Below are 115,343 nucleotides of genomic sequence, written 5' to 3'. Positions count from 1 at the left end.
TGCTTATCTTTTATTGTATAAGCATGTGTCCTTTGTACCGTGTCGTCTGAATCATCCTCATCTTCTTCTGATTCTTCTTCATCCGAATCATTACTGCTCTGTACTTTTACTGTTCTTCCTTTTATCTTGCTCTTATTCTTAGATTCCATCTGATTCTTATATGTATATTTCATTTTTCCCATTTCTGTGCTACATACAGCCGTTTTCTTTTTCACAGAAATAGATCCATTTTTCACAGAAGCTCTGCTTTTTGCAGTATTTGTAATGGCTTCACTTCCATCATTCAGTGTCAGATCTTTCGTTTCTTTACAAACATAAGTGTCCCCACTCTTCTTAAAATGATAGATACTTCCGTCACTGTCCAGATAGTACATCGTGCCATCTTCGCCTTTGATCAGTTCTTTATGCAGGGTATCACTCCATCCAGTTCCTAACATTCCAGTAAGAAGTGACTGGCTGTTATAAGTTCTCGCCATCTCAAATGTCAACTGACTTGCCGGAAGTGTTGCATCTTCCTGACTGTAAGTAAGGTTTCCGCTCTGGTCTTCCACGGTTCCGTTTCCGGTCGGTGTCTGGAAACTCTGGTATCCCAGATAATCCTGGCTTCCGGTATGTTTCTCAAACTCTTCCGGTGCGGTTCCTGTTCCACTCAATACCGTATCAACCAGTTCCTGCTCTTCGATCTCACCGGAGGAATCTGCACGGACAGCTTCTACTTTATAATACCATTTCTCATCCTTTGCACTTTCCAGATCGATCCAGTAACCTTTGAACACTTTCTTGCAGACCATGTTTTCTTCACTCGGTGTGAAGTCTTTCTCTGTTCCCCTGTAGATCCGATAATACACGGTATCATTTAACACTTTATCGGTCTCCCAGGAGATCAGGTTCTTGCCATAGTCTTTCCGCAGGGTGAGGGTTCCGTCTTTTGGAAGATAACCGTCAAATCCGACCGTATTATCTTTGTAATAATAATCCAACACTTCTTCTTTGACATTGCCTGCTTTGTCCACTGCACGGACTGCAATCTTATGCTGTCCATTTCCGGTGATCGTGCCTGCCGGAAGTTCCACACTTCCACTGGTTCCGGTTCCCAGCTTCTTCCATGCGCCATCGTCGATCTTGTATTCCATCTGTTTGAGGTTCGCATCGGATACACCCGACCACTGGATTGTCGGGTTCTGCACATCGGTCGGTTCTTCTTTTGTTGTTGCCGGTGTCAGTACCGGTTTTGCCATTGTCGGCGCCGTTCCATCGATCACAAATCTTGCGCCTGCTCCAGGTCCTGCAAGGTTTCCTTTGTCCACACCACGGATACCGATCTTATAGCTGCCCTCTTTCCATCCGGTACTCGCTGCAATCGTTGCGGAGCCGCTTCCGCTGGTTCCCAGTTTTGTACCGGAAGAATACGGAACTAATTCTCCGATATCTTCTAAGGTTGTCGGGTTTAATTTCACAATCTTGTACTGGACATAGGATAATCCTTTGGACGTGATCCCTGCCCAGTTTGCTTTGATCGCTGTTCCCGGCTTCACGTAAGACGGTGTTACGGATATGGAAGTTGCCTTGGTCGGTTTATCATAATAAGTAACAACCAATTTCGGACGCAAGCTGGTCGTGCTGTTTCTGGAACCTACAAACTCCGCATACTTTCCGGTTTCATCTGCACCTTTTAACATCACGCCGTAGTTGACAATGGAATCATTAGCAAGCCCTCTGGCAAAAGAAGTCAGATCTAACGTTCTGGTGGTCTTTGCTTTTCCGGTTGTCTTCACCGTGCTGTATAAAGTATTGTATCCCGGACGTTTGTTCCAGGTCACTTTGGAACGCTCCCATGCTTCCTTTACCCGGTATGCCTGTACCGTCTGCCCTTTCGTACTGTTTGCTGTCTCATACATCGTCAGGATGGCACTGTCTACATAGTTGCCTTTGATCTTGGACTTCATATCTTTGAAAGCAAGATAAGTCCGGTAGATTCCTTTGGATGCCTTTCCTGCATTCATCACCGTTACACCGCTGGTGTAAAAGTTATAATCTTTATAGGTAGAACCGCTTAAGATATACACATCCCCAAGATCGGTGTTGCCTGTCCACTTGATCGTCGGATCGATCACGACCGGATACTGGCGGTCTTTGTCTTTCAGATAAGACCAGTCTACGGTCACGGTTACACGGTAGGTGTCCTCCCCTGCTTCCTCTACTTTGGTTGTCAGTTCTTCGCTGTATGCCTTCCCACCAGCATCGTTCATGTTCGGAGCACCGACCGAACCTACGATCTCATCGCTTTCTTTATCATAGAGAGTCAGCCCTTCATCCACTGGATTTTTTCTAAGCTTCAATCCTTTTAATTTCAGCGTATAAGAAAACGTATTTTCTTTCGGACACTCTGCAAGCCGGATCTCTTCCTTGATCCCGGACTCCCCGGAAGTGTACGCATAAGTGACCGGATCTGAAGTATCATAAGCTGCTGTCAGTGGGACTTCTTCTGTCTCTTCATATCCGTTCGTGAAGTCCTCCTTCTCTACTTCAACAGCCTTACTTTTCATGTCCGGACTGAGCGCAACACTGTAGCCGTCCTTTTCCATCAAAAGTGGTGTCGTATCCGACAGCTTCTCCGGAAAGTACTGTTTGGCATCCCCTTCTTCGTTCTCGTATGCATAACCTTTCAGACTTTCCTTGTTCTCACTTTTCGAACTGTCCACTTTTACCAGTGACGGATCATAATCAATGAGCTTCCCCGACTCATCTTTATACCGCACCGGTTCCTGATAGAATACGGATACTTTCTTACCATTCCCGATCTGGAATGTGGTGGAAGTTTCGGTATTCTCTTTCTTCACAGCGTCCTCTTCTGTCACACCTTTTAGCTCTTTTGGACGCTCCACGCTGTCATCCGCATCGGAAGCTGCTTCGGTCTTCGCCTGATTCTCCGCTGTCTGTGCCGGTTCAGCCGCCAGTGAATCTAATGATACAGATGTGACGGATAGTGCCGCTATTAATGTCGTTGCAGTGATTCGTTTCCAATTCAAATAATATTTTTCTTTATGCTTTTTTCTTTTTTTCATAAGCTTTTTATCTCCTTACCTTTTTGAAGAACTGCTGTTTTTAGTAACGGTTTCATTTCCAACTTTAAATGTTGTTCTCACTCGATATGTTCCAGTTGCAATTGTGTAATTTTTGTTCAAACTATAATTTTGACCGGTTGTTGATCCATTCCACTCTTTTAATGTTTTCCATTCCCCGTCTAATTTTTTTTGCAATTTCATAACTACTTTTATTACTTGTGATTTTGAACTTCTAGTTCTTACAAAACTTTTGCATGTAGCTTCCTTGCCTGTAATTGATAAATTACAAGTACACACATCAACATTTTCATACGCAAGCTCTATATCCTCCTCTCCATTCACTTGCGTTTCTGCTGCATAGGACACTGGCGTAGTCACAATCAATCCTGTGCTCAAAATTAATCCTCCGAGTAACATTTTCATTCTTTGGTACATAAAAAAGTACCTCCTTTCTGCTTTTACTATAAGTAACAATTGAAAGAGGTACTTCGTGACACTTTTTATTTAATTTTTTTATTTTTTTCTAAAATATTTATGAGATTCTCAATGTTTTCATGCCCAGACAGCATATACACATACCCATCTTTTACATATAAGAGCTTATTCCAGCCATTCGTATCTTTCACCCAATATCCTTGTTTATTCTTTACATCTACTTTTTCTATTCTTTCTCCATTAGATGAAACCTTAAAATCAAAGTACTCAATTCCCATTTGAATGTAATAAAGCGGGTAATCGTCTGCCCCATTATAATCAGCCGAATACATTAAAAATGTTTCATCCGTCTCCTCATTCTCCAGCACATACCCTTCCGGCACATACTCCAGCTTCTGTGGCTTAAATTCTTTGATTTCTTCTTCCTGCCCCTTGATCTCGCTTTGCACTTTCTCGAAGCTGATGTCTGTATGATCCGAAAAACATTTTTCAATCAACTGGTAGATGCCCTCACGAATCGGCTCTATTGCAAATACTGTCATACTCATACTGATCATTAGAAGTATAACTATCAGTAAAAATTTTGGATGCAGCCGTGTCACACGGTATGAAGTAAATTGCTTTTTTCCAGCATCTGCTTCCTGTCTCGGATATGTATATACCCTATATCTGTCCACAAGTTCTTCTGCCTTTTTTCTCTTCATCTTCCTGTATAAACGCCGCATGCGTATCTGATGACGGATCGAGAAATGATGCTTCGCATCTTTTGTAAATTCTTCGTAATAAGTGCCTTCCCGCTCGCATGCCTGCTTTACTGCTTCTCGTAACAGTTCGTCACTGATTCTGTTCATTTCCATCTGTGATTTCCCTTTCGCGCAATTGTTTTTCCAGTTTTTGTCTGGAACGGGCAGCGATCTGGCGCACATTTTCTTCGGACAACTCCACGATCTTTGCAATCTCCACAAACGTCATATCCATATAATAGTGTAAATAAAGAATCTGACGCTTCGGATAAGGCAGTTCCAGAATCAGCTCCTGCAATATGGTCGTTACATCTTTATAAAGATATGCGTCTTCCGGACTTTCCTGCTGTTCACATGGATAATTCCTGTAGTCCTGCTCCCGGGCTTCCCGTTCAGAACGTTTTCCTTTTCTTTGATAGATGTTAAATGCTCTGCTCTTAACTATAGTAACAATGTAACTCCATGTTTCGTGACAGTTTATTTTCTTAATTTTTTCTAAATTATCTATGATAGCAATAACACTGTCGTGTACTGCGTCTTCTGCGTCGTGTCTGTTGTGCAGGATCTGATATGCAACTTTGTACATCTTGTCCTTGTACAGAGCATATAATTGTTCAAATTTTTCTTTGTCTTCCTGCGTATCAAGCAGATTTAAGTATACTTGTAGCATGCGCTTCTCTTCCCCCTCTTGATCATACCGCTTGCATGCAATGTCGCTATCTTACAATTTCAATTCTTTTTCTTATATCTTCTTCTAACTTCAACTTACCAATCTCTTGCCCTTTTGAAAGGTATGTACATTTATTATAACATTTCTCTTTATAGCTTTTTGAAAAAATTGCAAGAACTTTATTTGTTGGGTTAGACAATCGTTTTACATCTTCATTGTATAATGTTACTGGATAATCCACACGATTTCCATTACGAAAACCAACACTTAATATCGCTTTTGTATCACCAACAAAATAATCTGCCCGAATATATACCCCACTATTAATAAATTCTCCAACTAGACAATGATGAGACATAAGCTTAGAAAGACATGGTAATACCATTAATTTCTGTTGCACCTTCCCTTTATTATCAATTTCAAAATCTCTTTCTGCTAATTTAGACTCCAAACATGCCGCATAAAATTGTTGTGCAGATAACTTAGTCTTTACTCCTGTTAAATGTAAAAAGTTCATATCACGAAAACCGATTTCTACTGTTTTAGTAAGTGATTTTTTCTGATAAACAATCAAAAAGTGCTTATTATTCAATTTTTCTTCATATTCTTTTGCTGCATGTACAATAATTTTTATTGCTGATTTTTTATCATATTTTTTCATTTGTATTCCCCACTATACAAAAAAGGTTGCCCTCTCGGACAACCTTTTCTAATTCTGATATTGCTGATTTTACTGTTGTCTGCCAACATTCCGCCCCACTATGTGCGGTTTAACTGTAGAGTTTTTCTGTTGCTCTCCAACCTGCCAGCCAACGAACTGGCTAAAATGTCAGATTTTTAAGGTGTCAGCTCACCCAGACAGACGCATCTGTCTTTACAATATTATTATACGAATCAATAATTTTAATGTCAAGTATATGACTAATTTTAAACTTTTTTCTCTTACACGATTCCCTGAGCGGTCATAGCGTCTACAACCTTCTCGAATCCTGCGATGTTAGCGCCTGCTACATAGTTACCTTCCATTCCGTAACGTTTTGCAGCTTCGTCCATGTTATGGCAGATATTTACCATGATGTCTTTTAATTTGGCATCTACTTCTTCGAATGTCCAGCTTAATCTCTCGCTGTTCTGTGACATCTCCAGTGCAGATGTTGCAACTCCACCGGCGTTGGCAGCTTTACCAGGTGCGAAGATCACTCCGTTCTCCTGCAGATACTGTGTTGCTTCGTATGTAGTAGGCATGTTCGCACCTTCGCATACAGCTACGCATCCGTTAGCTACTAACTGTTTTGCATCTTCCAGATGTAATTCGTTCTGTGTTGCGCAAGGAAGAGCCAGGTCAACTTTTACTGACCATACGCCGCGTCCTTCATGATATTCTGAGTTCGGACGATATTTCTTATACTCTGTCAGTCTTGCACGGTTTACTTCTTTGATCTCTTTTAATGCAGCTACATCGATTCCTTCCGGATCGTATACCCATCCTGTAGAATCGCTGACTGTTACAACTTTTGCTCCAAGCTGCTGTGCTTTCTCTGTTGCGTAGATTGCTACGTTACCGGATCCGGATACTGCTGCTGTCATTCCCTTTAAGTCTTTTCCGTTAATCTTCAGAAGTTCTTCTGTTAAATAAAGAAGACCATATCCTGTAGCTTCTGTTCTTGCTAAAGATCCGCCATAGCTTAATCCCTTACCTGTAAGAACGCCTTCATACAGTCCGCGGATTTTCTTGTACTGTCCGAACATGTAACCGATCTCTCTTGCTCCTGTTCCGATATCTCCGGCAGGAACATCTGTGTCTGCTCCAATATATTTGCAAAGTTCTGTCATAAAGCTCTGGCAGAATGCCATAACTTCTCTGTCTGATTTGCCCTTCGGATCGAAATCAGAACCACCTTTACCTCCGCCGATCGGGAGTCCTGTCAGGGAGTTCTTGAAGATCTGCTCAAATCCGAGGAACTTGATGATTCCAAGATTTACAGATGGGTGAAGACGTAAGCCTCCTTTGTATGGTCCGATCGCACTGTTGAACTGTACACGGTATCCTGTATTCACCTGTACCTGTCCTTTGTCGTCTACCCACGGTACGCGGAACTTAAACTGTCTCTCTGGTTCTACAAGTCTCTCCAGTAAGGCGTCTTTTCTGAACTTCTCTTCATTCGCCTCAACTACCACTCTCAATGATTCTAATACTTCTTTTACTGCCTGGTGGAATTCTGGTTCAGCAGGGTTCTTAGCTACTACTCTTTCCAGTACTTCATCAACATATGACATAACCTTGTTACCTCCTAAATCTTTCTGTCTCAAAAAAACATCCTTTTAAAAAGAAAACGGATGGACAAATCCACCCGTTTTTCTCTGACGTCTTTGTCCTTTATCATTGTAAAGGAAAAGAGTGCATATGGCAAGTATTTTTTTTACAAATTTTGCTATTTTTTGCAACATTTATTTGTACTACTTGCAAAAATATTGATTTTATTTCATTTTAGTTGATTCTTTTTCGCTTTTAGTGAAACAGATTGCACTCTAAGTTTCACTTTTATTTAAAGTATGCAACACCGGATTCGAAGATCTTCAGATCCTGTTCTCCGTAAATATTCATAGCTACACTTCTGTCACGTCTCTCGGAATGTGCCATCTTACCGAATACACGTCCGTCCGGACTTGTGATACCTTCGATCGCGCAGTAAGAACCGTTGACATTCCATTCTTCATTCATCGTAACATTTCCTTCCGGATCACAGTACTGTGTTGCTACCTGTCCGTTTGCAAAGAGTTTCTTAAGCCACTCTTCATTTGCTACGAATCGTCCCTCTCCGTGGGATGCCGGGTTCGTGTATACACCGCCAAGCTCTGCCTGTGCAAGCCATGGGGATTTGTTGGATACAACTTTTGTATACACCATCTTGGAGATATGACGTCCGATCGTATTGTAAGTCAGTGTCGGTGCATCTGTATTCTGTCCGGTAACTGCTCCGTTCGGAACCAGTCCCAGTTTGACAAGTGCCTGGAATCCGTTGCACACACCGAGTACCAGTCCGTCTCTTTCATTTAACAGCTTCTCTACTGCTTCTTTCATCTTCGCATTCTGGAAAGCAGTTGCGAAGAATTTAGCGGAACCGTCCGGCTCATCTCCTGCACTGAATCCACCCGGGAACATGATGATCTGGGACTGTGCGATTGCTTTTTCAAATACATCTACAGAATCTACGATGTCGGCTGCATTCTGGTTGCGGAAGACTTTGACGATCGTCTTCGCTCCTGCACGCTCAAATGCTTTCGCGCTGTCGAACTCGCAGTTTGTTCCAGGGAATACCGGGATAAATACAGTCGGCTGTGCAATCTTGTGTGTGCAGATGTGGATATCGGATGCTTTGTATACATCACTCTTCACTGCTTCTTCCTGTCCTTCTGCTCCGGAGTTGGTTGGGAATACTTTCTCCAGTGGTTCTTTCCATGCTGCTTCTGCATCTGCTTCTGTCAGTTTTACCTCTTTGTATGCGAATACGGCATCTGCATTTACTTCACCAATCACCGTGTACGGGATTGTCAGTGCGTCTACTTTATCTGCCGGTACTTCTGCGATAATATCACCAAATGCCGGTGCAAACAGGTCTTTTGCATCTACGCTGTCGCAGATGGTAACACCCATACGGTTACCGAATGCCATCTTGCTGACTGCGGATACGATTCCGTGTCTGTCTAATGCGTAAGCAGATACGATCTTGCCGCTTCTGATGTCGTCTGTGAATTTACCGTAAGCATCCATTACTTTTGCATATTCCGGTACGTCGTATTCATCTGTCGGAATCTGCATCCATACGAGTTTATTTCCTGCTGCTTTTAATTCCGGTGTGATGATGTCTTTTTCTGTTGCCACATCTACTGCGAAGGAAACCAGTGTCGGCGGTACATCGATATCTTCAAATGTTCCGGACATACTATCTTTTCCTCCGATAGATGGAAGTCCGAATCCGAGCTGTGCATTGTAAGCACCGAGCAGTGCTGCGAACGGTTGACTCCATCTGGTCGGATCTTCTGTCATTCTGCGGAAATACTCCTGGAATGTGAAACGGATCTTGCTATAATCTCCACCTGCTGCCACGATCTTCGCAACAGACTCTGTCACTGCGTAAATAGCTCCGTGATATGGACTCCATGTAGACAGATATGGATCAAATCCGTAACTCATCATTGTAACGGTATCGCAGTCTCCTGTCAGTACCGGAAGTTTTGCAACCATTGCCTGTGTCTCTGTCAGCTGGTATTTTCCACCGTGCGGCATGAATACGGAAGCTGCTCCGATAGAACCGTCGAACATCTCTACAAGACCTTTCTGCGAGCATACGTTCAGGTCTTTTAATGTCTCTAACCATTTTGCTTTGACATCTTTTACTTCTTCTCTTGTAAGAATCGTATCTTTGCGGCTTGGGATCTCTACAGTAACCGTTGTCTCCTGATGCGCTCCGTTTGTATCAAGGAAGGCACGGGATAAGTTGACGATCTCTTTTCCTCTCCAGGAAAGTACCAGTCTCGGCTCTTCTGTTACTACAGCTACCTTTGTTGCCTCTAAGTTTTCTTCTGCTGCATAGTTCATAAATGTATCGACATCTTTTGGATCTACGACAACAGCCATACGCTCCTGGGACTCGGAAATAGCGATCTCTGTTCCGTCAAGTCCGGCATATTTCTTCGGCACTTTGTCCAAATCGATCTGCAGTCCGTCTGCAAGTTCTCCGATGGCAACGGATACACCACCTGCACCGAAGTCGTTACATTTCTTGATTAATTTACTTACTTCTTCTCTGCGGAACATACGCTGGATCTTACGCTCTGTCGGTGCGTTACCTTTCTGTACTTCTGCACCGCATGTCTCGATGGACTCTTCGGTATGTACTTTGGAAGATCCGGTTGCTCCACCGCATCCGTCACGTCCGGTACGTCCGCCGAGGAGAATGATGATATCTCCCGGATCAGATGTTTCACGGATAACGGCACGTCTCGGTGCTGCTCCGAGAACGGCTCCGATCTCCATACGTTTTGCAACGTAGTTCGGATGATAGATCTCTTTGACTGCTCCGGTTGCAAGTCCGATCTGGTTTCCGTAAGAGCTGTATCCATGTGCTGCTTCACGAACCAGTTTCTTCTGCGGCAGCTTTCCTTTCATCGTATCTTTGACAGATACGGTCGGATCTGCTGCTCCGGTTACACGCATTGCCTGATATACATAAGTACGTCCTGACAGTGGATCACGGATAGCTCCTCCAAGGCAGGTCGCAGCTCCACCGAATGGCTCGATCTCTGTCGGGTGGTTGTGTGTCTCGTTTTTAAAGTTTACGAGCCACTCTTCTTCTACACCGTCCACTTTGATCGGTACTACGATACTGCATGCGTTGATCTCGTCAGATTCTTCCTGATCTTCAAGCTTGCCTTCTTTTTTCAGTTTACGCATTGCCATCAGCGCAAGATCCATCAGGCATACGAATTTATCTTCTCTGCCTTTGAAAATCTCACTGTGGTCTGCAAGATACTGTCTGTATGTCTCTTCCAGTGGTGTCTTATAGTCTCCGTCCTCGAACTTCACATCTGTAAGCTCGGTAGAGAATGTTGTATGACGGCAGTGATCGGACCAATAGGTGTCCAGAACACGGATCTCTGTCATGGATGGATCTCTGTCCTCTTCCTTTTTGAAATAATTCTGAATATGCTGGAAATCCTTGAATGTCATGGCAAGTCCAAGGGACGCATATAATTCTTTCAGTTCGGCTGCTGCCATATCTTTGAATCCGTCAAAGATCTTCACATCTGCCGGCTCTTCGAATTTTGTAACGAGTGTCTCCGGGATCTGCTCCTGTGCTTCTCTGGAATCTACCGGGTTGATGCAGTGTGCTTTTACTGCCTCGAACTCTTCCTCAGAGATCACGCCCTCTGCTCCAACGATCACGTAAGTTGTCGCTGTCTTGATCACCGGCTGCTCATCCTCTTTGATAAACTGGATACACTGTACTGCAGAGTCTGCTCTCTGGTCGAACTGTCCCGGCAGGAACTCTACGGAAAATACTTTTGCATTCTCTGTCTCCGGGAATGCATTATGATATAAGATATCTACCGGTGGTTCGGAAAAGATACCGTTGCATGCTTTTTCAAATGTATCATCGGAAATATTCTCCACGTCATAACGAATCAGAATCCGGACTTCTTTGATATCACGGATTCCAAGATAATTCTTGATCTCATGCTTAAGATCCTTTGCCTGTACTGCAAATTCAGGCTTTTTCTCCACGTAAACTCGTCTTACACTACTCATACAATTTCCTCCATTTGTACTCTTTTACTAGTCATTAGTTACATTGTAACACATTTTATTTTATTAATAAAATTAATATACATAAATATTTTTATTAGTATATCTTATTAATCTATCTTATAATCTATGTAATATGTGTGGCTATATCTTATTTTACAACTTATCTATTCTTAGCCATATACGAACTTTTCCGGTTGCACATACAGTTCCATATAAATAGCATAGCCCACAATATGATCACAGCCACGCCAAATGTAAGCAGGATCCGAAATGCCATGTCCGAGAAGAACCCTTCCGGCAGCATCCGGATCATATAATCCGTCCCCGCATCAAACAGCCACAGTTTATTTGTAAAAATCAATTCGTGAAATAAGGTAAATGTCGCCGAGAAATCTCTGACACATGCGGCGGCGATTACTGCTACGATTGCCGCAAAGATTCCAAGTGCTGTCGTATATCCTCGAAAAAGGATTGTACGCAACCGCCACTGTTTTGCCTGTACCCCTGCTGTCTGCCGATCTTTTATTTTCAGATATTTCTTACATACATATAATACTGCAAGCAAAAACGCTGCTACTGCTGTGGCAAATCTCCGTACGATTCTTCCTTTATGAAAGAGTACCTGTACATCTGCCATATGTTCCCGGTCCTGTCTGTTGAAGAAATCCTGCATTTTACCCTCCACCGGAACTTCCACAGAGAGTTTTTCTTCCTTTCCATCCAGATATGCCATCATATGTTCCGTAACTTCCATCAGATCAGATATTTTCATATCCAGTGCTTTCGCGACCGTATATTTCTCATATTCTTTTTGATAAAAATGATACTCCGAATCACCGTATATGGCAATTTGAATACTTGTCACCAGTATGATGATAAGCAGAGCAAACATAGACATTGCCGCTAATACAGTATATATCATATTTCGTTTCATATTTCTTGTTTTCTCCGTTTATTTTTTCGATTCTTCCTGCCTGATACCTGATTCTTCTAATAATCTGTATTTTCACACTCTATTCTTATTTTAGCATATCCATTCTTGTAATTCACTTGTTTTTCACTTATAATAATTCCAATATTTATAAGGAGGTCTTATAAAATCTATGAATAACAAAACAGATATTAATTTTGAGTTGTACAAAGTTTTTTATTATGTAGCGACTACCTTAAGCTTCTCCGAAGCTGCCGGTAAGCTTTTTATCTCCCAGTCTGCAGTCAGTCAGTCCATCAAGACACTGGAAAAGAAACTGAATCAGACGCTGTTTATTCGCAGTACAAAAAAAGTCCGTCTCACTCCGGAAGGGGAGATCCTCCTGCGCCACATTGAGCCTGCCGTACAGTTGATCGTGCGCGGAGAATCGCAATTATTGGAAGCCTCCTCCGGAATCGGTCAGCTCCGCATCGGCGCAAGCGATACGATCTGCCGGTATTTCCTCGTTCCTTATCTGGAACAGTTTCACAAGGCTTTTCCTGGGACGCACATCAAAGTTACCAATGCTACTTCCATCCGCTGTGTAGAACTTCTGCGGAGCGGGCAGGTCGATCTGATTGTAGTGAATTTTCCGAACAGTCATCTGGACTCTATGTTCACGTCCACAACCATACATGACTTTCAGGATGTATTTATTGCAGATGAAACTTTCAAGGAACTGCGCGGCCGGAAAATGTCCTATCAGGAACTGCTGAAGTATCCAATCCTCATGCTGGATAAGAACAGCACGACCAGCGAATATCTGCATGCATTGTTCCAGCAGCATCAACTGGATCTTGTTCCGGAAGTGGAATTAAGCAGCAACGACCTGCTCATCGACCTTGCCCGCATCGGTCTTGGGATTGCATTTATCCCGGATTACTGCCTGACCAAAATGCCGGAAGATCTCTTTCTTCTGGAAATGAAAGAGGACCTTCCAAAAAGAAAACTGGCACTGGCTTATAACAGCCATGTACCAGTCTCCAAAGCCGCAGTAGAATTTATACATCTGCTTCAGCCTGTATAAATGTTCTTATTTCGACTTCTTTTCCTTTCAGGGAACCCTGCGTCATCTCCGGTTTTCCGCCGCCTCTTCCCTGGAAGGAAGTATTAAGGTTCTTACTCATCGGACGGACATCCGTCTCCCTGCTTCCGATGACGTAACGATAACCGTCTGCATCATTTCCCGCAAATACCGCAACAATCTTCGCTCCTCTTTCCAGAAGCTGATTCATCAGCTCCCGCGGTTCATTACCTGAAAGATCGGCGTCAAATACTGTCACAATCGGTACATCCACCGGAATCTCTTTTGCACGGTAAGCAAGAAGTTTTCCTGACAGATCTGCCACTTTGCTTTTTAATGCTGTCTGCTCTTCCTTCATATGGTGGACTGCATCTGCAATCTCCAGTTCCTTCGCACAGAGCAGTGCGGAGATCTCTTTTCCATTTGCATCTTTTGCTTCGTAATCTTTCAGCGCACGCACGCCACATAACATTGTGATACGTTCGCCGCCTTTATAATTTACCATATTTACCAGCTTGAGCATCCCGATCTCGCCGGTCTTCTTTACGTGCGGAGCACAGCAGGCACATACATCATACCCCGGAACCGTTACGATCCTTACCCGTCCTTCAATCTCGATCTTGCTCCGATAATCCATATTTGCCAGCTCTTCTTTGGACGGATAGGTCACTACAATGTCTATGTTCTTCCAGACAGCCTGGTTTGCTGCCAGCTCAATCTCTCTTAATTGTTCTTTTGTCAGTGTTCCGTCAAAATCCATCGTGCAGTAATCACTCCCAAGATGAAATCCGACATTGTTATAACCGAATCTTTCATGCACCAGCCCGGATACGATATGTTCTCCGGTATGCTGCTGCATCTTCTCAAAACGTTCTTCCCAGTTGATCTTACCGGTTACAGTTTTCCCGGCTTCCAGTGCCTTCTCTGTCGTATGATAGATGATGCCTTCCTTCTCATGTACATCCAGCACACGTACATCATCCAGCATACCGGTGTCTGCATACTGACCGCCGCCTTCCGGGAAGAAGGCGGTGCGGTCTAATACAACCTTATACTGTTCTTTATATGGTTCGCAGGAGATAACTTTTGCTGTAAACTCCTTCAGATGACTGTCTTCGTAAAATAATTTCTCTGTCTCCATATTTTTCCTCACTTGTGTATTCAAGAATGCCCTCGGCATTCTTGCTGCGAGATGCACGTCATGCAACGCATGACATATTCTTCTGTGCATCTCTGCAATCCTGCCGGAGGCTATATCAGATGATTACATTCTCTCCGGTGCTTCAAATCCTAATACGTCAATGCATGCTTCCAGTACTTCTTTTGTAAGGATCAGAAGTGCGATGTAGCTTTCTTTCTTCTTCGCGTCTTCTTCTGCGAGGATCTTCGTTCCGTGATAGAAACGGTTAAATGCATTGGAAAGATCGTAAATATATGCACAAATCTTGTGCGGTGCCAGTTCTTCAAATGCATTCTCCAGCACTTCGTTGTATTTTGCGACTTCCAACATCAGTGCTTTCTCACTGTCTGATGTTGCCGGAAGAAGTGTAATATCTTCTACATTACCGCCCTGCTCTTTGTACTTGTTCAGGATAGACTTGATTCGCACGATCGTGTACAGAATGTACGGTCCTGTATTTCCTTCAAAGGAAGTGAAACGGTCTACATCGAATACATAGTCTTTGGCTGCCTGGTTGGACAGGTCTCCGTATTTGATCGCGGAAAGTCCGACAATCTTCGCTGTCTCTTTTGCTTCTTCTTCTGACACTGTACGATTATCTGTAATTTTCTTATACATCTCTTCATCGATCTCTGCGATCAGATTCTCCAGACGCATAACGCCACCTTCTCTTGTCTTAAACGGTTTACCGTCTTTGCCATTCATCGTTCCAAAACCTAAGAATGACAGTTTTGTCTCTTCCGGTACGATCCCTGTCTTCTTGGCAGCGCGGAATACCTGTACAAAGTGCAGTTCCTGACGTTTATCTACTACATAAACAACCTGATCCGGATGGTAATCCTGTGTTCTCTGTACTAATGTTGCAAGATCCGTTGTTCCATATAAAGAAGCGCCGTCTGATTTCTGGATCATACATGGTGGAATCTCTTTTGTATCGGACTCTTCCTGTACATCAATAACAAGTGCTCCGTCATCAATGTGGGCATATCCTTCTTTTTTCAGGCGCTCGATCATATCCGGGATGTATGCCTGTGCATCAGACTCGCCCTTCCAGAGATCAAATTCTACATTCAGATTCGCATAATTTTTCTTAAGGTCAGCTACAGAAATATGCATGATATGATTCCAGATTGCTGTATATCCGCGATGACCATTCTGTAATAAATATGTTGCATGCAATGCTTCTTCACGGTATGCATCATCTTCTTTGGCTTTACCGCTTGCAGTCGGATAAATCTCTTCCAGTTCTCCGATGGTAAATGGTGCTTCTTCCGGATACTCTCCTTTAAATGCATCATCAAAATATGGCAGATCCGGCTGTCTCTTGCGAAGCTCTGTGATAATCAGTCCCATCTGGTATCCCCAGTCGCCAAGATGAATATCTCCTAATACTTTATGTCCTGCTTTTCTTGCGATACGCTTCACACTCTCGCCGATAACTGCAGAACGAAGATGTCCGACATGTAACGGTTTCGCTACGTTCGGTCCGCCGTAATCGATTACGATCGTCTTTGGTTCCTTTGCCTGTTCCAGTCCAAGATTCTCATCTTTTTTCATATCATTTAAGTATGCAGCAACTGCATCTTCATTTAACTTAATATTGATAAATCCTGGTTTTACAACCTCGATCTCTCCAATATATGTTTTATCTGTTAAATTTGCAAGAACATCCTCTGCGATCATAAACGGTGCTTTTTTATATTTCTTCGCTCCAGCCATTGCTCCGTTACACTGATATTCACAGAGATCCGGACGGTTGGAAAGCGTTACTTTTGCCAGCGCACGATCATATCCTGCCTTGTCAAAGGCTGCGGCAATTTCCTGTTCCACAAGATTAATAATTTTATCCATGTTTTTCCTCCTACTCATTCTTCCTTGCCATTTCAGAAGTCTTCCTATTTTAATATATCTACGTCCAGACAGACTTCTGAACATAATATGTATTCTAACACAAGACAATCCCCTCAACAACCTCAATCCTCTCTCTTCTTGTAAAAAAATACAATTTGTGTTACGATATCAAGAATTTAATGCCAGGGTCAAAAAGCCTGAAATCACGATGTGCTTGCGCAGGAGTAGTTTTATGGCTTAATGGTCCTCAAATATAAATAAAAACAAAAGGAGTATGATTATGTTACTAGGTTCACATGTCGGCATGTCCGGCAAGGCAATGCTCTTAGGTTCTGCGAAAGAAGCAGTCTCCTACGGAGCGAATACATTTATGTTCTATACAGGTGCACCACAGAATACCCGCCGCAAAGATATTTCCGAATTAAATATTGATGCTGCATGGGAATATATGCATGCACAGGGCATTGAACAGATCGTTGTTCATGCACCATATATTATTAATCTTGGCAATTCCGTAAAGCCGGAAACTTTTGAACTGGCTGTCAATTTTCTACGGACAGAGATCGAACGGACGAGGGCCTGCAAAAGCCATGTGCTGATCCTGCATCCGGGCGCTCATGTCGGTGCCGGTACAGATGTCGGTATTTCACAGATTATCAAAGGATTAAATGAAGTACTTACACCTGACATGGATCTTCAGATCGCACTGGAAACAATGGCTGGAAAAGGATCTGAAATCGGCAGAAATTTTGAAGAGCTCGCACGTATTATCGATGGGGTTACTTACAATGAAAAATTAAGTGTATGTTTTGATACCTGTCACACGCACGACAGCGGTTATGATATCGCACATGATTTTGACGGTGTAATACAGAAATTTGACCATATTATCGGGAAAGAACGTATTGCCGTTTTTCATATTAACGACAGCAAAAATGTCTGCGGTGCTGCCAAAGACCGCCATGCTAATATCGGCTTCGGCGAGATTGGTTTTGATGCATTATCCTATATCGTGCATCATCCGGATTTTGCCGATGTTCCAAAGATACTGGAGACGCCTTATATCCCTTCACAGGTCAAGGAGAAGAAATCTTACGCACCGTACAAATATGAGATTGAGATGTTGAAAGAAAATCATTTCAACCCGGATGTACAGGAACAGATTCTGCGCGATGCGGAAAAATAACTGAAACGGGAGAACTGCCACTATGGAAACTACTATGAACGAAAACCTCAAAGAAACTGACGTCAAAATTGAAACCGCTTCCGAAGATGATGCAAAAGAACTTCTCGATATTTATGCACCATACATTCTGGAAACCGCAATTACTTTTGAATATACGATTCCTTCTGTAGACGAATTTCGTGAACGCATCCGAAATACGCTGACAAAATATCCGTATATCAAAGCTGTTCATAACGGCAGTATCGTAGGTTATGCATACGCTTCTGCTTTCCATCCGCGAGCTGCCTATGGCTGGGCAATTGAGACTTCTATCTATGTGAAGAAAGATGCCAGAAAGATGGGACTGGGCAAGAAATTATATGCCGTTCTGGAAAGCATTCTGAAAAAGCAGGGCTTTCTGAATCTGAATGCATGCATTGCCTGCCCGAAGATTGATGACGAATACTTAACCCGCAACAGCATCAATTTCCATGAACATCTAGGTTACCGTTTTGTCGGTGAATTTGAAAAATGCGGTTATAAATTTGGCCGCTGGTACAACATGGTCTGGATGGAGAAGCACATAGGCGAACACCTCACCGAACAGCCACCGGTTATTCCATTCCCGGAACTTAAAAATTTACCGGTACTTAAAGAATTATCGTAATTTACGATTCTCTCATAATTTCAGGATTTATCCCGGAAGTTTTCGAAGCTTCTCTCGCAGACCAAAAATTTTTCACATTTTCTGCGGCACTGTTCAGATTGCAGATTTGAAAGTCTTTCCATTCACGTGGGAAGACTTTTCTGTATCTGTAATCCAGAAAGCGATCATCTAACAGCAGGATGAGTCCTTCATCTTCCTCTGTCCGGATCACACGTCCCGCAGACTGCAGGACTTTATTCATCCCAGGATAGAGATACGCATAGTCATATCCTGAAATTCCCTGCCCGTCAAAATAAGCTCTTAAAAGTTCCCGCTCTCTGCACACCTGTGGAATTCCCGGTCCAGCAATCAGCACACCGATCAGGCGGTCCGCTGTCAGGTCAATTCCTTCCGAGAAAATTCCACCCATCACGCAGAAACCAACCAGACCTTCTTCTGTATTTTCTTCAAAATTTTCCAGAAAAATCTCCCGTTCTTCTTCTGACATATACGGCGCCTGCATAACTGCCGGTATCTGCTCTCCCGGTAATTTCATAAACGCATCACAGACATTTTCCATAAAACGATACGAAGGGAAAAATGCAATATAATTGCCACGCTTCGCCAGAGCGGTCTGCCGGATATATCTTGCGTAGCGCTCGTACATGTCTTCTCCACGCTTTGTGTATTTGGTACTTACATCATTTCCTATCAAAAGCAGCCGGTTCTTCGTATCAAACGGTGATTCTGCATAGACTGCATAGTCTTCTTTCCCTGTACTTAAGAGTTTCTTATAGTACTGGATGGGAAGCAGTGTAGCTGAGAAAAAAATCGTACTATTCCCCTTATCCAGATATTCTTTAAGATTTGCTGCCGGATTCACACAGAAGAGATGGATTCGGAATCTCCCATCATCCGTTATCTCCGAATAGATCAGGTAATTCTCATCCAGCCGGTCATGAATATAGAGAAACATCCGTACTTTAAAATAAAACTCCAATACTTCTTCCTTTAATGTTTCATCTTTGCAGTCTTCCAGAAAATGATCCATCTCTGTCACCAGGTTCAGTAACTTCAGATAAACGTGTGACACACTGTTCAGGATCTGGCAGTCTTCACATTCCCGTTTTAATGCAAGGAACTGCTTATTGCATTCTTCCAGCTTCTTTGCAAGCTTCGGTGCGGTATTCTTCACTTTCTTCTTCACTGCCAGAACATCTTCTTTGTATAGATCTGCGCTGTACATTGTCCTTGCACGCTCCACCAGATTATGTGCTTCATCGATCAGAAACAGATACTCTCCCGAATTGCCTTCTCCAAAAAAGCGGCGCAGATATGCATTCGGATCAAATGCATAATTATAGTCACAGATAATCGCATCCACCCAGTTTGATACATCCAGACTCATCTCATAAGGACAGACATTCCATTTTTTCGCCTGCTCTTCCAGAATCTCTCTGCTCATCTCATCGGAAGTTGTCAGAAGTTCATATACTGCATCATTTACCCGGTCAAAATGTCCTTTGGCGTATGGACATGCATCCGGATTGCACACAGTCTCTTCACAAAAACAGGTCTTCTCCTTCGCTGTAAGCACCAGCACTTTCATCCGCAATGCCTGCTCCTTTAACGTATCAAATGCCTGCCATGCAACCGTTCTTGTGATCGTCTTTGCTGTCAGATAGAAAATCTTCTCTCCCAGTCCTTCTCCAACTGCCTTCACCGCCGGAAACACCGTTGCCATTGTCTTGCCGACTCCTGTCGGCGCCTGAATGAAGAGTTTCTTCTTCCTTGCGATCGTCCGGTAAACCGATGCCGCAAGGTTCTTCTGTCCTTCCCGGTAAGCAAATGGAAATTCAATTCCCTTAATAGAAGTGTTTCTCTTTTGCTTCCATCGCACCTGGTATCTTGCCCATTTTTCATATTGCCCGGCTACATCCAGAAACCATCTTTTCAGATCTTCATACGCATATACACTCTGAAAGCGCCGGATATCTTCTGTCTCCAGATTGCAATAAGTCATCTGCACTCCGATCTCATCCAGATTCTTCTGTGTGGCATAAATGTATGCATAACACTTTGCCTGCGCCAGATGAACAGAAACCGGTTCCTCAATCTGCTCCAGATCACGCATAACTCCTTTGATCTCATCAATCACTATACCGGATGCATTCTCGATAATTCCATCCGCACGTCCATCTATTACCAGCTTGAATCCATTACACGGAATCTCAATCTTAAGTGGAACTTCTGCATGGTAATCTGCCCCCATTCTTCTCTGGATCTTCCGGTGCATCTTGCCACCAAGGAGCATGGCATCTTTGTCCGTTCCCGCCACCCGGTTATCAATATCTCCGCTTCTTAAAATAAATTCTACCAGATTCCGGACAGAGATATGCACCTGTTCCTCTGCCACTTCCATGTTCTTATCCATCTCTTACTCCATAATACTACTCTACTTATGATGATTAAAATTGCCCCCGGATTTTGTTATACAAAACCCAGAGGCTCTCTTACAACATTTCACTCTTACAGCATCTCAATAAATGCAGTGATTCTTGTGTTAAGCTGTCCAATATCTGCTTGTGAATAATCTGTCTCTACATTGATATATGGAATATGCTTCTCTTCGTTTACAAATCTGCGTACAGATAATGTCTCGACATTGTATGTATGACATGCCTGCAAAGTCATCTCTACAACACCGTCCACCTGATATTCGTCGATCAGTCTGCCTAATAGCTCAAAACGGTTCGGGTTCGGAGTCATAACCGAACATCCGATATTCAGATATCTTCTTGCAATTGCATCATACACATCCGGATTGTTCTCGTCTACCAGCTTGTCAATGGATTTTGCACCGGAACAGTTCTCATATGTAACAACGATTCCGCCGTTATCTTCCACTGCACGGATGACCTTCTCCGTTGCTCCTCCGATCGGACATCCTGTGATCAGAATTCGCGGTTTCTTCTCCTGCATCTTACCTTCGGCATACTCTTTCTCAATCTTATCTACAAGTGCATTTACCTCACCAGGAATCTGTTTGCGATCAAATTTAAATGTACTTCCGTATAAAACTTTGAATAAATCATAGCCGGAAATCGGCGCCGGATCATGGCGCATAACCTCATAAAGCTTCTTCAAAGATCTTCTCGCTTCATTATTTACTTTAACTGCTTCTCTGATCTGTTCTTCTGTAATCTCTACATCAAACTTTTTCTCCAGATATTCTTTGAAACGGATGATCTCTTTCTTCCAGAGTTTTAAAGAATCTTCACTCTGCGAATTAGGAAGCTCCATTACGAATGTATCCTTAAACTTGGACATTAATTCGTACATCTTCTTCTTTCCATCACAGGTTGTCTCTCCGACTACAACATCGGAAAAATAAAAAAACGGACATTTGTCTGTCTTCGCAAATCCGTAGCTGGATTTGATCAGCGGACATAAGTTCTTTGGAAGATCCTTTTCCGCTTCTGCAATTGTCTCATCCGATGTAGAACAAAGACTGACTGTTGCAGCTCCCATTGCCATTGCAATCTCCTGCGGAAAATAAGTACAATAAGATCCTACTACCGGTATCCCCTGATCTTTTAACTGTTTTACTGCAAGGAAAGAGTTCTTTCTCTGTTCTGCAAATTCTTCAAAAACCTCCGGCAGTTCTTTAATTACTTCCATGGTTATTCTCCTCTTTGACATTTACAATTTATTTACAGCATCGGTCAAATAATCATTGCTGATCTCGTAGAAACGCTCTTCTTCTACTGCTTCTGCCAGTCCTGCATCGATCGGCATCTTTCCAATTACCGGAATATCCAGTTCTTTTGCCGTCTCATCTACATGGCTCTCACCAAATACAGAAATCTTCTTTCCGCAGTCCGGACAGACAAGATAACTGTAATTTTCTACAATTCCAAGCACCGGAATATCCATCTGACATGCCATATTGTATGCTTTCTTAACGATCATCTGTACCAGATCCTGTGGAGATGTTACAATCACGATTCCATCAACCGGCAATGACTGGAATACTGTAAGCGGAACGTCACCGGTTCCCGGTGGCATATCTACAAAGAGATAATCCAGTTCTCCCCACATAACATCTGTCCAGAACTGTGTTACAACATTTGCAATGACCGGACCTCTCCATATAACCGGATCGGATTCATTCGGCAAAAGTAAATTGACAGACATGATCTTTGTTCCGTCTTTTGCCTCTTCCGGAATGATTCCTTCTTCTGTTCCCATTGCCTGTTTGTGGATTCCATACATCTTCGGAATAGATGGACCTGTAATGTCCGCATCCATGATTCCGACATTAAATCCTTGTTCTCTCATAATACGAGCAAGAGAGGCTGTTACCATAGATTTGCCAACCCCGCCTTTTCCACTTACAACTGCAATTACTTTATTCACATGTGAATGTGGATTTGCCGGTTTCAAAAGGCTCTGCGGTTTGCTTCCGCAGGAATCTGCATGTGCGCATCCGGCACAATCTGACGGCTTACATCCATTTTGTTCTTCTGCCATTCTAACTGTCCTCTTTTCTTGATACTTTTTATTTCACTGCTCTGTGAAACAGCTCTTTCTTATTCTTCTACTGCTGCGATCAGTTCTACTTCGCATTTGACATTCTTCGGAAGTGTCTTTACAGCAACACAGCTTCTTGCCGGTTTAGATGTAAAATATTTTGCATATACTTCGTTAAATGCTGCGAAATCATTCATATCTGCAAGGAAGCATGTTGTCTTAACTACTTTGTCAAAAGATGTTCCTGCTGCTTCCAGAACTGCTGCCAGGTTCTTGCATACCTGTTCTGTCTGCTCTTCGATTGTCTCCGCTTCTACTGCATCTACAGCCGGATTGATTGGAATCTGACCTGCAGAGTAAAACATTCCTCCATGAACATATCCCTGTGAATAAGGTCCTAATGCTTTTGGTGCTTTTTCTGTTGCTACTACTTTCATAATTAGTTCTCCTTTGCTTTTTCTAATATTTTCTGTGCAATACACACATCAAAAAGTCCCATACCTACGGATTTAAAATAGGTGGTCTTTTTTGGGTCGGTAATTTCCTGCGGATTTCCTGCCAGATAATCACTCATTAAAATTGTCTGCTCTTCTTTCAGACGTCCATCTTTTATCGGCTGACTTAAGTCTCCACTCTCTTCGCATGCATATGGGAGCTCAATGTAGACTTCATTTGTCAAATCCCAGATCGCATCCGGAATCTCACGCATCTCAGGCGTGTAAGAACCGATTGCAATGATACATTTTCCTTCTAACAAATCCTTGTCATCCGGTAATACCGGCTGCGTGGAAGGTGTTGTTGTACAAATGATCTCACTGTTTTTAACCATCTCCTCCGCTGTCTTACATTGTACTACCTTTACATCCGGGTTATCAATAGCTTTTTCCAGTCTTGCCAGATAATCTGTCAGATCTCTGTCACTGTGATTATACACATAAACCGTATCAATCGGTCTTGCCACACATGCATACAATGCCTGATAGAATCCCTGTACACCGGCTCCTGCGATTCCGACTGTATGACAGTCTTTTCTGGATAAATGCCGGATGCCGACACCTCCGACTGCTCCTGTTCTCCATGCAGTTACCCTCTGGCCGTCCATTACTGCCAGCGGTTTCCCTGTCTTATAATCATTCAGATACATGATTCCATCGATAGATGGCAAACCAAGTTCTGCGTTATCTGGAAAAATACTTAAAATTTTTGTTCCAATAACTTCCTTCGTATAACATGGCATATACATCATTGTCTTGTTCGCATCTTCTACACACGGACGCGGCGGCATATAATAATCACCTGCTTTAAAAATCTTATAGGCTTCTTCAATCTGATCCATCATCTCATTTCTGTCGATCAGCTTATCAATCTGTTCACTGTCTAAAACTATCATACTACTTCTCCTTCCAATTCTTCTCTTTCTCTTGTGACATCTTTCAACCACTTATAGCTTAAATACCGCTTAATCGTAATCGGTATCTTGATCAATTCATCACTCATCAATATCATATAAACAACCGGAACACCGGCATGGAAGATAAATGCTGCTGCCGCTCCCAATAAGATTGAGCAGCCCCACATCGTTGATACATCCATGATCATTCCAAATTTGGTATCTCCTCCTGACCGGAAAATTCCGATCACCATTGTCGTATTAAATGCCTGCGCCACAGTAAAATACGACATGACAAAAAACATAAAGCTTAAATAACTTCCCGCCTGTGCCGTAAGTGCCAAATTCGCTCTTGCAAGCGGTGCCGCCAGTAGGATCAGAAGTCCTCCAAGTCCTCCGAGCAACAGGCTCAACCAGATAAAGCGGACTGCGTACGCTTTCGCATGTTCCATCTTCTTCTCACCAATTGTCTTGCCTAGATAAATAGCCGCTGCATTTGAAATACCAAAAGCTACAACCGTTGCAAGCTGTCTTGCCACCTGTGCCACAGAATTAGCCGCAACTGCCGCGCTTCCAAGATGACCGATCACTGCTGTATTCGCAGAGCTTCCAAGTCCCCACATTAATTCGTTTAATACAACCGGAAGTGCATAAACAAGAAAGTCTTTCCACAAAACCGGATCAATGTGCAGCATATCCTGCAACCGGATCCGTACGATTTTATTTTTCAAGAATGCATAGAACAGTACCATAATCGTCTCGGCACCTCTTGCACACAATGTTCCGATTGCCGCACCCGCAATGCCTAGTTTCGGAAATCCAAACATCCCAAAGATTAACACAGCATTGATAATAATATTCAGACCCAGCGACACTGCATAGATAAATGTTGCTATGACAACCTTCTCCATACTGCGGATAATATTCAGATATACCTGTGTTACTGCCATAAATATGTAAGAAAGTGCCACGATTCTTAAATATTTCACACCTTCTGCTATGACAACCGGATCAGAAGTATAGATCCGCATCAGCAGCCCCGGTATGCCAAGTGCCGCCACTGCAAATACAACCGCCGTTGTCAGTCCGGTACGAAGCCCGATACCAAGTATCTTTTCTATCGTTCTTGTGTCTTTCTTTCCCCAATACTGTGCGGTCAGCACCGTTGCTCCGGATGTCGTACCATAGAAAATCAGTGTCATAATAAACTGCACCTGTCCAGCAAGTGATGCTCCTGACAGTACCTTTTCTCCGACTTTTCCAAGCATGATCACATCCGTTGCCGTCACACCGACATTAATCAGATTCTGTAATGCCATCGGGATTACCAGTGCAAATACGCTCTTATAAAAAAGTTTCCAGTCGATATTTAAGTTCTTCGTCTTATTCATGATTTGCTGCTTTGTAGATCTCGTACATATCCTGCTTCTTCAGTTTCTTAAAGCTTCCAAGTTCTACAGTATCTCCTTTTGTCGCACTATCTGCCATCTGCATAAGAACATCATCTTCCAGTACGCCGGTCTTCATCTGTCCAATACATACTGGCATCTCGATTCGTTCAAAGAACTTCTCTGTCTCTTCAATCGCTGCCAGTGCAGCCTTTATATCATCCACTTCTTCAATCCCCCAGACTTTTCTTCCGAAATGTGCAAATCTTGGGATGTCAATCTGGTAAACATACCGTGCCCAGCTTCCCCATACTGCGGAAAGTGTTGCTCCGTGTGCTTCATCAAACATGCCACCGATCTCATGCCCCAGCTTGTGACATGCAAAATCTTTTGGTCTTCCAAGTCCTGTCATATTATTATGCGAAATGCTTCCGCACCACATGATTTCACTTAATGCATCATAATTCTGCTGGTCTTCATATGCTTTTAATCCATTGCGGATCACTGTGCGGAGAACACCTTCTGCAATCTCATCTGTCAGTTCATTACCATCTACCGGTGTGAAATAACGCTCCATTGTATGCATCATAATATCTACAATTCCACATGTAAGCTGATACTTCGGCAACGTATACATCAGTTCCGGATTCATCATTGCAAACTTCGGACGCACAAGATCACTGTGTGCACCTGCTTTCTTTCCGGTCTCCTCATTTGTCAATACAGCAGAATCACTCATCTCACTTCCTGCTGCCGCAATCGTAAGTACAACTCCAACCGGAAGTGCCTTCTCAATTGGAATTTTACCACTCCAGAATTCTTCCAGATCTGTTCCCGGTTTTGCTGCTGCGATTGCAATTGCTTTAGCAGTATCAATACAGCTTCCTCCTCCAACTGCCATAACCAGATCAGCGCCAGAATTGATTGCCTTTTTCACGCCTTCTTTTGCAAGGGACATTCTTGGATTCGGCTTCACGCCTCCAAGTTCTTCCACTTCGATTCCTTCTGCTTTTAAAACCGCTTCAACCCGTCCGAGCAGCCCACTTCGAACGACACTTCCACCACCATAAACAAGCAGAACTTTCTTTGCCTGCCATTCCTTTGCAAGTGTTCCTGCTTTCAGCTCTGCCTCTTTGCCAAACACAATCTTCGTTGGCATATATTGTTCAAAACTATGCATGATTTTTCTCCTTTCCGTTTCCAAATCCGTATCTTTTATTATAACGGATAAGTCTTGTTCCGTCCACCACTTACATGCCGAATCATTCCCTGTTAAGAAATAAGCAATTTTAAAAAAACAGAAAGAGAATATGCATCGATATATCTCTATATCCGATTCACATTCTCTTTCTGTTCATTATTCATCTATGGCTAATAAATCTCTTCTAATCCTCAAAAGCTTCTTTCACTTTATCCATAAAGCCTTTTTTCTTCTTTCCGCCTTTTGCAGAATCCTTTGGTTCGGATGATTCCGGTGTATGCAAAGTATTGCCGGAAAGCTCATCGAACTTGCGGAGTGCTTCTTTCGCTTCTGCACTTAAATGTTCCGGTGTCTGGATCACCAGTGTTACATAATGATCGCCACGGATGCTTGCACTTCGGATAGAAGGAACTCCCTTGCCTTTGAGACGTACTTTTGTACCGGTCTTGGTTCCCGGTTTTACAGTGTAGATCACATCTCCGTCTACGGTCTTGATCTTCACATCTGCACCAAGTGCTGCCTGTGCGAATGAAATCGGTACCGTAGAAAAAATATGCATATCCTGCCGCTGGAAGATCGGATGTCTGGATACAACCACTTCTACCAGAAGATCTCCTCTTGGTCCGCCGTTCACGCCCGGTTCTCCTTTTTCACGGATTCTTACACTCTGTCCATTGTCAATACCTGCCGGAATGGATACAGATATTTTCTTTCTGTTGGAAACATAACCGGTTCCACCGCAGCCTGAACACTTCTCACGGATGATTTTACCGGTTCCGTGACAGTCCGGACAGGTCTGTACATTCTGTACTGTTCCGAAGAAGGACTGTTGTGTATAAACAACCTGACCTTTTCCTCCACATTTTGAACATGTCTCCGGGGATGTTCCCGGTTTTGCACCTGTTCCATTACATTTCGGACATGAATCTTTTAATACAACATCCAACTCTTTTTCACAGCCAAACACTGCTTCTTCAAATGTAATTCTGACACTCTTGCGGATGTTTGCACCTTTCATAGGTCCCTGACTGGCACGACCGCCTCTTCGGCCGCCTCCAAACAGATCACCAAACATATCTCCGAAAATGTCACTGAAATCTGCGCCGTTAAAATCAAATCCGCCGAATCCACCGGCTCCGCCTGCGCCACCTTCAAAGGCTGCATGACCGTACTGGTCGTACTGACGACGTTTGTCTGCATCGCTCAGTACCGCATAGGCTTCCGATGCTTCTTTGAATTTCTTTTCCGCCTCTGCATCACCAGGATTCATATCAGGATGGTATTTTTTAGCGACTTTTCTGTATGCTTTTTTAATTGTGGCTTCATCTGCATCTCTGCTTACGCCAAGCACTTCATAATAATCTCTCTTTGATTCTGCCATCTCTTATCCCTTTCCACTGTAAATCTAATCTGCCTTTCCTGTATCTGTAAGCACCTGCCACTGACAGCTTCTTACGGATACTGTGAAACAGAAAGAAGTTCTGTGTGCCCGGCTTACACCGGACACACAGAACAACCTATCTTACCAGGTCTTATACTTCTTTATAATCTCCGTCTACTACGTCGTCTCCCTGGAATCCTTCCGGTGCCGGACCTGCTCCCTGTGCACCTGTTCCCATGTTCGGATCAGCTCCCTGTGCGCCAGCTGCAGCTCCTGCCTGCTCATACATCTTTGTGAAGAGTTTCTGAGCACTCTCTGTCAGTTTTTCTTTTGCTGCTTTAATCTCAGCGATCTGAGCATCTGTCATCTCTTCTGTATTTGCCTTCTCAAGCAGATCTTTCAGTGCTTTGCAGTCAGCTTCTACTGCTGCTTTGTCAGCTGCATCCAGTTTGTCTCCAGCTTCAGACAATGCTTTCTCTGTCTGGAATACGAATGCATCTGCTTCGTTCTTTGTATCGATTCCTTCTTTACGTTTCTTATCCTGTGCTTCAAATGCAGCAGCTTCTTTTACAGCTTTATCAATATCTTCATCAGACATGTTAGATCCTGCTGTGATTGTGATATGCTGCTCTTTTCCTGTTCCAAGATCTTTTGCAGATACATTTACGATACCATTTGCATCGATATCGAATGTAACTTCGATCTGCGGTACTCCACGCGGAGCCGGTGCGATTCCATCCAGTCTGAACTGTCCGAGGGACTTGTTGTCTTTAGCAAACTGTCTCTCACCCTGTACAACGTTGATATCAACGGCTGTCTGGTTATCTGCTGCTGTAGAGAAGATCTGGCTCTTCTTTGTCGGGATTGTTGTATTTCTCTCGATCAGTCTTGTGGCTACACCACCCATTGTCTCGATAGACAGTGACAGTGGAGTTACATCCAGGAGAAGGATGTCGCCTGCGCCTGTATCTCCTGCAAGTTTACCACCCTGAACAGAAGCACCAAGTGCTACACACTCATCTGGGTTCAGAGATTTGCTAGGCTCTTTACCTGTCAGACGTTTTACTTCTTCCTGTACAGCCGGGATACGTGTAGATCCACCAACCAGCAGTACCTGACCAAGCTCAGAAGCTGTGATACCAGCATCAGATAATGCTCTCTGAACCGGCTCAGATGTCTTCATCACAAGGTCGTGTGTCAGTTCATCAAATTTAGCTCTTGTGAGGTTCATATCAAAATGTTTTGGTCCCTCTGCTGTAGCTGTGATGAATGGCAGGTTGATATTTGTGGTTGTTGCAGAAGAAAGTTCTTTCTTCGCTTTCTCAGCTGCTTCTTTTAATCTCTGCAGTGCCATCTTATCTGTAGATAAGTCTACACCTTCCTGTTTCTTGAATTCGGCGATCATGTAATCTGTGATCTTCTGGTCAAAGTCATCTCCACCAAGTCTGTTGTTACCTGCTGTAGATAATACCTCGATAACACCGTCACCAATCTCGATTACGGATACATCGAATGTACCACCACCAAGGTCATATACCATAATCTTCTGTTCATTCTCATTGTCAAGTCCGTAAGCAAGTGCTGCTGCCGTAGGCTCGTTGATGATACGTTTTACATCAAGTCCTGCGATCTTACCGGCATCTTTTGTAGCCTGACGCTGAGCATCGTTGAAGTAAGCAGGTACTGTGATAACAGCTTCTGTTACTTTTTCTCCAAGATATCCTTCTGCATCTGCTTTTAATTTCTGAAGGATCATTGCTGAAATCTCCTGCGGAGAATATTTCTTCTCATCTACAGTTACTTTATAATCAGATCCCATCTCTCTCTTGATAGAAGAGATTGTTCTCTCTGCGTTTGTAACTGCCTGACGTTTTGCAGGTTCACCTACAAGACGCTCTCCTGTTTTTGTAAATGCTACTACTGACGGTGTAGTTCTTGCACCTTCTGTGTTAGCGATAACTGTTGGCTGTCCACCTTCCATTACGGCTACACAGCTGTTTGTTGTACCTAAGTCAATACCAATGATTTTACCCATAATAATTGTCCTCCTGTTCTATTTCTAAATAAATTCTAATTTGCTACTTTTACCATACTGTGTCTCACTACAGAGTCACGATACATATAACCTTTTTGGAATTCTTCGGCAATGATATTCTCACCGAGATTCTCATCTTCCACATGCATAACCGCATTGTGAAGATTCGGGTCAAATTCCTGACCTACCGCTTCGATAGGTTTCACCTCGATTCCTTCCAGTGTTGTCATCAGTTGTTTGTAAACCTTCTCCATTCCCTGGATAAATGGATCCTCTTTGTCTTCTTCCTTCACTGCATCCAGACCTCTTTCGAAATTGTCTACAACCGGAAGAATCTTCTCTATGATATCTTTCGCACCAACTTCGTACATTTGGGATTTCTCCTTCTCTGTACGTTTGCGGAAGTTATCAAACTCTGCCATCTGACGAGTGAGTCTGTCAGTCAGTTCCTCAATCTTCTCGTCTTTTTTATCTTTCTTATCCTTCTTGCCAAATAACTTCTTGCCGGATTTCTTCTCTTCTGTATCGGATTCTTTGCTGTCCTCTTTCTCTGCTTCCTTCGCTTCGTCTTCGGCTGCCTCTTCTTTAGTGGCTTCAGCTGTCTTCTTTGCTTCCTCCACAGCTTCCTTTACCATCTCTTCCTGGCTCTTTTCTTTGTTATCTTCCAAGGGTACTTCCACCTTTCTTATTCATTCTTATGAAACATCTGATCCAGTTCTGTCTGGAGACGCTTCATAGATTTTAAAACATGCTCATAATCCATCCGCTTCGGTCCGATAATGCCTATCGTTCCCTTCATGCCCTCGCCTAATTCATAGGTTGCGGTCACGACACTGCAGTCCTTCATGTTCTGTACCGGTGCTTCATCACCGATATAAACCTGGATTCCTGTATTCTCTTCATGAGAAAGTGTCTGGGTTACAAGCTCTGTAAGCTGTTGTTTTTCTTCAAATGCACTGATGATATCCTGAGCGCTCTGCTTATCGCTGAGCTCCGGATATTTGAAAATGTTCGTCGCACCACTTGTATAGATCTGCATATCTTCATCGACCTGTATCGTATCTGCGACTGCATCCAGTACGTTGCCAATCACCACGCTGTGAATACCTGCCTGCTCTTTGAGTCTTGCGATCAGTCCTAAATTGATCTCCTCAATGGACATACCATTGAGTGTTGTATTCAAAAGCATATTCAGCTTCAGCAGGTTCTCATTGCTGAGCGGTTCTTCCAGATGAATGAGCTTGTTCTTAATCACATTGCCGCCGAGAACAATTACCGCGATCACCTGTTCTTCATCCACCATAGACAACTGGAGGAACTTGATCTTATTGGAATTGTTCATCGGAGTGGAAACCATCGTTGCGTAATTCGTATTGTTCGCTAAAACTTTGGCTGCCTGTTTCAGAAGCTGATCCATCTTATCTGCTTTCTGAAGCATCTGATCCTGCATATCATTCAGTTCCTGCTCCTTCTCCTGCATCAGCATATCTACATATAATCTGTAGCCTTTATCCGAAGGAATACGACCTGCCGATGTATGTGGCTGTATGATATAACCAAGTTCTTCCAGATCCGCCATCTCATTACGAATCGTTGCTGAACTTAAATTCAAATCCGTATATTTGGAAATAGTTCTCGATCCGACCGGCTCGCCACTCTCTAGATAAGTCTGTATAATCGCATGTAAAATCTTAAGCTTACGATCACTCAGTCCATGTTCTTCTAACATCAGCTCTCCTCCTTTCGGATTTTTCTTTGTTAGCACTCATTAAAAAGGAGTGCTAACATCTTTCGACTATTAATGTAGCACTCCTTTTTCTGTTTGTCAACAGTATTTATTATTTTTTTAGATTCTTTTCAAACGCTTTAAAACAGTCTAGCTCAGTTCTACTTTTGCAGCCTCTTCCGGTTTGAAATCATTTGCCAAATCATAGATATTATGTCCTGTAGACTCACTTAATACACGTCCCTCTAATGAATAGCAGCGGATAAATCTTTTACCATCTACACTTGACCAGTGTTCTACATCCCAGCTCATGTATCCGTCTTCATCAGATTTCTTCTCTTTCAGATAAAGATCTACCTGACGGCCGTCTTTCATAAGCTGAACCAGTCCGTCTGTTCCATTTACTTCTACTTCTGCTTTGTTTACTGTGTCAAAAATTTTCATTTTGCATTCCTCCTGCGTGGTTATATATTTCCTCTATTATAGCCTTTTTCTATGTAAAACACAACCGAACATCCCCTATCCTTCAAACATTTTCCGCAGATCTCTTCTTTTCTCCACCTCAAGTTTTGAAAATATGCGAGTAATTACATTTTTCACATAACCATAAGAATAATGATATTCCGCCGCGATCTCCCGGTTGTCCATCCCTTTTGCAACTGCCTGCGCAATCTTCCACTCGATTGGGCTTAACACTTCCTGCATCTTTTTATACGTTTCATTCTCCTTTATTTCTTCCGTTCGTTCTTCTCTGGCCCGTCCTTCTTCATATTGTAAATGGCGTTCCACTCTTGCAAGCAGTACTTCTTTCACAAATGGTTTCACAATATAATCTACCGCGCCGGATTTTAATCCTCGCACTTCATAATCTGCATCGGAAAATCCGGTCAGGAAAATAATCGGCACACTGCCTGCCGCCGGAATCTTCTTCATCTCATTTAGTGTCTCATATCCATCCATTCCAGACATAGCAATATCCAGAAGGATCAGATCCGGGATCACGCCTTTTTCCAGAAGTGCAATCGCCTGGCTCCCGGCTTTGGCTACACTGACACTGTAAAATTCTGACAGAATCTCTTCTGCTGTCTTTAATAAAATCAGATCGTCATCCACGATCAATACATGTTTTTTCTCCATCAGTGTTCCTCCTTCCACTTTCTGAAAATACTCTCTGCTTCTTCAAAATCCAGCTCGCGGATTTTCTGTCCGATCTGTTCCAACAGCTTTCTTCTCTCCGGATCATTTTCTGTGTCCAGCAGCTTTTGATTCCAGGTGGAAGCTTCCTTCCCCTGATAACGCATCAATGCTTCCCGTAATGCTTTTTCATAGGTTTCTTTCAGGTTTATATCTGCTATGGTACTCTCTGCTTCTTCGTTTTCTCTCTGCGGTATGAGCTGCACTATTTCTTTCCGGAACTGTCTGGCTCCTTTTACCGTTCTCTCCCATTCCAGATAAAGAAGCGGCATTGCATATTTGAAATAATCCGCATCCATTTCTTTGCCATGCACTTCCATCGCCTGTGCCAGCTCTGAGAGTTCTCCTGCGCCAATTGCTTTTGCATTGCTTTTCAGTGTATGCATTTCACCGGTCAGTGCCATCAGGATCTCAGTCCTTTTCTTTTCTGTATCTGCATATTCCAGTGCTTTTTCCATTTTCTCCATCTGCCTGCGATTCGGTTCATAATAATCTGTAAAAAATTCTATCAATTTTGCATATTGATATATATTTCCATCCAGTAAATGCAGTCCTTTTTCCATCTGGATCTCACAGACTTGCAGCTGTGCTTTCAGCCGGTTGTAATCTTTTCCTGATATTTTCCATTCTTTTCGGCTGCTTTTTGTAACCAGTATATCCGGCAGATAAGCCAGAAGCAGCTCTTCCATTCTCTCCCAGCGAATCGGTTTTGATAAATAAGCGGCAAATCCTTCTTTTTCAAACATCTGCTGGATTCCACTTGTAACATCTGCCGTCAGTGCGATCACCGGAACACGGATTTCCATCTCCTTCATACGCCGAAATGTTTCCAGCCCATCCATTTCCGGCATCATATAATCAAGAAATATCATATGATAATTTCCTTTTCTGACTTTCTCGATACATTCCAAGCCACTCACTGCTGTATCTGTGCGGATCTTGGTATGTTTTAACAGTGAACAAATCACTCGCAGGTTCTCTTCCCTGTCATCCACAATAAGAACCTTTGCATCCGGTGCAACAAAAGTGCGCGCATGCTTTTCTTCTATTTCTTTCCTTGGATGCCATTCTCCGGATTTTTGTTTTCCTGCCTCTTCCAGAGGAAATGTTACCGTAAATCTGCTCCCTGTCCCGACTTCACTTTGTACTTCAACCTTTCCATCCATCTCCCGGCAGAGTTCTCTGACAATTGCCAGCCCCAGACCGCTTCCTTCAATATTTCTGTATTTTTTCACATCCACTCTGGTAAATGCATCAAATAACGTATTCATTGCTTCTTTCTCTATGCCATATCCGGTATCTTTCACAGAAAAACGGATCTTTTCGCCACATCTTTCCACCTGGAATACAATAGAACCGTTCTCCGTGTATTTCACAGCGTTACTGATCAGATTCAGCATAATCTGTTTCATATGTAAAGCATCCCCGTTTATATATTCCGGCAGCGTTTCATCTATTTTCACCTGAAACTCCAGATTTTTATTTTCCGCCTGTCCGGATCCTAACAGCCAGATTTCCTGTACAAGTGCCGAAATAGAAAATGGTTCTTTTGTAATCTTTATTTTTCCGGATTCAATTTGGGAAATATCCAGCACGTTATTGATCAATGATAACAGATAATTTCCGGATTTTTCAATTCCCTGTGCGTATTGCCTGATATCCTCCGAATCACATTCCCTGAGTATCATTTCATTCATTCCAAGCATCACATTGATCGGTGTCCGTATTTCATGACTCATATTTGCAAGGAAAACACTTTTCGCCTGATTTGCTTTCATAGCTTCTTCTCTCGCTTCTGTCAGATAGATCTGCTGCCTGTTATACAGACGGAAATGCAGGTAAGTAACTGTACCGATAGCAAGACTCGATACTGCAACGCCTACGATGGTATCAATAACGATCTCTTTCTCCGACAGAAACCAGATAACCGTCTGCGGGTATGCATAGGCAATTCCTATTGTTGCAATATAGATTATCAGTTCAATCAATACACAGCAGATCATCTGCAAACGTTCCAGCATAAATACAGTAAATAAAATTCCAAAGACATAAAAACATGGCATGCCACTTTTGTAACCGCCGCCTTTAAAAAACAGAATTGGAAACAGGATCATGAAGATCGCTATAATTGTTATAAAATAACAGAACTGATAATTTCGGCTTTTATATGCATAATATAAAAGTGAAAAAGATAAGACCGCTGTCACCCCATTGGTAAATAACAACACCGGATTTCCACTGTTCATATAAGAAAAAATACCATTCATCACACTGATCAGTACTCCCACGATCGCCAGTATATTAAACAGCCTTACACGAAACGGAAGCGCTGTATCTAAAAACAGTGATTCCAAAATATGCTGCATTTTCTTGTCTTTTCGTTCCTTCATGCGACAATCCTCCAATTTGTTCTGTTTTCAGTATAAAATACTCCCTCTGAAATCATAGTGTCTTCCGGTCACATTTCTTTTAACCAGAATTCATTCTTCCGGCAGTCCAGTATGCCTGTTTTTTTTAATTTACCAAGTTCCGCAGACATGGCACTTCTCTCCACGCAGAGATAATCGGCAAGTTCCTGTCTGTCGAAAGGAATCGTAAAATGCATACTCTGTGCCTTCTTTGCACAATCCGAAAGATACGATAACAGTTTTTCTTTTGTACTCCGTCTGGAAATATGGCTGATTTTTTCATTCAATGCAACATTTTTTATTGCCATGATCCGGACAAGGTTGCTGATGAGCCGCTGGTGAAATGTACACGACATCGGACATGTCTCGATCACTTTATTCATATTAATAAGAAGTATTCTGCAATCTGTCACCGCCATTACACTGACCGGACTCTTCTTAATTCCCGCGCAGGAAAATGCAGCCCCGTATAACTGTCCCGTTTTTACATGCTCCAGAATATTACGGTTGCCAAACACATCCTCTTCGGCAACCTGCACCATCCCTTCCAATACTAATCCCGCACCTGCAGATGATTCTTCTTCCGTAAGGATCATCTCTCCTTTTCTGTAACTTTTTTCTCTTCCATCCAGACATTTTAACATTTCTGTCAGATTTTCCTCCCGGATTCCTCCAAATAATGGAATTTCATTTATTTTCATAAAAAATCTCCTTTTGTTGGAAATACAACATCTTTTTTATTTTTATTGTAGTAGACTAAGCAAGACAAAACAAGTAAACCATTTAATTTTTATTATATGAAAAGGAGAATTTTACATGATCAGAAAAATTATTCAAATAGACGAAGAAAAATGTAACGGATGCGGTGCCTGTGCAAACGCATGCCATGAAGGTGCAATCCAGATGATCGATGGGAAAGCACGGCTGATTCGTGACGATTATTGTGACGGACTGGGCGATTGCCTTCCTGCCTGTCCGACCGATGCCATCCATTTTATAGAAAGAGAAGCTGCAGCATATGACGATGATGCTGTGAAAGAACATTTGAAGAAAAAAGGCGGCGACGCGCTTAAAAGACACCTGGATGCAAAAGAGGCTCATAAACATGACACTCCTGTCGAAAAATCTTCCCACAAAGAGAAACCATCTACTTTCACAGGCTGTCCGGGACAGCGCATCCGCTCCATCATGCACCGTAATGAAGAATCAGCTACCTCTGCTGATAATGGAACGGCTCCGGTAAGCCAGCTCAGCCAGTGGCCTGTACAGATCAAGCTTGCTCCGATCAATGCTCCTTATTTTGACGGTGCAAACCTGCTGATCGCAGCCGACTGTACTGCATACGCTTACGCTGATTTCCACAACCGTTTCATCCGCAACCGCATTACTCTCATCGGATGTCCGAAGCTGGATGCTGTCGATTACACTGAAAAACTGACCTCGATCATTGCCGGAAACGACATCAAGAGCGTTACCATTGTCCGCATGGAAGTGCCTTGCTGCGGCGGTCTGGAGTATGCCGCAAAAGAAGCTTTAAAAGCAAGCGGGAAATTCATTCCCTGGCAGGTTGTCACTGTAAATATTGACGGTTCTTTACAGAAATAATTAAAAAGGGACAGGGGGATTTTAATTTGGGACGGGGATTTTCCAGAAAATCCCCGTCCCAAATTTATTCGCGAATATATTTCATCCACGCCTGTATGTCTTTTTCATGTCCATTATCACTTGGCACATAAAACTTCTCATCTTTAATCTCATCCGGCAGATACTGCTGTTTCACATAATGTTTCGGATAATCGTGTGCATATTTGTAACCAACGCCATGTCCTAAATTTACAGAACCCTTGTAATGCGCATCCTGTAAATAAGAAGGAACTGTTGTCTTCTTCTGTTTCACATTATCCATTGCTGCAAATACCGCATTGCATGCGGAATTGCTCTTTGGAGCAGTAGCTACATACAAAACCGCCTGTGATAAAATAATCTGTGCTTCCGGCATACCGATCCGTTCTACTGCCTGTGCGGCAGACACGGCTACGGTCAGAGCCATCGGATCTGCATTTCCGACATCTTCTGACGCGCAGATCATAATTCGTCTTGCGATAAATTTGATGTCCTCTCCGGCATATAACATCTTCGCCAGATAATAGACTGCCGCATCTGGATCAGATCCTCTCATACTCTTAATGAACGCCGAGATTGTATCATAATGATTATCTCCCGTCTTATCATATTGCACGACTCGTTTCTGGATACACTCGGATGCCACATCCAGTGTAATGTGTATTTTCCCGTCTTCTTCACTTCGTTCGGTGGTCAGAATACCAAGTTCTATCGCATTAAGTGCACTTCTTGCATCTCCTCCGGCTATATCAGCAAGGAAATCCAGCGCATCTTCATCAATCTCTGCGCGGTAGCTGCCCATTCCTTTTTCCACATCATAGACTGCTCTCTGCAATAATTTCTTAATGTCTTCTTTTTTCAGCGGTTTCAGTTCGAAAATACTGGAGCGGGAGATCAACGCACCATTTACTTCAAAGTATGGATTCTCCGTTGTCGCACCGACCAGGATGATCGTACCGTCTTCCACAAACGGGAGCAGATAATCCTGCTGCCCCTTATTAAAACGGTGGATCTCATCTACGAAAAGGATCGTCTTCTTCTGATACATTCCCAGCAGTTCTTTTGCCTTCTGCACCACTGTTTCCATATCTTTCTTACCGGCAACGGTTGCATTGATCTGCGTAAATTCTGCACTTGTCGTATTGGCAATGACTTTTGCCAGTGTTGTCTTACCGGTTCCCGGCGGTCCATAAAAAATGACGGAACTTAATTTATCCGCCTTGATCGCCCGGTATAGAAGTTTGTCTTTTCCTATAATATGCTCCTGCCCGACAACTTCTTCCAACGTCGTTGGTCTGAGTCTGGATGCGAGCGGTGCTTCCTTATCCATATTTTTCTCTCTGACATAATCAAATAAGTCCATTCTTTATCGCCTCTCTATCTTATGTTTCTATCTATACATCCTGTACAGATTAACATTTCCTATTTATACTTTCTACTTCCTGTACGGATTAACTTTTTGTACTTTCTGCTTTCTATACAGTTAAAAGCTTTTCCGTTGATTAATCAATAATCAGTTCTTCTGCCGTTACAAAAGCAAATCCTCTGTCCCTGAGCTGATCAATAATCCGAAACGCAGCTTTCACAGAGGAATCATAGCAGTCATGCAATAAGATAATATCATTTTCCTTTGTCTGCGTCACTACTTTCCGCACAATTTCATCCACATTTTTCGTCGTCCAGTCGAGTGGATCTACTGTCCATAGCACCGGCATCACTTCCAGTTCCGTCTCCATCTCTTTCTTCCATGCCCCAAACGGTGGTCGCATATAAGCCACATGTTCACCTGTGATCTTACTGATCGTCTGATCTGTCTGCTCTACTTCCTGCCTCGCCTTATCTTCCGGCAGTGATGTCAGCTCGACATGATGATAGGTATGATTCCCGATCAGATGTCCTTCTTTTTTCATCCGCTTTACAATTTCCGGATAGCGCTTCACATTTTCCCCAATCAGGAAAAATGTTGCCTTAACTTTCCTCTTTTTCAGACCATCCAGCAGTTTTTTTGTGTATTTTCCACTTGGTCCATCGTCAAATGTAATTGCCACTTTCTTCGCTTCGTTATCTTTTCTTACATAATCACTCATCTGCTGTCCATCTTCCAATTGTAACTTTCCATCTACCGAAACTGATTTTTTGCCGGCCTGCATCTTCCCGTCTGCCAGAACAGATTTATCACTGTTTTGTATGAGTCTGTCTTCCGGATGTGGTTCTTTCGCCACCGGACGCAGAGAAATTCCAAGTGCCAGACAAAGTCCCATCATATACAACAAAGCACACATCACTTTGATTTCTTTCTTCTCTCTTTTCTTCATGTTCTCCCATACCATTTGATTTGCACTTTGTAAAAATATATGTATCTGCCCAAAATCCTATGCGGCAGATTTAATGCTTGACAACCTATGTCCCCACTGCAATACCCTGTATGTATTACTTCGTGTTATGTTGTATCGTGCTGTTTTCTACTATGATGTCCGAATCAAAAGATACCATACGAATGTACTGTACTTCATACTCCCGCAATTCTGTCCCGTATTCACATATCATAAAACTTACGCTCCACTTTTATGCTCATATCAGAGACAAAGAAAAAGTATGTTATCATATTATATATTGTTAATTCCATCTGCAAATGCTATAATTAAGTTTACGTGTGCATTTACATGTTTTTATTCTAAAGGAGGATTTTTATGGTACAAACAAAACAAAAAACAACACCTGTCCATGAAAATAAAATGGGAACCATGCCGGTTCCAAAATTGCTTATCTCAATGTCACTGCCGATGATGTTATCCATGCTCGTCCAGGCATTGTATAATATTGTAGACAGCATGTTCGTAGCCAAACTAAGTGAAGACGCACTAACTGCCGTATCACTCGCTTTCCCGATCCAGACGCTGATGATCGCTGTCGCGTCTGGAACCGGCGTTGGTATCAACGCACTTCTGTCCCGTAATCTTGGTGAAAAAGATTATAAAGGTGCCAATCGTGCTGCAAAAAATGGTATTTTCCTTGCTGTTTTAAGTTTTATCATATTTGCAATTATCGGCGGCATCGGTTCTCATTTTTTCTTTTCTGTCCAGACAAAGAATCCTGAGATCGTTGCTTACGGTACAGAATATTTAAGCATTATCACAATCTGTTCTTTCGGAATTTTCATGCAGATTACCTTCGAACGTCTTCTGCAGTCTACCGGAAAAACAATTTACAACATGATCACACAGGGAACCGGAGCGATCATCAATATTATTCTTGATCCGATTATGATCTTCGGTCTGTTCGGATTTCCACGACTGGAAGTTGCCGGAGCTGCACTTGCCACCATTACCGGACAGATTGTTGGTGTTATTTTAGCAGCATTTTTTAATCATACGAAAAATCATGAAATTGATATTAATATGAAAGGTTTTCGCCCTCACGGACGCACGATCGCCACTATTTACAAAGTAGGTGTTCCATCGATCATCATGCAGGCAATCACTTCCGTCATGACATTCGGTATGAATAAAATCCTGCTAATGTTCTCTTCAACTGCAACTGCTGTATTTGGTGTCTACTTTAAATTACAGAGCTTTATCTTCATGCCGGTATTTGGATTGAACAATGGTATGATTCCGATCGTTGCTTATAATTATGGTTCCAGAAATAAACACCGTATTATACAGACAGCTAAATTCAGTGTCGCGATTGCAGTGACGATTATGATGATCGGTCTTGTATTATTCCAGACCTGTCCTCGTTTCTTCCTGTTCACACTGTTTGATGCATCAGACCAGATGCTTGCTATCGGCGTACCGGCACTTCGGATCATCAGCTTAAGTTTCCTGTTCGCCGGATATAACATCATTGTCGGTTCTGTATTCCAGGCTTTGGGAAATGGGGTCTACAGCCTGATCGTTTCTCTGGCAAGACAGCTTTTTGCGATTCTACCGATTGCTTATATTTTCGCAATCCTGTTTGGACTGCATGCTGTCTGGTGGGCAATTCCTATCGCTGAGATTGTCTCACTCATCACGTCAACGATTCTGTTAAAAAGAATTTACCGTCTGAAAATCGCACCTCTTTAAAAGAGGTGCTTTCTTTTTTCCTTATACGGATACTTTTGTGCATGAATTGTTTTTCTTACAGTTCATTATCAAATAACTTGACATTATACTACAAAGAGTGATACGGTTACTGTGATATTTTTCAAAAAATTCAATAACGAGGTGTAAACAATGCAGGAATTAAAGCCAATCAAAGAAGGTAAAGTACGTGAGATTTATGACAATGGAGACAGTCTGATCATGGTTGCTACAGACCGCATCAGTTGTTTCGATGTGATTTTACACAATGAGGTTACAAAGAAAGGATCTGTTCTCACACAGATGTCCAAATTCTGGTTTGATATGACAGAAGATATTCTTCCAAACCACATGATCTCAGTTGACGTAAATGATATGCCGGAATTTTTCCAGAATGAGAAATATGCCGGTAAATCCATGATGTGCAAGAAGCTTCACATGCTTCCGATTGAATGTATCGTCCGCGGATATATCACAGGAAGTGGCTGGGCAAGCTATCAGGAGAATGGAACTGTTTGCGGAATCAAGCTGCCGGAAGGATTAAAAGAATCCGACAAACTGCCGGAACCAATCTACACTCCGTCTACCAAGGCTGAAATCGGTGATCACGACGAGAATATTTCTTTTGAACAAAGTATTGCTCACCTGGAAAAATATTTCCCAGGAAAAGGTCGTGAATATGCCGAACTGCTTCGTGACAGCACTATCGCGTTATATAAAAAATGTGCAGAATATGCATTAAGTAAAGGAATCATCATTGCAGATACCAAATTTGAATTTGGTCTTGACGAGAATGGTAATCTTGTTATCGGTGATGAGATGCTCACACCGGACAGCTCCCGCTTCTGGCCTGCAGACGGTTATGAGCCGGGACATGGACAGCCGTCCTTCGACAAACAGTTTGCCCGTGACTGGCTGAAAGCAAATCCGGACAACGACTGGACACTCCCTCAGGAGATCGTTGACAAAACGATTGAGAAATATCTGCAGGCATACAAGATGCTCACAGGTGAAGACCTTGCTTAATTTTAGAAGCATTCATAAAAACAGATCCCTCTGATAGAAGGATCTGTTTTTATTATATTATTTTATTCTATTTTTTCTTCTTCACACTATAGCCAAATGTTCCAAGCTTCTTTCCCAGCGAATAATACTCTCCATGGGAATATGTCAGCAGTCTGCTGGAGGCAAGATCAAATTTTCCATTCTCCTGCATATATCTGTCATCTACCTGAACAGCCTGTACTTTCGCCGTGAACATGTGATGTGAACCGAGTTCCAGTATCCGATCCACCTTGCACTCAATATTCACCGGGCTTTCTTTGATACACGGTGAATATTGTAATGTCTCGCTTTTGCCACGGGTAAGTCCCATCTCTTTCCATTTATCTACATCCCTGCCGGAACGAACACCACACCAGTCTGTTGCCTTTGCCAGTTCCTCCGTCGTCAGATTTACAACAAATTCTCCGCTTTCTTTAATCATATGATAAGAATAGCGCTCCGGACGCACGGATATATAGAGCATAGCCGGATTCGTACAGATTGTTCCCGTCCATGCAACGGTAATAATATTGTCTTCTCCGTTCTTATCTGCTGTACTAACCATAACTGCCGGAAGCGGGTAAACCATATTGCCCGGTTTCCATATCTGTTTTGCCATCTTCTCCTCCTGTATCAGATCCTTTTTATATATCTTATTGTTGTAATGTCTCCACCAGTGCCGGGATCAGCTGTTTCTTTCTGGAAACAACTCCCGGAAGGATAATATCCTGTGTATCCTCCGGCAGATCAAATGCTGCTGTAATATGTGCTTTTGCATTTGCTCCACAACAGAGTAATTCTGTTGACTCATTCAAAATATCTGTCAGCATATAGTAGATCATATGGAGATTCTGCTTCTCCAGCACCTGTTCCAGATGCGGTTCCAGCACTTCTTTGATTTCCTTAAGTTCTTCTCCGCTCATGGAATTGATCTGTCCGACACCAAATACGACGTCATTTACCGTAAACTGTTTGAAATCCTGGAAGCAGATTTCTTCCGGCGTCTTGCCTTTCATGCTGCTACCTGCATTAAACATTTCTTTCGCAAGCTCTTCCATATCGACTCCGGCGATCTTTGCAAGCTTCGCTGCCGCTTTCTCATCAATGGATGTGCAAGTCGGTGAACGGAACAGCAATGTATCGGAAATAATCGCTGAACAGAGAAGACCTGCAATCTTCGGTGAAATGGAGATTTCTTCCTCTCTGTACATCTGATAAACGATCGTCGCCGTACAACCTACCGGCTGATTCCGGAAAAATACCGGTCCTGTTGTCTCAATATTGCCCAGTCTGTGATGATCAATGATCTCTACAATCTCTGCTTCTTCCAGCCCATCTACAGCCTGTGACTTCTCATTGTGATCTACAAGGATCACTTTCTTCTTGCTTGCATCCATAAAACGACGTCTGGAAATGAATCCACGGAATCTACCATGTCTGTCAAGGATCGGAAAATCACGGAATTTTGTCTTCGTCATAACTTCCTTAATCTCATCTACATAATCATTCATATGAAATGCAACCAGAGGTCCTTTACTCATAAAAAACTTCACCGGTATACTCTGATTGATCAGACGGGCTGTTGTAAATGTATCATGCGGTGTACTGATAATCACAATACTCTGTTCTTCTGCTCTGCGGAGCATCTCCGAAGAAACTTTCGCGTTCTGGCATACAACAATACAGCTCGCATCAATATTGATCGCACACTCCTGTGCTTCATCACGGTTTCCAAGGATTACCAGATCATCCCGTTCGATAAACTCCTTCATCAAATTCGGATCCGATGCTCCGATCGTTACTTTTCCTTTGGTAAAATGTCCATGTTCATTTCCCGTAAGTAATGTACCATCCAATGTACGGATAATATTCCTATACTGCGTCCTTGCTCTTGCCAAAATGTTACTGTCATAAACATCCATATAAGATGTCGCAATATCTCCGGTAGAGATCACTCCTACCAGTTCGTCTTCCTTCAATACCGGAACCGTCTTGATATTATTTTCTTTCATCTTTGCCCATGTATCTTTGATTGAAACATTCGGTGCAACCCCTTCAATCTTATGAATATCAAGATCTTTCGCCTGTAACTTGACATTTTTCAAAAGATCCGGCGCTTTCACATTAAATTTAGACAATATATACTGTGTTTCTTCGTTCACCTGACCTGCACGTTTTGCAACATACTCATCCCCTGTCAGTTTCTTTTTCAACTCTGCATATGCAATTGCGGAACAAATGGAATCGGTATCCGGATTCTTATGTCCGACCACATACACTTTTCCAGTCTTTTTTCCCATCTATCTCTCTCCAAACTTTCGTTAATATTATATTTTATGATATTTTTAGCGCATTCCTTGCTTCTTTTTATATCATATATTTTTCATAAGTTCACTAGTTAGATTGCCATTTTTTTTTCGTTTCGTCAACTATTTCTTGCATACAGACGCAAAATCCTTGCACATTTTTTGAAACAACGGTCATTTTTATGTTATACTGTATACAGTTTCTATCGCCATATAGAAAAAACGTTTATCAAAATCATGTCAGGAAGGAACAAAAAAACTATGAGTGAAGAATTAATGAAAGAAGACAACAACTTAACAATGGCAGATCTGGAAGATCATTTTGACGATGCCAATCCTTGGAATGTCGTAAAAAGATATCTCGAGAAGAAAACTATACTACCTGTTAAGATTGAGGGGATCGTCAACGGTGGAGCAATTGCTATGGTAGAAGGACTGCGCGGATTCATTCCGGCTTCCAGATTATCTTTATCTTACATTGAAGATCTGGAATCTTATCTTCTGAAAGATATTGAAGTCCAAGTCATTGACGTTGACCAGGCTGAAAATAAATTAGTCCTCTCTGCCCGCGAACTTCTGAAAGAAAAAGAACGCAAAGCAAAAGAAGAAAAGATTTCAAATCTGCAGGTTGGCGCTGTTATGACAGGTACCGTAGACAGTTTACAGACTTACGGTGCATTTATCCAGCTTGAGGACGGTCTTTCCGGACTGGTTCACATTTCTCAGATCAGTCAGAAACGTATCAAATCTCCAAAAGATGTCCTGAATGTCGGGGATGAAGTTCAGGTCAAAGTAATCGGTATCAAAGATGGTAAGATCAGTCTCAGCATGAAAGCGCTGGAAGAAGTTGAAGAAGAGCCAGTTGAAAAGGTCGAGATTCCAAAAGCGGAAGAGATTGGAACAAGCCTTGGAGATCTCTTCAAGAATATCCAGTTATAATCTCATCTCCACGCTCTTTAATGAAATTCAGTTTCCTATTACAATCGAATAGACTGACTCATTATATAAGGTACAAAAAAGGTTTCGCTCACAGCCGTGAATGAAACCTTTTTTATTATATTTCTCTATGTGTTTATTCCATCTCATCGAGATTTTTAAGCCATCCGGCTACGCACGCATCACTTGGCATTCTCCAGTCACCTCTCGGTGATAATGCAACCGTACCAACTTTCGGTCCGTCTGGCAGGCAAGAACGCTTGAACTGCTGTGCAAAGAATCTCCAGCAGAAGGTACGAAGCCATTTATAAATCGTCTCATTATCATACTCTCCTGCAAAGGCTTCTTTGGCGATCCTGTAGATTTTTGACGGTTCGTATCCGAACCGGAGCATATAATAAAGATAGAAATCATGCAGTTCGTATGGACCTACCAGGTCTTCTGTTTTCTGTGAAATCTCGCCGTCTTTTGGTGGCAGAAGTTCCGGGCTTACCGGTGTGTCTAATACATCATACAGAATCTCTTTAAGTTCCTGATCCTCACAGGTATCTGCATAATAATGAACCAGATGACGAACTAACGTCTTTGGAACGGAAGCGTTGACACCATACATGGACATATGATCGCCATTATATGTTGCCCATCCAAGAGCAAGCTCCGACATATCTCCAGTTCCTATTACCATGCCTCCTGCCGCATTGGCAATATCCATCAACACCTGTGTACGCTCACGTGCCTGTGAATTCTCATAAGTAACACTGTGATCCTTCGGATCATGTCCGATATCTTTAAAATGCTGTTCTACCGAAGCTGCGATCGGTACTTCCTTAAGTGTCGCTCCAAGCTTCTTCGACATCTTACATGCATTCTGATAAGTCCTGTCTGTTGTACCAAAGCATGGCATTGTAACCGCTGTAATTCCACTTCTGTCCATGCCAAGTGCATCAAATGCCTTCGCTGTCACAAGAAGTGCCAGTGTCGAATCCAATCCTCCGGAAATACCTACTACTGCACTCTTTGCATGTGTATGTGCCAGGCGTTTCTTAAGTCCCATCGCCTGAATGGTAAGGATTTCTTCACATCTTCTGGCTCTCTCGCCCTCTTCTCCCGGCACAAACGGTCTGGAATAAAATGTTCTCGTAAGCTTTGTCTCCTGTATCTTCATATCAAACGGAACACGCATAAGCTTTCTGTCTTCCACAAGCTGGAATGTCGTATTCTTCCGTCTCTCACTGAGCAGACGTTTTATATCTATCTCTGTATAAATAACATTATTTACAAAACGTTGTCCCATTGCAAGAGTTGTTCCGTTCTCAGCGATAATATTATGTCCGCCAAACACAACATCTGTCGTAGATTCACCTTCTCCGGCATTGGCATAAATATAACCGCACAAAAGTCTTGCAGACTGCCCCTCGATCAGATTCTTTCTGTATGTTGCCTTTCCGATCGTCTCATCACTTGCTGAGCAATTCACGATCAGGACGGCACCTTCTCTTGCTGCCTGGATACTTGGCGGAACCGTACTCCATACATCCTCACAGATCTCTGCAGCAATCACAAGCGACTGCATCTCTTCTGCCACAAAAAGGATCTGTGGTCCAAACGGAATCATCTTACCGTCAAAAGAAATCATTCTTGCTTCCTTCGGACCCGCGCAGAACTGGCGCATCTCATAAAATTCACCGTAATTCGGCAGAAATGTCTTCGTCGTAAATCCAAGAATATGTCCATGGTTCACTACCGCCGCAACATTATACAACTCACCGTCTACAGCTAACGGCATTCCGATAAAGAATATACCATCCTTATTACCGGTATGTGTCGCAATCTTCTGCAATCCTTTCTTTGCATTTTCCAGCAACAGATCCTGTGTAAATAAATCTCCACACGTATATCCGGTAATACATAATTCCGGAAATACAACTACTTTTGCTTCCTCTTCTGCTGTCTCATCGATCAGCCGACAGATCTGCTCTGTATTATACTCTACATCTGCAACCCGGATATCCGGTGTCGCTGCTGCAACTTTCACGAATCCATGTTTCATTTTCTTTCGCCTGCCTTTACTTACTTCTCTTTAAAATATTTTTCAGTTCCTCTACACTGTAATGATAAGCGGTATTACAGAAATGACATTTGACTTCAATTGGTTTGCCATCATTGATCATTTCCTGAATATCTTTTTTACCTACACTTGCCACAGCCTGCTCCACACGCTCCTTGGAACAGTTGCAATAAAATCGTGTCGGCATTGTATCCGTAATTTCCAGACCGACATTGCCAAGCAGTTCTTCTAACAGCTGTTCCGGAGTATAGCCTTTGTCCAGAAGTTCTGTCACGGAAGTCACATGTTTTAAGTTCTCTTCAATCTGGCTTATTGTTGCATCCTCTGCAAATGGCATCATCTGGATAATAAATCCACCTGCAGTCTTAACTGTATTGTCCTTTTCCATCAATACTCCCAGACCTACTGAAGACGGTACCTGTTCCGAATTTGCAAAATAATAAGTCAGATCTTCTGCGATCTCACTGCTCACCAGAATCGTCTGTCCGGAGTATGGTTCTTTCAGTCCCATGTCTTTAATAACCTGCAAAAGTCCGATACCTACTGCTCCGCCAACATCCAGTTTACCATTCTTTGGTGGAAGCATCACATCCGGATTCTCAACATATCCCTTTACATCTCCCTTGCTGTCTGCTGTTACGGTAATCCCACCGATTGGTCCATCTCCGCGTACCTGTAATGTCAGCATGTCTGTCTCATTCTTCATCATACTTCCCATCATCGTACCTGCTGTCAGCAGACGTCCAAGCGCTGCTGTCGCAACCGGGCTTGTTCCATGGTGCTGTCTGGCTTCTTCTACTGTCTCTCTCGTAATTGCAGCAAAAGCACGTACCTGTCCGTTTGCTGCTGTTGCTCTTACAATATAATCTTTCATACTTAACATCCTTTTCTAATCTTATCTTCTAAACTTATCTTCTCGTTTGATTTTCTTATTATCCTCTGACATTCCACATTCATAGAATCATCTTACCATCTTCTGACATTCCTGTGCTACAACACAGATCCTCTGGCTTGTATAAAGCGGTGCATCCTGTGTATATGCATCATAAGCGCCCAGATATGACAGTCCTGCTTTTTCAAGCAGTGTCTTTATCTTCTCCAGTGTATATGCTTTCTGGTAATGTACTTCCTGATATTTGCGATACAATTCCGGATCCTCTGCACTTCTTACAAATAAAGACAGTTCATATTCATTAATCCGGTCTTCCTCATCATAATAATTATCCCAGATAAAACTGCATTCATCCCGGTCTTCTGCAAATACATTATCCGCAAGGATCTTCTGATATTTGTATTCTGTATTAAAATCAAACACGAAAATTCCGCCTGGATCGAGATAATTATTTACCAGCCGGAAAACTTCTTCCAGTTCGCTCTCTTCTGTAATATAGTTCACACTGTCACATACACTCACAACTGCGCGGACCGTTCCATATAATTCAAACTCACGCATATCCTGCAACAGATAAAGGATATCTTTTCCACTTTCTACTCTTTTATCCAGCGCAATTTCCAACATATCTTCGGAATTATCCACACCGATCATATCATATCCTCTGTCATTCAGGATCTCAGTCATTGTTCCGGTCCCACATCCCAGTTCCAGTACCAGTCCGTCTTTAATCCCATATTGTTCTAATACCTTCAGCAAATATTCTGCCCATTCTTCGTATGGAACATTATCCATGAATGTATCATAAACTTCTGCAAAATTCGTATATGCCTTCATTGATGCGCTCCTTTCTTCTGTCACAAGCTTTCCATATTATAACATAAGCATTAAACTTTTCAAATAGTTACTGCCAAAAGAAATGCTCACCACAACTGCTGTGATGAGCATTTTCTATTATACATGTTCATATATATTACAATCCAGACTCTTTAAGGTCTGCGTACATACCACATTCCGGACTGTACACTGGATACCTTAACAACGTCTCCTGTATGCGGTGCATGGATCATCTGTCCTCCACCAATATAAATTCCTACATGGCCGGAACGTACACATACGTCTCCCGGCTTTGGATTGCTTACACGTGGCCATCCTGCAAATGTACCTGATGTACCGATACGTGCATACCGTCCTGTCAGACAATAACTTACGAAACCGGAGCAGTCAAATGTGTTCGGTCCGCACGCGCCCCATACATATGGGCACCCAAGCTTTCCGTACGCACGGCTTACAACTGCGCTTCCTGAAGAATAATGTCCACCGCTGTTACCACCGCTATTATTACCACTGTTATTGCTTCCGCCATTATTGTTGCTTCCGCCATTATTGTTGCTTCCACCGTTATTCTTGTTGCCACTGTTGCTGTTTCCGCTATTGCCGCTTCCACCGTTGTTCTTATTACCGCTGTTACTGTTATTATTGCTTGTATTGTTCTTGTTGCTGCCGCTTGTCTTCTGAGCCGCTGCTGCTGCAGCTGCTTCCTGACGCTGTTTTGCTTCGGCTGCTTTCGCTGCCGCTTCAGCCGCTTTCTGAATCTCGGAATCCAAATCTGCAACTTCTGACTTCTTGGAAGTCAGCACTTTATCAAGATCATCCTGTTTTGTTTCGAACTGTGTCTGCTTCTTCTCCAGACTCTTCTGTTCTTTCTCAAGGTTCGTCTTCAGAGTTGCAACTTTCTTCTTTGTAGCAACATACTCAGCCAGTTTCTTTCTGTCATAATTATGTACATTCGTAACATACTCGGCTTTGTTTACCATATCAGAGAAGTTCGTAGAGCTTACCAGTGTCTCGAAAAATGTACTGTCGCCCTCTTCATACATATACTTAATACGAAGCTTCATATCCTCGTACTGTTTCTTCTCATCTTTCTTAGCCTGCGTCAGATCCTTTGACGTTGTCTCGATCTTCTCACCTGTTACAACCAGCTCATCTTCCAGATTATTGATTTTCTCAATAATGCCTGTCAACTGTGTCTGCAATGAATCAACCTGTTTCTGTGCTGCCTTTTTATTCTGTTTTAAATCTTTTACCGAAGGTGCTGCCATTACAGGTGTCACGATCATCGAACTGGTCACTACAACTGATAATAGTTTCACTCCAAATTTTTTCATTATATCATCCTTTTTCTTTACATTTCTTTAATTCCAATTTGACATAGTATCACTATCTAGGGACGATTATACTCTATAAAAAACAATTTTGCAATAACTTTTAATAATTTTGTAACATTTACCAGAACTCTTATCTGAAAAGAAGATCGAATACACTCCTACTGGATATTCAGATTTGTATATCCCATCAGGCTCTTATCAACAGCCTCAGCCACTTCTCTTCCTTCACGGATCGCCCATACGACAAGTGATTGTCCGCGGTGCATATCGCCTGCTGTAAATACATGTTCTGCACTGGTCTTATATTCTCCCGGATTCGTACTTACATTCGTTCTCGCATTTACTTCTACGCCAAATGCTTTCGTAATATAAGATTCACTTCCCAGAAATCCTGCTGCGATCAGCACCAGATCGGTCTCCACCTCATATTCGCTGCCTGGTATTTCCACCATCATACGTCTTCCGGTTTTTGCATCCTGTTTTGATTCAAGCTTTACCAGAATTGCCTTGCAGACACGTCCGTTTTTATCTTTGACAAATTCTTTTACGGTTGTCTGGTATACTCGCGGATCCTGTCCGAATACTGCTGCAGCCTCCTGCTGCCCATAATCGGTCTTGCAGACTCTCGGCCACTCCGGCCACGGATTCATCTCTGTTCTCTGATCCGGTGCTTTCGGCATCATTTCCAGTTGTAAAACAGATGCCGCACCATGGCGCATGGATGTTCCAACGCAGTCATTTCCGGTATCTCCACCGCCGATAACCATAACTTTTCTTCCTTTGGCTGAAATATAAGTGTCTTCTTTTAATTCATGTTCAGGATTTGCCCAGAGTGCTTTCGTCGTAGATTTAAGAAAATCCACTGCAAAATAAATACCATCGGCTTTTCTTCCCGGAACTTTGATATCTCTTGGGTTGGACGCACCACAGCATAAGATTACACGGTCAAACTCCTTCAATATAGAAGAAACCCGTTTATCTTTTCCGATATTGCAACTTGTCTGAAAAATCACACCTTCCTCTTCCATGATCTTTATCTTCCGATCGATAATCTGTTTTTCCAATTTCATATTCGGAATTCCATAGCGGAGAAGTCCTCCAACTTTGTCTTCCCTTTCAAAAACAGTGACATGATGTCCGCGACGGTTCAGAAGATCTGCTGCCGCCAGTCCGGACGGTCCGGAGCCAACAATTGCAACTTTTTTTCCGGTGCGTACTTTCACCGGTCTTGCATCCGCATATCCCATTTTATACGCATGTTCTATGATGCCATATTCATTAGATTTTGTCGCTACTGCGTCTCCGTTCAATCCACATGTGCAGGCTGCCTCGCAAAGCGCCGGACATACTCTTGATGTAAATTCCGGGAAATTATTTGTTTTCTTTAATCTATAGTACGCTTCTTCCCAGTTCCCGTGATACAAAAGATCGTTCCACTCCGGAATCAGATTATGTAACGGGCATCCACTCGCCATTCCCATGATCATCTGACCGAACTGACAGAATGGTACACCACAGGACATACATCTTGCTCCCTGAATTTTCTGTTCTTCTTCCGATAATGGTTTATAAAACTCTTTAAAATTCCGGATTCGCTCCTTTGGCGCCTCTGCTTTCTTATCCTGTCTGTCATATTCCATAAATCCTGTTGCTTTTCCCATTTTGTGCGCCTCCTTATCTTCCTTCTTTGATCATGTAAAAAGCTTCGATTTTTGCCTGTTCACTGCTCATTCCCTGCTCTTCTAACTGGAGGATCGTTGTCATCATCTTCTCATAGTCAGCAGGAATGATCTTTTTGAATTTTGGAAGATAATCTGTGAAATGTTCCAGAATTTTTTTACCAATTTCTGAATTCGTATAAGCAACATGTTCTTCAATCATTGTTTTCAGTTCTTCTACATCCATCTTTGCTGTAACATGTTCAATATTTACAAGCTGTTTATTTACACTCAGATAGAGGTCATTATCTTCGTCCAGCACATAAGCAACTCCGCCACTCATACCTGCCGCGAAGTTTTTACCGGTTTTCCCAAGAACTGCTACACGTCCTCCGGTCATATATTCACAGCCATGGTCGCCTACGCCTTCCACAACTGCTGTCGCACCAGAATTGCGGACTGCAAAACGCTCGCCTGCCATACCATTGATGTATGCTTTACCACTTGTGGCTCCGTAAAGTGCAACGTTTCCAATAATGATATTATCTTCGTGTTTGTATTTCACTCCTGTCGGCGGATATACGATCAGTTTACCGCCGGATAATCCTTTGCCAAAATAATCATTGCTGTCACCTGTAAGTTCCAGTGTCAGTCCTTTTGGAATAAATGCGCCAAAAGACTGACCGCCTGCGCCTTTGCACTTGATCACATAGCTGTCTTCATCCAGTCCTTCCGGATAACGTCTTGTAATCTCCGATCCGAAAATAGTACCAAATGTTCGATTGGTATTCGCAACGTCAATTTCGAGAACCCGTTTTTGTTTTTTCTCCAATGCCGGAAGTAATTCTTTTATAAGTACCTTCTCGTCCAGTGTTTTTTCCAGCTCAAAATTGAAAACTTTCTTTGGGTTAAAGGTCATTGGCACTGTCTTTTTATCATACGGATTATAAAGAATTTTACTTAAATCCAGGGTTTCTGCACGTTCAGACACCGGTACATCTTTTACTTTGAGGAGTTCTGTTCTTCCTACCAGTTCGTCAATCGAACGGACACCCAATTTTGCCATGTATTCCCTCAGATTCTGCGCCATAAAACGCATAAAGTTCACAACATATTCCGGTTTCCCGGTAAAACGTTTACGAAGCTCTGGATTCTGGGTTGCTACTCCTACCGGGCAGGTATCCAGATTGCAGACACGCATCATAACGCATCCCATTGTGACCAGCGGTGCTGTGGCAAATCCAAATTCTTCTGCCCCTAAAATAGCTGCGATTGCAACATCACGCCCACTCATTAATTTTCCATCTGTCTCGATCCGCACACGCTCTCTTAACCCATTGGCGATCAATGTCTGATGCGTTTCTGCAAGTCCCAGTTCCCACGGAAGTCCAGCATTATGAATCGAACTTCTTGGCGCCGCACCTGTTCCTCCGTCATATCCGGAGATCAGGATCAGACCTGCACCGGCTTTTGCAACACCGGCTGCGACTGTTCCAACACCGGCTTCGGATACAAGTTTTACTGAAATTCTTGCATCTTTATTTGCATTTTTACAATCGTAGATCAACTGTGCCAGATCTTCGATAGAATAAATATCATGATGTGGCGGTGGTGAAATCAGGCTTACCCCCGGCGTTGAATGTCTGGTCTTTGCGATCCACGGATATACTTTTCCTCCCGGAAGATGTCCACCTTCGCCCGGTTTTGCGCCCTGTGCCATTTTAATCTGGATTTCATTTGCGCTAACTAGATAACGGGATGTTACGCCAAATCTTCCAGACGCTACCTGCTTGATTGCAGAACAACGGTTTGTATCCAGACGTTCAATTTCTTCGCCACCTTCACCACTGTTTGATTTTCCATGGAGCTGATTCATAGCTATTGCCAATGTCTCATGCGCCTCTTTGGAAATAGAACCGTAAGACATTGCTCCTGTCTTAAATCTTGTTACGATATCATCTACGCTCTCAACTTCTTCAATCGGAACGCCTTCTTCCGGGTAATTGAAGTCGAGTTGTCCACGCAAATTGATCTTTTCTCCTTCTGCATTGACCATCTCCGTATATTTCCGGAACATTTCATAATCACCACGTCTGGTTGACTGTTGCAGCATGTGGATTGTCTGCGGATTGTACAGATGTTCTTCGCCACCGCTCTTGGATTTATGATGCCCGACACTATCCAGCGTCAGCTCCACTTCCAGTCCAAGCGGATCAAATGCACGGGAATGTCTCGCACTGTAATCTTCCGATATTTCTTCAATTCCGATTCCTCCGACACGGCTGACCGTATCTGTAAAATATTTATCAATAAAACACTCTTTCAAACCGATCGCTTCAAAGATTTTTGCACCCTGATAAGACTGAATGGTGGAAATTCCCATCTTGGAGGCAATCTTTACAATTCCGCTGATAACCGCATGGTTATAATCGTCAACTGCAGCATAATAATCTTTCTGCAACATATCAGTATCAATAAGCTGGCGTATTGTCTCATGTGCAAGATACGGATTGATCGCACATGCACCATAGCCAAGCAGTGTTGCAAAATGATGGACTTCTCTCGGTTCTCCTGTTTCCAGAATAATAGCCACGGAAGTTCTCTTCTTTGTCCGTACCAGATGCTGCTGAAGTCCTGACAATGCAAGAAGTGACGGCATTGCCACATGATATTCGTCCACACCACGGTCGGAAAGGATCAGAATATTGGTTCCTTCACGGATTGCACGGTCTACTTCGATAAATAAGTAATCCATCGCCTTTTCCAGACTGGAATTTTTATAATAAGTGATCGGGATCTCTGTAACCTGGAAACCTTCTGTTTTCATATTTTTAATTTTCAGCAGGTCTGTATCGGTAAGAATTGGATTATTTACCTTTAACATTTTACAGTTTTCTGCTTTTTCTTCCAACAAGTTGCCATCCTCACCAATATATACGGTTGTAGATGTTACGACTTCTTCACGGATTGCATCAATCGGTGGATTGGTAACCTGTGCAAATAACTGTTTGAAATATCCGAACAGATTCTGAGATTTCTGTGAAAGAACGGCAAGTGGGGCATCAATTCCCATGGCTCCAGTGCTTTCTGTTCCATTTTTCGCCATATTTAAAATAGAAGTCTTCACATCTTCATAAGAGTAACCGAATGCTTTCTGTAATCTTCCGAGTTCCTCCTCTGAATATGTCTCAATTTTCTGATTCGGTATTTTTAAATCTTTTAACTCGATCAAATTGCTGTCCAGCCATTCTCCATACGGCTGTCTTCTTGCATAAGATTCTTTCAGTTCATCGTCATCAATCACTTTACCTTTTATTGTATCCACAAGAAGCATCTTGCCCGGATGCAGACGCTCTTTAACAATGATCTTAGACGGATCAATATCAAGTACACCTACTTCAGAAGACAAGATCAACGTATCGTCTTCCGTAATATAATATCTGGAAGGACGTAATCCATTCCGGTCCAGTACTGCTCCCATGCAGTCACCGTCACTGAACAGAATAGATGCCGGTCCGTCCCATGGCTCCATCATTGTTGCATAATACTGATAGAAATCTTTTTTCTTCTGTGACAGATTTTTTGTATTTGCCCATGGCTCCGGAATCGCGATCATCACTGCCAGTGGCAGTTCCATTCCGCTCATTACCATAAATTCGATGGCATTATCAAGCATCGCAGAATCGGATCCGGATGTATTGATCGCCGGAAGAACTTTATGCAATTCTCCTTTCAGACACTCAGATTCCATATTTTCTTCTCTGGCACGCATCTTATCCGCATTACCACGAATTGTATTGATCTCTCCATTATGTACAATGAACCGGTTCGGATGTGCTCTCTCCCAGCTCGGATTTGTGTTTGTACTGAATCTGGAATGTACCAGTGCAATTGCAGATTCATAGTCTTTATCCTGCAGATCCGCAAAAAAAGAGCGAAGCTGTCCGACAAGGAACATACCCTTATACGCAATTGTCCTACTTGAAAGAGACGCTACATAAGTATCATCACTGCTCTGCTCAAAGACTCTTCTTACAACATACAAACGTCTGTCAAAATCAATTCCCTGCGCAATATGCTCCGGTCTTTCAATAAATCCCTGCATAATGCATGGCATACAAGCTGCTGCACGGCTTCCAAGTACTTCCTCTTTTACCGGTACCTGTCTCCATCCCAGGAAATTCATTCCTTCCTTTCTGACAATAACTTCAAAAATCTTCTTTGCCTGTTCTCTTTTCAGTTCATCCTGCGGGAAGAAAAACATTCCCACACCATAATCTCTCTCAGAACGTAAAAGGATGCCGAGAGGTTCACAGACTTTGGAGAAAAACTTATGTGAAATCTGTAATAGAATTCCAACTCCATCACCTGTTTTACCTTCGGCATCCTTGCCAGCTCTATGTTCTAAATTTTCTACAATCTTAAGTGCATCTGCTACCGTGTTATGGGATTTCCTGCCCTTGATATTAACGATTGCACCGATACCACAGTTATCATGTTCAAACTCTGTGCGATACAAACCGGTATGCAGATTCTGCTTCTGCTCATACATACCTTTTCTTTCCTTTCTTATTTTTGTCCTACTATACTACAATTTTTCCAGCTTGTAAACCTCTTTTTTTCTTAAATTGTCAGATATTCAGATAATTACTTGTATATATGTAAAAAATCCGACTTCTCTACTCTTGAGAAGTCAGATTTTCCTGATGCAAAGTCTGTTCCGGTTTGTTCGGATGATCCGGCTTTTCATCGATCCGCTGCATCCATACATACATACTGGAACCGATCGTTCCACATAAAACAGTAATAATGCCGATCCGCATCGGATTTCTTGCCATCCACTCAAACCAGTTGTAATGTGTTGCAAATACGGAAATCAGATTTGCAACCATATGTGCAAATATCGGTGCTTTCACAGAACCGTATTTTTCATACATATAAGCATATACCACTCCAAGGAAAAGTGCATATATCATCTGAACCATATTGCCATGCAACAGGCTGAAGATCACTGCTGAATACAATGCCGCAGATAAAAATCCGCTCCGCATACGCAGCCTCTGAAAAACGAGTCCACGAAATACCAGTTCCTCACAGATTGGAACTAATATGCCAAGTGATATGCCCTGTATCAGAAGCGGTGCGGAATAGAATCCCTGCATTACTGTCTGATACTCCTCGCTGACAGTTGTAATGTTGCCTATAATAAGCAAGTTGTTCACTCCTACGCATAATGTTGCACTTAAGAGCGCTACTGCACTGTATTTCCACAGCGGCGCTTTCTTATTCGGTGTAAATCCGGTAAGTTTCTCCCTGATCCTGTCTTTATGGAACATGACAAGCAACACCGGAATTGTTACAAATGCCGCCACACCTTCCACATAGGAAGAAAGCCTTGCCGCTTCCTTTGTCACCGCTTTTAAAATCTGTACATAATCCTTCTGATATATGTTTGCAATCTGCTGTGCATAATCTGTCATCTGTGCCGACAGTCCATAATGTCTGATCATATATGCTGCCCCAATCGCTGCCGATGCCACACCGGATACAGTCATACCGATCACTATTTTCACTACGATCGGTCCCCAGATATACCAGATCTGGTTCCCGTAACTGTTGCGATTCACCGGGGGTGTCTGTTGTCCGTTGTATTGATAATGATCCATAGTATTCCTCACTTTCTTCTGTCACTGTACTATTCTACTTCGAACACAACGAACATGCAATTAAAAAACTATTAAATATCTTTATATTTTATAATTCTCTTATAATCGTACTTTTACAACATCCACATCCAGATCCCACAGGAATTTGTCCAGATCCTTAAATGATAAAAATACTGTCGCTGTATTCTCCAGCGGATGGATTCCCATGCTTTTGCATTTACTGAGATCTTTATCAATGAAAAATTCTACTGCGTGATCGGTATCATTCATCAGTCCAAACGGTGTCACACTTCCCTGTTTTACTCCCAGATATTTTTCCAGACGTTCTTCGGATGCAAAACTTAAATTGCCTGCTCCGAGCTGTCTTCCAAGAGATTTTAAATCTACTTTCTTCTTCTCATCACAGGTAACAAGGAAATGTCTCTTTCCTTTAGAGTCTCTCAGAAAAAGATTCTTACATAAAGTTCCTTTTTCGGGAAGTCCTAGCCTATCCATATCTTCCATTGTATGCACCGGTTCATGTTCCACAACTTCGTATTTAATTTTCAATTTATCAAGCGCATCATATACGCGTTTTTTCTGGTCTTCCATATTAAAAGCCCCTTTCTTCTCTTTGCAATTTCAGACAGTCTGTCTGTATTTACAAATAAACTTTTTATTTATTATATGGTATTTATTTAACGAAGTAAAGCGAAAATTTCTTGCACTTCTCGCTTATACTCCTCTATTGTCTGTGTTTTCTTGATTTTTCTTATTTTTTCCAGATGATCTGGATAATACCGCATCAAGTAAGTCCAGATTTCTTTCATTTTAAATAATACATATATTTCTTTCGGACTTGCTTCTTCATAATGAATGCAGATATCTTCCAGAAATGCTGCCATACGCTCTTTTTCTATCGAAAAGCCACCATAGCTTTGTATTTTCTTTTCATTTTTTAATTTCTCTGCTTCCAGTTCCATCAAAAGTCCCGGATTAGCAATCATTCCTCGTCCGATCATCCAGCAGTCTGTCTGTGGAAATCTCTGCTGCATCTCCTGGATATTTTTTACAGTATTCAGTTCTCCGTTATAGCAAAGACTGTGTCTGCTATGTTCTTCAGCATATGCATACCAGGAAAGTCTTACCTCATGCATATAGTAATCCTTCTGTACTCGCGGATGAATGATCAACTCTTCCAGCGGATACTGATTATATATAGAAAGAATCCGTTCAAATTCTTCCGGTTCATCTCTTCCAAGCCTCGTTTTCACAGAGATTTTCACATCTTTTTCATTCGAAAATACGGTATCCAGAAATCGATCCAGCTCTTCCGTCTTTGCAAGGAATCCGGAGCCACGGTATTTTGATGCAACCGTCCTTGACGGACAGCCAAAATTCAGATTGATCTCTTCGTATCCATATCGTTTCAGTTTTTCAATCGTCTGTACACAGTCATTTCCATTGTTGCTTAAAATCTGTGGAACAACAAAAAGTCCTGCATTATGCGCAGGCAGAATCTCTTCCTGTTCTTTCAAATTCAGCCCGCGCTTACTATGCGGTACGAAGAAAGGTGTATAATATTTATCCATTTTTCGAAAATACTTATGATACGCGTTCCTGAAAATATAGGTCGTGATCCCCTCCATCGGGGCAAGGTAATACTTTGCCATCATGTTCTCCTTTTCATCTTTCAACATTCTAGCAAAGCTTTCTCACCACTGCAATGATTTTTATACACTAGCTGTTTTGAAATAATTTTCCGATTGATCTAAACTTTGATCTGTCCTGTTATTATCGTATGGCTCGGTGACTGGCTTGTTTAAATATTACGAACTAATCTCCCTGTTCTGTTTTTCTTTTCATTTTTTTCATTGTGTGCTATCATATCTGACGGAAATATAACAAAATCTAAAGGAGTATATCAAATGGAATTTTTAAAGAAAAATGCGAAAGGGATCTTATTATGTCTCTGCATCGCTATTCCTTGCTGGATACTGGGACAACATTTTCCAATTATCGGCGGACCGGTATTCGGTATTCTTGCCGGGATGATCCTGACATTATTTATCAAAGACAAATCTGCTTTCCAGAGCGGAATTACTTTTGTATCAAAGAAAGTATTACAGTATGCTGTCATCCTTCTTGGGTTCGGGCTGAACCTGACTGTTATTCTGGAAACCGGGAAGCAATCACTTCCGATCATTGTAACCACAATCGCAACTTCTCTGATTCTTGCCTATGTATTGCATAAAATCATGCATATTCCGGGCAACATCTCTACTCTGGTTGGCGTCGGATCTTCCATCTGTGGTGGTTCTGCAATTGCAGCTACAGCACCGGTCATTGATGCAGATGATGACGAAGTCGCACAGGCAATCTCTGTAATCTTCTTTTTCAATATGATTGCAGCTTTACTGTTTCCAACGCTGGGCGGAATTCTTGGCTTTTCCACAACAAGCGGCGAATCATTTGGAATCTTTGCCGGAACGGCTGTCAACGACACCTCTTCTGTAACAGCAACGGCATCTACATGGGATTCTCTGTACCACCTGGGTTCTGCGACACTGGATAAAGCCGTTACCGTTAAACTGACACGTACACTTGCGATCATTCCGATCACTCTGGCACTTGCATTCATCCGCACACGAAGTCAGAAAGCTGAAGGCAAAAAAATAGAGCTGAAAAAAATCTTTCCAATGTTCATTCTTTATTTTGTACTTGCTTCTGTCATTACAACAATTGCGACTTCCTGCGGTATCTCCGCAGATGTATTCACTCCACTGAAAACACTGAGTAAATTCTTTATCGTTCTAGCCATGAGTGCAGTCGGTCTGAATACAAATATTATCAAGCTCATCAAAACCGGTGGAAAACCACTTCTGCTCGGTTTCTGCTGCTGGATTGGAATTGCTCTTGCAAGTCTTGGCATGCAGCATATACTTGGAATCTGGTAGGATATCTCTGCTGTAATAACAAAGTTACTACAGCAAAACGGCAGTTTATGGAATCAGATCTTTGAAAACATCTCAATTATATCTATCCACGAACTGCCGTTTTATTTTTTACTATTATTATAATTATCACAATCTCTGGCAGAAACTATCTCTGGCAGATTCCTTAAATATCAATTATTTTAACAAATCTGCATCGTCAAAGTAATTGATATGCATTGCATCTTTCACATCATGCAGTGTCTGGGCTGCTTTTGCACGGGCAACTTCTGTTCCGGCTTTCAGAATATCATAAACATCTGTCTTTCTGCTTTCCCAGTCTTTTCTTCTTGCACGGATTGGCTCCAGTTCTGCCTGCATAACATTATTCAGGAATTTCTTAACTTTCACATCACCAAGACCACCACGCTGATAATGTGCCTTTAATTCATCCAGATTTGCATAATCCGGTAAAAATTCTGCGAAATACTCATCCTTACAGAATGCATCCAGATAAATAAATACCGGATTGCCTTCTACCTGTCCCGGATCTTCCACACGCAGATGATTCGGATCTGTAAACATGGACATAACTTTCTTCTTAATGTCTTCCGGCTCATCAGACAAATAAATGCAGTTTCCAAGAGACTTGCTCATCTTCGCTTTACCATCAATACCCGGCAAACGCAGACATGCTTTATTAGACGGAAGAATGATCTCAGGCTCTGTAAGTGTCTCGCCATATACACTGTTGAACTTGTGTACGATTTCCTTGCACTGTTCTAACATCGGAAGCTGGTCTTCTCCAACCGGAACGGCTGTTGCACGGAAAGCGGTAATATCTGCCGCCTGGCTGATCGGATAGCAAAAAAATCCAACCGGAATACTTGCTTCAAAATTACGTTGCTGGATCTCAGCTTTTACTGTAGGGTTTCTCTGTACACGGGATACAGTGACAAGATTCATATAATAAAATGTAAATTCTGTCAATTCCGGAACCATAGACTGAATGAAAATATTCGCTTTCTCCGGATCGATTCCGCAAGCAAGATAATCCAGCGCTACATTTATAATATTCTGACGTACCTTCTCCGGATGCTCTGCATTATCTGTCAGTGCCTGTGCATCCGCGATCATAATATAAATCTCGTCAAACTTACCGGAATTCTGCAGTTTTACACGCTCTTTCAGGGATCCTACATAATGTCCTACGTGAAGCCGACCGGTCGGACGGTCACCTGTTAAAATAATTTTGCTCATTCTTGTTCTCCTTACGCTATATCATTCACACATTTCCATACGGAAAGTGTATTTTTCTTAACCCTTTTATTATAAAGCGCGAACGACAGACCGTCAACAATACAGGCAACAAAAAAAGAAAAAGGCACTTACGCAGCGCCTCTTCCTTTTTTTTCACAGGCTTCTTCAAAAGCCTTTAATTTTCTCTTTGCATCTTCGCTCAGATTTTTCGGTACCTGGATTCGAACAGTTATATATTGATCTCCCCGTATATTTTTATCTTTCATAGATACGATTCCTTTTCCACGAAGTCTGATCTTCGTTCCAGACTGTGTACCCGGTGCGATTTTACACATAACCTTACCGGTCAGCGTCTGCACGATTGTTTCTCCTCCCAGCACAGCTGTTGTAAATGGAATCTGAACAGTACTGTATACGTCTTTTCCTTTACGTTCATATCCCGGTTTCATGCTGACAGTCACTTTCAAGAACAGATCACCGTCTTTTCCACCGCCATATCCCGGACTGCCTTTGCCACGAAGCCGGATGCTCTGTCCGGTATCAATTCCGGCAGGTATCTTCACTTTCAGAGACTTCCGTTCTCCGCTTCCATCTGTCACATGGATCAGTTTTTCACATCCGAAAGCCGCATCATCAAAGGAAACTGTAATATCCGCTTCCACATCTGCACCATCCTGTTGAAAACTCCTTCCATAATTTCTGTAGGAATTTCCGCCCTGGTGTCCTGTTTGTCTGCCGAAACCTCCAAATGAACTGTGTGCGCCGCCGAAACCATGAAACGCACCACCGAACATCTGCTTTAGGAAATCATCCATATCTCCATTTCCTTCGAAATGATATTCATGAAATGTACCATCCGGTCCTGCATAACGGTAAGTGCCGCCACCAGACGCACTACCATTTCCATAAGCACCGTCAGCTCCCATAGATCCGTCAAATGCTGCATGTCCATACTGGTCATACATTTTTCTTTTTTCTTTATCACTTAATATATTATATGCTTCGGTAGCTTCCTTAAATTTCTCCGCTGCCTGCTCATTTCCTGCATTCGTATCCGGGTGGTACTTTTTCGCCAGTTTACGGTAAGCTTTTTTTATTGTTCCGGTATCTGCATTACGCGCAACTCCAAGAACATCGTAATAATCTCTTTTCGCCGCCATAAAATCCCTCCCGTTTTTCTTTATTGCTGTTATTTACACCCCACACAGAGTGTATTGTAATCTTGTTTTAACATTTTATGAAAACCATCTATATGAAGATTACCCCGCGGGATCATGCCCGCGAGGTAATACGAATTTTACATTGCAGCTCTGTTGTTATCCCTCAATGCTGATATAATGTTTCTTCTCTTCTACCGGTTTTGCTTCCTCTTTTGGAACGCTGAAGGAAAGAATACCATTCTCATATTTCGGATGGATATCTTCTTCCGTTACATGTTTGCCTACATAAAAGCTTCTGCTCATGCTTCCTGCATAACGTTCTTTTCTGATGTAAGTTCCATCCTTCTTCTCTTCATCCTTATCCAGTCCTTTAGCTGCGCTGACTGTTAAAACTCCTTCTTTCAGTTCCATCTGAATCTCATCTTTCTTAAATCCAGGAAGATCAATATCTACTTCATAACCCTCTTTGGTATCTTTTACGTCTGTCTTCATTAAGTTCTTTGCATGTTTACCATAGAGTTCTTTCTCTACATCCGGGAATTTCGGGAATGTAAAATCATTCATAAAATCATCAAATAAGTTTTCTCCAAAAATACTAGGCATCATCATAAGTCATATCTCCTTCCAATACTTTATAAATATTATTAAGCACATATGAAATATTCGTCTGGAATATCTGATGTGTTGTTATCTGGAACATCCAGGATTCCGGATTTCTAAGAAGTTCTTTCTTTTTACCCCTCTTCCTTTGTTCTAGTTGTACTATAACATTTACTATTAGCACTGTCAAGAGGTGAGTGCTAATTATTTTGTGAAGATTTTGTGAACACTACAAGCCATGCAAAATGGTAAAAATAACGCCCTGCAAGTTGGTGTGCTCCCCGTCAAGAGGACAATAAAAAATAATAAATTTTTGTATCGTCAGCCATGCTATGGCTGGCGATATTTTATGCTGCTTTTGTATATTGCTTATGATATTTCATTGGTGTCATTACATGCAGTTTCCTTTGAAGTCGTTGGTTGTTGTAGTAATCTATGTAATTAGCTATCGCAGTAATCAAAGAGCTTCTGTCATTAAAACGCTGTTTATAATACATTTCTCGTTTTAGAATTCCCCAAACCCCTTCCATTGGTCCATTGTCAATACAGTGGGCAACTCTAGACATACTCTGCTTCATATGATGTTTTTTTAATCCAGTATAAAACTGTGCGCTTGTATATTGAAAGCCTCGATCAGAATGAACTAATGGGTGTGCATCTGGCTCCTGACGAACAGCCTCATCAAACGTGTCCATAACTAATGGATTACAACTGCTGATACTACCGGAGCCGATGTTGTAAAAAATGCTTTGGATCAAGCCAATCATTTTGAAGGATCTGCTGAAGAAGCCCAAGTTGCCATGTTCCTGAAACAATTAGGAATCAAATATAGCAAACTCACCAAAGATAAATTTGTCATGGTCTTTCCGATGAATAGCTGGGCTGGCTTTTCATTGAAATTTCTTATGCTTTTTCGTTGACATTTAATACTGTTCAATGTATCATATAATCAAGAAATGGGTTTGTTACCGTACAGCTATTGCTCAAGCGGGGTGCTCGTTTCTTTTTTATGTTCACCATGTCATACAGATATAAATTTCCGTCTGCAGCATGTCGTATCAACATTTCTATCCTGAATATATTAAACCGTTCAAGATCTCCAGTATCATTGTTATATACTGGAAGTGCAAACCTTGTCGTAAATCTATACCAGCCAAACTTTGCATCAACGTTATGCTTTCCTTTAAAGTTTTCCTGCCATCGTTTATTCGTAGCACATTGAAGAAGCATAGGAATTCCCTGGGTAGCATTAGCCTTTGCTTTCGCACTCGCTCCATATAATCTTTTGGTATCTCCAGATCCTTTTAATTCTCCTGGAAAATCTGAACCAATATAGACTTGATCCGAGGTTTCGACTACTTCATAGCAATCTCCTATGTATTCTTTTAAATACTGCTCAACTTCTTCCCAATTGATATTCCTCTTTCCTTTAAAACGAATATCACTGATTACAACAATTTTCTTTCCATCCAAATCAGCGCCACAATTAACGCCATTAGCGCCATTTTTAGTGTCATTGGCGTTAATTATGGCGTTATTGGTATCAACCTGACCTCGATAAATATTGATACGCAAATCAACTTTGCCAGACAAAATAACCGATGCAACGGAAAGCCTGTAAAACAGCCACTTTCGAGATACACAAGACAGGACAAAAATCGACTTCCATTATCAAGAGTGCGTGCAATTTTTTGAAATTTTTTCAGATGTAACTATCAAAGAAAAGTGTTATATTATAATTACTTAATATAAATTCCACTTTGATAATCCATAATGAGGAGGAAAATCTATGAAACAAGTTACATTAGGAAAAACAGGTATTACTGTTCCACAGAATGCGTTCGGCGCTTTACCAATCCAGCGCGTCTGTCAGGACTATGCTGTGAAATTGCTGCGCAGAGCCTATGAGGGTGGCATGCGTTTCTTCGACACGGCAAGAGCCTACAGCGACAGTGAGATCAAGGTTGGGGAAGCCTTTAATGGTATGCGAGCCAAGGTATACATCGCCACTAAAACAGCCGCCAAGACACCGGACGATTTCTGGAAAGAGCTGGAAACTTCCTTAAAAAATCTCCGTACAGACTATATTGACATTTATCAGCTCCATTGTGTACCACAGTGTTACCGTCCAGGAGATGGCACTGGAATGTATGAATGCCTACAAAAAGCAAAAGAAGAAGGTACGATCCGCCATATCGGAATTACTGCACATAAGCTGGGTGTAGCAGAAGAAATCGTCGAAAGCGGTCTGTACGAGACTTTGCAGTATCCGTTCAGTTATCTTTCTTCTAAAAGGGAAATCGCACTGGTGAACGCCTGTAAAGAAAAAAATATGGGATTTATCGCTATGAAGGGACTTGCCGGCGGTCTGATCAACCGCTCCGAAGTAGCCATGGCTTATATGACGCAATACGATAATGCGCTTCCAATCTGGGGAATCCAGAAAGAGGACGAACTGGAAGAATGGCTCAGCTACATGGAGCAGACGCCATCCATGACACCGGATCTGGCCGCTTACATTGAAAAAGAGCAGAAAGTATTGACCGGAGAATTCTGCCGCGGCTGTGGATATTGTATGCCATGTCCTGCCGGTATCCAGATCAACAATTGCGCCAGAATGTCTTTGATGCTCCGCCGTGCGCCATCCGAAGCCTGGCTGACACCTGAAATGCAGGAAGAGATGCGCAAAATTGAAAACTGCCTGAACTGCGGACAGTGCAGGCAGAAATGTCCGTATGAATTAAACACACCGGAGCTTCTGAAAAAGAATTATGAAGATTACAAAAAAGTACTTGCCGGAGAAGTAAAAGTACAGTAACCAGCCTCTCCACGCACAAAATCATAACAGTCGTGGTTCTCCCACCAAAACAGGACTGGTCACACTTAGAATGATGTGATCAGTCATTTTTCCTTCATCCGCTCCATATATTCTTCCGGTTCTTCAAATGAACTGTCTTCTCCGGTACAGATCACTCTCAAGTCATCTAGGAGCGCTCTCGCTTCCATCATCCCGCTTTTCTCCAGTTCATTTATAAGCTCTCTGCTTTTTCTGACTACAGCTTCCGATATTCCATCCCACTTCTCGTGGAATCTCCGGTATCTGTAATACAGTTCTTTTTCCTTCATATATTGTCTGAGCATCTGTGCCGCACGCTCCGGACAGCCGTGTACATCCAGATATGCAATCACATTTTTCAAATCCACTGCGTCTTCCAGTGCATCATGACTGACAGAAGAGCCAAGTCCGCATAACAGCTTCAGATTCGCAATGCCTATGCTGTGCATATTCAGCTTTCTGGAATAGATTCCCTCGATATCGCGCATCTGTTCAAGCATCTGACTCACTGTCTTGCGGATGTGTTTGGAAATGCCTGTCCGGTAATATTTTAAATCCTGGCTAATCACCTGCTGATCCGGTCCCCATACGCAGATTATTCTGACATTACGTGCGCGCAGTTTTCTTGCCACTTCTTTCATAACCTGTTCATAAGGTGGTGCCTGCAGGAGCTCCTCTTCCGTGATCCCGGTAAGCTCACGGAATTTATCATGCAGCGGTTCATCATTATAAATATAAGAATGGAACCTCTCTACTTCCTCAAAATTCTCCCGACAGATCACCATACCAAGCGATACCAGTTTTGCCGGTGGACCGCCTTTCTTCTGTGACGTCACATATTCGGAATCCAGAAAAGCAATCCTTCCTTCTTCCAGAAAATCTGCAGCTTTAAAAACTGCTTTTGATTTTTTTCTTTTGATTGTATATTTCTTTCTTGTCTTTCCCAAAGAGCCACCTCTTGTTCATCAACTTATTTTTCGCTCCGGCACTTTTTATGCGTCAAAATCTGCCTCGAACGTACCTTCCGGTGTTTTCATTGTTAAGATTCCGAGATTAAAATCTTCATCCTGAATTGTAATATGATATTCAAAAATTACATCATCCTCAATTTTGGATAATAAAATATACTCTCCGTTTTCTTTTCCTTCAATCTGGTCACAGATATCATCATATACATCTGCTCCGGAAATCTTTCTCGGGTATCCTGCTTCTTTTATCTTTTTTTCAATTACTTCGAATAATTCATTCATCTGTCTGCCTCACTCTCTGATATCATCTGTTTATTAAACTCTTACACCATTTCATTATAATGTGCATAAATGCCATTTTTTTTCAAAAGTTCTTCATGCGTACCGCGTTCTTCAATTCCACTCTCTGCTACAACAAGTATCTCGTCCGCATTCCGTATCGTAGATAACCGATGTGCGATCGTAATGGTTGTGCGGTTTTTCGCCAGCTCTTCCAGGCTCTTCTGGATATGACGTTCACTTTCATTGTCCAATGCACTGGTTGCTTCATCCAGAATCAAGATTGATGGATTCTTCAAAAATACGCGGGCGATCGATATTCTCTGCTTTTGTCCACCGGACAGTCTTGTTCCACGTTCTCCTACAAATGTATCATAATCATCCGGTAATCCCATAATAAAATCATGAATATTCGCCTTTTTTGCTGCACTTTCAATCTCTTTCTGCGAAGCTCCCGGTTTTCCATATGCAATATTTTCCCGGATTGTTCCACAGAATAGATAGACATCCTGCTGCACCAACCCGATCGTCTCACGAAGACTCTCGAGTGTAAGATTTCTGATATCTTTTCCGTCAATCGTTATTTTTCCACCTGTCACATCATAAAATCTCGGAAGTAAAGAACAGATGGTTGTCTTTCCACTTCCGGAAGGTCCGACAAGTGCAATTGATTTTCCTGCCGGAATTTCAAATGACACATGGGAAAGTACCGATGTATCATCATCGCTGTAATGGAAAGAAACATCCTCATAGCAGACATGCCCTGTTACATCTGTAAGTTCTTCTGCTCCCGGCGCATCTACAATTTCCGGCTCTGTATCAATAACATCCAGGAAACGATGAAAACCGGATAAGCCTTTCTGCATCATTTCTGTCAGTTCTACAAGAATCTGGATCGGACTGATGAAGATTCCGATATATAATGCATACATGGCAAGATCAGCAGCTTCCATCTGTCCATGTGCGATCAGCCATCCACCAAATACAAGTGTCACCAGATACATCAATCCCTGGAAAAAGAGATTTCCACTCATAAAACTTCCCATACAGTGATAATTGGCATCTTTGGATTTTAAAAATCCTTCATTGCTTTTCTTGAATTTTTCACATTCAACTGTCTCATTTGCAAAAGACTGCACAACCCGGATTCCCGCAAGTGTATCCTGCAGACTCGCATTCACATCTCCGATCTTTCTCCGGTTATCCATAAAAGTTTCCTGCATTTTACGATTTTGTCCATAAGAGAAAAACAGCATAAATACAACCAGCACCAGCAATGGAATCGCCAGTCTCCAGTTGATCAGGAATAAAAATACAAACGAACCGATGATCTTAATCAGTGAGATAAATAAATTTTCCGGTCCATGATGTGCAAACTCAGATATATCAAACAAATCTGAAACTAATTTGCTCATCATCTGTCCGGAATTGTTCTGATCATAATAAGAAAACGATAATTTTTCATAATGTTCAAATAATTGCTGGCGCATGTCGCGTTCCATTCTCGCTCCCATCATATGTCCCTGATAGCTGACATAATATTTACAGCCCATCTGCACAAGATATACAATCAGCAAAACAATTCCGACCGGTAATAGCGCATGCAGTATTTTCTCCGGTGTTTCGGTAAATAATGTCTTCGTCATTGTACGAAGGATCTGCGGAAATGCCAGATCCACAAGACTTATAACCGCCGCGCATACAAGATCAAGGAAAAATACACCTTTATACGGCGCATAATATTGAATAAATTTCTTTATTGTATACATAAAAATGCCCTCTTTCTATAATGATTCAATATGCCTGATTCATTTTCGGCACTTTTCCTATTATAAATGATTTTCTTTCGTACTTCCACCCTTTTATAACCATTCTCTATGTTACATAACTGTTCTTTCACACATTTTTTCAATAAACTTCTTTTCTTATTGATACTTGTTTCACAAACACTTTAAGTATATACTATAGCATATACTATTCTATATATTATCTGAGGAGGTATCGCTATGATTTCTTTAGAACATTTTGATGAAATTGACATGCGTGTCGGCACAGTTACTGCCGTGTCCCTGAACAAAAGAGCGCGAAAGCCAGCTTATAAAATCACTGTAGACCTCGGTGATGAACTCGGTATTAAAAACAGTTCGGCACAGCTTACAAATTATGAACCGGAAGAACTGATTGGAAAACAGGTTGTCTGTATATGTAATTTTGAACCGATCCGGATCGGTGATGTAAAAAGTGAAATCCGTATTCTCGGAAGTGATACCGACAAAGGATGCATTATATTGACATCCGTCTCACCGGTGAAGAATGGAAGTAAGATTTATTAAATCTGCTAATTTGCAGTTGCTAATTGTTCCGTATAAAAAGAGATTACCTGATGCAGGGTATGTCACCTCAACAGGTAGTCTCTTTCTGTTATAGCTTCAAAAATCAGGTTTTCTGATTTGTCATGTATTCATGTTATTCCTGTGCATCCAGTAATTTTCTCATACTCTGATTTGCAAAGCAAATATCTTCTTTCCAACTGTCCTGCCCTACATCCCAGAGTTCCGTTACATAACGGCGCACGCCCAGTTTCCATGCCGTTTTAATGACTCTCTCAAATTCCACGTGTCCGGTCAGGAATGGAACTTCGCGGAAAATTCCCGGTTTTGTTTCTTTCAAATGCAGTGCGATCAGTCTTCCTTCACCAAGCAACAGATCTTCACACACATCATGCTTATATAAAACCGCTGCATTCGTAATATTACCAGCATCCGGATAGATTTTCAGATACGGAGAATTGACACGGTCTACATAATGAACAGCCTTTCCGACTGTATTCATAAATTCATTTTCCATTGTCTCAAATCCAAGAAGCACGCCTTCTCTCTCTGCCACTTCTGCCATAATATGGATATTTTCAAGGAAATACCGTTTCGTCTCTACTGTAGATTCTCCAAAATAAATATCATATCCCGGAATCATCACTGTACGTATGCCAATTGCTGCTGCAAATTCAATTGATTTAACTGCAATCTCCATGCCACGGTTACGGATCTCCGGATCCGGATCTCCTACTGCGTATTTTGTCAATGCACTGACACTCATAGACTGGATTGGGACTCCCGTCTCAAACATTGCATCTACGATTTCTTTACGCTCCTGTTCACTCATATACACACGGCTGATACGCTTCTCTGAAGCATCAATGCTGATCTCCATGTAATCATATCCACAGTCTTTTGTACATTCAAGCATTTCCTTCCAGGAAAGTGTACTTCTCATTGCTTTTTCATACAAGCCTATCTTATACTTCTTCACACTGCCACCTCTCTCATTTTCTTTGTTACATCTGTTGTCGTTCCTGTAAATAGCCTGCTTTTATTATCCCACATTTTTTTCAGATACGCAATCTTCACAGCATCTTTTATTCTCGGATCATCCGTCTGATCCACAAGCACGCCCCCGTTAAAACCAAAATTAGAGCCTTATCCGATATAAGTTTCCGGATAGGCTCCATTTTCTTCAAAAACAGATACTATGATTTCTTTGCGTATCCAAGTGATTCGTTCTCATAGTCTCCGCGTTCCTTTTTCTTCTGAACATATGTATCCCATACACCAGCTTCGTCTTCAATACCAACTGTCGCAGGATCAAATAAAGGATCTAATCCAAGCTTAATCTGTGTCTCATAATCCTTTACAATCTTCAGTACTTTCGGTGTCAGAAGCAGAACACTGAATGTATTTACCCATAACATACAGCCGACTCCGATATCACCCATTGGCCAGATGGTATCTCCGTCGATCAAGATTCCAAACAGGCAGAAAATTAAAAATAAAATTCTGACTACAGTTACAATCATCCTGTTCTCTCCAAAAAGATATTTGCATGTTGATTCTAACTGATAAGAATAAGACAACATGGTTGTAAAAATAAAGATAAACAACATCACTGCAAGCAGCATTGCTCCTGCTTTTCCAATTGTATCGGACATCGCTTCCTGCATGAATGCGATTCCGTACTGTACTCCCGGCGCGTGTTCAATCAGAAGTGCTGCGCTCTTACCACCGTCTGCTGAGACATTATAAGTTCCTGCCATCAATACGGAAATTCCGGTACAGGTACATACAAGCAATGTGTCAATATATACAGATAATCCCTGCACAAGTCCCTGCTTTACAGGATGTGAGGTGTCTGTTGTAGCTGATATTAACGGGCTCATACCATTACCTGCATCATTGGAGAAGAATCCACGTTTAATTCCCCATGCAACTGCGGAACCTACGATTCCGCCAAATACAGCATCCTTACCAAATGCACTTGTAAAAATAGATCCAAATACACTCGGTACTTTCTGGATGTTCATTACGATGATCAGAATCGTGATCAGGAAATAAACACCGCACATGATCGGTGCCAGAAATTCTGCAACCTGTCCGATTCGTTTGATACCGCCCATGATGACGATACCGACGATCACTGTCATTGCAAGTCCAACTACAATAAACGGAAGTCCAAACGCTCCGTTTACTGCTGTAGCTGCTGTCTGTGTCTGCATCGCCGGAAGTAAAAATCCCGGTCCGATAAATACCGCAATACAAAACAGTACAGCAAGTACCTTTCCGAAATATTTATTCTTCATTCCTCTGGACATGTAGAATGCCGGACCTCCGGTCAGCTCTCCCAGATTTCTTGTCTTATAAGCCTGTCCGAGCATACACTCTACCATTCCGGTAGATGCTCCTAAGATCGCTGTGATCCACATCCAGAACAATGCTCCCGGACCACCCATGAAGATCGCTGTCGCTGTTCCGGCAATATTACCAGTTCCGACACGTCCTCCGACCGTCGTCGCAAATGCCTGAAATGGTGACAGACCTGTATCTTTGTCATTGTGGCCTTCTTCGAGCAGGCAGTGAACCATATCTTTTAATCGTCTCACCTGCATGCCGCGAAGTCTTACTGTGAACCAAAGTGCAGCAACCATCAGGAACACACACATAACCGGTGCCCATATGATGTCGTTGACCATGTTCATAACTTTTACAAATACTTCCATTTTCCCTTTTCCCTTTTCCCTTAAATATTTTGCCAATGCATTTATGTTACCATAAGACATCCTGCGTTTCAAATATTTTTCGGCATAATCCCACATAAAAAAGAAGAAGTTCTCACACATGATATGGTAGAACTTCTTTGTTAATTTTCTATCTATCGTATAAATACTCTTTTCGCGATCACTACAACGAGAAACCACAGTACTTCTAGCAGTACGATTGTTCCTCCCGGTTTCACTCCCACATAGTAAGATAAAAATAATCCTGTAATTGTCGTGACCACTGCAACGATCACTCCACACACCAGCGTCATGCGGTAACTCTTTGCCATCTGCATCCCACAGGCAACCGGAACTACCAGCATGGAGGACACGATCAGTGTTCCGACCGTTCTGGATGCTGCCGATACCGTTAGCGCTGTCAGAATCGTGAAAATAAAGTTCACTTGTCTGACCGGAACGCCGGAGATTCTTGCCGCATTTTCGTCAAATCCAATATAGAAAAGTTCTCTGGAAAAGATGCCAAGCACAAGCAGGACTGCCACACTAATGATACATACTGCGAGCATTTCTCCCCTGCTGATCGACACAATACTTCCAAATAAAAAGCTGTTAAAGTTCGCACTGTCTTCCACAAAACCGGAAAGCACACCTGCCAGCCCGATTCCCGCCGACATAATGATCGCAATTGCCATCTCCGAGTAACGCGGTATTTTTTTTCGAATAGCTTCAATTCCAAATGCCGCAACAATGCAAAGCGCCCCCGCACCAAGTACCGGATTGATTCCAAGTAAAAGTCCAAGTGCTACACCTGCCAGTGACGAATGTGACAGTGCATCACCCACCATGGACAGTCGCTTTAATACAATCGTAATTCCGATACACGGCGTGATCACTGCAAGAAGAAGCCCTACTACAAAAGCTCGCTGCATAAATCCATACTGTAAAATCTCCATTACTCTGTAATGCCTCCTTCATCTGCTTTAAAATGTCTGTTTACTCCACAGAATAATTTTGTATTTCCATGTGTTACCATCAAAATCGTAAGTCCTTCTTCGTTCTTTTTCTGTAACACTTTCGCAAGTGCTTCCAGTGAAACAGAGTCTACGCCGACGGTTGGCTCATCCAGTATGAGAAGTCCCGGATCTGCTGCCAGAACTCTTGCCAGCATGACACGCTGCTGCTGTCCACCGGAAAGCTCACCGATTCTTCGTTTCAGGAAACTTTCCATTCCAAGTTCTGTCAGCGCCACTGTGATCTTTTGTCTGCACGCTTTTCTGCTCAGCCGCTTCTTGAAAGGGCGGTAAAGACCTGTCATCATCACTTCCTCTACGGTTGCCGGGAAGTCTTTGTTCCCACTGATACTGTTCTGCGGCACATAACCAATCTTAAGTTCTTTAAAATCCGCTTTCCCAATTTTTTTTCCAAAAATCTCCACAGTTCCCTGATCCGGTTCCAATTCTCCTAAAAGGAGCTTTAAGAACGTACTTTTTCCACTTCCGTTTTCTCCGGTCAGGATTGCATAATCACCACTGTTCAGACATATATTTACATTTTCCAATATAGGTACATCCCCGGTATAATGAAAAGAAACATCCTTCATCTGTATAACTTCCATTTTGCCACCTGCTTTCTGCATGTTTACCCTCACTGTCTTTTCCCAAAACGCTTTCTTATTTTTCTTAATTATCGAGAGCTTTCTTAAGTGTCCTGAGATTCTCTTCCATCACAGAAAAATAATCTGCACCCGCTTTCTGATCTTCATCGCTCATTCCTTCAAGTGTATCCAACACTGCCGTCTTTGCACCGATTTCTTTTGCGATCGTCTCTGCCACTTTCGGGCTTACCAGTTCCTCAAAGAAAATCGTACCTACATCATGTTTCTTAGCAAACTGGATGATTTCTTTCATTCTTGCAGCATCCGGCTCCGAATCTGATTGAATCCCTTCAATACCAATCTGCTTCAGATCATAAGCGCGGCACAGATATCCAAATGCTTCATGCGCCGTGATCACTTCTTTTCTCTTAATCTGACCGAGTGTTCTTTTATACCGCTCATCCAGTTTTTCACATTTTTCGGCATTTTTTTTGTAATTTTCCTCATAAACATTTCTGTGTTTTGGATCTGCTTTTATCAGTGCATCTTTGATATTTTCCATTTCCTTTTTTGCATTGAGCGGTGCAAGCCAGACATGCGGATCACTGCCTGTAAGCTTAACTCCCTTACTTGCTTCTGCGACAACAAGCTCTTTGTTATCCAATGTATTTAAAATTGTATCCGTCCAGTGTTCCATCTCTGCGCCGTTATATACAAACACATCTGCATCTTCCAGACTGGCTACATCTCTTGCGCCTGGTTCCCATTCATGTGGTTCTGTTCCTGCCGGAACAAGGTTCTTCACTTCCACCTGATCTCCGCCTATTTTTTTTGCAAGATCATACATCATATAAAAACTCGCCACAACCTGTACTTTTCCATTTGCTTTTTTACGCTCCATGCTGCTTTCCTTTCCACATCCGGTTACAAGCATGGAAATTGCCAATAAAAAAAGCACCACTGTGCTGAAACGATAACGGAATGTCTTCTTCATCCTAATCATCCTCCAAAAATGCAACTCATTTGCATTTAACACAATAATGCTTTTTCAGTTATTTGTCAATATCTTCTTCGATATTTGCAACTCATTTGCTTATTTATCTTCCATTTTTTTCTCGCAGTCACCGCAGATCCCATGCAGCAGATCTCCTTCACACAACAGACGGAACTTATGATCTTCTTTTAGATGGTTGCGGAACTCATCCATAAACCCACAGTCCAGATGCAGGATTCTTCCGCATTTGACACATTTCAAATGCAAATGCTGTACACAATGCCCCATCTCTCCGGAATACTGATAAACTGCTCTTTCTGATCCGGCATCCGCATACTTGATGATTACATGTTCTGCCAGAAGTTTATCCAGATAACGGTAAATCGTTGTCGTATTTGCCTTTATCTCTTTTTCTTCCAGATGCTTCTTAATATCGGAAGCACTGACCGTTACTGACCAGTTCTGTTTCAGATATTCCAGAATCTCCGTTCTCGTTTTTGTTATATATGTTTTTCGCTCTGCCATTGCTTTCGCCTCTTTGTTATTTATTTTTCTTTGCTGCTTTTCTTGCTTTTTTCAGTGCTTTCGTCGCAAGCCATTCTGAACGTCTGAACTCTTTTAATCTTCCAAACTGCTCCTTATGAAGTCTTGGCTGCATCTTCGGGAATGCACGCAGCATACGTGTTGTCATTCTAGGACTGCGTTTCTGCAATTCCAGATACATACCACGAAGCTCCTCTTTTCTCGCTTCTGTCTGTTCTTTTATGCGCTCCTGGCGTTCCATGCCTTCCATGACACTTTTGTAAATATCGCTGCCGATCTGATCAGAGATCCGGTGGAACTCTGCGGCAATCTCCTCCATTTTCTCCAGACGTTTATTAAATTTCAGGATTGCAGCTACCGTTACGGAAATATCAACAAAAATACTGATACCAAATGCAACGTCCTCACCGATTGTCAGCCACTTCGGTACAAGCAGTACCAGTTTACAGATCAGCGGATGGACGATCTTTACAACAAATACACACGCTGCACCCCACGCCGCCGAAAAAGGAATACACACATAGCCATTCAGATTAAATGGAACTTCCGAGTAATCCCACCATTTGTGATGAAATAATTTGTCCAGCGCAAATCCGGTCAGCCACTCCAGTGTCGTTGTAAGCACAATCGACAGTAAATATAATAATCCAAGTTGATGCGCGTACGGATCTAAAAGCTGTACAACGATCACAACACCGACTCCATAGATTGGACAGATCGGACCGTTCAAAAACCCACGGTTTACGAATTTCCGTTCCTTGACTGCGGCATAGGCAACCTCTGTACACCAGCCGAGAAAGCCGTAAATAAAAAAGTATAAAATAATATTCTGTATTTCCATATTCATCTCTTTTCTTCTATAATTTTTATTCTGCTGCCAGCTTACCGGTCATTTTAAAACTGAAACAATCCGTCATTTTTCTGCTCCAGTACTTTAATTCCGTTCAGAAACAGCCGGCAAATAGGTGTTGCCACGCCAAGTTCTTCTCCCATGCGTACCATCTCGCCTGCAAACATCTCAATCTCTGTCTTCTTTCCTGCTTCTATATCCTGAAGCGTAGACGGCTTATTCTGCGGCGGGATTCTTTTGATCGTTTCATACTGGTCGTCTAACTGCTCCTGGGTAATGATAATTCCTTTTGCTTTTGCAACTGCACGGACTTCTTCCATTGCTTCTACGCGGATAGCACTTGCTTCTTTGCTTTTTACATAAGCGCCAAACGGAATACCAAGAAGTGCACAGGTCAGATTCTCACCAACATTACACATATATTTAAACCACAGCCCGTTCAACATATCCTTCCGGATCACATATGGAATATCACAGCGTTCTAATACTTCTTTTATTGCTTCTACTCTCCCGGACAATGTCTCATTTATTTTTTCCCCAAAATAAATCTTTCCCCAGTACGGATCAAAATCTGCTTTTCCATCCTTCATTACAATCGACATCCGCATATAAGAATACAGTACATGCTCCCATCCATATGCTGCCGCTACCTGCTCCTCACTGTTCACACCGTTCATAACGCATAAGATCTGTGTATCCGGTCCGACAAATTTCTCAATATCTTTAATTGCCTGTGCAAGTCCCAGATCCTTTGTTGCCATAATGATCAGATCTGTCGGTGTTCCATCTTCCGGAGTACAGATTGGAAAATGATAATTTACACCATTGACTGTCACGCCTTTTGTCTGTAGTCTTTCTTTTCTTTCCCCTTCTGCGATCACGCAGAAATTCTCTCTTCCAAGATGTTCCTCCATACGTGGCGCGAAAAATACGCCCATCGCTCCCAGTCCGATCAGTGCTGCATTTTTTATATCCATCTTTTTTCCTCCTGTCTGTATTCATAAGCTGTCATGTACTATAGATTCCATACGAATTGTTCCGCACTTCGTACTTCCACAATTCTCTCCGATCATTCGCATATCATTTTTATCATAGCAAAATCCGGAATAAATTTCCACACCTACAATATAAAAAGAATCAAGGCTGTTACACCTTGATTCTCCATGCTGCATCATCGCTGATCGCGATTCTCACCTGATTCGTTCCGATGATCAATCCTCCGATAAACTTCTGTATAATGTGGATATCCACACCTTCTTTTATCTGGTACTGTGCCATTAGATCCAGCACTTCCGGTACTCCGAACATCCATTTAATCGTGTAGTCTTCTCCTACGTTCGCCTCTGCAAGTGCCTGCATACTATCACCTCTTTTTTTCATTGTATGAGCGCACATGCCTGTTAGTCAATCGTAACATTTTTTATTTCATATTTTTCTCCATATCCCGCATCTCTGCAAGTGCCTGGCCACCCATCAGATACAAAATCCCAATGTTGAAAATGGTCATAAGTCCGATACCGACATCCCCCAGATCCCAGACAAATGTGTATGTCGCGATTCCTCCGATGAAAAGCATTACCAGTGCCAGCACTTTGTATGCTGTCTGGGAAAACCAGTTATCTCCAAACAGATAAGCAACATTACTTCTCGCATAGAAAAGGATTCCCAAGAATGTTGAAAAGCTGAACAAAAACAGCGTGATCGCAATAAATATAACTCCGGCTTCCCCGAAATGATACCGCATAGCTGCCTGTAAAAGCTCCATTCCTTCTTTTCCTGCCAGCATTTTCTCCGGTGCAAGCAGCATGATCATTGCTGTACAACTACAAATCACGATCGTATCAATAAATACACCTAAAGCCTGTACAAGTCCGGCTTTTCCCGGTCTCTCACATTCAGCAGCTGCGGCTGCACAAGGTGCTGAACCGGAACCTGCTTCATTAGAGAACAGTCCTCTCTTCACTCCGTTCATGATCACGGCTCCAAAGCCACCTGCAGCTGCCTGTCTGAAGCCAAATGCTTCTTTGAAAATTCTGGAAAATACACCCGGCAGGCTCGGAATGTGTGTCATGATCAAAAAAACGGTGATTGCAAAATAAAACACTGCCATAATTGGTACAATTACATCCAGAACTTTCACGGTCGCATTCTTTCTTAACACAATAAACGCTGCCAGAATAACCAGAACGATCGTAGTATATAAAGGTGGAATAGAAAATGCATTTTCAAATGAAGATGCTACCGAATTGCTGATCACCTGGCTGATTCCGCACCAGCAGATCAGTCCGGATATTGCAAATAAAACAGCAATCAGTACATGCTTTTTCTTCGTTCCCTGTCTATCTTCTATATAGTGATGTATATAATAAGCCGGACCGCCCCGGTAACCACCGTACAGAGGGTCCTTCTCCTTGTAAAGCTGTGCCAGTGTTGCTTCTATAAATGCCGTAGATGAGCCGATCACTGCCGTTATCCACATCCAGAACACTGCCCCGGCTCCTCCTGCTGAGATTGCTGCTACCACGCCGACCAGGTTACCCATGCCTACCCGTGTTGCCGTAGACACGATCAATGTCTGAAATGTAGAAAGGCTGCTCTCTTCTTTCTTTTTCTCAAGAAGTGCCTTCACCATCTCCGAAAATAACCGGACAGGCAACACTCTTGTCCTTATTGTAAAATAAATTCCTACCGGTATCAGCAAGATAATAAGCAGGGATATTCCTACAGAGCCACCGCCAGGAAGTGGTATCTGCAGGAAATCTCCCCATAAAAATCTGTAAATTGTTTCAATAATTGTAATGATCATTTTCCCGGTCCTTTCCATAACGTAAACATACTAAGAATTATTTTACCACAGACCGGAACTTATTACTATATTTACTTACATCTGTTTTCTTACAACCATATATTCATCACCATTGCGGTAATACGGGCACTGGTAATGCTGGTCGGAAATAAGACGCATATATTCGTCTTCATCCATATTAATATCGCATACATAGCTCTCATAATCTTCATCATATGTGAAATAAGTGCAGCTCTCGCAGCTTCCTTTTGTCTGTTTGCTTGCCATCGTTTTTTCCTCTTATTGTAAAATGATGTTAAAGTTAAAAGATGCTCTACTATTTTGTAGGAAGATACGGAAAATGTCAAGCCGTATACCGAAGTGCTTCCACCGGTTTTTTCTTAGCTGCCTTATTTGCCGGATACAATCCGAAGATTACACCGATCGCTACGGAAAAAAGCACGGCGATTCACATAACCGGTACAGACATCTGATACCACCTACTTTTTTTATTCTTTCCCGGTAAAATATCCCGGGTCATCTTCCTGATCGGTATGTGCATAAGACGAGTCAGTGAAATGTTCCTGATACTTTGTTCCATTACCGCCGGTCAGTTTTCCATCACCTGTAAACATATCTGCATCTTCTTTCACTTCTGTCAGATAAAAATTCGCACGCTTTTTCTTCCAGATGGCATACAGATTATATTTACATTCTTCTGGATTGTCTGCATGCATCCGTTCTTCATCCTTGTACATTACTTCGCCACGCTTTTCTTTACTCCATCCCAGGAACAAATATCCTCTTCTTACATATTGATTGGCAGGAAGCTTTCCTGAATCCAGATATTCCAGCCGGAATACATCCATCGTTCCACTGCCTCCATTTGCATGAAACCGATAGCTGAACTCTTCCGGTTTCCACACTGCGTTGATGCTAAGATTACTTTTTACACAGCTCATTTCCTCCCCGGATCTATCCCATCCTTCAAAACGATATCCTGTTTTTTTCGGTTCCAATGGTTTACCGACACTTTCTCCTCTTGAAACTTCTTTCTTTATTTCCTCTGTCTGCCAGTTTGTACATCCCGGCGCACGAAATGTAACCTGATACTTAGGACGCTCCAGTGTAATTCCTGCAGTTGCTCCTTCATAACGCGTTCCGGAATATGTCTTTAATCCGGTTTGTGCTGCATTTACCTGCAGGTAAACAGTTACGATTGTCACTTCATCTGTGCATTTCTCTTTCGCAAGCTTCTTCGTTCCGGCAGCATCTGTATAATAGAGACATCTGCCATCCGGGCAGTTCTTTGTGACAGACTGCCCGGTAATCTGGCTATGTGCAGGGATTGTAAACGTCACCGGAATATTAAATATATAATAATATCCCTGATTTGCATCCTTACCGGTACTGACCTGCGTCACTGCCGTAAATTCTCCATTCACATATTTTCCAATACGGAAATTATACCGGTTCACTGCATTTCCTGATCCATCTGCTACTTTCAGACTTACATTCCATTTCGTAGACTTTGCACGCAGTTCTTCTATCGTCGGGGCAGTTGTTCTGGATAGTGTCAGCTTTCCGATTGCTGTCTGCACTCCCGGATTTTTATCTTCCGGTGAGAGAAAAGGCATATTTATTCCGTCCAGTCTGATCTCCATGCTACCAGATTTATATGCTGACTCTGCCGCAAATACATTCCATAGAGCCATTCCGGCTGTTGCCAGTACAAGAATGCTTATTGTCAGTATAACGGCAATTCTTTTTCCGGTACAAAGAGACTGTCTATCCTTTTCCTGCATATTTACCTTTCCTCCTTTTTCTTCCTGCATACATTCCCATACTCATACATGCCATCCCTGCGAGCAATAATCCATATCCAATGTGCGCACCTGTCTCCGGAAGTTCTAAAACAGCGCTGTTACTTATCTGGTAAGAAAGATCATAATAATAACAGGAATCCCGAAAAACAACTGCTTTCTCTACATCGGCTCCTTCTTTCTCTGCTTCTTCCTTTTTCAGCACAAGTGGGATTGTTACAGAAATTGGTTTTGTCAGTTTACTTTTTCCATAAACTGTCTGCAATTCTTTTATCTCATACTGTCCGGTTTTAAGCCCGGAAAATGCCAGTTTCCCATCCTTTCCTGATGTGGACACGGCAACCTGCTTTCCATTAGCATCATAGATTCCAAACAAAACTCCGGCAAGCGCATTTCCATGTTCATCTGTTTTCATAATCTGGATCTTTCCGGTTCTTGCACGATTTTCAAATACAGCATGTCCTTCCAGCGTTCTTCTCCCCTGTGACTGTCCGTCACGTCCGATCCGCCAGGTTATCTCCTGGTTTGTTTCATCAATCTTCACACCTTCGTCTGTACAGCTTATCTGTGACAGCCGGTAATAAGGATCTGTCTGCTCTTCCCGCACCGTATAGGTTCCCGGCTGCAGATCTGTAAACTCCAGAGATTTGGTAATATATCCATCCGTTTCTTCCAACAGATACCTGACTTCTTCTTTTGTAAAAGAAAGGATTCCCTGTTGGTTGATTTCCTCGCCCAAAAGCGTTTTTCCATGAAGTGTAAATGAAAACTCCGGTCTCCATTTTTCCCAGTCAATCTCATCTTTTTTAATTTTCTTGAAGATTATAATTTTCCCTTTCTCCGGAACATGCTGGTTCGTAATTGTCGTTTTCAGAAAACTTCTGTTCTCTTCCTCTGTCTCTTCTTCCGTATAAAGCGGTAAATATCCTGTCTCCTTGTTTCCGTCAATAAGTTCTGTCTGTTCTTCCCGGAATTCATAAACATAAGCTCTTCCTTTCTCATCTTCTGCCGGAAGATCCTCAAAGCTTTTTTCATCTTTCCAGTTATTTTCCTCCTGCAAAATTGTTTCCCGGTACGGAATACCATTTTGATACAGATACACTTTTACCTTATCCGGACGGATACCATCCAGATTGTCTTCATCTTCCCACTTCTTCTCTACCTGCAGATTGCATCGCCGGTCCTTAATTTTATTTGTCACCGTCCAGACTCCTTTCTTCTCATCTGTAATCATCCCGTCAGATTCATATCCTTCCGGTACTTCTTCACACAACTCCCACTCTTTCATCTCTGCAACCAGAATGTCTGTTTCCAGCCTCCAGTCATTTTCTTTCGATAATGTATATGTCTTTTCTGTTCCGTCTTTTTTTGCAGAAATAAGAATCTCCGAAGGGCGTTTTCCTGCCGCATTACGATTGTCGTCCCATATCTTCACAAGTTCCGCATGTTCAAGTTTCCGGTTGCTGACTGTTACTGTCCTGCTGTTTTCTTTCGGTTCTCCATCAAAACTCCAACTGTTCTTCGTTCCTTTTTCAATCTTGTACCCCGGTGCACTTCTTATTTCTCTTACTTCATATAATCCATCTGCGCCAGAACTGTAAAGATCCGATGGAAGTCCGGAAAACATTACTTTCGAACTTGTTCCTTCTCCTGTACTTTCTGATTGTGCTTCCATAATTCGTTCGCCTTTCCGGAAGAGAATTTCTCCGTCCGCATTCCGGATCTCTCTGCCTGCATACATACCAAACAGAGCTCCTTCTACCGGATTTCCACTTTCATCTTCTTTTCCAATTTCAATTGTCTGCGTCAGGAGTGTATCTTCTGCTTCCAACCGGAAATCAACATCTTTCACTTCCTGCCTGTCTGCATCTATTACATCTACAACCTGTACGATTGTCTCTGCTTTCGGATAATCTGCAAGACTTCCTTTTATAAATACAAATCCAACCGTCTCTTTTCCTTCTTTTTCTGCTTTCTGTGGCAAAATCTGTACTTCTTCGTCCGAAGGATATACTTCTTTCCTGGAACCGTCACTATACACAAGCTGAAAATTAAAATCTTCCGTTTTATAAACACTTCCTACTGTAAAATCATATTTCGGACTTACGTCCGCCTTCACCGGAACCGGCGAGCCTTCTGTCTCCTCATTTTCGATTCTTGTATTGGCATAGATTTTTTCCAGACTCGTACAATTTCGAAACATATTTTTTACATATTTCATGTTTTTTGTATAAAATCTTGTCAAATCCAGTTCTTTTAATTTTGTACATCTGCTGAACATATCATTTGCATTGATCACACTGGAAGTCTCTATAGCATCAAAATAAATCTTCTCCAACATAACCAGTTGTCTGAACACCGCAGAACTGTCTGCGTTCAGAATGACATCCTGTTCTTCCGTCTGCGTGGAAATCATGCAATTCTGATCTTCCATCCACATCACAACACTTCCATCCTCCAATGAAGATACATCTTTATATGACGCTCCTTCCGGTGCCTTTTCATTTGTAAATGTTATTGTGTCAAGCTTATCTTCCACGCTGTGGAGTATTCTTCGGAATTCTCTTCCGGACTTTAAAATATAACGTCCCTTGCTCGCTTCCGGGTATGTAACAGGCAGTGACTCATCCGTATTGTTATCCGGTACATCCGGCGATGTGACTTTATTCTCCTTTTTGGCATTTTCATCCCATGTCAGACGGACTTCATATATCTCTTCGTCTTTTCGATAGCCATATGGTGCTTCCAGCTCCCGTACTTCATATATTCCAAGTGGAAATAATTCTGTCTTTGTTCCATCTGCCTGTTTGCGTGTGAATTTTATGTTACCGGATTCATCTGTCCTCTTCTTATCGATCAATGTTCCTGTCTTCCACAATACCGAATCATCATCCAGGCAGATATCTTCCTTTGCATACAATCCATAGACAGCTCCTGCCACCTGCCCAGTTCTGTATTGGAACTGCCCCTGTGAAAATCCATGTAACCGGTCACCCATCTTCGTCATCTGGATCTTCCCACGAACCGGGACATCTTGATCCTCCATTTTCATAATTCCATCCGGCGCGTCTTTGAATGTAATTGTAAATTCTTTCTTCTGACTGCATTTATAACCATCAGGTGATACAATTTCTTTCAGTGTGTAATGTCCGTAAGGCAGACGACACATCCCGGCTCCCTGCTTTTCTGTCTCCTCCCCCTGTCCGGTTGTAAATCTGGCAACCGTTTCTCCTTTCTCATCCAGCACAAGATAAGTTGCATCATTTAAAAGCTTTCCGGTCTCTGCCGAACGCTTTGTTAATTCAAAAGAAATCAAATTTTCTTCATTTATTATAGTAATTACTTCCGTTTTTCCTTTTTGCTCTTTCCCAAGGATGACTTTCCTGTCTTCGCTGAATCTGTGCGTTGACACTCCTTCTATCTGATGAATCATATATGTTCCAAATGCAAGTTTTCCGCTTACTGCTTCCCCTTTTTCGTCTGTCGTAAGTGTCTCCACTGCTTTTCCCTGCTCGTTCCGAATCTCAAACCTGGCTCCTGCTTCCGGCTGTGTCACAGTTTCTGTCTTTGACGGACGATCTGTAACCATCATTTTCTTTATGTGAATAAACGCATAATCCTCAAATACATCTTTTGCTTTGAATGTATAGACGAGATGACCGTCTTCTTCTACCGGTGTTTCTTTGGACGAATCAAAGATTTCCGCAAAGGAATAACCTTCTGCTCCTTTTGTCTGTCTTACAAAGAATGATTCGCCAGAGGAAAGCATATCCAGTAAAGCACAGGCTTCTCCTTTTTCATCTGTTACAAGTGTCTGCATCTTCTCTTTTTTCTCATTCAATACTTCAAACTCCGCTCCTGCTTCCGGTGTCTCTTTGCCATCCTTTTCCTTGGTTTTTCGTATCCGTATCTTTTGCGCAGTACTCTCATCTTCCAGATAATAAGATAATAAGCGCTCTTCTCCTGACTTTATCGTCACTTTAAAATCCGGAATCTTTTTATAATTTTCCGCACCTTTACTCTGATGTATCGTATAAATTCCCGGCTCCATCTCCTGACTGTATGCTGTTCCGTTCTCATCAGTAACAAGACTCTCCACCTTTTTCCCGGATGCGTCCAGGATTTCAAATTCAGCACCTTTTTCTGCTTCACATTCGTTCATTCCTGTCTCAGCATCAAATAGTTTCTTTACTTTTGAAATTGCAATACCTGCATATGCTGGCATGTCATGCCCTTTTATCTCATAGATTTTCTGATTTCTTGTAACCGCAACTGTCAGCGGTGCCAGAAAACTGTATCCTCCAATTCCCTGTATCTGTTCCAGACGATAATGTCCATAAGGAAGCCATCCCGATTCTGCCTTTCCTTCTAAATCTGTAAGCAGAGTCTCAACCTTTCTTCCCTGACTGTCATACAGTACAAACGCTGCCCCTTCTTCCGGCATACTGTCTGTACCATCCTGTCTGCCACATGTTTTATGTATACGAATCTTTCCTCTGATCATAGCATCCTGTACAGTAATTTTCTGATCTTCAGTCCGTAAATCCACCGGATAAGCAGTGTCATCCAACAAGAATCCTCTCGGAGCTTCTTTTTCTCTTAAATAATATTTTCCCGGGCGAAGTCCTCCTGCATTCGCCTGCCCCTTCTGGTTTGTGCAAAGTTCCGTTACTTCTTCTCCCGGTACATAGAGCACCCGCTTGTTATCACTGTCCATTATTTCTGTTTCCGCATACAGACCATAAATTGCATCTGCCAGGGATGTCTCCGCACTCTCTTCTTTTTCTGCACTGATCTTTTCAAGCTTAAGTTCTCTGTCTTCCGGATAATTCCACAATTGTACTTTTAGATCTTTCTCCGTCTGTTCTGTGAGCATCACTCCGTCTGCATCGGAAATCCTGTGACCGAAAGGCGCTTTTATCTCTTTTATATTCCATAAGTGGAACTTACTCTGCAAAGAAGCCAGTTCCGCTTGAACTTTTTTATTTATCTCTCTTTTTGCTGCCTTTTCTGCCAGACTTTTATTCTGATAATAGCCATTTTCTGTCGCCTCTGATTTCTTCTTTTTATCCAGATCATCCCAGTTTGACACATATTTTTTTGACACCGTGTATGTCTTCGTCTTCAACAGCCGCTCATAAATATACTGCGCTTTCCCATCTGCATCCGTTATCACATCCACAATCGCTTTTCCGTCACAGCTTAACTGAAAAACAGCTCCTTCCAGTGCTCTTTCTGTACGAATGTCTCTCTTGTCGATCCGAAGTGATACTTTCTGGGATGACTCACCGGCACCTTTTCTTTCTACATTCTTTATGACCGGTTTTGGATTCGTCACAATTTTAAAAACAGCGATCGGCTGATGAGTGTTTCCATCCCTCTCCAGTTTGTAAGTTTTCTCTGTGATCGTATAATCTCCCAGTATATTCTTTGCTTCCGTATAGATCTGATCATATAGAATGATCTGTTTCGATGCACCAAAATCCGGAACCTGACTGATCAGCTTTACCGTCTTTCCTTCCGTCCGGTTGTAGGATGCATGCTGCATATACCAGCTGAATCCCTGGGCGAGCATCTGTCTTTTGTTTTTCGGAAGTTTCATCAGTTTACTGCTCCCGGTAATCCCACGAAGTGTGACTTTTCCTGAAAGCAGATATTCTTGTGCGATACCAATATATTTATATTTCTCATATCCGTTTTTCCGTTCATACATCCAGCTTGTGCGGCTGTCTTTTGTCACATCGAATTCTTTCGCAGGACCAACCGGTGTATCCTGCTCCGCATAGACACACTGCCCCAGTTCGCCATCCATATAATGAAGCAGCACACAGGCATTTTCCCTTATGTACTGTAACCCTTTTCCGGTATTGAACTTTGCATTACTTTTCCACTGATAAGTCACAATGTGACTGCTCGTATCTATTTTCTTTGACAAGCTGTGTCTGGCAGCCTTTGCAGACATTCCCCATATTCCGGTCAGCAATAATATAAGCAGAATTATTCCGCAGATTTTCCGGAAATACTGCTCTACCCGTACATCCTGCGTTTTCTGTATCTTCCTGCATTCTGTCATGCTCCTGTCTCCTTCTTTTCTTCGCTTTCTGACTGAATATACCAGGTAACGGAATTTTCCATTCCCCCGATATGGATGACAGGTCAGAAGCGTAAGCATATCTTTCTCTTTTTTTATTTTCTGTGTTTCTTCCAGCCGGATGATATCCATATCCTGCACTCTATATTCCAGTTTCTGCTCAGGTGTCCGCACATAAATTACATCACCATACTCCAGCTTTTCAATATCCCGGAAATAAGGCTTTCCCCGGTATCCCCGGTGCGCTGCAATGATACAATTCTGCCCTTTTTCCTCTGGAAGTCCACTTTCTTTTAAAATAGCAGCTCCCCACGCAAGATGTTCTTCTGTCTCATTTCTATAAAGTGGCAGCGTCACATTCATTTTCGGAATCTGAATATATCCGTATTCTTCCTGCCTGCTTCCTGTTACACTCCTTCGTCTGCTTTTATGTTCACGCTCATACGTTTTTACAAATGCCTGTACTTTTATCTCCTGCAGATCTGTTGCCACATCCGGATAAAAGTACAGACATATTCCAAATAACCACAAAACAATTCCCGCAAGCTTTGTCTTTTTCATCACTCAGATGTCCACTTTCTTTTTAAAATTCCAACGCACACAACCATCGACGCTGCGATCAGCAAAGTTTTCCGATACTCCTTTTGCCATCTGGTCTTCCTTTTCTTATGCTTTTCTTCTCTGTATGCTTCCTTCCGGTAAGAAATACGATGTCCTCTGATCAGTAATCTGTGACTGTTCACTCCATACGGCGTGCAGGTTAAAAGCGTCACCAGATCTTGCTCTCCCTGCACATACAGTTTCTTCGTATCATCGGGACGTACAACAGAAATATCGTCCACTTCATATGCCAGGATTTTTCCCAGCACATGAATATAAAACTGATCTTTTTTTCTGACCTCTTCCAAATCTGTAAATAATTTTGCTTTATCCAGTCCTGTATGCCCGGTAAGTACTGCATGGGTTCCTTTACCGCCAACCGGAACACTTGTCGCACCGAGGTGCCCGATCCCTTTTTCCAGCACCTCACCGTCCGTTCCATGATATACCGGAAGATATATACGGATTCCCGGAATATCCACATATGCCATTACTTCACTTCCGGGGATATGTAATATCTCCCGGTAATCCTTTCCGGTATTTTTTTTACTCTGTTCTGATGAAAATGGATCTGTCAGTATCACATCCGCTTTTGCAAGATTCTCATTGTAATCTCTTGCTTCCCGCATAAGATTTTGATAATTTTTCTTCGGAAGTTCCCTGCTCTTTTTTTCATATACCTGTATCCGGGAACCTGCTTCTTTTTCATACAAACTGTTACTGATCCATGGATAAGAAGCCATTCCGATCCCTGCCAGGATTAATCCGATCTGTATTATTTTACGCATGGAGCTTTTTCATCTTTTTTTCTTTTTCCGGTAGTAAACATCATTCCTGTTCCTGCCAGGATCACACCTGCGATCGTAAGCAGATACAGCCCTCTTCCTCCTGTCTTCGGAAGCGAAAAACTTTTTGCATTCTGCACTTCCATTTTCACAAGCGCATTTGCAGAAGCCGGATCAGTGGAAGATTTCTCCATTATTGCATTTGTCCCATCGACTGTTGCAGAAGCCGCTGTAACCTGCACCGAGCTTTCTGTTCCTTTTGCCGAACTGCTTACTACACCTTTTGTCCCATGGATCACAATCTGAAGTGGTTCTTTCAAGAGACTGTATCCCTGATCCGAATGTGTCTCTGTCAGCACGTAAGTATCTCCTTCCAGTCCATGGATCAAGAGCGTTCCGTCCGCTGCAGGTGTAAAGTCTGTTGCTTTATTTCTCTCTTCTTCTTTTCCTGTCACATAGTAGACACCGTCTGTTCCATTCGCCTTTACATAATATCTATCTGTCTGATTCTGCAATACAAACTGTACCTGCGTGGCATCTCCTTTTCCATCTGAAAATGTCTTTTTCAAATGGATTCCATAAGTATAAACAAGTGCCTTATCATCCTGCGTGTCGTAATAAGAGTCGCTTGTTCTTCTCCATTCAAGCGTAACATCGTTTGGATTTCCTTTATCTCCGGTTACAACCGATTCTTCAGATCTGACGGTTGCGGTATAATACACAACCAGATATTTATCCGAATAATTTTCGTTAATTTCTTTTAATCCTTCTTTTGTCATGCCAAGAAGCATCTGGGAACTTTCATCCTCATTTTTCGTATAATCCTGTGTGAATTTTCCTGAATCCTTCGTCCACACTGCCACCGCACCGCTTCCGGCGACATTATCTATATTTGTTGTTGTTGCTTTTTCTGCGGAATCATAAAATGCAAGAACTGCATTTTCTCCATAGCGAAGACCTTTCGCCATTGTATCTTTGAATGTGTATTTACTAAGATAAGTTGATGTGCTTGTAATATGCGGAAGTTTTGATATAAACTGATAATCCAGTGCTGCACCTTCTGAAGCTGTCACCGTGTCTTTGTACCCAGATTTTCCATCTGCCCGGTCCTTTACCTTCTTATCCAGTGTCGGATCTCCAGTCTGGTTCTTCGGATAACAGGTCACATCATAAAACCAGCTTTCTCCACCTGCATCCGTCATCGGAAGTTGTACAAACCACGGATCTGTCGTATCGGTAACATCCTCGGGTACTTTCGTCTCTACAAGCAGATACAAACCAAGTTCCAGACCTGCTTTCGTTGTCTTTCCGGTTGTGTCAGTGAGCGTCATCTTCTCTCCGGCTTTTACATAATCTTCCAGACGGTTCTTCGTTGTCACATTATCCGCAAGTGCATTCCTCATGGCTGTCTGAATCTGATCTGCTGTATAATAACAGGTTCCATCTTTTGTCTCTGTGGCTGCTTTCTTCTCCAGACCTAAAATCTTCTCCAGAATATCCGGGATTCCATATATTAGTTTCACATCCCCATTCTTACTGTATGTGTCCACATCTCCGACACGAAGACAAGTAAATTCCACACCTTCCATTGCGTAATCCTTCAACTTGTTCTCTACAGATTCATCTTTCCGCCCGTTTCCCGGTTCTCCTGCCTGTATACCAGCTTTGCCGGCGCCTGTTATATCATACTTGTAAATCGTAAGTGAACCTTTTTTCGATGTGTCTACAATGTGTTCTGCTGCAAATGCGGGAAATACGCTTCCCACTGCCAGTACAAGCGCAATTACAAATGCACTTAATCTTCTTTTCTTCATAAAATGTTCTCCTTTCCCTTGTCTTGCATTATGGCAATCCCAGGATAATTTGAGAATTGGTTCCAGAGCTATGTCTCTTATAAATACAATCCTCCTTCGAAGAAACATCACTCTCCCATAATTAAACTAACTGTCTTCATCGGATCTTGTTTTGAAAATAAAACACCGAATATAAGATGCCTTACGGCTAAGAATCACTTTCTGGATTACAGAATGTTCTCCTAAAAGTGAATATAGAATAACACGAGTTTTTCTTTTATGCAAGCATATTTTTTATAATATTTGTCAGCTCTTTCTCCGATATTTTTTCTCCGAATGCACAAAATGCAGAGTCTGCCACTGGCAGTTTCCTCCGTATATCATAACAATATCAGAACCAAAACACCGCACAGACTCTATTCATCTGTGCGGCATCCATATTTTCTCTTATTCTTAGAAAAGACCTGTAATTCTGCCCTCATCATCTACGTCTATACGCTCTGCTGCCGGTACTTTCGGCAGTCCAGGCATAGTCATAATATCTCCGGTCAGTGCGACAATGAATCCAGCTCCTGCAGAAATTTTCAGATTTCTTACTGTAATCTCAAAATCTTCCGGTGCGCCAAGTTTCTTTGGGTCATCCGTCAGACTGTACTGTGTCTTCGCCATACAGATTGGTGCATTGTCAAATCCAAGTGCTGTAAGCTGATCTGCCTGCTTCTTCGCATTTGCAGTCAGTACCGCTCCTTTACCGCCATAAATTTTCTGTACGATCTGGTTAATCTTATCTTCAATCGTTCCTTCCAGCTCATAACTGTAATGGAAGTCACTTGATTCATCACACAGACGGATTACTTCTTCTGCCAACTTGATTCCGCCTTCTCCACCTTTTGCCCACACTTCGGAAAGTGCCACATTCACACCTGCTTCTTTACATTTTTCTTCAATTAACGCAAGTTCTGCCGGTGTATCTGTCGGGAATGCATTGATTGCAACTACGCAAGGAAGTCCATATACATGTGTAATATTATGTACATGTTTCATAAGATTCGGAAGTCCCTTCTCCAGTGCTTCCAGATTCTCTTCATTAAGCTCCTGTTTCGGAACTCCTCCATTGTATTTCAGTGCACGTACAGTTGCAACGATCACTACCGCATCCGGCTTAAGCCCTGCCATACGGCATTTGATATCCAGGAACTTCTCTGCTCCAAGATCCGCTCCAAAGCCTGCCTCTGTGATCGCATAATCGGCTAATTTTAATGCCATCTTCGTTGCTGTCACAGAGTTACATCCGTGTGCAATATTTGCAAACGGACCACCATGCACAATTGCCGGAACATGTTCCAATGTCTGTACAAGATTCGGCTTCAATGCATCTTTCAGAAGTGCACACATCGCGCCTTCTGCATGCAGATCATGCGCTGTTACCGGTTTCTGCTCGGACACTTTTCCATATGTGTATCCGACAATCAGTTTACCGAGACGTTCTTTCAGATCCTTGATATCATTGGACAGACATAAAACTGCCATAATCTCAGAAGCAACTGTAATATCATAGCCATCTTCTCTCGGTACACCGTTGACTCTTCCTCCCAGACCATCTGTTACAAAACGAAGCTGTCTGTCATTCATATCCACGCAGCGTTTCCATACGATCTTTCTCGGATCAATGCCAAGCTCATTTCCCTGATAAATGTGATTATCGATCATTGCTGCAAGCAGATTATTTGCCGCACCAATCGCATGGAAATCGCCTGTAAAATGCAGGTTGATATCTTCCATCGGAACGACCTGTGCATATCCGCCGCCTGCTGCTCCGCCTTTCATTCCAAATACCGGTCCGAGAGATGGCTCTCTTAAAGCAACCATAACCTTCTTATCCAGCTTCTGCATCGCATCCGCAAGGCCTACCGTTGTTGTTGTCTTACCTTCCCCTGCCGGAGTTGGATTGATCGCAGTCACCAGAATCAGTTTACCGTCTTTTGCTTCTGACTTTTTCAGCAGATTATAATCAATCTTTGCTTTGTATTTTCCATACTGCTCCAGATATTCATCCGGGATTCCCGCTTTTTCTGCTATCTTCGTAATCGGTTCCATCGTACATTCCTGTGCAATTTCAATATCTGTTTTCATCGTCATATCCTCCTGATCTGTGTCCTTTTTATCGACAGTTTCTCTCGGTCCTTTATTTTCTCCTGTCTATACAATAGTAGTAAAATAAAGGACAACATCTATCCTTTCGAATAAATGTTGCCCAGACGGTCGGCTTGTCTTTCTAATACTTGATTCCCCTGTGGTTCTCCACAATTATCCGTCAGTAATCAGTACCTATATCTGCCATTTATAATATTATAGAAAAATACAATTGTCAAGACTTTCTCCCTTTTAGTTCTTCCAGTTTTTTTAATGCTTATTTCTTCCCTTTTTTCTGAATCCTTTTTCCTATAATTCTAAATCAGGCCGTATCAGATAACGGTATCTCAAAACTGCTCCTCATATTTCCACTCACTTTTCCCGATGTTGCCCGCCGTCTTTCTGTTATCTGATTTCGTCGTCCATATCCAGAAGTTCACTAACTTTTAGTACTCCCCCCCCCCCGAATTTTTCAGACATTTCTATTATCTTTCCTATCTTCTCATGTTCTTTCTGGGCAGAATCAAACATTACAACATCCGTATCGTAAACCATCTCCTGTATCTCATCTTCTATATCTTTGAGACAGGTAAGAAGCAGCGGATTGAATGCACCGCACTCTCCGTTCAGAATCATCTGCATTGCTTTCTCATGAGAATAGCTTGCTTTATATACACGCTTGCTCACCAGTGCGTCATACACATCTGCCAGTGATACAACCTGTGCACTGATCGGAATATCTTCTCCTTTCAATCCATCCGGATATCCTCGTCCGTCGTAACGTTCATGATGCCATCTGCAGATCTCTCTCGCTGTCTTCACCAGAGGTTCATTCTGATAATACTGTAACTCTTCCAGAATCTCCACACCAATCACAGTGTGTTGTTTCATAATCTCAAACTCTTCATCTGTAAGCCGGCCTTTTTTATTCAGAATCTTATCATCAATCCCAATCTTACCGATATCATGCAGGGAAGATGCCATCACGATCAGATCACGATCCATCCATGATAAATGATACTGATCCGAGATCTGAACCAGTCTTCCGAGCAATAACTGTGTCAATACATTGATATGCTGCACATGCGGTCCACTTTCACCATTACGGAACTCTACAATATGACTCAGAATTCCGATCATGATCTTACGGCTTTCTTCTTTTGCACGGATTTGTTCTGTCAGAATTACTAGCAATCTCCGCTGTTTCGCATACAGCTTGATCATATTATAAACACGCTTATATACAATCTGCGCATCATACGGTCTGCTGATATAATCCGATGCCCCCATCTCATATGCACGACGGATAAAAGATGCGGAATCTTCACTGGAAATCATAATAACCGGAATCTCTTCGATCATACCTTTTTCATTCATGTGTCCAAGAACTTCAAATCCATCCATGATCGGCATTACAATGTCCAGAAGCACCAGTGATATCTCGCATCCGTACCGTTCCAGGACTTCCAGTGCTTCCTTTCCATTCTCAGCCTCAAGTATATCAAATTCATCTTTCAGCATCTCGTATAAGATCTCTCTGTTCATCTCGGAATCATCAACAATCAGTATCCGCTGGCGCTTTTTCTTCTTTGCGTTCACCTGTGGCAGGCTGTCATCCATGGCAATGGTTCCCCATTCTGTCACGATTGCATTCTTATGTGACTTTGCCTGATACATATAACGGTCCGCACGTGCAATTGCGTCCCGGATCTGCTCTCCCTGAGCCATAACCGCTCCAACACTGGCGGAAATCCTGCTTCCGATACTCTCCGGCATCTCCACCGAACAGATCTGTCTGCGGATATCACGAAGCTTCTGTTCAAAAGAATCTTCCGATATTTCCGGCATAACCAGCAAGAACTCATCCCCGCCATAGCGAATCAGGGCATCTGTCTTACGGATCATCTTCTTGATTACAGCAACTTCTGTCTTTAAAAATGCATCCCCGATATCATGTCCGTATGTATCATTTGCTAATTTGAAATCATCCAGATCGAACATTGCAACTCCGGCATGCATGGATTTCTTCTTGATCTGTTCTTCATAATATCTGCGGTTGTATGCTCCTGTCAGAGCATCCGTATACAATGCTTCATAAAATGCTTTCGTATCTTTGATCTCATCTGACTGAGCAATGTCTGCTCCATTTCCCAGATTCTGTATCATCTCCAATACACAGGACTGCCCGTCAACTTCCACATACTGTGCAGTTACCTCATATAGTTCTGTGCCTATATATTTCAGCTTTGTCTTCCGTGCTTTCTCTTTCAACGCAACTACGGAAACACAATCGTCGCAGTATTTCCCTGCGCCAAGGCATGACTCTTTCCAGTAGTTTTTGCCTTTTCCTGCCTGCGTTGTATTTTCTTCTTTGAGTTCTTCTGCACTGAGCAGTCGGACTTTACTGTATATCCGTCTAAAAATCTCCAATTGTTCTTCTGCCTGTTCTTTTGTCAGCCTTATCTCTGATAACTGTGTATCCATTCATTCTCCTTTTAGCCGTTCCGGCTTTTAATTCTGTTCCTGCTGCCACTCCCTGATTGCTTCTACTGTGATCTGATACTGTTTCTGTACCGCTGCGAACTGTTCTTCATACCCTTTGAGTTCACGATCTCTTAATGCCTCTGTTAGTTCAGCGCTCACTTCGTATAACTTCTGAAAGCCAAGATTCAGACATACTCCTTTTAATGTATGTGCACCTCGGAAAGCTGTCTCTGCATCTTTTGCTTCAATGCCATCTGCGATCATCTGGTAGCTTCCGTCACTTAAGAAACTTCCTGTAAAACGTTCTACCAGCGCATCGCTGCCCATTCTCTGCAGAACATCATCATAACTTGCTCCCATTTTTTCATAACACTCTCTTATATCCATCTCTATGCCCTCCATTACTCTGATTTTCTATAAAAAATGATACAAACATTCCGTATATCTGTATTCTGTCCCATATTCATGCATTTTTTTGCATATATATACAGTCATTGTATACCAAAATCCGTCTTACCTCAATCTTTTTCGACATTTTCTGCTATCGTTTAAACCAATGTACAGACTATGGTCTGTTTGTAATTTTTTCCCGGTTTTCCTTATATTTCTCACTACAATATCTATAATCCAGAATCCAAAGGCAATCCCAATGCAGGTTTCCGCTATAACCGTCAGATGCTCAAATGCGATTGCATATTTTCCAGCAACCATCCCCGCCATCATATAGTAAAGACGTGCTCCCGGCATCAGTGGAAAAACCGAACCTGTCAGGAACAACGTTGAAGGAGATTTTCTTCCCGCTTCTCCAGCCATTTTCCAAAGAACACGATGAACACGGACAGTACCAGCGCTATCAGCGCGTCTCCGAAATTACATCCAAAAAACACCGCAAAACTGGTACCTCCAACAATCTGCGCAAGAACGGTTATCCATGCTTTCTGTGTTGGTGCGTCCATAATTTCCCGATATCTTTTCTGCATTTCTTCATCGTCCAGTCTGTTGATGCATATATATCTGGATAACCCGTTTAATGCATCCAGCCGGTCATAATTGAATCCTGTCGTCTCGACATGACGAATCTGCGTGATCATTTCATGCTCTTTTGTTTCCACCGTGATCTGAATATTGTTCTGTATCACAAATACATCCTGCCGGAGGAAGCCATAGCTTGCACACATGCGATCAATACTGTCCTGCACCCGGTAGATTTCCGCGCCTGTACACAGCAGCGATTCGCCAATATCCATAATTCCCTGAATGATTTTATCGTGATTCACAGATATTTCCCTTTCTATTGTTTTCAAATTCTATATATTACTTACAAGCTTTTTCCATCAGCGACAGTTATCCAAAATTTTCGAATAACTGAATCATCCTCATGTCCGGAGGTCTATTAACCGTGTTCTCTGCTCATCACCGCCACCGTCTCCACATGGTACGTATTCGGGAATAAATCTACGCAGGAGATCTTCTCCACCTTATATCCTCTACCCTGGATCATCTCCAGATCTCTGGCAAGGCTGGTCGGTTTACAGGCAATATATACAAGACGGTCCACGCCGAAATTCAGGATCTTCATCAGCGCTTTTGGATTCACGCCGTCACGCGGTGGATCAAGCATAATAAGATCCGGCACTTCGCCCAGTTCATCAATCACTTTCAGCACATCACCTGCCCAGAATGTGCAGTTATCAAGGCCATTAAGCGCAGCATTTTCCTTCGCCGCTTCAACCGCTTCTTCCACAATCTCCACACCAACAACTTTTTTTGCTACCGGTGCAAGGATCTGCGCAATCGTTCCGGTTCCGCTATACAAGTCAAAGATAACCTTCTCATTGATATCTCCAATGTACTCTCTCGCTGTCTCATACAGCACTTCCGCTCCCAGCGAATTTGTCTGGAAGAACGAAAATGGGGTAATCTTGAATTTCAGCCCTAACAGTTCTTCATAGAAATAATCCTGTCCATAGAGCACTTCCGTTCCTTCATCTTTTACTACATCAGCAACACTGTCATTTTTTGTATGCAGGATACCTGCCATTTTACCATCGAGTTCCAATTCCAGAAGCTTTTTCACCCATGTATCCAGAAATGCCTGTGCATCTGTTTCCGTTGTCGTTACAAGATCTACTAAAATCTCTTCTGTTTTCACAGCTTTTCTTACAAGCAGATGGCGAAAATATCCGGTATGTCTCATGCGGTGATAATATAGAAGTCCCGACTCCCTTGCTGCCTCTAATGTACAGTCAAGAATCTTTCGGTAATCTTCGTCCACAATCTGGCAGTCTGTCACATTGACAATATCATGAAAACTGCCTCTTTTATGCATACCAAGTGCGATTGGTCCATCTTTATACTCATCTCCAAAAGAGAACTCCATCTTATTACGATATGCCTGTTTTACCGGGCTTGGTTTTACTCCCTCCCAGACATACTTGCCATTCACAGCTTCATCCATCATTTTCTTAATCTGTGACTCTTTCATTGCCAGTTGTTCTTCATATGGCAGATTCTGATATGTGCAACCACCACACTGCCCAAAATGTGGACAAACAGACGGAATCTCTTTCTCTGATGGCTTCAGCACTTCCAGCAGTCTTCCTTCTGCTTTCCCTTTGCGGATCTTATTTACTGAAAATCTGATCTTCTGTCCCGGCACTGTATTTTTCACGATCACGGTACGATCTTCTTCCGGCAGAAATACTTTTCCTTTATTTGGAAAATCTACCTCTTTTACGATTCCTTCCCAGACCTGTCCCTTTTTCATGTTTTCTATTCCTTCCTGTTTAAATAATACTTTTTTTGATTCATTCTATCTTCTTGATTTTCATCCCACAGGATTACTTCTGTTCTTTATATTTTGCGATCAGTATTGTTCCTGCTTTTTCTACCCTTATCTGGTCTACACTCTTCACATACTGATTAAACTGTGCGTATCCATAGTCATTGATCTTAAAATCTTTGTATTTTTCATAAATACGGTTGCCCAGTGTGCTCAACTCAATTCCTTTCTCTCCGGCATTCTTCACCAGATTCTGTACATACCGGTCAACAACCGTTTTCTTTCCATGATTTTCTTTCAGAGAAACTGCAACGAACTTACCTTTTTTTACAAGCTCCAGTTTCGGAAATTCTTCCAGAAATTTGGAAAGCATGTTGTAGCCATAGCTTCGCACATCAAAATCCGGATGCAGGCTTACAAGGCGGCTTCCAACTTCGCCAAGTCCTGTCTGCTTATTGTTATCATCATTTTCCAGTATCATCTTCACAATGTCTTCTTCAATCTTCTCTTTGCTCAGACCTTCCCGTGGTGTCTCTGTTCTTCCCGGTTCCTGTTCATTTAACAGGTTTTCTAAAATAGTAAATTTATCACACGCCTTGCGAAACGGCTCCGGCGTTTTATTTTCACCCATACCGATCACATTCTTCCCACTTTCACGAAGTCTGCTTACCAGTCTTGTAAAATCACTGTCACTGGACACAATGCAGAATCCATCTACATCATTCGTGTACAAAATATCCATTGCATCAATGATCATTGCAGAGTCCGTTGCATTTTTCCCCTGTGTATAACTGAACTGCTGGATCGGTGTGATGGAATTTTTCAAAAGTTCATCTTTCCAGCTTGAATGCTGTGTACTTGTCCAGTCTCCATAAATTCTCTTATAAGTAATATTGCCGTAACGCGCAAGCTCTGTCAAAATCGGTTTGATATATTTTGCAGATACGTTGTCCGCATCAATGAGTAATGCATAGCATTGTCCGTCCATATCTTAAGATCTCCTTATCCCGAAATTCGTTCTTATCTTTTCCCTGCTATAACGAAAAAACTTTTTCTCTCACTATAGCAAGAAAAAAAGCAGGCAAAAAACCTGCTTTTCTTTTACTTTTTTGTAAGACTTATACCTGATCTTCGTCATTGAAGAAATCATCATCGAAATCATCCTCAAAATCATCTTCAAAGTCTTCCAGATAATCTGGCGTAAAGAAGCAGTATACTGCATAGGCGATTCCTGCTACTGCTGCAATTGCACCTACGATTGCCAGTGCCCATAATATGTTCTTACACTGCTTATCTTCTTCCTTTTTATTAACCAGCTCGCTTAATTTGGTTGCTGCAATAAGTTCATCTACTCTACTCATGCTCCCACATCCTTTCTCGTGATCTCACGCGATTCAATTATTGGTCTTATTATAACACTATCGTTTTCAGATTACTATCTTTTTATGTTAAATTTTCCGAAGTTTTGCAAACATTGCAAACATTTTTTTCGTACCTGCGCTGTCAAAATCAACTGTCACTTCGTAGTCTCTTCCGCCTTTCACAAGTGCCGTCACAGTTCCTTCCCCGAACTTGACATGCTGAACGCGATCGCCCACATCATACCCTGGTCCGTCTCCCTTTGGTGTGCCAAATTCTTTTGCAGGTTTCGCTGTGGAAAATGGATTCGATGCCGCAAATGGTTTTGTGTGAAATGCCTGTTTTGCCTGCATATAAGCACTTGCTTTCGCTAGTTCTTCCACTGGCGCTTCTTTCTTGAAAATACCGCCTGTACTTAAGAGTTCCATCGGAATCTCTTTTAAGAAACGAGATATTTTATTATACTGTGTCTCTCCGCGGATCATCCGTCTTCTTGCACAGGTTAATGTCAGTTCTTCCTCCGCTCTTGTAATTCCGACATAACAGAGTCTTCTCTCTTCTTCCAATTCTTCCGGACTGTCTGCCGTAATTGTCATATAGCTTGGAAATATTCCATCTTCCAGTCCTGCTAGATATACGTGTGAAAATTCCAGACCTTTCGCACTGTGAAGTGTCATGAGCACAACATAGTCAGTGTCTTCATCCAGACTGTCAATATCCGCAACCAGCGCAACCTCTTCCAGAAATCCATTCAACGTAGCCGGTTCGTTATTTTCTTCACATGTTTCTTCATATGTCGCGATCTTGCTTCTAAGCTCGTCAATATTCTCAATTCGCGCTTCTGCTTCTTCCGGCCCCTCTGCCATAAGACTGTCAATATAACCTGTAACATCCAGAATCTCCTGCATCAGATCGGACAGCGTCATATCTTTTGCATCCACTTTGAAATGTTCAATCAGTGCAACAAAGGATTCTAATTTTGAAAGTCCTCTTCCAATATTCGGGATTGCATCTGCAGAAAGAAGTGCATCATAAAATCCGATATCATATGCTGCTGCATAATCCTGCACACGGTTAATGCTCGTAAGACCGATTCCTCGTTTTGGCACATTGATCACACGACGGACAGCAAGATCATCTTTGCCATTGTCGATCGTCTTCAGATAGCACAGCAGATCTTTGATCTCACGTCTTGCATAGAAGTTGATTCCTCCGACGATCTTATATGGAATATTCGCTGTGACAAATTTCTCTTCAAATATACGCGACTGTGCATTCGTCCGGTATAAAATAGCATTATCATTATAAGTGCCATTTCCTCTATCTACCTGTTCTCGGATATCATCTACGATAAATTCGGCTTCATCATATGCGGTATCAAACTGGCGGAAACGGATCTTATCGCCTTCGTCATTATCTGTCCACAATGTTTTGGCTTTTCTTCCCACATTGTTGCTGATCACAGCGTTCGCCGCATTCAGGATATTCTGTGTAGAACGGTAATTCTGCTCCAGTTTGATCACTTTCGCATCTTCAAATACTTTTTCAAAGTTCAGAATATTTTTAATGTTCGCGCCACGGAACTTATAAATGGACTGGTCATCGTCTCCTACTACACAGAGATTTCTGTACTTTGCAGCAAGCAGCCGGATCAGTTCAAACTGTACAGTATTCGTATCCTGATACTCATCTACCATCATATAACGGAAACGTTCTTGATAATATTCCAGAACATCTTTCTGCGTCTGGAAAAGCTGTACTGTCTTAAAAAGCAGATCGTCAAAATCCAACGCATTATTTGCGCGGAGCTGTTTCTCATATTCTTCGTAAACATCTGCAATTTTCCGCTGTGCAAAATCTCCACCCGCATTCAGCCGGAACTCTTCCGGTGTGATCAGTTCATTCTTCGCCTGGGAAACTGCACTCATAAGTGCACGCTCTCTGAAACGTTTTGTATCAATCTCCAGTAGCTTGCAGACATCTTTCATCAACGTCTTCTGATCATCTGTATCATAAATCGTAAAATTTGTATCATATCCCAGCAGTTCAATATGACGTCTGAGAATCCGCACACACATCGAATGAAAGGTACTTACCCAGATGCTCTCTGAACCGAATCCAACCAGTTGGTCAACTCTGTCCCGCATCTCACCTGCTGCCTTATTCGTAAATGTGATTGCCAGGATATTCCACGGATTTACGCCCTGTTCTTCGATCAGATATGCAATCCGATGAGTCAGCACTCTTGTTTTCCCGGAACCCGCACCGGCAAGAATAAGAAGTGGACCTTCCGTTTGAAATACGGCTTCTCTCTGTGGTTCATTTAATGTATCGTAAATACTCAAAGTTCTTAATTTCCTTTCTTGTCAGACATTGCTTTATGTTCTTTCAAAATCTCATCATGCAGTGAAACCGAATCCCATTCCTGATTAGAAGGTGTGAGAACTGCTTTTAACGGCATCTGCACTTTTTCTTTGCGCATCATAAATAGTGCTTTGTCGAGGGACGCTTCCGATGCCGGACATAAGATAAGCATCTCGTCTGTAAATGACTCTTCGCCGTCCGTTTCTTCGCTCTTTGTCTTCGCATCTGTTTTGCCTTCTGCCAGTTCTCCTACCGGAATATGATATTCTTCCGGCAGAATATGACGCACTTTAAACCCGAGATAGCTGAAAATCATTCCGAGTTTTCTTCCTTTTTTCGTTCCTTTTAAATTGTAGCACAGTACCGTCTGTCTCATTACCTATTCTCCGATCATCATCTTAATAATCTCTTCATTCGTCTCACGCATACCCTCTTTACCGAGACGACCGATATTCTGGATCGTTGCCTCCACACCTTTTGTTACAATTCCGTCACCGGCGTAGAACTGCTGTCCATTCATATACATGTTATAGCCAAGGATTCCTGCATCTACAGATGCCGCAATCTTCGCTGCACAGGAAGCTTTCGCTCCATCACAGACCATACCGGATACGATTGCCAGTGCATTCACAACTGTATGAATAACTTCTTCATAGCCGCCACCGCACAGGTATGCAATTCCAGCCCCTGCTGCCGCACCTGCACTGACTGCTCCACAATATGCGGAAAGTCTTCCAATTCCGGTCTTCTGATGGATCGCTGTCAGATTTGATAACGCAAGTGCACGGTATTTCTTCTCTTCTGTCACATTCAGCTCTTTTGCATATTCGAGAACCGGTAACGAACATGTCATTCCCTGATTACCGCTTCCAGCGTTAATAATAACCGGCAGCTCACATCCGTTCATACGTGCATCCGATCCTGCTGCCGCTCTCGCCTTCGCTCTTGTACGGACATCATCTCCGTACGCACTTAAGAGAACACTTCCGATATTTGCTCCGTAGTCCCCGCGCAGACCTTCATCTGCAATCGCTGTATTATACTCAATCTGACGACCGATTACTTCTTTAATATCGACAACATCTACCGTATTAATAAAATTCCAGATAGACTTCATGTCCAGAAGGCTTCTGTCCGTCAGCCCTTCTTCGTTCTCTCCTTCTACCGGAATGTCAAATATCACTTCACCATCTTTTTCAATATGTACAATGTTCGTATGATAATTTGCGATTCTTACCTTCGTATAGGAATCTTCTTTATACAACGTCAGCACAATATCAAATGTAATCCCCTGATCGATATGTTCAACTGTAATCGGCGTCTCTTTTAAAAATGTGATCATCTGCTCAATCTCATCCGGTGTCACTTCTGCGATAACTTCCAGCTCTTTCTCTGCCTTTCCGGCAATGATTCCTGCTGTCACTGCCGCCGGAATTCCTTTCAGATGATTCGTATTCGGAACAATGACACTTTTTACATTTTTTATAATACTTCCGCTGGCTTCTACCAGTACTTTATCCGGTACACATCCCAGTATTTCTCTTGCCTTTGCTCCTGCATAAGCAAGTGCGATCGGTTCCGTACACCCCATTGCCGGCACCAGTTCTTCTTTTAATATCTGTATGTATGCCTGATATTTTTCATCTGTTTTCTTCATGATAACCTCCCTGCTTTGCGCAAATTCCCCAATATTTTTTACCCAAATAGTATAGCATAAAAATATTTCTATTGCCATCTAGTTTTGAATACTATATAATGGTTACATTGAGGTGATAATATGACAATTGATACAAATGATCTGCTGAACAGTATTTTATCCAGCATCTCCAGAATAGACTATATCAAGCCGGAAGACATCCCGAATATTGACCTGTATATGGATCAGGTCACTACCTTTATGGAAGAGAGTCTCCGCTCGACCAAGCGCTATACGGATGATAAGATCCTGACCAAGACTATGATCAATAATTACGCGAAGAACAATCTCCTCCCGCCTCCGGTGAAGAAGAAGTATTCACGCGAACATGTTCTTGTTATGATCTTTATTTATTATTTTAAAAACATTTTATCTATCAAGGATATTGAAACGATTCTTGCTCCTCTGACGGAACAGTATTTTTCAGACACAAAAGGACTCTCTATTACAGACATTTACAGTGATATCTGCGAACTTGAGAAATCACGCATTTGGAATATGCAGAAGGATGTTACACATTCTTATAATGCAGCGATGGAGATGTTTCAGGATATTCCAGATAAAGAACAGCGTAATCTTCAGATTTTCGCTTTCATCTGCAATCTGAGTTTTGATGTATACGTCAAGAAGCAGATCATTGAAAAACTGATCGACGAACTTCCAAAACCGGAAGAGCGCAAAAAAAAGAAGTAAGAACTTCACTTACTTCTTTTTTTCTATTCTTATTAAATTCTTTGTTATTCTATCGTATAAACGCTTTATTCTCCACTCTGCTCTTCATTCTTAGCAATTCGCTCAAATACCATATCGTATCCGTCATTCCCATAATTCAAAGAACGGTTCACACGACTGATCGTGGCTGTGGAAGCTCCTGTTTTCTCTGCAATCTCCAGATATGTCTTCTGCTCTCTCAGCATCTTCGCAACTTCAAATCTCTGCGACAGGGATAACAACTCGTTGATCGTACAGATATCCTCAAAAAATGTATAACACTCTTCTTTATTCTCCAGACTCAGCACAGCTTCAAACAGATAATCCACTGCTTCCGTCCTTATTTTTTTACTCATAGCAATTATCTCCTTTGTAACAGTATTCATTACCGTTACATTTTAACACACTAAATTCGTAAAGTCTATAGCTTTTTATTACGTTTTAATGCTTCTTTCAATTTTACGATCGATGTATTCACGATCAGCTCTTCCGGAAAGTCCACTTCTCTTAATATGGGTTCCGACCATGTACAGTCTGCAATGAAAGCATCTACATGTGCATCTGAACCAAGCACGATCTTTGCTCCAAGCTCTTTACAGCATCTCAGCATCTCTATGGCGTTCTCTTTTGTATTCTGTCGGAAACCGCCAGGACGTAATGATGAATTATTAAGTTCCAGCAATGTTCCTGTCTCTTTTGCCTTTTTCACAATCGTCGGATAATCTACCGGAAATCTTCCGTCATCCGGATGTCCGATGATATCAATCCACGGATTCTCCATTGCATTTAAGTAAGCTTCTGTAACCGGCTCTTTTTTCCACTCATCTTCAAAACACAGCGTGTGGATACTTGCAATAGCAATATCCAGTTTCCGAAGCACGGATTTTGGCAAATCTACACTGCCTGCCGCATCCAGAATATTTAACTCTGATCCAAGAAGCACATCGATTCCGTACATCTTACGCGGAACAACACCAAGATTTTCAAAATAATATAAATTCGTACTTCCGGGCATTTTTGGTGCATGTTCTGTAAGCGCCAGTCCTTTCAGTCCTTTTTCTGCTGCCATCTGTACCATTTCCCGCATTGTATTATAAGCATGTCCACTGACAAGCGTATGCGCATGTGTATCTATTTCGATTGTCATAATCTCTCCTCTTTTCTGTATTTTTCCACTTCTTGATTTAATTATACCCGATACGGCTTTCTTTTTCCAGATTTCTATTGACATCTTACGTTTTCACAGATATCTTATTTTATGGGCATTCTGTTTTGCATTGCAAATATGCTACATAATTCTGTAGTTATTCGCTGCAAATACTCAATGTGCCACAACATATTCTATACAATTAAGTAAGAGGTTTTTAATATGAAGAAAATACTTATGATTGCCACCGGCGGAACTATTGCATCCGCAGAAGGCGGAGACGGATTAACACCGGCTATGACAGGTGAAGAGCTTGCAGCCAGCGTACCGGGCATCAAAGACAAATGTGATCTGACCGTACTGCAGCTTATGAATATCGACAGTACAAATATGCGTCCATATCTCTGGGGACTGATGCGTGACGCTATCACAGAACATTATAACGATTATGACGGTTTTGTTATTCTGCATGGTACAGACACGATGGCTTATACAGCCGCTGCACTGTCTTACCTGATCCAGAATTCTGCAAAACCGATCGTTCTTACCGGCTCACAAAAACCAATGGGCAACCCATATACGGATGCCAAGATCAATATTTACCAGAGTATTCTCTATGCACTGGACGATAACTCCTGTGATGTTTCTATTGTATTTAATGGAAAAGTAGTTGCCGGAACCCGCGCAAGAAAACAGCGAACAAGAAGTTTTGACGCTTTTGAAAGTATGAACTTTCCACTTCTTGCCGTGATCCATGATGACCGGATCATCCGTCACTACATTGCACCAACAACCGCTCAGGCAAATATGGTATCTTACCAGAGGCTGAACGACCGTGTCTTTGTTCTGAAGCTGACGCCAGAAGTAAAGGCAGATATTTTTGAACTGTTGCGCGGACATTACGATGCGATCATTCTGGAAACATTCGGTATCGGAGGTATTCCGGAATACGATGATTCTTTTGAGAAAGCTATCTTCGGTTGGGTAGATTCCGGAAAGACTCTCGCTGTCACGACACAGGTTCCGGAAGAAGGCTGTGATCTGGAAGTTTATCAAGTTGGTAAGAAATACAGCGAACACCCTGGCATCCTCCAGGCTGCGGATATGACAACCGATGCACTTGTTGCCAAATTGATGTGGATTCTTGGACAGACAAACAATCCGAAAGAAATCCACCGCTTATTCTATCAGACTATCAATCACGACCGCCAGGAAGAGTTGTAATAATAAAGAAGAAACGGTGTTTCACAAATGATCATTCATCTATGAAACGCCGTTTCTTTTTATCTTACGCAAAAAATCTTATTTCTGCATATTTCCAAATATTAAAAATCTTATTTGTCGTATTCGTTCATCCATTTTAACAGCTCAACACAGTAATCATCATGTCTGTCTACGAATGTAGTATGACGCGCTCTCTCCCAGAGGATCCATTTAGAGTTTGGAATCTCATCCGCCATAGTCTTTGCTACTAATGGTGAACACAGATCAGAAATACCACTCATGATCAATGATGGAACTTTGATCTCGTGAAGTCTGTCAATGTACTCAAAATCTTTTAATGTACCGGATGGAACGAACTCGTTCGGTCCCCATCCATACAGGTAAGCTTCTCCACCGGATTTCTTTTCTCTTGTACAGCATTCCGGAAGATCTTCTCTCCAGTAGTTGCAGTATCTGTCCATATAATTGTCAACTGCTTTCAGGTAAGCTTCTCCTGTAAAGTCATTGCGTTCCAGAGCATCATTGATTGCTGCCTGATCTTCCTCAGACATCATCTTAATTCTTCTCATTCCTTCTCTTGCCCAGAGGCTGCTGCTTGGGTGTCCGGAAGAAATAATAAAGGATTTTACGCCTTTTGCTCCACGCTCGATTGCATATGCGATCTGCATCATACCGCCCCATGACTGTCCAATGATGTGGCATTCTTTCAGTCCAAGATGCTCTCTTAATGCGTCCAGCTCATCCAGCCAGAGATCCTGTGTCCACATCTCCGGATGTCCGTCCAGATAAGATTTTCCGCATCCTAACTGGTCATACATAATGATCATACGATCGTCATCATCTGCAACATTATCCAGAACTTCAAAATAGTTATGAGTAGATCCCGGTCCACCATGCAGACAGATCAGCGGAGCTTTTCCGTTGTCTTTCTGTTCTCCGACAATTCTGTAATAGGTCTGATAACCTTTAAAAGGCATATATCCTTCTGTAATTTTTGCCATTTTCTTTTCCTCCTCTTTGACAAAAAAAATTTGCAACACGCATACTGCGGCGTTGTATTGTAACTACAAATCTCTGTCATTGTATTCTTCGATTTGAGCGGCCAATACCATGTTATTATTATAACATAATTTCATATACTTTAACAGTAACCAAATATTAAATTTATGAAATTTTATTAAAATATCTATCAAATTATCCTTGCCTCTCCCCGTCACTTACAGTCATCCTTTATAATTCAAAATGGGCAGGAAAAATCCTACCCATTTTTCGTTGACGTAGCATCCACAGGAATCTGCCAATGGCAGATTCTTTAAGTATTCTCTTATTGATAATCCATAACATCGATCCACTTCATCAGGAAATCTTTCTCCAGTTCATTCTCTTTTACAAGCTGCGAAGCGGCCACAATCGGGAGCCACTGCTGTACATACTGGATTGCTGTGTCTGATTTTTTACAGAAAATTTTCAGATAGAGATCTGCCACTTCCTGATCCTTAAGCGCAAATAGCAAATACGTCATTGCTGCATCTGCACTGGCATTTCCCTGTGTTGCATGTGCCCAGTCCACGACTGTCATTTTTCCATTCTTTCCGACAATAATATTGCTCGGATTGAAATCTCCGTGACAAAGCTTACTGTGATGTGGCATACTTTCCAGCCTCGTTAGAAGTTCGTATCTCTGGCTTGCATCCAGTTCTGTAATACTGTTGATCTGTCTTGCAAGCTTCTCTCTCAGATCTGGAAGCATCGGTGCTTTCTTAGACTGTATCTGTAATTGCAGGTCAACAAAGTCGGACATGTACTTGTCAATATTCGCCGGGTCCACATGCATCATCTCTTCTAATGTCTTACCATCTTTGTATTCCAGAAAAATCGCCCATTTTCCGTCAATATTTTCTATTTTCTGAAGCTTTGGAATCTCAAGACCGGTTGCTTCAACTCTGGCTGTTTCCATTGCTTCATTGAAAATGTCAACTTTTGGATGGTTCTCATCAAATAATTTAACGATACTGCCTTCACAGCGATACACTTTCTTATACGGACGTTCCACGATCAGTTTACATAAATCCATATTCATAAAATAAGCCTCCTTTTCTATATTTCCGAACTTTACTTGTTAAACACATTATATACCCGTAATACAGAAAAAGGAAGCTTTTTTGATATTTTTTTAACTTATTTTTTGTGCTTTATTTTATTGTTAATTTTTCTACAATCTTACTATTTCATAATTGGCTTTAATGCTTCTGCAAGTTTTTCTTTCTGACTTTCGGCTTCTGCAAGATCTTTGCCAAGTGTTGTATAATAAATCTTAATCTTCGGCTCTGTTCCTGACGGACGAACGATTACTGTTGCGCCGCCTTCCAGCTTGTAAATCAGTACATTTGCAGCCGGCAGACCTGTCTCTTCCGGCTTCTGATAATCAGTTACAGATACAACTTTATGTCCTGCAACTTCTGTCAGCGGATTCTCGCGAAGTCCCTGCATAATACCTGCCATCTTATCCATACCACTCAGTCCCGGAAACTCAAAGCTGTCAATCTTATTCAGATAACGACCATACTCCGCATAAATCTCTTCCATTCTCTGCTTTAGGGAACTTCCGATACTTCTGTAATAAGCTGCCATCTCACAGATTAACATAGAACCAATCACCGCATCTTTATCTCTTACATACGGTCCGGCAAGATATCCATAACTCTCTTCAAATCCAAAGATGAAGCGATCTACTTCTCCTGCTTCTTCTAACTGTGCAATCTGATCTCCGATCCACTTAAATCCAGTCAGTACATTGCGAAGCTCGACACCATAATGTGCTGCAACTGCATCTGCAAGTGGTGTAGACACGATAGATTTTACAGCGACCGGATTCTCTGGCATTGTGCCTTTCTCCATACGTCCTGCGCAGATATAATCTAACAGAAGAACTCCTACTTCATTACCGCTTACCAGCTCATAAGAACCATCCGGGCACTTCATTGCAATACCAACACGGTCCGCATCCGGATCGGTTGCAAGCATCAGATCTGCACCTGTCTCTTTTGCAAGATTCAGTCCCAGTTCCAACGCCTCAAAAATCTCCGGGTTAGGATAACTGCAAGTTGTAAAATAGCCATTTGGATATTCCTGCTCCGGTACAATTGTAATATCCGTAATGCCAATATCTTTTAATACACGTGTAACAGGTACCAGTCCGGAACCATTTAACGGGCTGTATACCAGTTTCAATCCTGCGCTCTTGCATAAGCCCGGACGAACCTGACGTGACTCGATTGCTTCATATAATGCATTCTTGCAGTCATCCCCTACAAACTGGATCAGACCTTTTTCTACACCTTCTGCAAAAGATATGTATTTTGCTCCTGTAAGCACATCTGTCTTCTGGATCTCTGCATATACAATTGCTGCCGCATCATCTGTCATCTGGCATCCATCCGGTCCATAAGCCTTGTATCCATTATATTTTGCCGGGTTGTGGGATGCTGTAACCATAACACCTGCATTGCAGTTATAATAACGTGTTGCAAATGATAATGCCGGTACAGGCATCAGTGCGTCATAAATGCGAACCTTAATTCCATTCGCTGCCAGAACTCCTGCTGCTGTCTTGGCAAATACATCACTCTTCAGACGACTGTCATAACTGATTGCTACTGTCTGTGTTCCACCCTGTGTCTTTACCCAGTTTGCAAGTCCCTGCGTTGCCTGACGTACAACATAAATGTTCATACGATTCGTTCCGGCTCCGAGTACACCTCGAAGTCCGGCTGTTCCAAACTTCAGTGCTACTGCAAAACGCTCCTTGATCTCTTCTTCATTTCCCGCAATTTTCGTTAATTCCGGGTTCAGATCTGCATCTTCCAGATCTGCCTCCAGCCAACGTTTATACTCTTCCTGATACATTTTGATCACTCCTATTACTTCATGTATTTCCATTTGTAAATGATACTTTTAATATAGCATATTTTCAGGCATGCCGCAATTTTGTTCTTGCTTCCTTGGCAGAATTCTCAAGATTAAAATCTTAAAAGTCAAAATCTTTATAATCTTCCGGCAAAAAACGATGATAAACCATATGACAGCCTTCATCTTTGAAGCAGTAATAATAGTCATCAGGTACCCCGTCCGCAAAACGGAGAAGATAATCAAACTCTCCATTTGACATAGTTTCAAAAATCACCTGATCTGAATGTGCTTCAAACAACTTCTTAAGATCCTCAATTGTACAGTCACACTGCTGTACCTGTCTGATCAGTTCTTTTATGAACTCGTTATCTTTCATCTGTTCTTTTGCATAGACACTTCCTTCTTCCGGAATGTGAATACAAAACCGGTCTTTCTTATGCGTCACCTGTACATTTCCCAGTTTGTCTGTAAATTCTTCCGGAAATGCCTGCAGTCGCTCCTGCATCTCTTCTGCCGTATCTTCTGCATGAAAGAAATGCTGCAATGTAGCGAGTGGATAATACAGTCTTACTGCTTCTTTACGAAATCCCAGTTTTGCCTGTTCTTCCTTCATAATATCCACAAGATTTCTCTCCATCTTTGCAAACCCTTCTTTTTGCCTTTTTTCTTCATGTTCCAAAGACTCTCCAATCTCGATCAGATGCCCGTCCGGATCATAAATACGGATCACTTGCTGTCCTCCGCTTTCTTCTTTTAGAGGATTCACATAAGTAATATTCCAGTCTGATTCCTCCAGTTTTCCTGCAAATTTTGTTAATTCATTCTCTTCAAAGTATAATTCTGCATTATTTCCTGCATTTTTGACTTTTTTTCCTGTTAATTTCTCCCAGATTTCTCGGTCCTGCAGGACTAATCCTTCTGTCAGTATCATATTTCCATCAAAAGCTGTAATCACATGTAACCCGAACAGTTCTTCATAAAAGCGTCTGGAACGCTCAACATCTTCTACCACCAATAATATGTTTTTTAAACGCATATTTTCCTCTCCTGTTATCTATGTACAATAACGGAATGATCTGTCTGTCAGTATCCTTGCAAATATCAGACCCAGCGGCAACGCCATAACAATGAGCATAGCTGATGCAAACCAGGATGCGGATACCGAAAGCGACATCATTCCCAAATTATAGAAGCCTCGATATAAGTATAACCCAGGAACCATAATAACAATAGATGGGACTGTCACTGAAATTCTCGGATATCCAGCTCTGTTTTTTATTAAAGATGCTAATATTCCAGCCGTAAGCGCTCCAATAAATGCCGCTACTGCCGGCGGCATACCGGTAAGATCAACAAATTCAAGTCGAAGTGTATTGGCAACTGCTCCGATTCCTGCAGCTACAGCTGCAAGTCCCGGTGGACTGTTGAACATAATGGAAAATCCAAACACACCACAAAAGCTGGCAAGAAGCCGGAATATCACCTGCTCTTCTGATGTTAAACAAATTTTTGGAAAATCTACCGGCTGTAAATGTAGAATTAATGCCATGATCCAGGCAGCCATTGTTGCGACAAGAATAACCAATATAGCATACGCAAAACGTTCCATGCCCGAACGCATATCCAGTTTTGCAAGGTCAATGCCACTCGTAATAAATGGGAACCCCGGAATAATAAAGAGCATGGCACATATATAACCAGCTTCATGTTGAATGGATATTCCCCACAAAATTTCTGCCAGTTTTAAAAATCCCGCATAAGTAAAACAAGCTAATGATACACTGGATACAATACACAAAAACAAAGTAAAATGGTGTTTTGTCAATTTGCACCGCACATAATTTCCAACACCTGCGCCAATAAATGCACAGAGCATTTCAATCGGACCTCCGCCAAGCAGAAATGTGAATCCACCGCACGCAAGCGCTGCAGCCATTCCCAGTGCCACAGGTGAATATAATCCATGAATTTTCTCTATTTCATCCAGAAGCTGATGTAACTGTTCTCCGGATATATGCTTTCCTTCCTTTTCAAAATTCCGGATAAATTTTTCCAGACGGTTTAATTTTGATGTATTTACCCCTGTATTAGTCAGACAAAGAGCTTGTGTATAACCATCTTCTCCATCAAAACAGGTGTATTCGATCGACATCAGTCCAATATCCGCGGTACATGTGATCCCCATCACTTCTGCAAGTGTATTCATGGAACTTCTCACTCTCCATGCTCCGGTTCCACAGGACAAGAGCATAATACCCACTCTGCCGATAATAGAAGCTTTCTCAGTAAGGCTTGCTTCTGTAACAGGTCTGTTCTCTCCTCCTGCATCTGTATACTCATGCCAGAGAATATCCATATGATTTTTTCGTAATTGATCTAGCTGCATCCTCATCACTTCCTAATCATTCAGATCCAGGCTTTCCTGTCCTGCTTTTTCCATCATCTTTTCCCGGCATGCCAGCACGATACCATCCACTTCCTGCAAGTGATGCAGCATCTTCTTCTCAAATTCGCGAATCGGCAGGAGCACCCCGATCTCATCAAACTCTTTTTGCTTTTTAATTCCTGTTTCCTGTCCGTAATATACAATTGCGCGCGGTGCTGCTTTCTGAATCTGCATAAATGTTTCCCATACAACTGCATACGCTTCAGCCTCTGTCAATCCCATCTTACATGTATCCGGTAAAGCATACAGAATCAATATGCCTCTGCTTTTGTTTTCTTTTTTCTCAACAATTTTTGTTCCTTTTTCATAAGACCGTACAAGATCATATCCATCTGCCAGATATACTTTTGATCTCGGTGCACATTGATGTATCTCGTATGTTTCTTTGAATTTCGTATATTCTCTTGCCGAGACCTTTTTTTCCTGTAACAGATTGCCATCTACATCTGTTAAAAGCACCGGATTTGCACCCGCTTTTCCGTGAAATTTTTTAGGGATCAAATATGCTTCCCGTAATAAGTCAAACATACTTCTTCCACAAAGTTCCAATAAAAGTGCCGTAACATCACCATTTTTATATGCATGAAACAGTACCTCTGCGAAATGTCCTGCTGAATCTCCGGATATATTTTCTTCTTCCAGATGTTCCTGAAATACGTCTTTTAATCTTCCACATGCTTCTTTTGATTCAAATATTTTAGAAAAAATTGCTTCTACAGCTTCTTCTCTCGGTAATACAGTTTGCATATTATCGCCTCCATAACAAAAATAGCCTTCTATACTTTATTAAGTATAGAAAGCTGTTTTTTCAAAGTCAAATAAATAACTTCTGTTTTATTTACATGGCACCTATGTTATATATATATAATCACATTTCTGCATCATACACCTGCCATTTCCATTGCTAAAAATACATTTTCTACAACAATAAATGTTTAAAAGCTTCCTCTGCAATTCCCGGTGGGAAATTTATATTTTCCACCAGACAGATTTCTCTCTCAGGAATCTTTTCATATAATGATATCATCTGCAATTTTCCAGCTTCTATTGCTGGTTTTACATATAATTCCGGTAAAAAGCCAATTCCCAGCCCACACGAAATCAGTGGCAATATCTGATCCATCGTCTCTACTTCTGTGTTCGGTGTAAATATCAGATTCTGTTCCATAAACCATTCTGAATAAAATTTGTATGATGTGCTGTCTTTCTCCAGACTGACTATGGGATGTGAAGCAATTTCTTTTAAATGAACCTGAGAATCTCTTTCTTTCCCTAGTATATCCAGACAAAACGCAGGACTTCCAACTGCAATCTCACGAAATTTCATCAGTGGCATTACTTTTAAAGGCTTCTGCGCCTTCAATGGAGTCGTTACAATTGCCAGGTCCGCCTGTCCCTCTTTTACCGCGCGTATTGCTCTTGGTGTACTATGATTCAACAAATGGAGCTGAATATTGGGATATGATTTATGAAACTTTGTAAGTACCGGAAGAAGCCGTAAATGTAATGCAATCTCGCTTGCACTGATCGTAACGCTCCCACTTTCCATACTACGTTTTCCTGCCAGCTCTACTTCCGCTGCATGAAGCTGCTGATAAGCAATCCTGACATGTTGATATAATAATTCACCTTCCTGTGTCAATGTTACACCACGGTTAGATCGTACAAACAACCGACAGCCAAGCTGATTTTCCAAATTGTTCATAAAATGCGTAATATTGGGCTGGTTGCTTCCTAATACTTTTGCCGCCTTTGAAAAACTCTTATAGGTTGTCACATAATAAAAAATCCGGTAATAATCGTATGTAATGTCCATTTTTCTCTCCATCTATATCACATCTATACCATATCTATATTTTATTTATATATCAGGTATGCCGAATATATATTTTACATTTCTTGTCATCTATTATATACTTGCGAAAGGAAAAAGAAAATCTATTTTTACAGAGGTGGCCTGCTATGATAAAAAATAATATAAAATTCACAACAACAAGTCAATTTATTATCTTTCATAATATTTGCAGTAAGGTTTCTTCTGATGTACAAATACGCGATATTTCCAACCATAACAAACCCGTTGATGGGAAAAAGCTTTCTGAACTTGCAAATATCCAACTGGGTCTTCCAGCATTACTGATGATTCATGGTAATGACGAAGTTCAGGTTTTCTCATCTCTTCAAAAGTATGGAATCTGTCATAAAAAAGAGAAGAAATAATTTCCTCATTCTTAGTCACTCTCATACGACTGTCCGAAAAAGATAGTCGTCTTTTTACTTATCTATATTAAAATCCTTGAATAAAAGATTAATAGTTTTTATTTCTTATAACAAAAAAGCGACTGGCTTTATACCAATCACTTCTATAAGTTATATACCTTCAAAACTGCATACAAGAAATACTTCATCCTTTACCTATCAC

At 42.0% G+C, this 115,343-nt stretch carries 95 protein-coding genes, 1 pseudogene and 1 riboswitch (1 of these 97 running past the window's edge); of the genes and pseudogenes, 13 read left to right on the top strand and 83 right to left on the bottom strand.

Going from position 1 to position 115,343, the window contains the following annotated elements:
• The 8 genes from DW152_RS09170 to DW152_RS09135 form a co-directional block, all read right to left on the bottom strand.
• Positions 1-3,065 carry the beginning of a DNRLRE domain-containing protein gene (locus tag DW152_RS09170; protein ID WP_118288476.1) on the bottom strand. It extends 4,081 nt beyond the left edge of the window, so the window shows 3,065 of its 7,146 coding nt (coding positions 1-3,065); it begins with the start codon at positions 3,063-3,065; its stop codon lies beyond the left edge, outside the window.
• A 15-nt stretch (positions 3,066-3,080) separates the two neighbouring features.
• Positions 3,081-3,500 (bottom strand): hypothetical protein, encoded by a 420-nt coding sequence (locus DW152_RS09165; protein WP_118288475.1) that lies wholly within the window; start codon positions 3,498-3,500, stop codon positions 3,081-3,083.
• A gap of 65 nt (positions 3,501-3,565) precedes the next feature.
• Positions 3,566-4,357 carry a DUF4367 domain-containing protein gene (locus DW152_RS09160; protein WP_158570035.1) on the bottom strand — a complete coding sequence of 264 codons (792 nt, stop codon included), beginning with the start codon at positions 4,355-4,357 and terminating at the stop codon, positions 3,566-3,568.
• On the bottom strand, positions 4,335-4,913 hold the full coding sequence (locus tag DW152_RS09155; protein ID WP_118288473.1) for an RNA polymerase sigma factor: 579 nt from the start codon (positions 4,911-4,913) through the stop codon (positions 4,335-4,337). The genes DW152_RS09160 and DW152_RS09155 overlap by 23 nt, the downstream gene beginning before the upstream one ends.
• Before the next feature lie 46 nt (positions 4,914-4,959).
• Complete coding sequence (locus DW152_RS13275) at positions 4,960-5,574, bottom strand: PBECR4 domain-containing protein (RefSeq protein WP_021861365.1); 615 nt, start codon at positions 5,572-5,574, stop codon at positions 4,960-4,962.
• A gap of 281 nt (positions 5,575-5,855) precedes the next feature.
• Positions 5,856-7,190, bottom strand: a complete 1,335-nt coding sequence (gene gdhA, locus DW152_RS09145; RefSeq protein WP_118288472.1) for an NADP-specific glutamate dehydrogenase — start codon at positions 7,188-7,190, stop codon at positions 5,856-5,858.
• Positions 7,191-7,455: 265 nt separating this feature from the next.
• Positions 7,456-11,223: a phosphoribosylformylglycinamidine synthase gene (locus DW152_RS09140; RefSeq protein ID WP_118288471.1), complete on the bottom strand. Its 3,768-nt coding sequence runs from the start codon at positions 11,221-11,223 to the stop codon at positions 7,456-7,458.
• 160 nt (positions 11,224-11,383) lie between these two features.
• Entirely contained in the window at positions 11,384-12,157 is a 774-nt protein-coding gene (locus tag DW152_RS09135) for a TIGR01906 family membrane protein (protein WP_021861368.1), read from the bottom strand.
• Positions 12,158-12,326: 169 nt separating this feature from the next.
• On the opposite strand from DW152_RS09135, the gene DW152_RS09130 reads away from it, so the two are divergent.
• On the top strand, positions 12,327-13,220 hold the full coding sequence (locus tag DW152_RS09130; protein ID WP_118288470.1) for a LysR family transcriptional regulator: 894 nt from the start codon (positions 12,327-12,329) through the stop codon (positions 13,218-13,220).
• Here the strand turns inward: DW152_RS09130 and DW152_RS09125 are convergent.
• Both DW152_RS09125 and argS read right to left on the bottom strand, forming a co-directional pair.
• Complete coding sequence (locus DW152_RS09125) at positions 13,195-14,358, bottom strand: alanyl-tRNA editing protein (protein ID WP_118288469.1); 1,164 nt, start codon at positions 14,356-14,358, stop codon at positions 13,195-13,197. The two genes, DW152_RS09130 and DW152_RS09125, sit on opposite strands and share 26 nt — an antisense overlap.
• Before the next feature lie 123 nt (positions 14,359-14,481).
• The gene (gene argS / locus DW152_RS09120; RefSeq protein WP_118288468.1) at positions 14,482-16,248 is read right to left on the bottom strand and encodes an arginine--tRNA ligase; all 1,767 of its coding nucleotides are present in this window, start codon (positions 16,246-16,248) and stop codon (positions 14,482-14,484) included.
• A 280-nt stretch (positions 16,249-16,528) separates the two neighbouring features.
• Here argS and DW152_RS09115 point away from each other — a divergent pair, with 280 nt between their 5' ends.
• Both DW152_RS09115 and DW152_RS09110 read left to right on the top strand, forming a co-directional pair.
• A complete protein-coding gene (locus DW152_RS09115; RefSeq protein ID WP_117537353.1) occupies positions 16,529-17,434 on the top strand; it encodes a deoxyribonuclease IV in 906 nt (301 codons plus the stop codon).
• A 22-nt stretch (positions 17,435-17,456) separates the two neighbouring features.
• Complete coding sequence (locus DW152_RS09110) at positions 17,457-18,080, top strand: GNAT family N-acetyltransferase (RefSeq protein WP_243059898.1); 624 nt, start codon at positions 17,457-17,459, stop codon at positions 18,078-18,080.
• A 1-nt stretch (position 18,081) separates the two neighbouring features.
• Here the strand turns inward: DW152_RS09110 and DW152_RS09105 are convergent, their stop codons facing one another.
• From DW152_RS09105 to DW152_RS09035, 15 genes are all read right to left on the bottom strand, one after another.
• Complete coding sequence (locus tag DW152_RS09105) at positions 18,082-20,493, bottom strand: ATP-dependent DNA helicase (RefSeq protein WP_330416758.1); 2,412 nt, start codon at positions 20,491-20,493, stop codon at positions 18,082-18,084.
• Between the two features lie 95 nt (positions 20,494-20,588).
• On the bottom strand, positions 20,589-21,740 hold the full coding sequence (locus DW152_RS09100; protein ID WP_118288467.1) for a double-cubane-cluster-containing anaerobic reductase: 1,152 nt from the start codon (positions 21,738-21,740) through the stop codon (positions 20,589-20,591).
• A gap of 21 nt (positions 21,741-21,761) precedes the next feature.
• On the bottom strand, positions 21,762-22,592 hold the full coding sequence (locus DW152_RS09095) for an Mrp/NBP35 family ATP-binding protein (protein WP_021861379.1): 831 nt from the start codon (positions 22,590-22,592) through the stop codon (positions 21,762-21,764).
• A gap of 59 nt (positions 22,593-22,651) precedes the next feature.
• The gene (locus tag DW152_RS09090; protein WP_021861380.1) at positions 22,652-23,029 is read right to left on the bottom strand and encodes a RidA family protein; all 378 of its coding nucleotides are present in this window, start codon (positions 23,027-23,029) and stop codon (positions 22,652-22,654) included.
• A 2-nt stretch (positions 23,030-23,031) separates the two neighbouring features.
• Positions 23,032-23,982 (bottom strand): ornithine cyclodeaminase family protein, encoded by a 951-nt coding sequence (locus DW152_RS09085; RefSeq protein WP_021861381.1) that lies wholly within the window; start codon positions 23,980-23,982, stop codon positions 23,032-23,034.
• Positions 23,979-25,373: an MATE family efflux transporter gene (locus DW152_RS09080; protein WP_117537356.1), complete on the bottom strand. Its 1,395-nt coding sequence runs from the start codon at positions 25,371-25,373 to the stop codon at positions 23,979-23,981. Before DW152_RS09080 ends, DW152_RS09085 begins: the two co-directional genes overlap by 4 nt.
• Complete coding sequence (locus DW152_RS09075; RefSeq protein ID WP_199537821.1) at positions 25,366-26,550, bottom strand: iron-containing alcohol dehydrogenase; 1,185 nt, start codon at positions 26,548-26,550, stop codon at positions 25,366-25,368. Before DW152_RS09075 ends, DW152_RS09080 begins: the two co-directional genes overlap by 8 nt.
• A 205-nt stretch (positions 26,551-26,755) precedes the next feature.
• A complete protein-coding gene (dnaJ, locus tag DW152_RS09070; RefSeq protein ID WP_117537361.1) occupies positions 26,756-27,952 on the bottom strand; it encodes a molecular chaperone DnaJ in 1,197 nt (398 codons plus the stop codon).
• A gap of 151 nt (positions 27,953-28,103) precedes the next feature.
• Entirely contained in the window at positions 28,104-29,987 is a 1,884-nt protein-coding gene (gene dnaK / locus DW152_RS09065) for a molecular chaperone DnaK (RefSeq protein WP_021861385.1), read from the bottom strand.
• 35 nt (positions 29,988-30,022) lie between these two features.
• Positions 30,023-30,622 (bottom strand): nucleotide exchange factor GrpE, encoded by a 600-nt coding sequence (gene grpE, locus DW152_RS09060; protein ID WP_199537825.1) that lies wholly within the window; start codon positions 30,620-30,622, stop codon positions 30,023-30,025.
• 50 nt (positions 30,623-30,672) lie between these two features.
• A complete protein-coding gene (gene hrcA, locus DW152_RS09055) occupies positions 30,673-31,716 on the bottom strand; it encodes a heat-inducible transcriptional repressor HrcA (protein ID WP_021861387.1) in 1,044 nt (347 codons plus the stop codon).
• A gap of 147 nt (positions 31,717-31,863) precedes the next feature.
• Positions 31,864-32,157 carry a hypothetical protein gene (locus DW152_RS09050; RefSeq protein ID WP_021861388.1) on the bottom strand — a complete coding sequence of 98 codons (294 nt, stop codon included), beginning with the start codon at positions 32,155-32,157 and terminating at the stop codon, positions 31,864-31,866.
• Positions 32,158-32,232: 75 nt separating this feature from the next.
• A complete protein-coding gene (locus DW152_RS09045; protein WP_117537363.1) occupies positions 32,233-32,850 on the bottom strand; it encodes a response regulator transcription factor in 618 nt (205 codons plus the stop codon).
• Positions 32,850-35,297 carry an ATP-binding protein gene (locus tag DW152_RS09040; protein WP_117537364.1) on the bottom strand — a complete coding sequence of 816 codons (2,448 nt, stop codon included), beginning with the start codon at positions 35,295-35,297 and terminating at the stop codon, positions 32,850-32,852. The genes DW152_RS09045 and DW152_RS09040 overlap by 1 nt, the downstream gene beginning before the upstream one ends.
• Positions 35,298-35,365: 68 nt before the next feature.
• Complete coding sequence (locus tag DW152_RS09035) at positions 35,366-36,016, bottom strand: Crp/Fnr family transcriptional regulator (RefSeq protein WP_117537365.1); 651 nt, start codon at positions 36,014-36,016, stop codon at positions 35,366-35,368.
• 115 nt (positions 36,017-36,131) lie between these two features.
• Between DW152_RS09035 and DW152_RS09030 the strand changes: the two genes are divergently transcribed.
• Positions 36,132-36,920, top strand: coding sequence for an ATP-binding protein (locus DW152_RS09030; protein WP_117537366.1), 789 nt, complete (start codon positions 36,132-36,134; stop codon positions 36,918-36,920).
• A gap of 64 nt (positions 36,921-36,984) precedes the next feature.
• Here DW152_RS09030 and DW152_RS09025 read toward each other — a convergent pair whose 3' ends face one another.
• Positions 36,985-38,301 (bottom strand): replication-associated recombination protein A, encoded by a 1,317-nt coding sequence (locus DW152_RS09025; protein WP_021861393.1) that lies wholly within the window; start codon positions 38,299-38,301, stop codon positions 36,985-36,987.
• A gap of 139 nt (positions 38,302-38,440) precedes the next feature.
• The gene (locus DW152_RS09020; protein WP_118288466.1) at positions 38,441-39,253 is read right to left on the bottom strand and encodes a polysaccharide deacetylase family protein; all 813 of its coding nucleotides are present in this window, start codon (positions 39,251-39,253) and stop codon (positions 38,441-38,443) included.
• A 375-nt stretch (positions 39,254-39,628) separates the two neighbouring features.
• Here DW152_RS09020 and DW152_RS09015 point away from each other — a divergent pair, with 375 nt between their 5' ends.
• Both DW152_RS09015 and DW152_RS09010 read left to right on the top strand, forming a co-directional pair.
• Positions 39,629-41,005 carry an MATE family efflux transporter gene (locus DW152_RS09015; protein ID WP_118288465.1) on the top strand — a complete coding sequence of 459 codons (1,377 nt, stop codon included), beginning with the start codon at positions 39,629-39,631 and terminating at the stop codon, positions 41,003-41,005.
• A 150-nt stretch (positions 41,006-41,155) separates the two neighbouring features.
• Positions 41,156-42,028, top strand: coding sequence for a phosphoribosylaminoimidazolesuccinocarboxamide synthase (locus DW152_RS09010; protein ID WP_118288464.1), 873 nt, complete (start codon positions 41,156-41,158; stop codon positions 42,026-42,028).
• Positions 42,029-42,095: 67 nt separating this feature from the next.
• Here DW152_RS09010 and DW152_RS09005 read toward each other — a convergent pair whose 3' ends face one another.
• Together DW152_RS09005 and DW152_RS09000 are read right to left on the bottom strand one after the other, a co-directional pair.
• The gene (locus DW152_RS09005) at positions 42,096-42,665 is read right to left on the bottom strand and encodes a flavin reductase family protein (protein ID WP_118288463.1); all 570 of its coding nucleotides are present in this window, start codon (positions 42,663-42,665) and stop codon (positions 42,096-42,098) included.
• 34 nt (positions 42,666-42,699) lie between these two features.
• Complete coding sequence (locus DW152_RS09000) at positions 42,700-44,346, bottom strand: putative manganese-dependent inorganic diphosphatase (protein WP_117537372.1); 1,647 nt, start codon at positions 44,344-44,346, stop codon at positions 42,700-42,702.
• Between the two features lie 267 nt (positions 44,347-44,613).
• On the opposite strand from DW152_RS09000, the gene DW152_RS08995 reads away from it, so the two are divergent.
• A complete protein-coding gene (locus tag DW152_RS08995; RefSeq protein ID WP_118288462.1) occupies positions 44,614-45,291 on the top strand; it encodes a S1 RNA-binding domain-containing protein in 678 nt (225 codons plus the stop codon).
• A gap of 133 nt (positions 45,292-45,424) precedes the next feature.
• Here the strand turns inward: DW152_RS08995 and DW152_RS08990 are convergent, their stop codons facing one another.
• From DW152_RS08990 to DW152_RS08950, 9 genes are all read right to left on the bottom strand, one after another.
• Positions 45,425-47,338, bottom strand: coding sequence for an NAD(+) synthase (locus tag DW152_RS08990; protein WP_118288461.1), 1,914 nt, complete (start codon positions 47,336-47,338; stop codon positions 45,425-45,427).
• A gap of 16 nt (positions 47,339-47,354) precedes the next feature.
• The gene (gene hslO, locus DW152_RS08985; protein WP_118288460.1) at positions 47,355-48,230 is read right to left on the bottom strand and encodes an Hsp33 family molecular chaperone HslO; all 876 of its coding nucleotides are present in this window, start codon (positions 48,228-48,230) and stop codon (positions 47,355-47,357) included.
• An 87-nt stretch (positions 48,231-48,317) separates the two neighbouring features.
• Positions 48,318-49,085 (bottom strand): class I SAM-dependent DNA methyltransferase, encoded by a 768-nt coding sequence (locus DW152_RS08980; RefSeq protein ID WP_021861402.1) that lies wholly within the window; start codon positions 49,083-49,085, stop codon positions 48,318-48,320.
• Between the two features lie 152 nt (positions 49,086-49,237).
• Positions 49,238-50,419 (bottom strand): coiled-coil domain-containing protein, encoded by a 1,182-nt coding sequence (locus tag DW152_RS08975; RefSeq protein WP_117537375.1) that lies wholly within the window; start codon positions 50,417-50,419, stop codon positions 49,238-49,240.
• A gap of 158 nt (positions 50,420-50,577) precedes the next feature.
• The gene (locus DW152_RS08970; RefSeq protein WP_118288459.1) at positions 50,578-52,080 is read right to left on the bottom strand and encodes a glutamate synthase subunit beta; all 1,503 of its coding nucleotides are present in this window, start codon (positions 52,078-52,080) and stop codon (positions 50,578-50,580) included.
• 13 nt (positions 52,081-52,093) lie between these two features.
• Positions 52,094-56,629 (bottom strand): glutamate synthase large subunit, encoded by a 4,536-nt coding sequence (gene gltB, locus DW152_RS08965; RefSeq protein ID WP_118288458.1) that lies wholly within the window; start codon positions 56,627-56,629, stop codon positions 52,094-52,096.
• Between the two features lie 127 nt (positions 56,630-56,756).
• Positions 56,757-57,743, bottom strand: a complete 987-nt coding sequence (locus tag DW152_RS08960; RefSeq protein WP_118288457.1) for a CPBP family intramembrane glutamic endopeptidase — start codon at positions 57,741-57,743, stop codon at positions 56,757-56,759.
• Between the two features lie 99 nt (positions 57,744-57,842).
• Complete coding sequence (locus DW152_RS08955) at positions 57,843-58,334, bottom strand: prolyl-tRNA synthetase associated domain-containing protein (protein ID WP_021861407.1); 492 nt, start codon at positions 58,332-58,334, stop codon at positions 57,843-57,845.
• 86 nt (positions 58,335-58,420) lie between these two features.
• A complete protein-coding gene (locus tag DW152_RS08950) occupies positions 58,421-59,398 on the bottom strand; it encodes a tRNA dihydrouridine synthase (protein ID WP_243059896.1) in 978 nt (325 codons plus the stop codon).
• Between the two features lie 252 nt (positions 59,399-59,650).
• On the opposite strand from DW152_RS08950, the gene DW152_RS08945 reads away from it, so the two are divergent.
• Positions 59,651-60,679 (top strand): YeiH family protein, encoded by a 1,029-nt coding sequence (locus tag DW152_RS08945; RefSeq protein ID WP_118288456.1) that lies wholly within the window; start codon positions 59,651-59,653, stop codon positions 60,677-60,679.
• A 174-nt stretch (positions 60,680-60,853) separates the two neighbouring features.
• On the opposite strand, the gene trpS is transcribed toward DW152_RS08945, so the two are convergent.
• The 5 genes from trpS to DW152_RS08920 all read right to left on the bottom strand — a co-directional run bounded on the left by trpS (position 60,854) and on the right by DW152_RS08920 (position 65,250).
• On the bottom strand, positions 60,854-61,915 hold the full coding sequence (gene trpS / locus DW152_RS08940; RefSeq protein ID WP_021861410.1) for a tryptophan--tRNA ligase: 1,062 nt from the start codon (positions 61,913-61,915) through the stop codon (positions 60,854-60,856).
• A gap of 128 nt (positions 61,916-62,043) precedes the next feature.
• Positions 62,044-63,075 carry a DnaJ C-terminal domain-containing protein gene (locus DW152_RS08935; protein WP_021861411.1) on the bottom strand — a complete coding sequence of 344 codons (1,032 nt, stop codon included), beginning with the start codon at positions 63,073-63,075 and terminating at the stop codon, positions 62,044-62,046.
• 156 nt (positions 63,076-63,231) lie between these two features.
• On the bottom strand, positions 63,232-63,684 hold the full coding sequence (locus tag DW152_RS08930) for an Hsp20/alpha crystallin family protein (protein ID WP_021861412.1): 453 nt from the start codon (positions 63,682-63,684) through the stop codon (positions 63,232-63,234).
• Positions 63,685-64,022: 338 nt separating this feature from the next.
• Positions 64,023-64,442, bottom strand: coding sequence for an IS3 family transposase (locus DW152_RS08925; RefSeq protein WP_199663833.1), 420 nt, complete (start codon positions 64,440-64,442; stop codon positions 64,023-64,025).
• Positions 64,443-64,608: 166 nt separating this feature from the next.
• Positions 64,609-65,250, bottom strand: a complete 642-nt coding sequence (locus DW152_RS08920; RefSeq protein ID WP_243059894.1) for a hypothetical protein — start codon at positions 65,248-65,250, stop codon at positions 64,609-64,611.
• A 214-nt stretch (positions 65,251-65,464) separates the two neighbouring features.
• Between DW152_RS08920 and DW152_RS08915 the strand changes: the two genes are divergently transcribed.
• The gene (locus DW152_RS08915) at positions 65,465-66,493 is read left to right on the top strand and encodes an aldo/keto reductase (RefSeq protein WP_118288455.1); all 1,029 of its coding nucleotides are present in this window, start codon (positions 65,465-65,467) and stop codon (positions 66,491-66,493) included.
• An 83-nt stretch (positions 66,494-66,576) separates the two neighbouring features.
• On the opposite strand, the gene DW152_RS08910 is transcribed toward DW152_RS08915, so the two are convergent.
• The 3 genes from DW152_RS08910 to DW152_RS08900 are packed head-to-tail and all read right to left on the bottom strand — an operon-like array spanning position 66,577 to position 69,527.
• The gene (locus tag DW152_RS08910; protein WP_118288454.1) at positions 66,577-67,458 is read right to left on the bottom strand and encodes an exonuclease domain-containing protein; all 882 of its coding nucleotides are present in this window, start codon (positions 67,456-67,458) and stop codon (positions 66,577-66,579) included.
• Between the two features lie 45 nt (positions 67,459-67,503).
• Positions 67,504-67,761, bottom strand: a complete 258-nt coding sequence (locus DW152_RS08905; RefSeq protein WP_021861417.1) for a hypothetical protein — start codon at positions 67,759-67,761, stop codon at positions 67,504-67,506.
• Positions 67,762-67,802: 41 nt separating this feature from the next.
• A complete protein-coding gene (locus DW152_RS08900) occupies positions 67,803-69,527 on the bottom strand; it encodes an ABC transporter ATP-binding protein (RefSeq protein ID WP_118288453.1) in 1,725 nt (574 codons plus the stop codon).
• Positions 69,528-69,764: 237 nt separating this feature from the next.
• On the opposite strand from DW152_RS08900, the gene DW152_RS08895 reads away from it, so the two are divergent.
• Entirely contained in the window at positions 69,765-70,091 is a 327-nt protein-coding gene (locus tag DW152_RS08895; RefSeq protein WP_021861419.1) for a tRNA-binding protein, read from the top strand.
• Positions 70,092-70,224: 133 nt separating this feature from the next.
• Here DW152_RS08895 and DW152_RS08890 read toward each other — a convergent pair whose 3' ends face one another.
• From DW152_RS08890 to DW152_RS08770, 28 genes and pseudogenes are all read right to left on the bottom strand, one after another.
• Entirely contained in the window at positions 70,225-71,067 is an 843-nt protein-coding gene (locus DW152_RS08890; protein WP_021861420.1) for an L-ribulose-5-phosphate 3-epimerase, read from the bottom strand.
• On the bottom strand, positions 71,064-71,201 hold the full coding sequence (locus DW152_RS13270; protein ID WP_158549892.1) for a hypothetical protein: 138 nt from the start codon (positions 71,199-71,201) through the stop codon (positions 71,064-71,066). The genes DW152_RS08890 and DW152_RS13270 overlap by 4 nt, the downstream gene beginning before the upstream one ends.
• 83 nt (positions 71,202-71,284) lie before the next feature.
• Complete coding sequence (locus DW152_RS08885; protein ID WP_158549893.1) at positions 71,285-72,808, bottom strand: alanine/glycine:cation symporter family protein; 1,524 nt, start codon at positions 72,806-72,808, stop codon at positions 71,285-71,287.
• 152 nt (positions 72,809-72,960) lie between these two features.
• Positions 72,961-73,761 (bottom strand): metal ABC transporter permease, encoded by an 801-nt coding sequence (locus tag DW152_RS08880; RefSeq protein WP_021861422.1) that lies wholly within the window; start codon positions 73,759-73,761, stop codon positions 72,961-72,963.
• Complete coding sequence (locus DW152_RS08875; RefSeq protein WP_021861423.1) at positions 73,761-74,444, bottom strand: metal ABC transporter ATP-binding protein; 684 nt, start codon at positions 74,442-74,444, stop codon at positions 73,761-73,763. The genes DW152_RS08880 and DW152_RS08875 overlap by 1 nt, the downstream gene beginning before the upstream one ends.
• Positions 74,445-74,487: 43 nt before the next feature.
• A complete protein-coding gene (locus DW152_RS08870) occupies positions 74,488-75,396 on the bottom strand; it encodes a metal ABC transporter substrate-binding protein (protein ID WP_117537385.1) in 909 nt (302 codons plus the stop codon).
• 99 nt (positions 75,397-75,495) lie between these two features.
• Positions 75,496-75,921, bottom strand: coding sequence for a Fur family transcriptional regulator (locus DW152_RS08865; RefSeq protein WP_021861425.1), 426 nt, complete (start codon positions 75,919-75,921; stop codon positions 75,496-75,498).
• 16 nt (positions 75,922-75,937) lie between these two features.
• On the bottom strand, positions 75,938-76,780 hold the full coding sequence (locus DW152_RS08860; RefSeq protein WP_117537427.1) for a putative ABC transporter permease: 843 nt from the start codon (positions 76,778-76,780) through the stop codon (positions 75,938-75,940).
• 53 nt (positions 76,781-76,833) lie between these two features.
• Complete coding sequence (locus tag DW152_RS08855; RefSeq protein ID WP_117537386.1) at positions 76,834-77,766, bottom strand: ketopantoate reductase family protein; 933 nt, start codon at positions 77,764-77,766, stop codon at positions 76,834-76,836.
• A gap of 169 nt (positions 77,767-77,935) precedes the next feature.
• Positions 77,936-78,148 (bottom strand): FeoA domain-containing protein, encoded by a 213-nt coding sequence (locus DW152_RS08850; RefSeq protein ID WP_021861427.1) that lies wholly within the window; start codon positions 78,146-78,148, stop codon positions 77,936-77,938.
• A gap of 61 nt (positions 78,149-78,209) precedes the next feature.
• The gene (locus DW152_RS08845; protein ID WP_021861428.1) at positions 78,210-79,595 is read right to left on the bottom strand and encodes an alanine/glycine:cation symporter family protein; all 1,386 of its coding nucleotides are present in this window, start codon (positions 79,593-79,595) and stop codon (positions 78,210-78,212) included.
• A gap of 75 nt (positions 79,596-79,670) precedes the next feature.
• On the bottom strand, positions 79,671-79,862 hold the full coding sequence (locus DW152_RS08840; protein ID WP_021861429.1) for a DUF6472 family protein: 192 nt from the start codon (positions 79,860-79,862) through the stop codon (positions 79,671-79,673).
• 76 nt (positions 79,863-79,938) lie between these two features.
• A pseudogene (locus DW152_RS13825) lies at positions 79,939-80,043 on the bottom strand (ABC transporter permease); the annotation flags it as partial.
• 40 nt (positions 80,044-80,083) lie between these two features.
• On the bottom strand, positions 80,084-81,379 hold the full coding sequence (locus tag DW152_RS08835) for an InlB B-repeat-containing protein (protein WP_021861430.1): 1,296 nt from the start codon (positions 81,377-81,379) through the stop codon (positions 80,084-80,086).
• Entirely contained in the window at positions 81,363-88,049 is a 6,687-nt protein-coding gene (locus tag DW152_RS08830) for a sortase (RefSeq protein WP_118288451.1), read from the bottom strand. The genes DW152_RS08835 and DW152_RS08830 overlap by 17 nt, the downstream gene beginning before the upstream one ends.
• Positions 88,049-88,876: a class C sortase gene (locus tag DW152_RS08825; protein WP_118288450.1), complete on the bottom strand. Its 828-nt coding sequence runs from the start codon at positions 88,874-88,876 to the stop codon at positions 88,049-88,051. Before DW152_RS08825 ends, DW152_RS08830 begins: the two co-directional genes overlap by 1 nt.
• Positions 88,864-90,687: a SpaH/EbpB family LPXTG-anchored major pilin gene (locus tag DW152_RS08820; RefSeq protein ID WP_158570034.1), complete on the bottom strand. Its 1,824-nt coding sequence runs from the start codon at positions 90,685-90,687 to the stop codon at positions 88,864-88,866. The genes DW152_RS08825 and DW152_RS08820 overlap by 13 nt, the downstream gene beginning before the upstream one ends.
• Positions 90,688-91,119: 432 nt before the next feature.
• Positions 91,120-92,805, bottom strand: coding sequence for a formate--tetrahydrofolate ligase (locus DW152_RS08815; protein WP_118288448.1), 1,686 nt, complete (start codon positions 92,803-92,805; stop codon positions 91,120-91,122).
• A 106-nt stretch (positions 92,806-92,911) separates the two neighbouring features.
• Positions 92,912-92,998, bottom strand: a riboswitch (ZMP/ZTP riboswitch).
• A 206-nt stretch (positions 92,999-93,204) separates the two neighbouring features.
• The gene (locus DW152_RS08810) at positions 93,205-95,283 is read right to left on the bottom strand and encodes a diguanylate cyclase (protein WP_118288447.1); all 2,079 of its coding nucleotides are present in this window, start codon (positions 95,281-95,283) and stop codon (positions 93,205-93,207) included.
• 27 nt (positions 95,284-95,310) lie between these two features.
• Positions 95,311-95,670 (bottom strand): Hpt domain-containing protein, encoded by a 360-nt coding sequence (locus DW152_RS08805; protein WP_021861436.1) that lies wholly within the window; start codon positions 95,668-95,670, stop codon positions 95,311-95,313.
• 126 nt (positions 95,671-95,796) lie between these two features.
• Positions 95,797-96,030 (bottom strand): threonine/serine exporter family protein, encoded by a 234-nt coding sequence (locus tag DW152_RS13760; protein ID WP_243059900.1) that lies wholly within the window; start codon positions 96,028-96,030, stop codon positions 95,797-95,799.
• Between the two features lie 20 nt (positions 96,031-96,050).
• On the bottom strand, positions 96,051-96,560 hold the full coding sequence (locus DW152_RS08800; RefSeq protein WP_243059892.1) for a threonine/serine exporter family protein: 510 nt from the start codon (positions 96,558-96,560) through the stop codon (positions 96,051-96,053).
• Positions 96,561-96,676: 116 nt separating this feature from the next.
• On the bottom strand, positions 96,677-98,050 hold the full coding sequence (rlmD, locus tag DW152_RS08795; protein WP_118288446.1) for a 23S rRNA (uracil(1939)-C(5))-methyltransferase RlmD: 1,374 nt from the start codon (positions 98,048-98,050) through the stop codon (positions 96,677-96,679).
• A 73-nt stretch (positions 98,051-98,123) separates the two neighbouring features.
• Entirely contained in the window at positions 98,124-99,053 is a 930-nt protein-coding gene (locus tag DW152_RS08790; protein WP_021861443.1) for an NYN domain-containing protein, read from the bottom strand.
• Positions 99,054-99,183: 130 nt separating this feature from the next.
• Positions 99,184-99,426 carry a DUF4366 domain-containing protein gene (locus DW152_RS08785; RefSeq protein ID WP_118288445.1) on the bottom strand — a complete coding sequence of 81 codons (243 nt, stop codon included), beginning with the start codon at positions 99,424-99,426 and terminating at the stop codon, positions 99,184-99,186.
• An 87-nt stretch (positions 99,427-99,513) separates the two neighbouring features.
• A complete protein-coding gene (gene pcrA / locus DW152_RS08780; protein ID WP_021861445.1) occupies positions 99,514-101,769 on the bottom strand; it encodes a DNA helicase PcrA in 2,256 nt (751 codons plus the stop codon).
• A 5-nt stretch (positions 101,770-101,774) separates the two neighbouring features.
• Complete coding sequence (locus DW152_RS08775; RefSeq protein WP_118288444.1) at positions 101,775-102,164, bottom strand: DUF3783 domain-containing protein; 390 nt, start codon at positions 102,162-102,164, stop codon at positions 101,775-101,777.
• A gap of 3 nt (positions 102,165-102,167) precedes the next feature.
• Complete coding sequence (locus DW152_RS08770; RefSeq protein WP_118288443.1) at positions 102,168-103,445, bottom strand: L-cysteine desulfidase family protein; 1,278 nt, start codon at positions 103,443-103,445, stop codon at positions 102,168-102,170.
• A 120-nt stretch (positions 103,446-103,565) separates the two neighbouring features.
• Between DW152_RS08770 and DW152_RS08765 the strand changes: the two genes are divergently transcribed.
• Positions 103,566-104,177, top strand: a complete 612-nt coding sequence (locus DW152_RS08765; RefSeq protein ID WP_021861448.1) for a DUF1836 domain-containing protein — start codon at positions 103,566-103,568, stop codon at positions 104,175-104,177.
• Positions 104,178-104,242: 65 nt separating this feature from the next.
• On the opposite strand, the gene DW152_RS08760 is transcribed toward DW152_RS08765, so the two are convergent.
• On the bottom strand, positions 104,243-104,551 hold the full coding sequence (locus tag DW152_RS08760; RefSeq protein WP_021861449.1) for a YerC/YecD family TrpR-related protein: 309 nt from the start codon (positions 104,549-104,551) through the stop codon (positions 104,243-104,245).
• Positions 104,552-104,616: 65 nt separating this feature from the next.
• The gene (locus DW152_RS08755) at positions 104,617-105,342 is read right to left on the bottom strand and encodes a phosphatase (protein WP_117537393.1); all 726 of its coding nucleotides are present in this window, start codon (positions 105,340-105,342) and stop codon (positions 104,617-104,619) included.
• Positions 105,343-105,564: 222 nt separating this feature from the next.
• Between DW152_RS08755 and DW152_RS08750 the strand changes: the two genes are divergently transcribed.
• Entirely contained in the window at positions 105,565-106,566 is a 1,002-nt protein-coding gene (locus DW152_RS08750) for an asparaginase (protein ID WP_118288442.1), read from the top strand.
• 110 nt (positions 106,567-106,676) lie between these two features.
• Here the strand turns inward: DW152_RS08750 and pepI are convergent, their stop codons facing one another.
• The 7 genes from pepI to DW152_RS08710 form a co-directional block, all read right to left on the bottom strand.
• Positions 106,677-107,567 carry a proline iminopeptidase gene (pepI, locus tag DW152_RS08745; RefSeq protein ID WP_021861452.1) on the bottom strand — a complete coding sequence of 297 codons (891 nt, stop codon included), beginning with the start codon at positions 107,565-107,567 and terminating at the stop codon, positions 106,677-106,679.
• A 323-nt stretch (positions 107,568-107,890) separates the two neighbouring features.
• The gene (locus DW152_RS08740; RefSeq protein WP_021861453.1) at positions 107,891-108,646 is read right to left on the bottom strand and encodes an aminoglycoside phosphotransferase family protein; all 756 of its coding nucleotides are present in this window, start codon (positions 108,644-108,646) and stop codon (positions 107,891-107,893) included.
• Positions 108,647-108,789: 143 nt separating this feature from the next.
• Complete coding sequence (locus DW152_RS08735; RefSeq protein ID WP_021861454.1) at positions 108,790-110,472, bottom strand: phospho-sugar mutase; 1,683 nt, start codon at positions 110,470-110,472, stop codon at positions 108,790-108,792.
• Positions 110,473-110,593: 121 nt separating this feature from the next.
• Positions 110,594-111,511: a DUF3877 family protein gene (locus DW152_RS13645; protein ID WP_330416755.1), complete on the bottom strand. Its 918-nt coding sequence runs from the start codon at positions 111,509-111,511 to the stop codon at positions 110,594-110,596.
• An 18-nt stretch (positions 111,512-111,529) separates the two neighbouring features.
• Positions 111,530-112,861 carry a threonine/serine ThrE exporter family protein gene (locus DW152_RS08720; RefSeq protein WP_021861456.1) on the bottom strand — a complete coding sequence of 444 codons (1,332 nt, stop codon included), beginning with the start codon at positions 112,859-112,861 and terminating at the stop codon, positions 111,530-111,532.
• A gap of 12 nt (positions 112,862-112,873) precedes the next feature.
• Complete coding sequence (locus tag DW152_RS08715) at positions 112,874-113,668, bottom strand: DUF4866 domain-containing protein (RefSeq protein WP_021861457.1); 795 nt, start codon at positions 113,666-113,668, stop codon at positions 112,874-112,876.
• Between the two features lie 172 nt (positions 113,669-113,840).
• Positions 113,841-114,737 carry a LysR family transcriptional regulator gene (locus DW152_RS08710; RefSeq protein ID WP_021861458.1) on the bottom strand — a complete coding sequence of 299 codons (897 nt, stop codon included), beginning with the start codon at positions 114,735-114,737 and terminating at the stop codon, positions 113,841-113,843.
• A 146-nt stretch (positions 114,738-114,883) separates the two neighbouring features.
• Here DW152_RS08710 and DW152_RS08705 point away from each other — a divergent pair, with 146 nt between their 5' ends.
• On the top strand, positions 114,884-115,141 hold the full coding sequence (locus DW152_RS08705; RefSeq protein ID WP_021861459.1) for a hypothetical protein: 258 nt from the start codon (positions 114,884-114,886) through the stop codon (positions 115,139-115,141).
• The last annotated feature ends 202 nt before the right edge of the window (positions 115,142-115,343 follow it).

The organism is Dorea sp. AM13-35, assembly GCF_003473885.1.
GTDB classification, from domain to species: domain Bacteria; phylum Bacillota; class Clostridia; order Lachnospirales; family Lachnospiraceae; genus Dorea_D; species Dorea_D hominis.
This window is presented reverse-complemented; position numbering and strand designations above follow the sequence as displayed.

Excerpts from the sequence above, each read along its gene's own strand:
- DW152_RS09165 (WP_118288475.1), bottom strand. The coding sequence starts at position 3,500 with ATGTACCAAAGAATGAAAATGTTACTCGGAGGATTAATTTTGAGCACA.
- DW152_RS09160 (WP_158570035.1), bottom strand. The coding sequence starts at position 4,357 with ATGGAAATGAACAGAATCAGTGACGAACTGTTACGAGAAGCAGTAAAG.
- DW152_RS09155 (WP_118288473.1), bottom strand. The coding sequence starts at position 4,913 with ATGCTACAAGTATACTTAAATCTGCTTGATACGCAGGAAGACAAAGAA.
- DW152_RS13275 (WP_021861365.1), bottom strand. The coding sequence starts at position 5,574 with ATGAAAAAATATGATAAAAAATCAGCAATAAAAATTATTGTACATGCA.
- gdhA (WP_118288472.1), bottom strand. The coding sequence starts at position 7,190 with ATGTCATATGTTGATGAAGTACTGGAAAGAGTAGTAGCTAAGAACCCT.
- DW152_RS09140 (WP_118288471.1), bottom strand. The coding sequence starts at position 11,223 with ATGAGTAGTGTAAGACGAGTTTACGTGGAGAAAAAGCCTGAATTTGCA.
- DW152_RS09135 (WP_021861368.1), bottom strand. The coding sequence starts at position 12,157 with ATGAAACGAAATATGATATATACTGTATTAGCGGCAATGTCTATGTTT.
- DW152_RS09130 (WP_118288470.1), top strand. The coding sequence starts at position 12,327 with ATGAATAACAAAACAGATATTAATTTTGAGTTGTACAAAGTTTTTTAT.
- DW152_RS09125 (WP_118288469.1), bottom strand. The coding sequence starts at position 14,358 with ATGGAGACAGAGAAATTATTTTACGAAGACAGTCATCTGAAGGAGTTT.
- argS (WP_118288468.1), bottom strand. The coding sequence starts at position 16,248 with ATGGATAAAATTATTAATCTTGTGGAACAGGAAATTGCCGCAGCCTTT.
- DW152_RS09115 (WP_117537353.1), top strand. The coding sequence starts at position 16,529 with ATGTTACTAGGTTCACATGTCGGCATGTCCGGCAAGGCAATGCTCTTA.
- DW152_RS09110 (WP_243059898.1), top strand. The coding sequence starts at position 17,457 with ATGGAAACTACTATGAACGAAAACCTCAAAGAAACTGACGTCAAAATT.
- DW152_RS09105 (WP_330416758.1), bottom strand. The coding sequence starts at position 20,493 with ATGGATAAGAACATGGAAGTGGCAGAGGAACAGGTGCATATCTCTGTC.
- DW152_RS09100 (WP_118288467.1), bottom strand. The coding sequence starts at position 21,740 with ATGGAAGTAATTAAAGAACTGCCGGAGGTTTTTGAAGAATTTGCAGAA.
- DW152_RS09095 (WP_021861379.1), bottom strand. The coding sequence starts at position 22,592 with ATGGCAGAAGAACAAAATGGATGTAAGCCGTCAGATTGTGCCGGATGC.
- DW152_RS09090 (WP_021861380.1), bottom strand. The coding sequence starts at position 23,029 with ATGAAAGTAGTAGCAACAGAAAAAGCACCAAAAGCATTAGGACCTTAT.
- DW152_RS09085 (WP_021861381.1), bottom strand. The coding sequence starts at position 23,982 with ATGATAGTTTTAGACAGTGAACAGATTGATAAGCTGATCGACAGAAAT.
- DW152_RS09080 (WP_117537356.1), bottom strand. The coding sequence starts at position 25,373 with ATGAATAAGACGAAGAACTTAAATATCGACTGGAAACTTTTTTATAAG.
- DW152_RS09075 (WP_199537821.1), bottom strand. The coding sequence starts at position 26,550 with ATGCATAGTTTTGAACAATATATGCCAACGAAGATTGTGTTTGGCAAA.
- dnaJ (WP_117537361.1), bottom strand. The coding sequence starts at position 27,952 with ATGGCAGAATCAAAGAGAGATTATTATGAAGTGCTTGGCGTAAGCAGA.
- dnaK (WP_021861385.1), bottom strand. The coding sequence starts at position 29,987 with ATGGGTAAAATCATTGGTATTGACTTAGGTACAACAAACAGCTGTGTA.
- grpE (WP_199537825.1), bottom strand. The coding sequence starts at position 30,622 with ATGGTAAAGGAAGCTGTGGAGGAAGCAAAGAAGACAGCTGAAGCCACT.
- hrcA (WP_021861387.1), bottom strand. The coding sequence starts at position 31,716 with ATGTTAGAAGAACATGGACTGAGTGATCGTAAGCTTAAGATTTTACAT.
- DW152_RS09050 (WP_021861388.1), bottom strand. The coding sequence starts at position 32,157 with ATGAAAATTTTTGACACAGTAAACAAAGCAGAAGTAGAAGTAAATGGA.
- DW152_RS09045 (WP_117537363.1), bottom strand. The coding sequence starts at position 32,850 with ATGGAGAAAAAACATGTATTGATCGTGGATGACGATCTGATTTTATTA.
- DW152_RS09040 (WP_117537364.1), bottom strand. The coding sequence starts at position 35,297 with ATGAAGGAACGAAAAGACAAGAAAATGCAGCATATTTTGGAATCACTG.
- DW152_RS09035 (WP_117537365.1), bottom strand. The coding sequence starts at position 36,016 with ATGAAAATAAATGAAATTCCATTATTTGGAGGAATCCGGGAGGAAAAT.
- DW152_RS09030 (WP_117537366.1), top strand. The coding sequence starts at position 36,132 with ATGATCAGAAAAATTATTCAAATAGACGAAGAAAAATGTAACGGATGC.
- DW152_RS09025 (WP_021861393.1), bottom strand. The coding sequence starts at position 38,301 with ATGGACTTATTTGATTATGTCAGAGAGAAAAATATGGATAAGGAAGCA.
- DW152_RS09020 (WP_118288466.1), bottom strand. The coding sequence starts at position 39,253 with ATGAAGAAAAGAGAGAAGAAAGAAATCAAAGTGATGTGTGCTTTGTTG.
- DW152_RS09015 (WP_118288465.1), top strand. The coding sequence starts at position 39,629 with ATGGTACAAACAAAACAAAAAACAACACCTGTCCATGAAAATAAAATG.
- DW152_RS09010 (WP_118288464.1), top strand. The coding sequence starts at position 41,156 with ATGCAGGAATTAAAGCCAATCAAAGAAGGTAAAGTACGTGAGATTTAT.
- DW152_RS09005 (WP_118288463.1), bottom strand. The coding sequence starts at position 42,665 with ATGGCAAAACAGATATGGAAACCGGGCAATATGGTTTACCCGCTTCCG.
- DW152_RS09000 (WP_117537372.1), bottom strand. The coding sequence starts at position 44,346 with ATGGGAAAAAAGACTGGAAAAGTGTATGTGGTCGGACATAAGAATCCG.
- DW152_RS08995 (WP_118288462.1), top strand. The coding sequence starts at position 44,614 with ATGAGTGAAGAATTAATGAAAGAAGACAACAACTTAACAATGGCAGAT.
- DW152_RS08990 (WP_118288461.1), bottom strand. The coding sequence starts at position 47,338 with ATGAAACATGGATTCGTGAAAGTTGCAGCAGCGACACCGGATATCCGG.
- hslO (WP_118288460.1), bottom strand. The coding sequence starts at position 48,230 with ATGAAAGATTATATTGTAAGAGCAACAGCAGCAAACGGACAGGTACGT.
- DW152_RS08980 (WP_021861402.1), bottom strand. The coding sequence starts at position 49,085 with ATGAAGGCATATACGAATTTTGCAGAAGTTTATGATACATTCATGGAT.
- DW152_RS08975 (WP_117537375.1), bottom strand. The coding sequence starts at position 50,419 with ATGAAAAAATTTGGAGTGAAACTATTATCAGTTGTAGTGACCAGTTCG.
- DW152_RS08970 (WP_118288459.1), bottom strand. The coding sequence starts at position 52,080 with ATGGGAAAAGCAACAGGATTTATGGAATATGACAGACAGGATAAGAAA.
- gltB (WP_118288458.1), bottom strand. The coding sequence starts at position 56,629 with ATGTATGAGCAGAAGCAGAATCTGCATACCGGTTTGTATCGCACAGAG.
- DW152_RS08960 (WP_118288457.1), bottom strand. The coding sequence starts at position 57,743 with ATGGATCATTATCAATACAACGGACAACAGACACCCCCGGTGAATCGC.
- DW152_RS08955 (WP_021861407.1), bottom strand. The coding sequence starts at position 58,334 with ATGGAAGACCAGAAAAAACGCGTATATGATGCGCTTGATAAATTGAAA.
- DW152_RS08950 (WP_243059896.1), bottom strand. The coding sequence starts at position 59,398 with ATGATGGCAAAGTATTACCTTGCCCCGATGGAGGGGATCACGACCTAT.
- DW152_RS08945 (WP_118288456.1), top strand. The coding sequence starts at position 59,651 with ATGGAATTTTTAAAGAAAAATGCGAAAGGGATCTTATTATGTCTCTGC.
- trpS (WP_021861410.1), bottom strand. The coding sequence starts at position 61,915 with ATGAGCAAAATTATTTTAACAGGTGACCGTCCGACCGGTCGGCTTCAC.
- DW152_RS08935 (WP_021861411.1), bottom strand. The coding sequence starts at position 63,075 with ATGGCGGCGAAAAGAGATTATTACGATGTTCTTGGAGTTGCGCGTAAT.
- DW152_RS08930 (WP_021861412.1), bottom strand. The coding sequence starts at position 63,684 with ATGATGATGCCTAGTATTTTTGGAGAAAACTTATTTGATGATTTTATG.
- DW152_RS08925 (WP_199663833.1), bottom strand. The coding sequence starts at position 64,442 with ATGATTGGCTTGATCCAAAGCATTTTTTACAACATCGGCTCCGGTAGT.
- DW152_RS08915 (WP_118288455.1), top strand. The coding sequence starts at position 65,465 with ATGAAACAAGTTACATTAGGAAAAACAGGTATTACTGTTCCACAGAAT.
- DW152_RS08905 (WP_021861417.1), bottom strand. The coding sequence starts at position 67,761 with ATGAATGAATTATTCGAAGTAATTGAAAAAAAGATAAAAGAAGCAGGA.
- DW152_RS08900 (WP_118288453.1), bottom strand. The coding sequence starts at position 69,527 with ATGTATACAATAAAGAAATTTATTCAATATTATGCGCCGTATAAAGGT.
- DW152_RS08895 (WP_021861419.1), top strand. The coding sequence starts at position 69,765 with ATGATTTCTTTAGAACATTTTGATGAAATTGACATGCGTGTCGGCACA.
- DW152_RS08885 (WP_158549893.1), bottom strand. The coding sequence starts at position 72,808 with ATGGAAGTATTTGTAAAAGTTATGAACATGGTCAACGACATCATATGG.
- DW152_RS08880 (WP_021861422.1), bottom strand. The coding sequence starts at position 73,761 with ATGGAGATTTTACAGTATGGATTTATGCAGCGAGCTTTTGTAGTAGGG.
- DW152_RS08875 (WP_021861423.1), bottom strand. The coding sequence starts at position 74,444 with ATGCAGAAAGCAGGTGGCAAAATGGAAGTTATACAGATGAAGGATGTT.
- DW152_RS08870 (WP_117537385.1), bottom strand. The coding sequence starts at position 75,396 with ATGAAGAAGACATTCCGTTATCGTTTCAGCACAGTGGTGCTTTTTTTA.
- DW152_RS08865 (WP_021861425.1), bottom strand. The coding sequence starts at position 75,921 with ATGGCAGAGCGAAAAACATATATAACAAAAACGAGAACGGAGATTCTG.
- DW152_RS08860 (WP_117537427.1), bottom strand. The coding sequence starts at position 76,780 with ATGGAAATACAGAATATTATTTTATACTTTTTTATTTACGGCTTTCTC.
- DW152_RS08855 (WP_117537386.1), bottom strand. The coding sequence starts at position 77,766 with ATGGATATAAAAAATGCAGCACTGATCGGACTGGGAGCGATGGGCGTA.
- DW152_RS08850 (WP_021861427.1), bottom strand. The coding sequence starts at position 78,148 with ATGCAGGCACTTGCAGAGGCGAACGTAGGAGAAGACTACACGATTAAA.
- DW152_RS08845 (WP_021861428.1), bottom strand. The coding sequence starts at position 79,595 with ATGATCATTACAATTATTGAAACAATTTACAGATTTTTATGGGGAGAT.
- DW152_RS08840 (WP_021861429.1), bottom strand. The coding sequence starts at position 79,862 with ATGGCAAGCAAACAGACAAAAGGAAGCTGCGAGAGCTGCACTTATTTC.
- DW152_RS08835 (WP_021861430.1), bottom strand. The coding sequence starts at position 81,379 with ATGCAGGAAAAGGATAGACAGTCTCTTTGTACCGGAAAAAGAATTGCC.
- DW152_RS08830 (WP_118288451.1), bottom strand. The coding sequence starts at position 88,049 with ATGAAAAAGACAAAGCTTGCGGGAATTGTTTTGTGGTTATTTGGAATA.
- DW152_RS08825 (WP_118288450.1), bottom strand. The coding sequence starts at position 88,876 with ATGCGTAAAATAATACAGATCGGATTAATCCTGGCAGGGATCGGAATG.
- DW152_RS08820 (WP_158570034.1), bottom strand. The coding sequence starts at position 90,687 with ATGAAGAAAAGAAGATTAAGTGCATTTGTAATTGCGCTTGTACTGGCA.
- DW152_RS08815 (WP_118288448.1), bottom strand. The coding sequence starts at position 92,805 with ATGACGATGAAAACAGATATTGAAATTGCACAGGAATGTACGATGGAA.
- DW152_RS08810 (WP_118288447.1), bottom strand. The coding sequence starts at position 95,283 with ATGGATACACAGTTATCAGAGATAAGGCTGACAAAAGAACAGGCAGAA.
- DW152_RS08805 (WP_021861436.1), bottom strand. The coding sequence starts at position 95,670 with ATGGATATAAGAGAGTGTTATGAAAAAATGGGAGCAAGTTATGATGAT.
- DW152_RS13760 (WP_243059900.1), bottom strand. The coding sequence starts at position 96,030 with ATGCCGGGAGCACGTCTTTACTATATGATGGCGGGGATGGTTGCTGGA.
- rlmD (WP_118288446.1), bottom strand. The coding sequence starts at position 98,050 with ATGAAAAAGGGACAGGTCTGGGAAGGAATCGTAAAAGAGGTAGATTTT.
- DW152_RS08790 (WP_021861443.1), bottom strand. The coding sequence starts at position 99,053 with ATGGACGGACAATGCTATGCATTACTCATTGATGCGGACAACGTATCT.
- DW152_RS08785 (WP_118288445.1), bottom strand. The coding sequence starts at position 99,426 with ATGAGTAGAGTAGATGAACTTATTGCAGCAACCAAATTAAGCGAGCTG.
- DW152_RS08775 (WP_118288444.1), bottom strand. The coding sequence starts at position 102,164 with ATGAGACAGACGGTACTGTGCTACAATTTAAAAGGAACGAAAAAAGGA.
- DW152_RS08770 (WP_118288443.1), bottom strand. The coding sequence starts at position 103,445 with ATGAAGAAAACAGATGAAAAATATCAGGCATACATACAGATATTAAAA.
- DW152_RS08765 (WP_021861448.1), top strand. The coding sequence starts at position 103,566 with ATGACAATTGATACAAATGATCTGCTGAACAGTATTTTATCCAGCATC.
- DW152_RS08760 (WP_021861449.1), bottom strand. The coding sequence starts at position 104,551 with ATGAGTAAAAAAATAAGGACGGAAGCAGTGGATTATCTGTTTGAAGCT.
- DW152_RS08755 (WP_117537393.1), bottom strand. The coding sequence starts at position 105,342 with ATGACAATCGAAATAGATACACATGCGCATACGCTTGTCAGTGGACAT.
- DW152_RS08750 (WP_118288442.1), top strand. The coding sequence starts at position 105,565 with ATGAAGAAAATACTTATGATTGCCACCGGCGGAACTATTGCATCCGCA.
- pepI (WP_021861452.1), bottom strand. The coding sequence starts at position 107,567 with ATGGCAAAAATTACAGAAGGATATATGCCTTTTAAAGGTTATCAGACC.
- DW152_RS08740 (WP_021861453.1), bottom strand. The coding sequence starts at position 108,646 with ATGAATATGGATTTATGTAAACTGATCGTGGAACGTCCGTATAAGAAA.
- DW152_RS08735 (WP_021861454.1), bottom strand. The coding sequence starts at position 110,472 with ATGTATCAGGAAGAGTATAAACGTTGGCTGGAGGCAGATCTGGAAGAT.
- DW152_RS13645 (WP_330416755.1), bottom strand. The coding sequence starts at position 111,511 with ATGCGTTTAAAAAACATATTATTGGTGGTAGAAGATGTTGAGCGTTCC.
- DW152_RS08720 (WP_021861456.1), bottom strand. The coding sequence starts at position 112,861 with ATGCAGCTAGATCAATTACGAAAAAATCATATGGATATTCTCTGGCAT.
- DW152_RS08715 (WP_021861457.1), bottom strand. The coding sequence starts at position 113,668 with ATGCAAACTGTATTACCGAGAGAAGAAGCTGTAGAAGCAATTTTTTCT.
- DW152_RS08710 (WP_021861458.1), bottom strand. The coding sequence starts at position 114,737 with ATGGACATTACATACGATTATTACCGGATTTTTTATTATGTGACAACC.
- DW152_RS08705 (WP_021861459.1), top strand. The coding sequence starts at position 114,884 with ATGATAAAAAATAATATAAAATTCACAACAACAAGTCAATTTATTATC.